Raw genomic sequence first — 113867 nt, forward strand, 5'->3', positions numbered from 1 at the left:
TGCGGCCTTTCAGGGGTCGGTCCGGTCGAGGACCAGGTCGGGCAGGAGGTCGGAGAGCAGGGCGCGGACGCGGGCGTCGATCTCGTCGCGGATGGCGCGCACGCCGGACGGCGAGGCGAGCGCGGGGTCACCCACGACCCAGTCCTCGTACCGCTTGCCCGGCAGGACGGGGCACGTGTCCCCGCAGCCCATGGTGATGACGACGTCGGCGGCGCGCAGCGCGTCGTCGGTCAGCGGCTTGGGGTAGGCGGCCGAGGGGTCGTCCGTGAGGTCGGGGCCGAGCCCGAGATCGGCGAGGAAGGGCTTGACCGCGGCGTGCACGTCGCCGGCCGGCACGGACCCGGCGGACCGTACGACGACGCGGTCCCCGGCGTAGTGCTGGAGCAGGGCGGCGGCGAGCTGGGAGCGCCCGGCGTTGGCCACGCAGACGAACAGCACCTGCGGGGGGCGCCGGGAGCGGGCCGTCGCGGCGGCGTCCACGAGCCGCTGGCGGGCGAAGTGCTCGGTGAGCGGCACGAGGTGGACGGTCATCCCGCCGCGCCGGGCGAGCGCCGTGTACGACTCGCGCACGACCCGCAGCGCGTCGGCGGGGTCGGTGCCCGGCACCCGCCCGGCGAGCGACTCCGCGAGGCGGGTGAGCTCGGGCTCGACGTCGGTGAGCCCGGGGAGCCCCGGGTGCCGGGCGGCCTGGCGGTGCTCCAGCGCGGCCGGGGCGAACCGGTCGAGCAGCATGGTCACGGCACCACGGTACGTGGGGGAGATGCGGTACCAGACCCAGGTGCCGCGCCGCTCGGAGGTGAGGACGCCGACGTCGCGCAGCACCTTGAGGTGGTGGCTCACGGTGGGCTGGGAGACGTCGGCGAGCTCGGCGAGGTCGCACACGCACGCCTCGCCGTCGGCCGTCGTCGCGATGGCGGACAGCATGCGCAGCCGCAGCGGGTCGGCGAGCGCCTTGAGCGTGGCGGCGACGACGTCGGCGGCGTCGGAGCCGATGGCGTGGTCGGCAGGGGCGTGCGGGGGTGTGCAGGTGGCGTCGTCGGGTGCTCGGGAGAGGGTGGTCATGGTCGGGCCTCCTCGGGCATTCTCTGCGGGTCGGCGGTCGCCCGGGGGTCGACACCGAACCAGCGGCGGCCGACCCACAGGCTCACGTAGACGAGGCCCACGAGCACGGGGACCTCGATGAGCGGCCCGACGACGCCGGCGAGGGCCTCGCCGGAGGTGGCGCCGAAGGTCGCGATGGCGACGGCGATGGCGAGCTCGAAGTTGTTGCCCGCCGCGGTGAAGGCCAGCGTGGTGGTGCGGGCGTAGCTCAGGCCGAGAGCCTTTCCGGTGACCACCCCGATGCCCCACATGAGCGCGAAGTACGCCAGGAGGGGCAGCGCGATCCGCACGACGTCGCCGGGATGGGAGGAGACCTGGTCACCCTGCAGGGCGAAGAGCAGGACGATGGTGAACAGCAGCCCGTAGAGGGCCCACGGCCCGACGCGCGGCACGAACTGCTCCTCGTACCAGTCACGTCCGCGGGTGCGCTCGCCGATCGCACGGGAGGCGAAGCCGGCGGCGAGGGGGACGCCGAGGAAGACGAGCACGTTGAGCGCGATCTCCCCGACCGACACGTCGAGCCCTGCGGTGTCGAGACCGAGCCACCCGGGCAGCACGGTGAGGTAGAAGTACCCGAGCAGGGAGAACATGACGACCTGGAAGACGGAGTTGATCGCCACCAGGACCGCGGCGGCCTCGCGGTCGCCGCACGCGAGGTCGTTCCAGATGATCACCATCGCGATGCAGCGTGCGAGCCCGACGACGATGAGGCCGGTGCGGTACTCGGGCAGGTCGGGCAGGAGCATCCACGCCAGGGCGAACATCAGCGCGGGCCCGACGAGCCAGTTGAGCACGAGGGAGCTGATGAGCAGCTTCTTGTCGCCGGTGACGGCGGCGACGCGGTCGTAGCGGACCTTGGCGAGCACCGGGTACATCATCACGAGCAGGCCCAGGCCGATCGGCAGGGAGATGCCGCCGATCTCCATCGCGCCGAGCAGGCTGCCGAGCGCCGGGACGAACCGGCCGAGCAGGAGCCCGCCGATCATGGCGAGCCCGATCCACAGCGGCAGCCAGCGGTCGAGGGCGGACAGTCGGGCGCGGACGGGCGCCTCGGCGGTGGTCGTCATGGTTCTCCTGACGTGGCTGTTTCGACGAAGATCAATATAGACAGCTTTCGATCCAAGGATCCAGCCGAGCCTGGTCTTGCGGGGTGCTGAACGCTCGTTTAGTGTGCTGAACATGAGTTCAGCCGAGGCCCGTCCGGCGCCCGGGGGGACGCCGTCGACCGGGAAGCCGCCGTCCGACGGGTCGGCGCGCGACCGCATCCGGGACGCCGCCGTGCTGCGCTTCGCGCGCTCGGGCTTCGGCACCTCCGTGCGCACCATCGCCGCCGACGCCGGGGTGAGCGCCGCGCTCGTCATCCACCACTTCGGCTCCAAGGACGCGCTGCACCGCGCCTGCGACGACTACGTGCTGCGCTGGATCATGGAGTCCAAGAGGCAGAACATGGGCAAGGCCACCAGCGGGCAGCTGCTGCAGGTGATGGCGGAGGTCGACGAGTACGCCCCGCTGCTGGGCTACGCGGTCCAGTCGCTGCAGGCCGGTGGGCAGGTCGCGCGGGAGTTCGTGCAGCACATGATCGACGACGCCCAGGTCTACACCCGTGAGGCGGTGGCCGACGGCATCGTCAAGCCCAGCGTGGACGAGGACGCCCGGGTGCGGTACCTCGTCCTGTCGTCCCTCGGGACGTTGCTGCTCTCCCTCACCCTGGACCCGCCGAGCGACCCGGAGGACTTCGGCGCGGCGGTCCGGGCCTTCATGAGCGAGCAGTACCTGCCGATGATCGAGCTCTTCACCGAGGGCTTCCTCACCGACCGCCGCATGCTCGACGACTACCTGCTCTACATCGGCGACCCGCCGTCGGACGGTGCCACCCGCGCCGACCACCACGACACCGCCGACGAAGGGGAACCATGACCACGACAGCTCCGGGCGCGACGCCCGCGATCGAGACCCACGACCTGCACAAGCACTTCGGCTCCACCCGCGCCCTCGACGGGCTCGACCTCACGGTCGCCGTGGGCGAGGTCGCCGGCTTCCTCGGCCCCAACGGCGCCGGGAAGTCCACCGCGATCAGGGTGCTGCTCGGCCTGCTGCGCGCCACCTCCGGCAGCGCCCGACTCCTCGGCGGCGACCCCTGGTCCGACGCCGTGAGCCTGCACCGTCGCGTGGCCTACGTCCCCGGCGACGTCACCTTGTGGCCGAACCTCACGGGCGGAGAGGCCATCGACTTCCTGTCCCGGTTGCGCGGCAAGCCGGACAAGAAGCGCAAGAGCGAGCTGCTCGAGGCCTTCGAGCTCGACCCCACCAAGAAGGCCAGCACCTACTCCAAGGGCAACCGGCAGAAGGTCGCGCTCGTCGCCGCGTTCGCCGCCGACGTGCCGCTGCTCATCCTCGACGAACCCACCTCCGGCCTGGACCCGCTCATGGAGGCCGTGTTCACCGAGCAGGTGCGCCGGGCCACGGCGAACGGGACGTCGGTGCTGCTGAGCAGCCACATCCTGTCCGAGGTCGAGAAGATCTGCGACACCGTGACCATCATCCGCGCCGGACGTGCCGTCGAGTCCGGCACGCTCGACGAGCTGCGGCACCTCACACGCTCCAGCGTCACCGCGGTGGTCGACGGCGAACCGTCCGCCGTCGCGCGTCTCGACGGCGTGCACGACCTCGCCACCGTCGCGGACCCCGAGGGCACCCGCATCACCTTCGACGTGGACAACGCCGTCATCGGCCAGGTGCTGACCGCACTCTCGAGCCTGGGCGTGCGCTCCTTCACCGCGGCCCCGCCGTCGCTGGAGGAACTCTTCATGCGCCACTACGGCGACGAGCTCCCGGGCGGCGACGGCTCCACGTCCGACGGCGGCGGCGCGGCGGGGACCGGCCGGCACGCAGCGGCCAGCGAGGCCGGTGCGCGATGAGCACCGCCGTCGCCGCCGCGCCCGCCGGGGTAGCTCCCCGGAGCCGGTCGACCCTCACCGGGACCGGTGCGCTGGTCCGTTTCGTGCTGCGCCGCGACCGCGTCCGGCTGGCGGTGTGGACCGGCTCGATCGTCGCCTTCTACGCCTACTTCACGTTCGCCCTGGACACCATTTTCGCAAGCCCGGTGGCCCAGCAAGGGCGGGCCGCCGTCATGGAGACGCCGGCGGGCATCATCACGGGCGGTCCAGGGTACGGGCTCGACCACTACACGACCGGTGTGGCCATGGCCAACGAGGGCATCACGTGGGTGGTGCTCGCCCTGGCGATCTTCTCGATCCTGCACATGGTGCGACACACCCGCGCCGAGGAGGAGTCGGGCCGCTCCGAGCTCGTGCGCGCGACCGTCGTCGGGCGCCACGCCCCCGCCGTGGCCGCCGCGATCACGCTGATGGTCGTCCAGGCGGGCATCGCGGTGCTGTCCGCACTGGCGATGGTGGCCGTCGGCGACCTGGCCGCCGTCGACTCGTTCGCCATGACCGTCGGCTCGGCCCTCAGTGCCCTCGTGTTCGGCGCCGTCGCCCTCGTCGTGTGCCAGGTCACGGCCCATGCCCGCAGCGCCACCGGTCTCGGCCTCGCTGTCTTCGGTGCCGCCTTCGTGGTGCGGGCCGTCGGGGACATGCGCGCCACGGGCGGGTCCACGCTGTCCTGGTTCTCGCCCATCGGGTGGGCGCAGCAGATGCGGGCGTTCGTCGACCTCCGCTGGTGGCCGGCGCTGCTGTCGGTCGCCGCGATCGCCGTGCTGCTGTGGGTCGCCGCCGTGCTGGCGTCGCGCCGGGACTTCGGCGGCGGGCTCGTCGCCGGCCGCCCCGGGCGCGCCGACGCCCGTGCCTCCCTGCGGTCACCCGTCGCCCTGGCGTGGCTGCAGCAGCGCGGTGCCCTGCTGTGGAGCTGCCTCGGGCTGGGGTTGATGTGGTTCGCCACCGGCACGCTGCTGCCGGAGATCGGCACCATGATCGGCGACATCATCGCGGACAACCCGGTCGCCCAGCAGGTGTTCGGCGCCGACTCGTCCCAGCTCTCCGTCATCTTCCTCAACGTGGTGATCCTGTACGCCGTGCTCTGCTGCGCCGGCTACGCCATCGTCATGGCCCAGCGTCCCAAGCACGAGGAGTCCTCCGGGCGGGCGGAGGTCGTGTTCTCCCACCCCGTGTCCCGGTACCGCTGGTTCGGTGCACAGCTCGCCATGGCCGCGCTCGGCACCGCGGTGCTGCTCGCGGTGAGCATGTACGCGATGTGGCTGGGCGCCGTCGTCGTCGGGTGGGAGGACCAGACGTTCGGCGACTACACCGCGGTGGTGTGGACGTACCTGCCCGCGCTCGGGGTGTACCTGGGTCTCGTCGCCGCGCTGTACGGCTGGGCGCCGCGGCTGACCGGTGTCGCATGGGCGCTGCTCGCGTACACGTTCGTCGTCGGGCTGTTCGGGAACCTGTTCGAGATCCCCGACTGGGCGTTCAAGTTGTCGCCGTTCGACTGGGTGCCCATGGCGTTCTCCGGCGACCTCGCTGCCGGTGACGTGGCCGTGCTCTGGGCGGTCGCCGTGCTGCTCGCCGCGCTCGGCTTCGTAGGATTCCGCCGCCGGGACCTCGTCACGTCCTGATCCCCGGTGTCCGGGGGTGGCACCATGAGCGCCATGGGTGAGCTCCTTGCCGTCTGTCGCGTCCACCAGCTGCTGCCCGACCCCGGCAGCGTCGGGATCACCGCCATCGACAAGCGACCGGTCGAGGGTCGTGTCCGCGTGGGGCGTTACGGCCTGTACGCCGACGTCCAGGCGGACCGTGCCAACCACGGCGGCGAGGACCAGGCCGTGTACGCCTACGCCGCCGAGGACGCCGAGTTCTGGGAGCCCGAGCTCGAGCGCGAGGTGGTGCCGGGCCTGTTCGGCGAGAACCTGCGCACCCGCGGGCTGGAGGTGTCGGGCGCGCTGATCGGCGAGCGCTGGCGGGTGGGCTCGGCGGTGCTCGAGGTGACACAGCCGCGCACGCCGTGCGCCACGTTCGCACGCCGGCTCGGCTCGCCGCCACGCTGGGTGCGCCGCTTCACGGAGGCCAACCGGACCGGTGCCTACCTGCGGGTGGTCGAGCCGGGCGACCTCGGGGCAGGGGACGCGGTCGAGGTCATCTTCCGTCCGTCGCACGGGGTCTCCGCGGCCGACTGGTTCGGGACGTGGAGCGCCGGCGCCCCGGCGTTCGCCGAGCTGGCGCGTCTGGCCGGGGTGCTGCGGGCGTCGGCCGACGCCGGCGAGGTGCGGTTGAGCGAGGACATGGACGTGCGCGTCGCCAAGGCGCTGGCGCGCTGAGGTCTTGGCACTGATCGCCGGCCCTGCGGACTCAGCGGCCAGGCACGTCTCCTCTCTGCGTGTCCCACGATCGCCCGCGGGCGGCCGCGACCGTCGACCGCGGCATGGATCGCGCGAAGAGCCCTGCTCACTCGCGGCACGGCGATGCGCTTCAGACCTGTGTGCGAGTGAGGTCGGCAACGGGTTCGCTCGTGGTGAATCCGGCTGCGATGTATGTGGCGAGGGCACCGGCGTTGGAGTTCTCGGCGACGACGGCTGCGGTAGAAGCGCCGTGCTGTTGCAGAGCGTGCGCACCGGCGAGGGTGATGGCCGTACCGTAACCGTGGCCGTGGTGGTCACGATGCACTCCCATCGGTTCGATGAGGCCGGGGCGACCAATTCCGGCTGTCCAGACGGTGGTGACGGCCACGGGCTGATCGATGTTGTCGTAGCCGATGAGGTAGTGGGCGAGGTGTGCGAACGGGCCCGTTGCCATCGTGGTCCACCGTTGGATGAGCCTCTGCCTTTCCTCGGCGCTCGGCGTCGTTCCCTTGAACGCGGACCAGTGCACCGCCGTCCACTCTTCTGCCTCATCGAGGCCGATCTCTTCGACCCGCAGCGCTACGTTGCGTGGATTCGCGGGGACGGGGGCGCGCAGGTCGAGCTGCAGCGGCGTCCAGGGTTGGCCCGTGTCCCAACCCTGGGCGCGAAGGCGGGCCTGCAGTGCAAGCGCGCCGCGGGCCTCGACGGTCACCGCCCCGGGGGGAAGCGCACGAACGCTCGTGAGATCAGCTTCGATCTGGCGGGCGAGCTGGTCATCGTCGAGGGCTGAGGGGTCCATCGCCATGCGGAAGAGATCGTCGCCATCGAACATACCGATCGCGACGATCGATCCATCGGCTGTCCAGCACCGAAGGTCTGCGGCTGACTTCTCGGCGCCGACCATCGAGTGCCAACCGAGGTCTCCGGGATGCAGGAATCCTCTCCAGTCGGCGGTCTGCCACTCACTCAGCGTCCTGGCGATCTCGGCAAGTTGAGCAACAGTCGGAGTGGTGAGGGTGGTCATCTCTTCCTCTGAGTCGCCCCGGCTTGTCAGGATGGCATCTTGCTGGTGTCAGCCGGTCCTTGTGACCGGTTCGATGCGAGCGTAGTCGAGCTGCTCGGCCTCGAGGGGCGCCTGCTCGTCGATCAAGCCGTGGGTGCGTTCGGTGTTGAACCACAGCACCCGAACGGAGTCGCTGCTTCGACCTGGTCGACGAGGTCGGCCGGTATCACACTCTGCGCCATCCTGACCTTGGACGCGCCTCATGGGAGACACGCCCTAGAAATGTCGCCGTCTCCGGGCGATGCTGCGTGCGAGCATCGGTCCGTGACTGTGGGGCAGGGTGACGAGGTCGAGCTCGCCGGGGGCAACGTCGGCGCGGTGGTGCGCGTCGGGGACACGGTCCGCCGCACCGCAGGGCCGTGGACGCCGACCATCCACGCGCTGCTCGCCTGGGTGCGCGCACGCGGGGCGTCGATGGTCCCGGTACCGCTGGGTATCGACGACGGCGGACGCGAGGTCCTCAGCTTCCTCCCGGGCGAGGTCGCCGGCTGGCCGGTCCCGGCATGGGTCTGGGAACCGGAGACCGCTCAAGCGGCCGGCACGATGCTGCGCACCTGGCACGACGCGACCGAGGGTTTCGCGCTCCAGGACGCAACGTGGCGAGTACCACCCCGCGACCCCGTGGAGGTCGTCTGCCTCAACGACATCGCGCCCTACAACATGGTCCATGACGGCAACCGGCTCGTGGGTCTGATCGACATCGACATGGCGTCGCCCGGCCCACGCGTCTGGGACCTGGCCTACCTCGCCTACCGGATCTGCGGCTGGTGCGAGGACATGCCGGCACCTACCGGGTCGGCGCCCCGAGCGGTGCGCCTCGACCTCCTGCTCGACGCCTACGGTCGCGACGCCGCGCCGTCCACCACCGCCGTGATGAGCACCATGCGGCAACGACTCCATGATCTTGCGGACTGGACGGACGAGCATGCACGCACCACCGGTGCGACCCGCCTCCTCGAGCACGCCGCCATGTACCGCCGCGACGCCACCCGCCTGTAGCTCCGGATGATTCGGGCGCATCGCGTGGCTACCGCGGCGGACGGGTCATCCTGATCGCTCGAACACCGTCGTCGACCCTGCTCCGCCCGTCGGCGTCGAAGCCGTGCTTGCGGTAGAACGCCTGGGCACGAGGATTCGGGTCAGCGACCCACAGCGCGGCCGTGGCCCGGGGATCGATCACGGCGTTCAGGAGGTCAGACCCCGCGCCTTGCCCGTGCACCGACGCGGAGGTGTAGAGCACGTAGAGCTGTGATTCCCACGTGGCGTCGGCGTCCAGCGCCGATCCCGCCATCGCCACGCCCACGATCCTGCCGTCGAGCGTGGCGGTCGCAGCAGTGTTCTGGCTGTAGCGCTCGTCGGTGAGCGCTGCCGTCCAGAACTGCTCGCGGCGTCCCACGGCCTCCGGGTCGTCGAGCACCGCGTCGGGGAACAGCCCGCGGTACGTCTCTCGCCACGACTCGACGTGGACCCTCGCCAGCCCAGGGACGTCAGCCGGCTGTGCTGGACGGGTGACGAGGCTGCTCATCGCCGCATGCTAGCCGCGAGCCGTGAGACGAGCTGGCTGCCGGTCGAGACCGAGACCGGGGACCGACACCGGATCTCCCATCGCTGCTGGTCACGGGGGCTGATGCCCTGGAAGCGACCCCTTGCGCGGGCCAACGAGGTTCGATACTCTCGAACACATGTTCGAAGACGACGCTTCCCACCCGGCGCGGCACGCGGCCGGGACTCGTCGTGCACGAACCCCTGGTCCCGGTGCGGTCGGTGCCCCGACCGCACCGGGACCGATATCTGCAGGTACGGCGTCGTCGGCGTCCGGGACGGCCCAGCTCGTCGACGCCGGCTGCACACCGCTGGAGCAGGAGCTCGCCGACCTGCTCGCGGTCCACGTGGGTGCGGCGCACCCATACACCGCCCTGGAGCTCGACGCCGCGCACGTGGGGGCCGACTGCACGTCCCGCGATCAGGCTTCTTCCGACCCGGCGCTCGACGCGCTGCTCGGGGACGCTCCAGGGCCGTCCCTCGCGGCGGCGCTGGCGGGGACGGAGCCCGCCGACCTCGACGACGCGTCCTTGATCGAGCTGCTGGCCGCCTGGGAACGGCTGGCTGCCTGGGCGCAGGCGGGATCCGCGGCGGCGCTCGGGGAGCTGCTCCTGCGGACGCGCGGATCGTCCCGGCACCAGTTCGTGGTCGACGAGGTCTCGGCCCGGTTGGGTCTGAGCCGGCACGCGGCCGCGCAGCGCGTCGGAGTGGCGCACGGTGCGCAGTCGATCCCCGAGGTGGCCGACGCGATGGCCGCGGGCGTGGCCGACCGGCGCAAGGCCGAGGCGCTCGTCTCGACCGGCCGGCTCGACGACGTCCACCGGCGTGAGGTCGTCCGCGAGCTGCGTCCAGATCTCGAGCACCTCACGGTGCGACAGATCCGCGACCGGCTTCGCCGGGCCGAGATCGTCGTCGACCCCGAGGGTGCGCGCGAGCGGCACGCCAGGGCGCGGCGCACCCGGTCGGTGGTGCTCGAACCGGTCGACGACGCCATGGCCTACCTGACCGCGTACCTCCCCGCCGACGATGCCGTGCGCGCCTGGGTCGCGATCGACGACCTGGGAGCCGCGACCCGCCGGACGCCCGGGGAGGCGCGACGGCTCGACGAGTGCCGGGCCGATGCGCTGGTCGCGCTCCTCACCGGCGCCGTCGAACAGGCCGCCGCGGCCGGTGGGGGGTCACCCGACGAGGCACCGCACACGGAGGGGCCGCCCGTCCGGGCGTCTCGCACCCAGGCGTCGCCCGTCCAGGTGACGATCGCGGCCTCGACGCTGCTCGGCACCGACGACCTCCCGGCGATCCTCGCCGGGTACGGCCCGATCCCGGCGCCGATGGCGAGGACGATCGCCACCGACGCCGAGGCGACCTGGCAACGGATCCTCACCGATCCGGTCACCGGCGTGCTGACCGACCGGTCGTCACGCTCGTACCGGCCGAGTCCCCGGCTGCGCGCGACCGTGCTCGCCCGCGACGCCACCTGCACCTTCCCCGGCTGCTCCGTCCCGGCGTCACGCGGCGACCTCGACCACATCGCCGCCTTCGACCCGGGACGTGACGGGCCGCAGACGCACGGCGACAACCTCCACGCGCTGTGCCGCGCGCACCACCGGGCGAAGACCACCGGGGGCTGGTCGGTGGTGCGCGACCCGGAGTCCGGGGTCACCACCTGGACCTCACCGACGGAGCACCGGTACTTCAGACCGCCGTACCGGGCGGACCCTGCCCGCCCGCCCGGGCGTCCTCGCCGACGAGCGCCGATCGACGAGGGGCCGCCGCCCTTCTGAGCGTGCCAGGATGGTCGGATGGAGACGCACACACCGGTGACGGCCGACCATGTCGTGACCTGCGACGACGCCGGCAACCGGATCGGTACGGTCGCCCGGGCGGACGTGCACACCACCGACACCCCGTTGCACCTCGCGTTCTCCTGCTACCTGCTCGACGCCGACGACAACCTGCTGGTGACCCGCCGCGCCCTGGTGAAGCGCACCTGGCCCGGGGTGTGGACGAACTCGTTCTGCGGTCACCTGCGGTGGACGGAGACGACCGAGGAGTCGCTGGTCCGTCATGCGGCCCACGAGCTGGGCGCCGAGGTGTCGGGCATCGAGGTCGTGCTGCCCGAGTTCCGCTATCGCGCCGTCGACGCGTCGGGGATCGTGGAGAACGAGATCTGCCCCGTCTACGTGGCCCGTGTCGTGGGGGACGTCGCGCCCAACCCGGACGAGGTCGCCGAGCACGTGTGGGCACCCGCTGACCAGGTCCGGGCGACCGTCGAGGCGACCCCGTGGGTGTTCAGCCCCTGGATGGTGCGTCAGGTGTCCGACGCGGCCGCCGTGCCGGCCACCGAGCGGACGGCCGGGGCGACAGTGCTCGCCGGCGCCCTCGGGCTGGCCTGACGAGGCTCAGCGCACGCGACGACGCGGCTCGCGCGGCGGCCACTCGCCGTCGTCGGAACCGTCGTCGGCCGCGAAGAGCAGCTCCTGCAGGCGGCGGTGCACGTCCTCGACGTCGGGGACGTCCGGGAGCACCATGCCCTGCTTCTCGGTCGCGTCGGAGACCACGAGGGTCCCACAGCCGAACATCCGGTCGACCAGGCCCTTCTCCATCGTGACGTCGTTGACCCGGTAGAGGGGGATGTCGCGTCCCACGCGGGTCAGCAGCCCGGAGCGCATGGCGATCCGCTGGTTCGTCACCGAGAACGAGGTGGTGCGCCACTTCAGCCACGGCAGGAACACCCACACCACGGCGACCAGCGCGAGCACGCCCAGCGCGACCCACCGGCCGACGCCCTCGGGAACGAGGGTCATGACGGCGACCGCGCTGACGAGCACGCCGATGAGCACCGCGGCCGGCCACACCAGCGCCTTCGGGTGCTCACGTAGCTCCATGACGACGTGCTCGCCGTCGATGAGGTTCTTCTCGCTCAGCGCCATGGCGTCATCCTGCCACCTGGTTCCACGCCTCGATCGTGGCCAGGCCGTGCGACGTGCCGAGCGTGCAGATCGCCGCGGTGCCGAGCTCCAGCCGGGCGCCGAGCGCCGGGTCGACCTCCAGCCACGCGGTGGCGAGGACGCGGAGCAGGTGGCCGTGCGCGACGGCGAGCACGGTGGCGCCGTCGTCGATCGCCGGCCGGACCCGGGCGACGAACTGCGCGGCGCGTGCCCGGACCTCCGCGAGCGTCTCGCCCGGGTGGTGGTCGCCGTCGGGCGAGGGCTCGTCCGGGTCGTGGGGCAGGACGTGCACGCCGTCGCGGAAGATCTCGTAGTCGCGACCGAGGGTCGCCGAGACCTCGGCCGAGGTACGGCCCTCGACGGGCCCGTAGTCCCACTCGGCGAGGTCCGGGTCGACGACGACGTCGGTGAAGCCTGCGAGCTCGGCGGTGCGCCGGGCACGGACGAGCGGCGAGCAGTACACCGCGGCGGGGGAGAGGCCGGCCAGGCGGCGGCCCGCCTGCCTCGCCTCCTGTTCCCCGTGGTCCGTGAGCGGCACGTCGGTCCGGCCGGTATGGCGGCCGGCCGCGGACCACGACGTCTCGCCGTGGCGGAGCAGGACGAGGCGCGGGGCGCCGGAGCGTGGCAGGTCCATGACCCGATCGTCCCGCAGATCCGACCGGATGGTGGAGGGAGTCGCGCCGTGACGCCCAGATCTGACATCCTTCACATGCTCGACACAACTCAGAACCCCGACACTCGGAGCTCAGCGTGCTCGTCTTCGTCCTCATCGGTGCTGCCGGACTCCTGCTGCTCCTGCTCTCCCTCGTGATCGGGGAGCTGATCGACATGGGCGACGGCGCGCTGTCCGGCACCTCGCTCGGCGTCGGGGCGGTCGTCTTCGGCGCCGTGGGGTCGATCGTGACCGTCAACGGGCTGCCCGTCTGGACTGCCTACGCGGCCTCGGTGGTCGTCGGGCTGCTCGCGGCCGCCGTCGCGCAGCTCATGATCCGACGGCTCAGCGACACCGAGGACAACGCGAACATCTCGCTCGTGGGGGTGCAGGGCACTGCCGTCACGGACATCACCCAGGCCTCCGGCGAGGTCTCCCTCGACGCCGTGAGCGAGCTCGAACGGCGTCTCGCGTGGTCGCTCGAGCCGATCGCCGAGGGTACGCGCATCGTGGTGCTCGAGCACCAGCCCAACAGCGTCCGCGTCGGGCCGTACCGGCCCGAGGCGTAGTCACCCGCACCACCCTCCCGGAAGGAGTCGCGCTCCGGCGCGCACCATGACCGAATCGTCCAGCTTCGTGACCACCCTCGCGGTGGTCGCCATCATCGTCGCGTTCCTCGCGGTGGCGATCTTCGTCGCACAGCGCATCCGCCGCGTGCCGCCCAACCAGGCGCTCGTCATCGTCGGCCGAGGCGCCGGGCGCAAGGAGGTCAGCGGACAGAAGGTCGTCATCGGCGGCCGGACCTTCGTCTGGCCCATCCTGCAGCAGGGCTTCGCGATCTCCCTGGAGCAGCGCCAGATCGGCATGACCGTCGAGGGTGTCGACGCCAACCGGATCAAGATCGCCATCAAGGCGTCGATCAACTTCAAGGTCCGCGGTGACGAGGAGGGTGTGCGCCGTGCGGCGCAGCGCTTCCTGTCCCAGCAGGAGCTCCTCACCGAGATCATCGCGGAGTCCCTCGAGGGCTCGCTGCGCTCCATCGTCGGCGACATGTCGATCGAGGAGATCATCTCCGACCGCAAGGGGCTGTCCGACCGCGTCGTCGAGTCGACCAAGAAGGACCTCGCCGAGCAGGGCCTGCAGGTCGACATCCTCAACATCTCGGACATCTCGACCCCGGGGTCGGACTACCTGTCCAACCTGGGTCGTGCCGAGTCGGCGCGCGCCCGCCAGGTCGCCGAGGTCTCCGAGGCCGAGGCGCAGCGCGCCTCGGAGTTCGCCGTCATCGAGGCGGCCGAGCAGATCGCCGAGCGTCAGAAGGCGCTCGACCTCAAGAAGGCCTCGATCAAGGCCGAGACGGACCGCGCCCAGGCCGAGGCGGACGCCTCCGGCCAGCTCGCGCGTGCCGAGCAGGACCGGCTCGTGGCGCAGCAGGAGCGCGAGGCGCTGTCGGAGAAGGCGCGCGTGGAGCAGGAGCGCCTCGACATCGAGGTCCGCAAGCCAGCCGAGGCCAAGGCCTACGCCGAGGTCCAGGAGGCCACTGCGCGGCGTGACTCGGAGAACGCCGCCACCGAGGCCGAGGCCTACAAGCGCAAGACGATCGCCGAGGCGAACAAGACGGCAGCCATCCAGGACGCCGAGGCCGCCGCCGAGTCGGTCCGCCGGTCCGGTGAGGCCGAGCGCGACCGCCAGGTGGCGCAGGCCGCCGGTATCCGCGCCGAGGGTGAGGCCCGCGCGGCCGCCATCGAGGCCGAGGGTCGCGCCGAGGCCGCCGCCACGGACGCCAAGGCCATCGCCCTCGAGAAGTACGGCGAGACCGCACTCGTCCAGGAGCTCATCGAGCGTCTGCCGGAGATCGTGCGTGCCGCGGCCGAGCCGATCGGCAACATCCAGGGCATGACCGTGATCTCCACCGACGGTGCGTCCGCGATCACGAAGAACGTCAGCAGCGTCCTCGGCGAGGGCCAGGCTGTCGTCAAGGAGCTGACCGGCGTCGACATCAACCAGCTCATCGCCGGCCTCGCGAACAAGGACGGTGCGGTGCACGCCGTGGCGACCAACGGTTCGGAGAACTGAGACCGTCGCTCGCAGAACGGGGGCCCGCACGATCCGGCGTGATCGTGCGGGCCTTCTGCGTGTCAGTCGAAGAGGGTGTCCAGCTCCCAGCCCGGGCCGGAGGTGGCCGAGGCCCGGGACCGCTCACCGTCACCCGCGTACCGCGCACCGACAGGCTCGGGGTCGCGCACCGGGGGCTCCGGCGCGGGGCGTTCGCGCGCGGGCCCGACGCGGCCCGCGTCCTGCGCGTCGAGCAGCAGGCCGTCAACACGGCCGCGTCCGGCGGCCCAGTCGGCGGCGGCCAGGCGTGCGAGCTCCTGGGCTCGCTCCGTGAAGGGGCTGCCGACGTGGCCGCGCACCCACCGGAACCGGACCGGTCCGGCGCGGTCGGTGATCGCCTGATCGAGCGCCTGGACCAGCTCGACGTGCTGCACCGGGCCTCCGGACGCCGTCCGCCAGCCATGGGCCTTCCAGGCCTCCAACCATTCGGAGGCGCAACGGATCGCGTACTGCGACACGGACTCCACGAAGAGCGGTTCCTCGCCTGGGTGCGCCTCGACCGCGCGACGCAGCGCGGTGAGGTCGGCGGTCTGGGTGGTGCCGTCGACGGCACCACCGGAGTCGAAGCGACCGGAGTCGTGGGCGACCCACGCCCACCCGATCGCCCCGCCCGTGTCGGTCAGGCTGGAGCCGTCGGTGCTGACAATGATCACGCCGGTGTCCCTCGGTGTTCCTCGGTTTCCCACGGATTCTGTCGCCACGTCGGGCGACGGGGAACATTGTGCCCTGCTCCGGTGACATTCGGGTGAATCGCCAGCGTACGGATGGCCGAAACCGCGACTCAGGAGCTCCCGGAACGCCGCTGGCCGCGTCCCGGAACCTGCCGCCCGCGGTCAGCGGGGATCATGTGAGCCATGGACGACGCCGCGCCCGCACCCGACCGCACCCCTGCCGACGTCCGGCGGTGGCGCCGCTACCTGGCCGCCGAGCGTGCCGAGGCGGCCGTGTACCGCGACCTCGCCTCCCGGCGAACCGGTGAGGAACGGGAGATCCTGCTGGCTCTCGCCGCGGCCGAGAAGCGGCACGAGCAGCACTGGATCGACCTGCTCGGGGACGACGTGGGCATGCCGCTGCAGGGTGACCCGCGCACGCGCTTCCTCGCCTTCCTCGCCCGGCGGTTCGGCGGCGTGTTCGTCCTGGCGCTCGTCCAGCGGGCCGAGTCCCGGTCCGCCTACGGTCGCGAGGAGTTCGCCACCGCCCAGATGGCCGCCGACGAGCAGATCCACGAGGAGGTGGTGCGCAGCCTCGCCACGCGTGGACGCAACCGGCTGTCGGGGACGTTCCGGGCCGCCGTCTTCGGCGCCAACGACGGGCTCGTGTCCAACCTCGCCCTGGTGCTCGGCATCGGCGCCTCCGGCGTCGCGACCGGGACCATCCTGGTGACGGGCGTCGCAGGCCTGCTCGCCGGCGCCCTGTCGATGGGGGCGGGGGAGTACATCTCGGTGCGCTCGCAGCGCGAGCTGCTCGACGCCTCGACACCCGACCCGGAGACCACCAGGGCGCTGCCGCACCTCGACGTCGACGCCAACGAGCTCGCGCTCGTCTACCGGGCGCGCGGACTCGACGCCGAGGCGGCGCAGGCCCGTGCGGACGGGGTGCTCGCCCGCCTCGCCGCGACGGGAGCCGTGGAAGGTCTCGGGGACGACGGCGGCGCGCAGGTCCCGGACGCGGCCGCCGGCGAGCCGGAGGCCGACGCGCACGAGACCCACGGCACCGCATGGGGTGCCGCGATCTCAAGCTTCTGCTTCTTCGCCTCGGGCGCCGTCGTGCCCGTGCTGCCGTATCTGTTCGGCATGTCGGGAGCGGCCGCGGTCGTCCTGGCATCCGTGCTGGTCGGGGCGTGCCTGCTCACGACGGGTGCGGTCACGGGGCTGTTGTCCGGTACCTCGCCGGTGACGCGGGCGCTGCGCCAGCTCGCCATCGGGTTCGGGGCGGCGGGCGTCACCTACCTGCTGGGCCTGGCCTTCGGCACGGCGGTCGCGTGACCCGTCTCGGGTTGGCACCCGGGCCGAGGCTCGCCAAGATGGACCGATGGACGACTCGCGCCCCCACGTCACCGTCCGCTCCGACGACGACCGGAACGTCTACCTCGCCCTCCTCGACGACGGCACGGAGGCGGGCGGTGCCTACTACCGGCGGCGCGACGGCGTCGTGACGTTCACGCACACCAAGGTCTCCCCGGAGTTCGAGGGCCAGGGAGTCGGCTCGACGCTCGCCCGCGGCGCGCTGGACGACGTCCGCGGCCGGGGCGAGCAGGTCGTCGCGCGGTGCCCGTTCATCAAGGCGTACATCGAGCGGCACCCGGACTACCAGGACCTGCTCGCCTGAGGGACGGAACCCCGAGAGCGGTCCGTCAGGCCAGGGCGTCGCCCACGACCTGCTTGGCCGCCGCCTGCACCTCGGCCAGGTGGTCGGCCGAGACGAACGACTCGGCGTAGATCTTGTAGACGTCCTCCGTGCCCGAGGGCCGCGCCGCGAACCAGGCGTCGGAGGTCGTCACCTTCAGGCCGCCGATCTTCGCGCCGTTGCCGGGCGCCTCGGTGAGCTTCGCGGTGATCTCCGAACCGGCGAGGGTGGTCGAGGTGACCTGGTCCGGCGAGAGGGCCGCGAGCCGGGCCTTCTCGTCGCGCGACGCGGGGGCGTCGACGCGGGCGTACCAGGACTCGCCGTGCTCGGCCACCAGGTCCGCGTGGTGCTGCGACGGCGAACGCCCGGTCGTGGCGATGATCTCGGCGGCGAGCAGGGCGAGCAGCAGCCCGTCCTTGTCCGTGGACCACACCCGGCCGTCCTTGCGGAGGAACGACGCACCGGCGGACTCCTCGCCGCCGAACCCGATGTCGCCCGTCAGCAGCCCGGGCACGAACCACTTGAACCCGACCGGCACCTCGCTGAGCTCACGGCCCAGCCCGCCCGCCACCCGGTCGATCAGGGCCGAGGAGACCAACGTCTTGCCGATCGCAGCACCCGCCGGCCAGCCCGGCCGCGCGCCCCCGTACAGGTACTGGATCGCCACCGCGAGGTAGTGGTTCGGGTTCATCAGGCCCGCGTCCGGGGTGACGATGCCGTGCCGGTCGGCATCCGCGTCGTTGCCCGTCGCGACGTCGTAGGGCGCCGTGCCCCCGCCGTCGGGCCGCATCGTCTCGACGAGCGACGCCATGGCGTGCGGGGACGAGCAGTCCATGCGGATCTTGCCGTCCCAGTCCAGCGTCATGAACGCCCAGCGCGGGTCGACCTGCGGGTTCACGACCGTCAGGTCGAGCCCGTAGCGTTCGCCGATCGCGCCCCAGTACTCCACCGACGCCCCGCCGAGCGGGTCGGCGCCGATACGCACGCCGGACTCGCGGATGGCATCCAGGTCGAGCATGTTCGCGAGGTCGTCGACGTAGGTCGACAGGTAGTCGTGGCGGTGGGTGGTCCCCGCGGTCAGCGCCGTGTCCAGGGAGACCCGGTGGATGCGGGAGAGGCCGCCGGACCGGAGCAGCTCGTTCGCGCGGTCGGCGATCCAGCTCGTCGCGTCGGAGTCCGCCGGGCCGCCGTGCGGCGGGTTGTACTTGATCCCGCCGTCGCGGGGCGGGTTGTGCGACGGGGTGACCACGATCCCGTCCGCAGACCCCGGCCCGGAGGTGCGCAGGCCCTCGTCGGAGGCCGCGCCGTTGTGGATGAGGATCGACTGGGAGACCGCCGGCGTCGGTGTGAACGAGTCCCGGGCGTCGATCATGACGGTCACGTCGGCGCCGGCGAGGACCTCGAGCGCGGTCTGCCAGGCCGGCAGCGACAGCGCGTGCGTGTCACGGCCGAGGAACAGGGGGCCGTCCGTGCCCTGTGCCGCCCGGTACTCCACGATCGCCTGGGTGATCGCGGCGATGTGCGCCTCGTTGAAGGCGGTGTCCAGGCTGGAACCACGATGGCCGGAGGTGCCGAAGGCCACCTGTTGAGCCGGGTCGTCCACGTCGGGCTTGCGGTCGTAGTACGCGCCGACCACCTGGTCGACGTCGATGAGGTCCTGGTCCTGGGCCGGCCGGCCTGCGCGTTCGTGCATGTCTCGATACTGCCAGCCGGGGCGGGGTGTGTCTCCCCCGCGGGCGGGCCCTGCCCGGGCTGACGCTGAGATCGCCGACCGTCGCACCGGTGGTCGGGCTACGCCTGCTCGCCCGACGTGGCGAGGTCGGGCTTCTCGAGCGGCTTGCGCGCCGCGCGGGCGACGGCCACCAGCACGACCAGCGTCGCCACCACGACGAGCAGGCCGACGGCGGTACTCGCCCCGAGCGCGATGGCCACGTAGCCCGCCAGCGCGGCCAGCCCGGCACCGCCCGCGTAGGGGAGCTGGGTCAGCACGTGCGTGATCACGTCGGAGCCTGCGCCCGTGGAGGACAGGATGGTCGTGTCCGAGATCGGCGACGAGTGGTCGCCGAGCACAGCTCCGGCAAGGACCGCGCCGAGGGCCGGCAGGAGCAGGTCGGTCTCGCCGATGGTGTTCATGATCCCGCCCACCAGGGGCAGGAGCAGCGCGAAGGACCCCCACGACGTCCCGGTCGAGAACGCCATCGCGGCGGCGAGCACGAAGATCACCGGCACGAGCCAGGCGGCAGCGAGGTCGGCACCCTCGACGAGCCCGCCCAGGTAGGCGCCGGTACCGAGCTGGTCGATCAGCCCGGTGAGCATCCACGCCAGGACCAGGATGCTCACGGCGGGCCACATCGCCTTGACACCCTCCACCCACCCGCGGCCGAAGTGCCGTCCGGAGAAGCGAGGGTTCGGCACCGTGTACCGCAGGTAGTAGTAGACGGCGGCGACCAGCCCGAGGACCCCGCCCACCATGAGGGCCGCGCTGGTGTCGGTCTCGGCGAGGATGTCCACGACCGCCCAGCTGCCCGCGGCCGCGTACCCGGTCCAGGCGATGCCGGCGAAGACGCCGAGCACCAGCAGGACGAACGGGACGAACAGTGCGCGCCGCGCGCCGGGCTCGTGCACCGGCAGGTCCTCCGAGAGCTGACCGGGCACCGTGGCGTCGTCGGCGAAGGTGCGGCCGTCGATGACGGCGCGCTCCTCCTCCCGGCGCATCGGGCCGACGTCGAGGCGCAGGCCGACGGCGAGCCACACCAGCAGGACGGCGGCGATCCCGTAGTAGTTCGCGGCGGCCGCGCCGAGGAACGCCTGCACGCTGGACATCGCCAGGGCGGACGCCGCCACGATGGGGGCGAGCAGCCCCATGATGTAGGCGCCCCAGCTCGAGAACGGTGCCAGGACGGCGACCGGTGCGGAGGTCGAGTCGATGACGTAGGCGAGCTTCGCGCGGGACACGCGGTGCCGGTCCGTCACCGGCCTCGAGACCTGCCCGACGGCCAGGGCGTTGAAGTAGTCGTCGATGAAGATGACGATCCCCATCACCGCCGGCAGGACCTGCGCCCCGCGGCGGGTCCGGATCCTGTCCACGGCCCAGTCGGCGAACGCCTTGGTCCCGCCCGACATCATGATGAACGCCGCGATGATCCCCAGCATCAGCGTGAACGCCAGGATGTAGACGTACCAGGTGTTCACCGCGCCGTCGGCCCAGAAGATCACCACGAACGAGTCCCAGACCAGCCGCAGCGTCTCCACCGGGCCCAGGTCAGCCACGAGGAGGGCCGCCGCCAGGATCCCCGCGCCCAGGCTGACGAGCACCTTCTTGGTGGCCACCACGAGGGCGATGGCGATCACCGGGGGCAGCAGCGTCAGGGCCGGGTAGTTCTCGAGCATGGGCGTGCCGACGTCAGCCGGCGTCGAACCGAGGTTCGCCCGCCTGCTCACCGGTCTCGAGGCCGTCGTCCTTGTCGGGCGGTGCGTGGGCGAACCGTGGGTCGGTGACCGCCGGGTCGCGTTGCACCAGCTCGAGAGCGAACGGGCTGGGCTCGACACGGGGGTCGCGCTCGGGTGCCTGCGTGCTCATGGGCGTCTCCTTTCGACGCTGCCACCGTAGGCGCGGTGAGTGGTCCGCGCACCGTCGACGCGCGCGACGGCGGTTCCCGACCTACGGTGATATGCGCGAGCAACAGTTCTCGCCCCGACCGGCATGGAGGCTGGCGCCATGGGACCGACCCGACGAAAGGCCGTCACGCTGCTGCTGGCAGCCATGACCGCCCTGGGGCTCGCGCTGACCGGCGTGGGCATCGCCGTGCCGGCGCACGCCGCCACACAGCTCGCCGCACCGCTCCCGGACCGCACCTACGTGCTGTCGTCCTACTACGGCCCGCGCTGCATGCCGGTCGCGGGATCCTCGACCTTCCACCTGGGGCAGGACTTCGGGGCGTCCCGGGGAACGGCCATCCGTGCGATCGCGCCGGGGACGGTCTCCCGGGCGGGGACGGTGCGTGGATTCGGGGAGTGGATCGTCGTCGACCACGTCGTCAACGGCGAGCGGTTCTCCTCGTTGTACGCGCACCTCGTCAACGCCACCAAGTTCGTGAAGAAGGGCCAGAAGGTCACCAGGGGCCAGCGGATCGGCGACGTGGGATCGTCCGGGACGTCCACCTCGCCGCACCTGCACATGGAGATCTGGAAGGGCGGCTATCCCACGGGCACGGCCGTCGACCCCCTGAAGTTCATGAAGAACCGAGGAGTCGATCTCCGCTCGTTGTCCACGCGCAACTACGCGCGCACCACTCCGTCGTCGTGCAAGTACTTCACGACGGCGAAGGTCAACATGCGCAGCGGGCCGGGGGAGAGCTACAAGGTGCTGCGCACCCCCCAGCCCAACGTCGTCATCAAGGGTGCGCCGGGTGCCGGATCCGGTGACTGGCGCCAGGTGACCCGCAACGGCAAGTCGGGCTGGATCCACAAGAACTACCTCTCGCCCGGCTACACCTCGCAGGGCACCCGGTACGTCCTGCCGGCGTCGCTCAACATGCGGGCCAAGCCCTCGGCGTCGTCGAAGGTGAAGATGTCGCTCCCGCGGAACGCGAAGCTGACCATGCTGCGCGAGATCAAGGGGACATGGCAGCGCGTGCGCTACAACGGCAAGAACGGCTGGGTCTCCGCACGGTTCATCTCGGACACCGTGGGCGGCGCGCAGGTCGTGCCCAAGGCATCGGGCAACACCTACTCCTGGGTGGACAAGAAGTCGCTGAAGCTGCGCAAAGGACCCTCGACCTCGTCCGGCGCCGTGATGACCCTGCGCCGGGACAACCGCGTCAGGCACCTCGCCAAGATGAAGAACGGCTGGCTCAAGGTGAAGCACGGCGGCAAGACGGGTTATGTCGCCACCAAGCACCTGACCTCGAGGAAGCCGTAGCCTCGAGCCGCTGTCGCGCCCGAGCAACCTTCCGGCGTGCACGCCCGTGTACCGGGTGTGACAGCCCTGCGAGATGATCTGCCGGTGAACGAGCCCCGGGCACAGGTCGTGCCCCTGCGCCCGGGGGAGCGGGTCGGGCGGGATGCCGAGTTCTCGGCCTTCATGGCCCAGGCAGAACCCGCCCTCGGTCGCATGGCGTATCTGCTCACCGGTGACCGGCACCGCGCGGAGGAGCTCGTCCAGCAGGCCCTGGTGCGGACCTACGTCGCGTGGCCCCGGGCCCGGGACCGGGACCCGCTCGCCTACGCCCGGCGGGTGCTCGCCAACGCCCGCATCGACACGTGGCGCAAGCACCGGCGCGAGGTCCTCGTGGATCACGAGGACCTGCCGCACGGGGGGCACGACGGCCCCGGCGACCATCACGCCGACCGCGACCTGCTCGTCCGGGCGCTGACCCGGCTCCCGGAACGACGACGTCGCGTCGTCGTCCTGCGATACCTGCTCGATCTGGGGGAGCGTGAGGTCGCGGAAGACCTCGGGATCAGCACCGGCGCGGTGAAGTCCGCCGCCTCGCGCGGGCTGGCCCAGCTGCGGGGCCTGATGACCGAGGACGACCGCTCGACGACCGGTACGGAGGTGCCGCGGTGACTGACGAACAGCTGGTGGAGCGCATGAGGTCGCTCGCCGAGGCGGCCCCCGCGATCTCCGTGGACCGCGAGAAGGTCCTGGCCGCGGGCCGACGACGGCGGACGTTGCGCGCCGCGGGCGTGACCGGCGGGGTCGGCGTGCTGTGCACCGGGCTCGTGGTCGGGGCCCTGGCGTGGGCCGGGCCTCTGCTGGAGGGGCCGGTGGAGCCGCTGCCGGCCTCGTCGGGCGAACCGACGGCCGACCCCAGCGAAGCCGACGACCCGCTGCCGGACGACGCGAGCGGGCCGCAGAGCTGGGACGTCCACCCGCCGTCGCCGGACGACGGCGAGCACGCCGTGGTCGACTACGAGGCGGGGACGATCTGGCTGCCGATGGACGACTGGGCCGCCGACCCCGAGCAGCAGGCTGTCATCGACACCGCCGAGCGGTACCTGCACATCGAGTGCCTCACGGAAGCGGGCTACGGCGACGAGGTGGAGTTCGTCGGCATGGAGGAGCCGCTGGGGTTCCGGTACCGGGGCCTCGGGCTGTGGACCGATGCGGACGTGGACGCCGGCTACCAGGCGGCGGTCGACCGAGGCGCGTACTGGTTCGACATCGACGGCGTGGGCGAACCCGTCAACGACGTCTCCATCGAGGGCGACAACGGGTTCGGGCAGCCGGGGGAGGACTGGGGGCGGTGCAGCGAGTGGGCGACCGAACAGCTCAGCGGGCTGACCGAGGCGGAGCGGCTGGCCACGGCCCAGGCGCAGGGGACGGAGTCCGGGACCGGCGACTACGCGGTGGACGTCCTGACGCCTCGCGGAGTGCCCGACCCCGCGTTCGACGATCCTCAGGTGGCCGCCCACGGCCCGGCGATCATCGAGGAGTGGGACGAGTGCCTGGTCGCCGAGGGTGGCCGACCGGACCGTGAGGCTCAGGCGCTGACCCCTGACGGCGTGCTGGACCTCATGGGCGGGTACACCGCGGAACAGCTCGAGATCATGGAGAGTGTCTGGGCGCACGAGCGGGCCATCATCGAGGAGAACGACGGGGCGCTCGGGAGGTGGGACCCGGCTGAGATCGGCTACACGGCGGAGGATCTGACCTTCCTGGACGAGCCCCGCCCGCGTCCGGTCTCGGTCGGGGGCGCGGTCGAGGAGAGGCGGATCGCCGAGGCCGACGTGCGCTGCAAGCAGGAGCTGGGGATCGTCCAGCGTCTGGCCGACCTCGACGCGGCGGCCCAGGTGAAGTACATCGCGGACAACCCGGAGTACTTCGCCAGTCGCAAGGAGTACGACTCGACCATGCTGGCTCGTGCGGTCGAGGTGCTCACCGACGCGGGGGTCGACGTGCCGGACGTCGGGGAGATCGGCTGACCCCACCACCCAGGCCGGGATCGCCGCGCGTCAGTCGAGGTAGTCCTCGACGAGCCGCGCGGCGATCCCGGTGTACGTGGCCGGGGTGAGGGCGGCGAGGCGGGCGGCGACGTCGTCGGGCAGCCCGAGGCCGGCGACGAACTCGCGCATCCGCTCGCCGTCGACGCGCTGGCCGCGGGTGAGCTCCTTGAGCCGCTCGTACGGGTTCTCCATGCCCTCGACGCCGGCGACGGAGGCGGCGCGCATCGCGGACTGGACGGGCTCGCCGAGCACCTCCCAGTTGTGGTCGAGGTCGTCGGCCATGAGCTCGGCGTTGACGGCCAGCGCCTTGAGGCCGCGGCGGACGTTGTCGATCGCGAGGAGCGAGTGCCCGAACGCCGGGCCGATGTTGCGCTGCGTGGTGGAGTCCGTCAGGTCGCGCTGCAGGCGGCTGGTGACCAGCGTGGCGGACAGGGTGTCCAGCAGGGAGCACGAGATCTCGAGGTTGGCCTCGGCGTTCTCGAACCGGATCGGGTTGACCTTGTGCGGCATCGTCGAGGAGCCGGTGGCACCCGCGACCGGGATCTGCGTGAAGAAGCCGAGCGAGATGTACGTCCACACGTCGGTCGCGAGGTTGTGCAGGATCCGGTTGAACCGCGCGACGTCGGCGTAGACCTCGGCCTGCCAGTCGTGCGACTCGATCTGAGTGGTCAGCGGGTTCCAGGTCAGGCCCAGGTGCTCGACGAACGCGCGGGACACGGCCGGCCAGTCGGCGCCCGGGACCGCGACGGCGTGCGCGCCGTAGGTGCCGGTCGCGCCGTTGAGCTTGCCGAGGAACTCCGCACCGGCGACGCGGCGGAGCTGGCGGCGGAGGCGGTGCGCGAGGACCGCGATCTCCTTGCCCATGGTGGTCGGGGTCGCGGGCTGTCCGTGCGTGCGGCTCAGCATCGGCACGTCGGCGTGCTCGCGGGCCATCTCGGCGAGCTGGTCGGCCAGGGCCTCGGCGGCGGGCAGCCACACGTCGACGACGGCGCCGCGCACCATCAGCGCGTAGCTGAGGTTGTTGATGTCCTCGGACGTGCAGGCGAAGTGCACGAGCTCGCTCGCGGCCGGCAGGTTCGTGTCGCCGAGCTCGTCGGGAGCGACGGCGATGCGGCGCTTGATGAAGTACTCCACGGCCTTCACGTCGTGCACCGTCTCGCGCTCGATCGCACCGAGCTCGGCGATCTGGTCCGCACCGAACGTCGCCGGGATCTGGCGCAGGTAGGCGATCTCGGCGTCGGTCAGCGTGGGGGCTCCGGGGACGACGGCGCCGTCGTCCACACCCGGCGCACCGTTGCAGAGCGTGATCAGCCACTCCACCTCGACGTGGATGCGCGCCCGGTTCAGCGCGGCCTCGCTGAGGTGGTCCACCAGCGGCGCCACGGCCCCGCGGTAGCGGCCGTCGAGCGGCCCCAGGGCGATCGGCGGGGTGACGTCGGCGAGGTTCACCCGGTTCTGGTCGTTCGTCGGTGCGGGCTGCGGCGAGGTGGAGGTCACGCCCCGCATTCTCCCACGGGCGCCGCCGGTCACCCACTGCCGTCCGGCGGCGTGCAAGCCCACCCCACGGCGGTGTCCTCCACAGGCAGCACCTGCTGCCCGACGGCGGTCCGTCCGGCACGCCTAGCGTCCCGGCCATGCTCCTGCCGACCACCGACGTCGCCGTGGCGGCGGCCCACCTGCGGGCCGCCAGGGCCGCGCTCGACGACGCCACCGCCCTGCTGCGCCGCGCCGCGGGTCTCGACTGGGACTCGCCAGCGGGAGACCTCTGCCGGGACACCGTCGGAGACCTCCTGCAGGCGCTCGCCACCGATGCCGCCACCCTCACCCAGGCCGTCCTGGTGGCCGAGGCCTGCGAGGTGCCGTGAGCAGGGACCCGCGCGAGACCCTCGTCGTCGTCGGGGGCCGGCCGGTCGCGCAGGTCGACGCCACCGCGATCCGCGCGACGGCGCTGCGGCTCGCGAGCGCCGCGGACACGCTGCGCGCGGCGACCTTCGCGTGCACCACCGCCCGCGGTGCGCTGGACCGCGACCTGTGGGCTCCCGCCCCGCTCGGGGCGACGGACCCCGCACGCAGCACCCGGGTCCGTGGGGCGCGGGCGCTCGCGGACGACGCCGCCGGCGCGCTGTCCGCCCGTGCGGACGCCTGCGCGAGCATGGAGAGCCGGCTGCTGCTCGCCGCAGGCCTCTACGAGCACGCCGAGTCCGCTGCCGAGCGTGTCGTCGGTGCTGTCGTGACCGCCGGAGCGGGGGCCGTCGGGCTGGGCGTCACGTCGTGGGTCTCGGACCCGCTGTTCGGGCTCCCGTGGCGGCGGGGCGGCCAGCTCGCCCTGGGCGGCATCGCCGCGCAGGCCGACGATCCCGACGCCCCGCGGGAGGCACCGGTGCCCGTCCCTGCCGACGTCGAGCCGGCCGGTGGCGGAGGGCTCGGCGGATGGATCTTGCGCGGCGCTGCGCCGTACGCCGACGAGGCCGTGCTGGGCGGCGGCATCGGGGTGGCCCTCGGGGCACCCTGGGCCTCGGGCGGGGACTTCTCCGTCACCGGTGGGTCGCGCGTGCTGTCCGGCGCCGTATGGAGCGCCCTGCCCGACGCCCAGGTCACGGTGGAGCCGTTGGACCCCGCACGGTTCACCGGGGGAGCCCCCGCCTGGCAGGGGTCGTGTGCCGCCAGCGTCGCCGAGGCCCTGGCCCGCACCGCCGACCTCTACGCGCAGGGCAGCGGCATCCCTGGGCGGGCGGCACCAGGCCCGCCGCCCGGGACGATCGGCGTGGAGAAGGTCGAGCACGCGGACGGGAGCGTGAGCTGGACGGTGCTGATCCCGGGCACCCAGGAGCTGCTCTCGGCCGCGAACCCGTTCGACGTCGCCACCGACCTCGACCTCATGGCGGGAGCGACCGCCGACGTGATGGTCGCCGTCGAGCAGGCCCTCGCTCGCTCCGGGGCTGCGCCGGACGAACCGGTCGTGCTGGTCGGGCACTCGCTCGGCGGGATCGCCGCGACGTCGCTGGCCGCTTCACCGGCCTTCCGGGAGAAGCACCGGGTCGGCGGCGTGGTGACGGCCGGGGCGCCGACGGCGACGTTCCGCACCCCGCGCGGCGTCCCGGTGCTGCACCTGGAGACCACCGAGGAGCTCGTCTCACCACTCGACGGTCGGTCGACCGCTCAGAACCCTGCGACGCCCGAGCGGGTGACGGTGGGCCGGGACCTGGGGGCCTCCGACGACCCGCGCGACCGGGCGGCGTCGGGCAGCGTCGCCGAGGCGCACTCGGTGCCGACGCACCTGCGCACGCTGGAGCAGGCGCAGGCCGTCCAGAACGTCCAGGTGGCGGGCGTCGTCGAACCTATCGAGGCGCTGCTGGACGGCGAGCGCGCCGGGACCACGTTCTACGCGGTCCGGCGCGTCGCCGTCGAGAAGTGACCGGTTCAGTCGCGCTTGCCGGGGACGACCCAGCCGATGACCGTCTGCAGGACCGCGAGGATCAGCGCGATCCACAGGTACCACCAGAAGCCGCCGTGGACCTCCAGGCCCCAGTCGCCGACCTGGCTGGTGATCCACGTGGTGATCCACAGCATGAGCGCGTTGATCAGCAGGTAGAACAGCCCGAGCGTGAGGATGAGCAGCGGGAGGGAGATGAGGGACACGATCGGCTTCACGATCATGCTGACCAGCGAGAAGATCGCGGCCACGCCCACGATCACGAGGACGCGGCCCAGCGTGTCGTCCCCGCCGTAGATCTCGAGGTTGTCGAAGATCAGGTCGCAGATCCACAGCGCGAGCGCCGTCACGACGATCCGTGAGATGAGGTTCATGGGGGCATCGTGGCATGCTGGCGCCCGTGGAGACAGCCCCCGACAACCCGGCCACCGTCCCGCTGCGCGCCGCCGTCGCGGCCCTGCCCGCCTACGTCCCGGGCGCTCGCCCGAGCGGTCGGGCGTTCAAGCTCTCGTCCAACGAGAACCCGTACCCGCCGCTGCCCTCGGTGCTGGCCGCGATCCAGGCGGCTGCCGGGGAGGTCAACCGCTACCCGGACATGTACGCCACCGAGCTCGTCGAGACCATCGCCGGGCACGTGGGCCTCGGCGCGGACCAGGTCGTGGTGGGCAACGGGTCGGTGGCCGTGCTGCAGCACGTGCTCGAGGCGGTCGTCGAGCCGGGGGACGAGGTCGTCTTCCCGTGGCGGTCCTTCGAGGCCTACCCGATCATCACCGCCGTGAGCGGGGGGACCGCCGTCACCGTCCCGGTCACTTCCGACGGTCGCCTCGACCTGCCCGCGATGGCGGACGCCGTCACCGAGCGCACCCGCGCCGTCCTGGTCTGCACGCCGAACAACCCCACCGGCCCGGTCGTGCACGCCGACGAGCTGGAGGCGCTCCTGGCGGCCGTGCGGCGGGACGTGCTCGTCGTCGTCGACGAGGCCTACCTCGAGTTCGTGCGTGATCCCGAGGCGCCCGACGCGCTCGACGTGCTGCGTCGCCACCCGAACGTCGTCGTGCTGCGCACCCTGTCCAAGGCCTACGGCCTCGCGGGCCTGCGCGTCGGGTACGCGCTGGCCGAGCCGCGGCTCGCCGCCGGCATCCGGGCGACGTCCACACCGTTCGGGGTCAACCACCTCGCCCAGCGGGCGGGGATCGCCGCTCTGCAGGCGCCGGCCCAGGCGGAGATGACCGAGCACGTCGAGGCCATCGTCGCCGAGCGGACCCGGGTGCGCGACACCCTGCGGGAGCAGGGCTGGGACGTCCCCGCGACGCACGCGAACTTCGTGTGGCTCGCCCTGGGGGAGCGGACGGCGGAGCGTGCGGCCGAGGCTGCCGCGGCAGGTGTGCTCGTGCGACCGTTCGCCGGCGACGGCATGCGCGTCAGCATCGGCGAGGTCGCGGCCAACGACGCGTTCCTGGCGCTCGCCGACGCCTGGCGCTGACGCAGGTGCGGGGACGCGTTACGTTGACCCAGTAGCGACGGCCCGCCCCGGGCCGGGGATCTCGCCCGAGCCGCGCACCACCAGGCGTGTCGGGACGACGAGCTGCCGCGGAGGGCTGACGTCGCCGTCCAGCCGGGCGAAGAGACGTTCGGCCGCGAGGCGACCGATCCGGTCGGGATCCTGGGCGACCACGGTCACGCGGGGGGTGACCAGGTCGCCCGACTCGACGTCGTCGAAGGCGACCAGAGCGACGTCGTGCTCGGCACCGAGCTGCTGGAGCGCCCGGATCGCTCCGACGGTCACCAGGTTCTGGCTGGAGAAGATCGCGGTCGGCGGGTCCGGGAGCGTGAGCAGGCGCCGGGTGATCGCGGTGGCGCTGGTGTCGTCGTGCAGGTCGAGGACGGTCAGCGCGGGATCGGGCGACACGCCCTGGTCGGCGAGCTCGGCGAGGTACCCGTCCCGGCGTAGCTGCGCGGTCTGGATGCGCTCGAGGTCACCGAGGAAGGCGATGCGCCGGTGGCCCTGTGCGATCAGGTGGCGCACGGCCTCCCGGGCGCTGTCGTAGTTGGACGTGACGACGGTGTCGACGTCGATACCGGTCGGCTCGCGGTCGATGCACACCATCGGGTTGCCACGGTCCAGGTGCACCTGGAGGTAGGACTGGTCGTCCCGCACGGGCGTGACCACGTAGCCGTCCACCCGTCGGCGGGCGAGCGCCGTGATCGCGCGGCGCTCGGCGGCCGGGTCGTCCTCGAGGCTGGTGGCGAACACGGCGTAGCCCCGTTCTGTGGCGACCCGTTCGATGGCGCGGTGCACCTGTGCGGCGAACGGGTTCGCGACGCTCGACACCAGCAGTCCGATCGTGTGCGTCCGGCCGTCGCCCCGCCGCAGGTTGCCTGCGTGCATGTTGGGTTCGTACTGCAGCTCGTCCGCGGCCTTGCGCACGCGCTCGGCGGTGTCGGCGGAGACGTCGGGCTCGCCGTTGACGACGCGGGAAACGGTCTTGATCCCGACGCCCGCGAGACGCGCGACGTCGCGCATCGTGGGGCGGCGGCTGGCCTGGCGTGGTGCCGGCACGTCTGACATCGATGTCACGTTTTGATCTCTCCTCGTTCTCCTGGCCTTGACCCTACCCGTCTCCATCGGATAGGAATGACCTGACAACGTTGTCGGGCCTCGTGCCCTCGATGAAGGAGTTCGACGGTGAACCACTCGAAGACCAACCCCGCTCGCATCCGCCGCATCCCCGCCTTGACCGGCATCTTCGCCCTGTCCGCGCTGGCTCTCACGGCGTGCAGCGACGACACCGGAAGCGCAGGGGCGGCCGACAACGATGGCGAACCTGTGGGTGTCTCGCTCATCGTCAAGACCACGACGAACCCGTTCTTCGTCGCGATGCAGGACGGCGCCCAGGCAGCGGCCGCGGACCACGGTGTCGAGCTCACGCTGGCCGCCGGCCGACAGGACGGAGACGAGGACACCCAGATCCAGGCGATCGAGAACGCCGTCGCGCGCGGTGACGCCGGGATCCTCATCACGCCGAACGGACCGGCCGTCGTCGACGCCATCAGCACGGCGCGCGAGGCGGGCCTGTACGTCATCGCCCTCGACACCCCGCCCGACCCCGCGGACGCCGTCGACATCACGTTCGCCACGGACAACCGTCTCGCCGGGCAGAAGATCGGCGAGTGGACGGCGGGCGCGCTCGACGGTGAGAAGGCGACGATCGCGATGCTCGACCTGTTCAGCGACAAGGTGGTCTCGGTCGACGTGGACCGCGACCAGGGATTCCTCGAGGGGATGGGGATCGACGTCGCCGACCCGCAGGCCAACGGTGACGAGGCGCCCACCGGCACCTACAGCGGTGGCGACTACGAGATCGTCGGCAACGAGGCCTCGGACGGGGCCGAGGACGGTGGCCGCACCGCGATGGAGAACCTGCTGACCAAGAACCCCGACATCAACGTCGTCTACACGATCAACGAGCCCGCCGCGTACGGCGCCTTCCAGGCGCTGGAGGCCGCCGGGAAGACGGCCGACGACGTGATCGTCGTGTCCGTCGACGGCGGGTGCGCCGGCGTGCAGAACGTGGAAGAGGGCGTCATCGACGCCACGAGCCAGCAGTACCCCGTGCGGATGGCCGAGCTGGGGGTCGAGGCGATCGCGCAGCTCGCCGCCGACGGCGCCACGCCCGAGACGAGCGAAGGCCTGGACTTCTTCAACACGGGGGTCGAGCTGGTCACGGACACGCCCGTCGACGGCGTCGAGTCGATCGACTCGACCGAGGCGACCGAGATCTGCTGGGGCTGATCGTCGATGACCACCACCACGGCCACGGCCGACCCGGCCGCCGAGTTCCTCGACCGTCGCAGCCCGCTCGAGCGGGCCCGGGGCGTGCTGCACCGCTACCCGGCACTGAGCCCGGCGATCGTCCTGGTGCTGTCCGTCATCGTGTTCGGGCAGCTCAACGACCGGTTCCTCGCACTGTCGAACCTGTCCCTCATCACGCAGCAGGTCGCCGTCGTCGGCACCCTCGCTGCGGCGCAGACGCTCATCATCCTCACCGCCGGCATCGACCTGTCCGTCGGGGCCGTCATGGTCCTGGCCTCGATGGTCATGGCCCAGGTCGCCTCCGGCTCCGGTGCGCCCCCGGTGCTCGCCCTGGCGTTCGGGCTCCTCGTCGGCATGGCCTGCGGCGCGCTGAACGGGTTCCTCGTGACCCGGCTCAAGCTGCCGCCGTTCATCGCCACCCTCGGGACCTTCAACGTCTTCACCGCGGTGGCGCTGCTCTACTCCCGCGGCGCCACCGTGCGCGGTGGCGACATGCCCGCCGTGATGACATGGACGGGCACCACGTTCCCCGTGTTCGGGGTGCGGGTGTCCACCGGGGTGCTGCTCATGCTCGGGGCATACCTCGTCCTCGCCGTCGCGCTGTCGCGCACCGCCTGGGGCAAGCACGTCTACGCGGTCGGCGACGACAAGGACGCGGCGAGACTGTCCGGCATCAGCGTCAACCGGGTGCTGCTGAGCGTCTACCTCAGCGCCGGCGTGATCCTCGCCCTCGCGGCCTGGATCCAGATCGGGCGCGCCAACGCCGCCAGCCCCAACGTCGGCGTCGACATGAACCTCGACTCGATCACCGCCGTCGTCATCGGTGGTACCAGCCTGTTCGGCGGGCGCGGCGTGATCTGGGGGACGCTGCTCGGTGCCCTGATCGTCGGCGTGTTCCGCAACGGGCTGTCGCTCGCCGGCCTCGACGTGCTCTACCAGACCCTGGCCGTGGGGGTCCTCGTGATCGTCGCGGTCTCCCTCGACCAGTGGATCAGGAAGGTGCGCAAGTGACCACCATCGACGACACCTCCACCGCAGGACCGTCCGCGGTCGTCCCGCACGCGACTCCCGTGCTGCAGGCGCGCGGGCTCGTCAAGACGTTCGGCCGAGTCGTCGGCCTCGACGGGGTGGACCTCGCGCTCTACCCCGGCGAGGTCCTCGCGATCATCGGCGACAACGGCGCCGGCAAGTCGACGCTGGTCAAGTGCCTCACCGGCGCCGAGGTGCCGGACCAGGGCGAGATCCTCCTCGACGGCGAGAAGGTGCACTTCAAGCGCCCGCAGGACGCTCGTGCCGCCGGGATCGAGACCGTCTACCAGACCCTCGCCGTCTCACCGTCGCTCGACATCGCGTCGAACCTCTTCCTCGGTCGCGAGGTGCGACGCCCCGGGTTCCTCGGCAAGGTGCTGCGTCTGACGGACCAGGCAGGGATGCGTGAGAGCGCCCGCCGCGAGCTGCGTGAGCTGGGCATCTCCACGTTGCAGGACGTCACCGTGCCGGTGGAGAACCTCTCCGGCGGGCAGCGCCAGGCCGTCGCGGTGGCCCGGGCGGCGGCCTTCGGTTCCAAGGTCGTCGTCCTCGACGAGCCGACGGCGGCGCTCGGTGTCCGGGAGTCCGGCCAGGTCCTCGAGCTCGTGCGCACGCTGCGGGACAGGGGCATCCCCGTCATCATCATCAGCCACAACATGCCGCACGTCTTCGAGATCGCCGACCGCATCCACGTCCAGCGGCTCGGTCGGTGCGCAGCCACGATCACGCCGCAGTCGCACAGCATGACCGAGGCCGTGGCGATCATGACCGGGGCCGCCCAGGCCTGACCGCGCCGGGCGCCGCAGCCCGCACCGACGACACCGCACACCCGCACGCCCGCACGCACCGAACAAAGGAGTTCGTATGCCTCGCCCTGCCCGCCCGCGGGTCCTCGCGGCGCTCGCCGGCGCTCTCGCGCTCGCCGTGGCTCCCGCCGCCGTCGCTGCCGAGCCTGAGCCGTACCGGCCGGCGATCCACTACACGCCCGAGCAGAACTGGATGAACGACCCGAACGGTCTCGTCCACCACGACGGCACGTACCACCTGTACTACCAGCACAACCCCGAGGGGAACCGCTGGGGGAACATGTCGTGGGGGCACGCCACCAGCCCTGACCTCGCCACCTGGACCGAGCAGCCGCTCGCCATCGGTCAGACGTTCGACGACGACGGCGTGGCGATCGAGGACATCTTCTCCGGCTCGGTGGTGGTCGACCACGGCAACACCAGCGGGTTCGGCACCGTCGAGGACCCGCCGCTCGTCGCGGTCTACACCAGCGCCTACACCGACGCCCACCCGACGCACGCAGGCGTCCAGGCGCAGTCGCTCGCCTACTCCACCGACGGCGGCTACACGTGGACGAAGTATGCGGACAACCCGGTGCTGGACCGGGACAGCGCCAACTTCCGCGACCCCAAGGTGATCTGGTACGACGACCCGGGGTCCCCGGACGGCGGCTACTGGGTGATGGTGGTCGTCGAGGCGGTGGACCGCCAGGTGCTGCTGTACCGGTCGGACGACCTGAAGGACTGGACCTACCTGTCGACCTTCGGTCCGGCGAACGCCACCGGTGGCATCTGGGAGTGCCCCGACCTGTTCGAGCTGGCGATCGACGGCGACCCGGAGAACACCCGCTGGGTGATGGTGGTGAACCTCAACCCGGGCGCGGTCGCAGGCGGTTCCGGCGGCCAGTACTTCGTCGGTGAGTTCGACGGCACCACGTTCACGCCCGACCGCACCGTCGAGGGCGTCGAGGTGCCGGACGGCGACGTGATCGCCGACTTCGAGGACGGCTGGGCCGACTGGACCGTGACGAACGAGCCGGGCCACGCCGACGCCGGTCCGTTCGGTACCGAACCGGTCGCCGGCACGGTCCCGGGCCAGCAGGAGGTCACGGGGTACCTCGGCGAGCGGCTGCTCAACTCGTTCGTAGGCCACGACTGGCCCACGGGGACCGCCGAGTCACCGCCCTTCACGATCGAGCGCGACTGGTTGTCGATGCTGGTCGGGGGTGGCAACCACCCGCACGTCGAGGGCGGGCAGCTCGGCAACGAGCCGCCGTCCGGCACGCTGCTGTGGGAAGGGTTCGAGCAGCGGTCGGCGGGAACGACCCTCGCCGACGCCGGCTGGACCGGCACCGGGGACCTCGCGGCCACGGACAGCCCGTCCACCGCCGGCGGCGAGCACTACCTCGGCGAGGGGCGGATCAACACCTGGGAGGGCGGTCCGCACGGTGACGACAACGTCGGCACCCTGACGTCGCCGGAGTTCGTGCTCGACGGAGACCACGTCAGCATGCTCGTCGGGGGCGGGCGCCGCGCCGACTCCGACCTGCAGACGCTCCAGGTCCAGCTGCTGGTCGACGGCGAGGTCGTGCGGCACCTGACCGGGCCCGAGGTCGGCGACCTGCGCTGGCGTTCCTGGGACGTCACCGACCTGCGGGACCGCGAGGCTCGGTTGCGGGTCGTCGACGAGGCGACCGGCGGGTGGGGCCACCTCACGCTCGACCACGTCGTCGTCGGCGATGAGCCGGCCACGCCCCGCAGCTCCGAGACCACGGTCAACCTCGTCGTCGACGGTGAGGTCGTCCGCAGCGCCACCGGCCGTGACTCCGAGCACCTCGACTGGGTGAGCTGGGACACCTCGGAGCTGGTCGGGCAGGAGGCGACGGTGCGCGTCGTCGACAACAACCGCGGCGGCTGGGGGCACGTGCTGATGGACCACGTCGTGGCGACCGACGACCCGGTGTCCCCGGGTGCCGAGCGGTACGACTGGCTCGACTGGGGGCGCGACTACTACGCCACGGTCTCGTTCGACAACGCGCCCGACGACCGCCGGTTCATGATCGGGTGGATGAACGACTGGGCGTACTCCCAGGAGATCCCCACCCACCCGTGGCGCTCGGCGATGACGCTGCCGCGCGAGGTCACGCTCACCGACGTCGACGGCCGCGTGGAGCTGCGGCAGCAGGTCGTCGACGGCGTGGACCGCCTGGCGGTGCCCGCCGCGGCGACCCGGGTGCGGAACCTCGTGGTCCCGGACACGACCGTCCCGCTCGACGTCGACGCCGACGTCTACCGCCTCGACCTCGTGCTGGACGTCCGCGACGCGGATCGTGCCGGTGTGGTGGTGCGCACGGACGACGTGTTCACCGTCGCAGGCTCCGGCACCGGCGGCGAGGGCACGGTGGTGGCGTACGACGCGCGCCGGCAGCGGCTCGAGGTGGACCGGACGCGATCCGGCGACGTCGGTTTCCATCCGGTGTTCGCCGGGGCGTGGTCCGCTCCGCTGCCCGACGCCACCGTGGCCGACGGGACGGTACGCCTGCGGGTGTACGTCGACCGCTCGTCGGTCGAGGTGCTCACCGCCGACGGGTTGCGGACCGTCACGAGCCAGATCTTCCCCGACGCGGCGTCGACGGGGGTGTCGGTCTTCTCCGAGGGTGGCAGCGCCCGTGTCACGGCGCTCACCGTCACTCCGCTCGCACCGTCGATCCGCACCGATGCCGACGGCTCGTCACGGGGCGCGGCGGCGTGCGCCGGGGCGCCTGGACGACCGGGCGCCGTCCCCTGCCAGCAGTGACCCGAAGGAGCACCGGTCCCGTGCACACCCCCGATTCGCGTGTCCTCGTCGTCGGCGAGGCGCTCACCGACGTCGTCACCGCGCTCGACGGCAACCACCGCGAGCATCCCGGCGGCAGTCCCGCCAACGTCGCCGTGACGCTCGGCCGGCTCGGCGACCGCCCGCGGTTCGCCACCGCCGTCGGGCACGACGACCGGGGGCGACGCCTCGCCGCCTGGCTGGCGCAGTCCGAGGTCGTGCTGACACCGGGCAGCGTGGGCAGCGGCCCGACCTCGGTCGCTGCCTCGCGGTTGGACGCCGACGGCGGCGCGGACTACGAGTTCGCGCTGACGTGGGCACCCGACCTGCCGCGGGCCGCGCATGCGCGGCTGGTGCACGTCGGCAGCGTCGCGACGCTGCTGGAACCGGGTGCGGGCGACGTGCTGCGGCTCGTGGAGGAGGCGCGCGCCACTGCCACGATCACCTACGACCCGAACCTGCGTCCGTCGATCTGCCCGGACCGGACCGCCGTGCGGCGCCGGGTGGAACGGCTCGTGCAGCTCGCCGACGTGGTCAAGGTCTCCGACGAGGACCTGGCCTGGCTGTACCCGGCCGAGTCGTTCGAACGGGTGCTGGACCGGTGGGCGTTGGCCGGCCCCGCGATGGTCGTCGGGACGCGTGGCCCCGCCGGTGCGCTGCTCGTGGCCGGGGACGTCCGGGTGGACGTTCCCGGCCGGCGGGCCGACGTCGTCGACACCATCGGCGCAGGCGACGCCTTCATGGGCGGGCTGATCCACGGCCTGCTCGGGGCCGGCCTGGACGGAGCGGGGCGCCGGGACGCCCTGGCCGAGGCCCCGGTGGGCCGGCTCACCGAGATCGTGACGTTCGCCGGAGGTGTCGCCGCCGCGACCGTCGCCCGGGCAGGTGCGAACCCGCCGTGGCTCGCCGAGCTGGACGGGAGCGCGGACCTGGTCGGGGCGTGAGCTCAGCGCGGCAGGTTGCGCAGGTTCGACCGGGCCATCGACATCACCTCGCCCATGCCGCCGCCGAGGATCTCCTTGGTCATGGCGGTGGCGAAACCGCGGACCTGCCCGGAGGTGATCGACGGGGGGATGGACAGGGCGTTCGGGTCGGTCATGACCTCCACCAGCGCCGGGCCCGGGGCATCCAGGTGTTCCGCGAGCACCGCGCGCAGGTCCTTCGGCTTCTCGACGCGCTGCGATGGGATCCCGACGGCGGAACCGATCGCCGTGTAGTCGACCTCGGGCGAGTCGGTGCCGTGCGACGGCAGCCCCTCGACGAGCATCTCCAGCTTCACCATGCCCAGCGAGGAGTTGTTGAACACGACGATCTTGACCGGCAGGTCGTAGGCGCGGACGGTGATCAGCTCGCCGAGCAGCATGGACAGACCGCCGTCGCCGGCCATCGCCACCACCTGCCGGTCGGGCTGGGCCATCGACGCCCCGATCGCGTGCGGCAGGGCGTTCGCCATCGACCCGTGGATGAAGGACCCGATGACGCGCCGCCGGCCGTTCGGCGTGAGGTAGCGGGCCGCCCAGACGTTGTTCATCCCCGTGTCCACGGTGAAGACGGCATCGTCCGCGGCCGTCTCGTCGAGCTGGACGGCGGCGTACTCCGGGTGGATGGGCGTGTGCTTCTCCACCTTGCGGGTGTAGGCGCCGACCACCTTGGTCATGTTCTCGGCGTGCTTGTCCACCATGCGCCGCAGGAACTTGCGGTTCGTCTTGCGCTGCACCAGCGGGTTGAGCAGGCGCAGCGTCTCGCCGACGTCGCCGTGCACGGGCAGGTCGAGGCGGGTGCGCCGGCCCAGGTGCGAGGCGTCGATGTCGATCTGCGCCGTCGGGACGTTCTTGGGCAGGAACGAGTCGTACGGGAAGTCCGTGCCCACCAGGATCAACAGGTCCGCCCCGAAGACCGCCTGGTGGCAGGAGCCGTACCCGAGCAGCCCCGACATGCCGACGTCGTGCGGGTTGTCGTACTGGATGATCTCCTTGCCGCGCAGCGAGTGCCCCACGGGGGCGGCCGCGAGGTCGGCGAGCTCCAGCACCTCGTCCCGCGAGCCGCGGGCACCCGCCCCGACGAACAGGGTGACCTTCTCGGCGTCGTTGATCGCCCGCGCGAGCGCCGTCACGTCCGCCTCGTTCGGCAGCACGCGGGCGGGGCACGCCCCGGGGATGAGGATCGGGGCGTCGTCGTCGGGCACCTCTTGGTCCGCGACGTCGCCCGGCAGCGTGAGGACGGCGACGCCGGGCTCGGCGAGCGCGTGCTGGATCGCCGAGCGTGTGACGCGGGGCAGCTGTGCCGCCGTCGAGATCATCTCGGAGAACACGGACGCCTCGTTGAAGAGGCGGTCCGGGTGGGTCTCCTGGAAGAACTTGGTGCCGATCTCGGCGCTCGGGATGTGCGAGGCGATGGCCAGCACGGGGAGCTTGGAGCGGTTCGCGTCGTACGGCCCGTTGATGAGGTGCAGGTTGCCGGGGCCGCACGACCCGGCGCACGCGGTGAGCTTCCCCGTCACCTCGGCCTCGGCGGCCGCGGCGAACGCGGCGGCCTCTTCGTGCCGCACGTGGACCCAGTCGATCCCCTCGGTGCGGCGCACCGCGTCGACGACGGGGTTCAGCGAGTCCCCGACGATGCCGTAGATGCGTTCGACGCCGGCGGCGACGAGCTGGTCGACGAGATGTTCTGCCACGGTACGAGCCACGGGGACCTCCCAAGGGTGGTGGTGACGGTCCCTGGCGATGCTGCCGCAGGTGGGCCTGGCCCGCTCGTGGGGGAGCGGTGGCGCCCGTCACGGCGGGACGCGCTCGGAGGCCGGCTACCACATCGAACCTGACGGGACTGCGGGAGGGGTGACACCACAGCGCACGCGGCTCACGTATGGCGTGAGCATCACGCCGTGCGTGGACCACGCACGCTCAGCGGTCACGGATCCCGCTGTGCGAACGACCCGCGAAGACACACACTGCGGCCCGGGCTCGCATGGTGGGATGGGCGGATGCCGGGAATTCATCACCTCGAGATCTGGGTGGCCGACATCGACGCCACGTCGACGGACTGGGGTTGGCTGCTGCCTCGCCTGGGCTTCGCCCCGGCGCAGGAGTGGCCCGAGGGATGCTCCTGGTCCGACGGCGGAACGTATCTGACGCTCACCACCTCGCCGAGCCTCAGCGCGGTGGCCCATGACCGGCGTCGTCCCGGGATGAACCACGTCGCCTTCGACGGCGGGGCACCGGGGGACGTCGACGCTCTGATGGTCGCGGCCCCGGCCCACGGCTGGACGCCACTGTATGCCGAGCGGTACCCGTATGCCGGAGGGCCGGACCACTATGCCGGGTGGCTGGAGAGCGCCGACGGATTCAAGGTCGAGATCGTCGCGCAGCGGGGCGCGACGACGGGTGGTCCCCCGGCCGTGTCGTACCGCCCGCTGCCGCTCGGCGACGAACCGGTCGTGTACGAGCACGGCCCCGACTCTGCTCGTCACGATGGCGTGGCCTCGGGGACCACGGAGTCGTTCGCCCTGAACAGCTGCGTGTACCCCGGCACCACCCGCCGGGTGTGGGTCCATGTGCCGGCAGGTCACGACTCCGCTGAGCAGGCAGGGCTCGCCGTGTTCAACGACGGCTGGTGGTACCTGGATCCTGACGGGGCGATCCGCGGTGGCGTCGTGCTCGACAATCTCGTCCACCGGGGTGAGGTTCCGCCCACCATCGGAGTGTTCGTCGACCCTGGTGTCTACGCGGAAGTCGACGATCCCGACGAGCGCAAGAACCGGAACGCCGAGTACGACGCAGCCGACGACCTCTACGCCAAGTTGCTGCTGGAAGAGGTGCTCCCGGAGGTCCGGCGACGGTACACGATCAGCGAGGATCCGCGCCGACAGGCGATCATCGGCGGCAGCAGCGGCGGGAACGCCGCATTCACGGCTGCCTGGCACCGACCCGACCGGTTCGGTGGGGCCGTGTGCTTCCTGTCGAGCTTCGCGCAGATGCCCGGCGGCAACCCGTACCCGGAGCTGCTCGCCAAGACCCCGCGCAAGCCGTTCCGCGTGCTGCTGCAGGCCGGGCACCGAGACCTGGGCTGGAACGAGCCGGAGCACAACTGGCTGGCGGAGAACCTGAAGGTCGCCGCCGCCCTGGCTGAGGCCGGCTATGACTTCCGGCTGGTGCTCGGCGACGGTGGGCACGACCCGAACCACGCCGGCGTGCTGCTGCCCGACGCTCTTCGTTGGCTGTGGCAGGAGCAACATGCTGTGCCTACGGTCAAACCATGAGCGACGTGATGATCGACGAGCTCCTGGCGATCGACGACCGGCTCGCGCGCGGTGCGGGTGCCGACTACGCGGAGGTGCTGCATGACGACGCCGTCGTGGTCGTCCCGGGCGCGGTGCTGGACAAGGCCGGGTGCGTCGTCGCGATGGACGCCTCGCCCGGCTGGGACGAGGTCGACCTGGGCGATGCCAGGCTGGTGAGTGGCGGGACCCCGCCACCATCGTCTACCCGGGGTGGCGGCTCCTGATGCACCAGCACACACCGGACTGAGGCAGTCCGCGCCGCCTCGTGCGTCAGCCGCGCAGCGCCTCCGCGATCGGCGTCCGGCCCCCGCGGAACCGCACGAACTCTCCGACGGTCAGCGGCTCGTGCAGCGTGGCGGCCACGACCTGGGCGACGTCCGCCCGCGGGACGGCGGAGTCCTCGCCGCGTGCCAGGCTCACGCCGTCGGCCACCCGCTCGATCAGGCCGGTGCCGACATCGTCGGTGAGGGTGCCGGGGCCGAGGATCGTCCAGTCGAGGTGGGTGCCGCGCAGGTGCTCGTCGGCGGCGAGCTTGGCGTCCGCGTAGGCGTAGAAGCCGGAGTCGGCGGGCACGCCGTGGTCTGGGACGGAACCGATCCAGGACACCATCACGTAGCGAGGGACGGCGGCGAGCGCGGCGGCGTCCATGGAGCGGATCGCGGCGTCGCGGTCGACGGCGTACGTGCGGTCGGGGTTGCCGCCCCCGGCGCCCGCGGACCAGACGACCGCGTTGGCTCCGTCGAGCGTCATCGCGATCCGGTCGGTGCTGGCGGCCTCGACGTCGAGCAACAGCGCCTCGGCGCCCAGCTCGGTCACGGCGTCGAGCTGCTCGGGCTTGCGCACCACCCCGGCGACGTCGTCCCCACCCTGCGTGAGGAGCGGGAGCAGGTGGCGCGAGACCTTGCCGAGCGCTCCGATGACGACGACCTTCATGACGACCTCCGGGGTGACGAGGGATGGCGAGCTGGTGTCCCCCCACCGTGTCGCACCGCGGGGCTGGACGCCAGCGAGGAGGTCATGAGCGCGATCGACGCCCTCGCATGGTCTGCTCGTGCAGCGCCCACACGTCCGCGAGCGGTCCCAGGTGGGTGAGCTTGTCGGGGTTGATGACCGCGCGGACGGTCTGGATGTGGCCGTCCAGGACGTCGAGCGCCATGACCCCGACGATGCGGTGGTCCGCGTCGCGCATGACCATCCCCGGCTGGCGGTTGACCTCGTGCGCCTCGAGGATCATGCCGCTGCTGGGGAGCTGGCCGGCGAAGGCCGCGAACAACCGGGCGACCTTCTCCTTCCCCATGACCGGACGGGCGAAGGCGGGTGCCTTGCCGCCGCCGTCGCCGGTGACCTGGACGTCGGCGGCGAGGAGTTCGGTGAGGCCGTCGACGTCCCCCTCGCGGAAGGCGTCGACGAACCGGGCGGCGAGCTCCTCACGCTCCCGGCGGTCGGCGTCGAACCGAGGCCTGCCGTCGGCCATGTGCCGGCGTGCCCGCACCGCGAGCTGCCGGCACGCCGGCTCCGAGCGGTCCACCGCGGCGGCGATCTCGGCGAAGTCGAAGCCGAAGACCTCCCGCAGCACGAACACGGCCCGTTCCAGGGGGCTGAGGCGCTCGAGCAGGAGCAGGGCGGCCATGGACACCGAGTCCGCGAGCTCGGCGGAGCGTTCCGGGTCCTCGTACGGGTCGTCCAGCAGCGGCTCGGGGAACCAGGTACCCGTGTACTCCTCGCGGCGGACGCGCGCGGAGCGGAGCACGTCGATGGAGATCCGCGTGACGACGGCGGACAGGTACGACTTGACCGACGTCGGCTCCGTGGCCGCGCCCTCGTAGCGCAGCCAGGTCTCCTGCACGGCGTCCTCGGCCTCGCTCACGCTGCCGAGGATCCGGTACGCGATCGCGAACAGCAGAGGGCGCAGCTCCGTGAACTCCTCGGTGCGGGACATCTCCTCAGCCTGCCACCCGGGCCTCGACCGGGCCCGCCGTGCGCCCGGACCCGGGCCAGCGGATCAGGCCGGGGGCACGGCGGGCCACGCCGATCGCCGACACGACGCCGCGCACCTGGAACCGCTTGAACGCGTTCACGCCGGGGCCCGTCCAGGCCCGGTCGGTCGCGACATCGTCGCGGGTGGTGAGCTGCAGGACGGCGGCGCGGCTGCCGATGCTGACGCAGCGACCCTGGAAGCCGAGGTCGAGAGGCGCGGGGACGTCGTCGGCGCGGCCGAGCGCGTCGTCGCGCAGCAGGTCGGCGGCGTGCGCCGCCGACGGGAACGCGAACTGGCACGACATGCTGAACCGGCCGCCGTGGGGTGCGACGGTGTGCGCGGCGTCGCCGACGGCCATCACCTGCGGGTGGGACACCGACTGCAGCGCGGAATCGGTCAGGACGGCCCCGGCGGGGTCGACAGCGAGCCCTGCCTCGCGTGCCAGCGGCGGCGAGGCGAACCCGCCGCACCACACGGTCAGGTCCGCGGGGACCTCGGCGCCGTCGTCCAGGAGCAGCCGGTCGTGCTCGACGGCCCGGACGTGCGACCCGCCGACCGACTCGACGTCGAGCCGGTCCAGGCTCGTGCGCACGTGCGCGGCGGCCTTCTGTCCGAACCAGCCGCCGACCTCGCCCGCCGTGACGAGTCGGACACGGAGGTCGGGCCGGGCCTCGGCCAGCTCGCCGACGGTCTCCAGCCCGGTGAAGCCACCGCCGACGACGGCGACGTCCGCGCCGCCGGGCAGGTCCGCGAAGGCGGAGCGCAACCGCTCGGCGGCCGCCAGGTCCGCGACGCCGTGGGCGTGCTCGCCGCCCGGGACCGGCACCGGTTCGGTGGTGCTGCCCGTGGCGAGGACGACCCGGTCGTACCGGAGGTCGCGGACACCCTCGGGCCCGGTGACCGTGGCCCGGCCGGCGTCGGGGTCCAGCGCGGTGACCCAGCCCTCGACGAACGTGACGTCCGACCCGAGCATCTCGCGGATGCTCGGAGCGGCGACCTGCCGCCCGATGGCGACGTGGTGCAGACGCAGCCGGTTGACGAACGTCGGGCGCGGGTTGACGACGGTGACGCGCACCCGGCCGCGGGAGCGTCCCGCCAGCCGGACCGCGGCCATGCCGCCGGCGAAGCCGGCGCCGATGATCAGGACATGTGTGCTCGGTGTGGTGTTCATACCCACGGGACGAGATGGGGCCCGTGGCTGTGACACGGGCTCAGCCGCCGGCAGCGCGCGCGGCGTCCGACGGGCTGTCGCCCTCCAGGTAGCGCGCGCCCGGACCGAGCGCGGCGGCCCGGTCCGCGGGGTTCTGCAGCACGCACCGTTCCAGCGAGAGGCAGCCGCAGCCGATGCATCCCTCGAGGTCGTCGCGCAGCCGCTCGATCGCCGCGATGCGCGCGTCGAGCAGCGGTCGCCAGGACCGGGAGAGCTGCGCCCAGTCCTCGGCGGTCGGTGTGCGTCCCTCGGGCAGGGTGGCGAGGGCGTCGCCGATCTCCTCCAGCGTGAGACCGACCCGCGAGGCCGTGCGGATGAACCCGACCCGGCGCAGCGTGGTGCGTTCGTACCGCCGCTGGTTGCCACCGGTGCGCTGCGAGGAGATGAGCCCGAGGGACTCGTAGTAGCGCAGGCCGGACGGCGCCACGCCGCTGCGGCGGGCGACCTCGCCGATGGTCAGGTAGCGCTCGATCACGACTGCCCCTCCCTCTTGACTTCAAGTGGGCTTGAACTTACACGATCGGAGCATGGCACCGACAGGCACCGTCCCGCGACCCGTCGTCGATCTCGTCGCCCGTGTCACCGGCGACGAGAAGCACGACCCGAGCGCCCACTCGACCCTCGACGTCGTCTGGGTCCTGTACGACCAGGTGCTGCGGGTCGACGCGGAGCACCCCGACGATCCAGACAGGGACCGGTTCCTGCTCTCCAAGGGCCACGGCCCGGCGTCCACGTACGCCGTCCTGGCCGCCAAGGGGTTCTTCCCCGCCGAGTGGTTGGACGACGTCGCCTCCTGGGCCTCGCCGCTCGGCCACCACCCGGACCGCACGCTGGTGCCGGGCATCGAGATCGGCAGCGGATCGCTGGGGCACGGGCTGCCGATCGCCGTGGGCCTGGCCCTCGGCCTGCGGGACCGGTCGCGGGCACGCGTCGTCGTGCTGGTCGGCGACGCCGAGCTCGACGAGGGCAGCAACGCCGAGGCGATCGCCGTCGCCGGCCGCTTCGGGCTCGACAACCTCACCTGCGTCGTCGTCGACAACCACAGCGACGACCTTGGCTGGCCCGGGGGGATCAGCGCCCGCTTCGCGATCGAGGGCTGGCACGCCGCCGACGTCGGCAACCACGACCACGCGGCGCTCGCGGCCGCGCTGCGGCGGACCGCGCCGGACCGGCCGAACGTCGTCGTGGTGGACGTCGCCGCCACAGGGGAGCCGGAGGTGGCGGCATGAGCACGACCCGCGGCCAGGACCAGCGCGCCCGCTTCTACGCCGAGCTCGACCCGGTGCTCGCGGCGAACCCGGACGCCGTGCTCGTGCTGGCGGTCATCGGGTCCGGGTACATGACGGACACCATCGCGCGGCGGCCCGACCAGGTGGTCGACGTCGGAATCCGCGAGCAGGCCATGATCGGGGTGGCGGGCGGGCTCGCGCTCGCCGGACGCCGACCGATCGTCCACACGTTCGCGCCGTTCCTCGTGGAGCGCGCCTACGAGCAGGTGAAGCTCGACCTCGGGCACCAGGACGTGGGGGCGCTCCTCGTCAGCGCCGGGGCGTCGTACGACGTGAGCTCGGGCGGTCGCACCCACCAGGCGCCCGCCGACGTCGCGCTGATCTCCGCACTGCCCGGCTGGACCGTGCACGTGCCCGGGCACGCCGACGAGGTGGCCGAGATCCTGCACCGCGAGGCTGCCGGTGCGGGACGCGTCTACGTGCGGCTGTCAGGGCAGCACAACCTGCGTCCGCAGCCCGTGGACGGGCAGGTCCACCTGGTGCGCGACCTCACCGTCGGTGACCCGAGCGCACCGCTGGTCCTCGCCGTCGGGCCGATGCTCGACGTCGTCCTGGAGGCGACGCGCGACCTGCCGGTCCGCGTGGCCCACACCGGCACGCCGCACCCGCTCGACGCCACGGGCGTCCGTGCGCTCGCGGGCCCGACGCCGGTGCTGGGCGTCGTCGAGCCCTACCTGGCGGGCACCAGCGCGGCGGCCGTGGCGACGGCGCTGGCGGACCGGCCGTCGCGCGTGCTCCACGTCGGGGTACCGCGGGACGCCGAGCTGCGCCGCTACGGCACGCCGCGCGACCATGCTGCGGCCCACGGCCTCGACGCGGCGGGCGTCCGGCGGCAGGTCAAGAGCCTGCTGGCCTGAGCGACGTAGCGGACAGTCACGCATCGCCAGCTGATGCGTGAGTTTCCATGACGTGGCTTCCGAGACACGACCGCCTGGCTCTGGCCGGTCGCGACGATGAGGGCGTTGCTCGAGCGGGCGGGGTTCGAGATCCAGGAGGTCGAGCAGCGCACCGACGACGGCCACCGTTCCCACGCGGCGATCGTCGCCCGCCGCCGCGATGCCTAGGCTGCCGGTGTGACTGACGACGTGCGCAACATCCTCACCGCCCTGTCCGCCGTCCCCGAACCCTGGCAGCCCCACCGCCTGGCGAGCGTCAACGACTACGACGTCAAGGTGGTCAAGCTCGACGGGGAGTTCGTGTGGCACACCCATCCCGACACCGACGAGCTGTTCCTCGTCCTCAGCGGCCGGCTCACCATCCAGCTCCGCGACCGCGACGTCGTTCTCGGCCCGCACGACGTGTTCGTGGTCCCGAAGGGCGTCGAGCACTGCCCGCGAACGGACGGCGAGGTCCAGGCGCTGCTGATCGAGCCGCGAGGGACCGTCAACACGGGCGATGCCGGTGGTGACCGGACGTCGCCGCTCCAGGAGCTGGACTGACCCCTACCGCCGCAAACATGGATCAAGGCGGCGGCCCTGGTCCAAGTTCGGTGCGGATCGTGCGCAGCGCGTCGCGCAGCACCGTGCCCGACGGCGGGGCGTAGCCGAGCACGATGCCGTTCAGCTCCAGGCCGGACCCGGCCACGACGTAGTCCTGCAGGTCGGCGACCTCGATGCCACGCGAGGCCAGGCGGGCGACCAGGTCGACGGCCGGAACCTGATCGAGCTCCAGGACCGCGTGCAGGCCACCGTCCAGTGCCCGAACCCGCACGCCGGGCACGTCCTCGAACGCCTCGGCCACCGACCGGCGCTTGGCTCGGTAGTCGCGGCGGCACCGGGCCACGTGCCGCCGGAAGGCACCCGTCGACATCAGGTGGGCCAGCGCCTCCTGGACCACGGTGGCCACGGACGCCCCACGGGCCGCGCGTGCGGCACAGATCGCCACGGCGGCCGGTGTGCCGGCGTCGGGCGCCTCGTCGGACCCGGGAGCGCCCGCGGGGAGCACCAGGTAGCCGCAGCGCAGGCGCGGGTCGAGGACCTTGGAGAAGGACCCCAGGTGGACGACCACGCCGTGCGAGTCCAGCGCGGCGAGGGCCGGCAGCGGCGCACCCCGATGGCGGAACTCGGAGTCGTAGTCGTCCTCGACGACGTGCACCCCCTCGGTGGCGGCCCAGGCCAGGAGGTCGTGCCGCGCCGACACCGGCATCGCGCCGCCCAGCGGGTACTGGTGGCTCGGCGTGACCAGGACGGCGTCGAGGCGCTCGCGGGAGTGGACGGCTCGCAGCGCGTCGACGTCCATGCCGCGGGTGGTCACGGGGACCGGCACCGGCACGCCGCCCGCAGAGGTGACGGCGCGGCGGCCCGCGCGGTAGCCGGGATTCTCCACGGCCACCCGGGCAGGGTTGCCGGCACCGGGTCGCCGGGCGATCGCCTCCGTGACCAGGGAGATCGCCTCCGCGGTGCCGCTGGTGACGACCACGCGCCGGGCGGTGGGTGAGAAGCCGCGGCTCAGGGCGAGCTGGTTCGAGATCTGGGCGCGCAGGGCGGGCTCTCCCGCCGGGTCGGGGTACCGGGCCTGAAGGGGTGCGGCGGCCGCGTGCCGCCACGCAGCGCGCCAGTCCCGCTCCGCGACGGCGGCGACGGACGGGACGCCCGGCCGGAGGTCGACGACGGCGTGGGGTCGCGTCGTCGGGCCGGGTGACGCGGGTGGCCGGCGTGGGCTCGTCGGTGGCCTGGCGGCCGCCTTCGTGAGGGTCGCAGCGACCCGGGGCGCGACGCCGTGACGCAGCTCCACGTAGCCCTCGCCGTCGAGCTGTTCGTAGGCCGCGGTGACCGTGCCGCGCGACAGGCCGAGCTCGCCCGCGAGCGCGCGGGTGGAGGGCAGGCGGTCGCCCGCGGAGAGTCGGCCGTCGTGGACCATGCCACGCACCAGGTCGGCGACGTGGGAGACCTTCGTCGGGCGCTCGGCCGAGGTGTGCAAGTGGTCCATCCGTTCGTGTCGGTTCTGGACTACAGAATAGGCCAGCAAGGTCCGTAGATTCTGGCTCGTGACCACCAAGACGACAGCACCCAGTGCCCGTCCCCGCATGACCGTGGGCCGCAAGCCGGACCGCCAGACCACCGACCCCGCCGTGCTCGACGGCATCCTGGCCGGCGGGTTCCTCGCCCACGTCGCGATGGTCCGCGACGGGCTGCCGGTCGTGCTGCCGTACCTGTACGGGGTCGGTGACCTGGGAGACGGGCTCGGTCGCCGCCTCCTGCTGCACGGGTCCACCGGCGGCGGGCTGTTCCTCGACGCCGGGTCCGAGGGCGTCCCCGTCTCCGTGGCGGTCACCCACCTCGACGCGCTGGTCTACGCGCGGTCGCTGAACGACAGCTCCGCCAACTACCGGTCCGCGATGATCTTCGGCCGGGCCACCGTGGTGCCGCGCGAGCTGCGCGTGGAGGCCCTCTGGTGCGTGGGCGACCACCTCATGCCGGGCCGCCGGGCGGAGGTGCGCGAGATGACCACCAGGGAGGTCGCCGCCACCCAGGTGCTCCAGGTCCCGCTCGACCAGGTCAGCGTCAAGGTCAGGACCGGTGGCGCGGGCGAGGCGCCCGACGACGGCGAGGACCACGGGGTCTGGGCCGGCGTACTGCCGTTGGCGGTGACGGCGGGTGCGCCGCTGCCCAGCGACCTCTCGGCCGGGACGCCCGTCCCGCCGTCGGTCGAGGCGTTGTCGGCCCGGCTGACATGACGACGCGGGGGACAAGGCCACCGCTCGCCGATTGGCTGTTCGCGTGAGGGCCCGCGACCGGCGAGGATGGACCGGTGCGCACCATCCGACAGAGCAAGAAGCTCCGCGGCGTCCGATACGACGTCCGTGGCCCCATCCTGACCGAGGCTCAGCGCCTCGAGGCCGAGGGCCATCGCATCCTCAAGCTGAACATCGGCAACACCGCCCCGTTCGGTTTCGAGGCACCCGAGGCGATCCTCGCCGACGTCGTCCACCATCTGCCCGAGGCGCAGGGGTACAGCGACTCCCGGGGCATCTACGAGGCGCGGACCGCCGTCGCGCAGTACTACCAGTCCCGCGGCCTGCGGGACACGATGGTCGACGACGTGTTCATCGGCAACGGCGTCTCCGAGCTCATCTCGATGGTGCTGCAGGCGTTCGTCGACGACGGCAACGAGATCCTCGTCCCCGCCCCGGACTACCCGTTGTGGACGGGCGCCGTCACCCTCACGGGCGGGACGCCCGTGCACTACCGGTGCGACGAGGAGAACGGCTGGATGCCCGACCTCGCGGACATCGAGTCGAAGATCACCGAGAACACCCACGCGCTGGTGATCATCAACCCGAACAACCCCACGGGTGCGGTCTACAGCAAGGAGATGGTCGCGGCGCTCGTCGACATCGCGCGGCGCCACGACCTGGTCGTCCTCGCGGACGAGATCTACGAGAAGATCCTCTACGACGACGCCGTGCACCACCATGCCGCCACGGCGGCGGGGGACGACGTGCTGTGCCTGACGTTCAGCGGGCTGTCGAAGGCCTACCGGGTGTGCGGGTACCGGGCCGGCTGGGTCATGATCTCGGGGCCGAAGGAGACCGCGTCCGAGTTCCTGGAGGGCCTCACGCTCCTCGCGAACATGCGCATGTGCTCCAACGTGCCGGCGCAGCACGCGATCCAGACGGCGCTCGGCGGCTACCAGTCGATCGACGAGCTCATCGTGCCCGGCGGGCGGTTCTACGAGCAGACGATGCTCGCCGACCGGTTGCTGAACGAGATCCCGGGTGTGTCCTCGGTGCGTCCGCGTGGTGCGCTCTACTGCTTCCCGCGGCTCGACCCGGAGGTCTACCCGATCGACGACGACGAGAAGTTCGTCATCGAGCTGCTGCGCGCCAAGAAGATCCTCGTCACGCACGGCACCGGGTTCAACTGGACGGCACCCGACCACTTCCGGCTCGTCACCCTGCCGGACGTCGAGGTCCTCGAGGAGGCGATCGGCCGGATCGCGGAGTTCCTGGCCACGCGGCGCTAGGCGTACCACTTCGCGAGGAAGCCGAAGAAGCCGTAGATCGTGCTGATCCGGCCCTGCTCCACGACCACGACGTCCCCGCCCGTGGCTGCTGGCGGGCCGCCGGGTGGGCCGAAGCCCCAGCCGAAGTGCGCGACGTCGTGGTGGCTGCTCACCTCACCCAGGACGAAGACGAAGTCGAGGAACTGTTCCTGCCAGGCTGCGACATAGGTGTCGATCGCTGACCGGCCCTGGGCCGAGGTGTTGGGGTCGACGTAGTACGCGTCGTGGGCGAACACCTCGGCGCCGATCGCCCGTCTGGTCTGCGGGTCCCGCTCGTTCCACATCGAGATGTACGCCGCCAACAGATCGGTGACGGTGTCGCCGTCTCGCCCGTCATGAGGCCCGCGACGCCTGGGTGAACTGCTCGACCAGAGCGGGGTAGCTCTCCTCTGCCTGGCCGGCGGTGATCGCTCGATCTGCCAGCGCCTTGAACAGCTTCGGGAGTTCCGCGTTGACACCCAGCCTCTCACTCTCCTGGATGAGGTGGGCCATCGCGCCCGCGTGAGTGGCGAGTGTCGCGTCGTCGGCCGGGTAGGCGCCACTGTCGACTTGATCGGCATAACCAGCCAGCCACCCGACCGTGCCCTCCGCCATCTGCACAGCGAACGGCGTGTAGGTCGACGCGTCGACGCCGGCAGTGCCGAGCAGCGCCACTCCCTGGAGCCATGCGTTCAGGACGCCCCACATCATGCTCAGGCCTGCGACGTCGTACAGCGCCGCCAGGCCGTGGTCCTCACCGAGAAATGTGGCGGTCCCGAGCCCGTCAAGGATGGACTGGTGGGTCTCGAAGGCGGTAGTCGAGCCACTCAGCAGGATCACCGCCTCGGGGGTGCCGATGGCCGGCGGGACTGCCATGATCGCACCGTCGAGATAGTGGGCACCTCGTTGCTCGGCCCACCGGGCCATCGCGCGGGCCTGCGCCGAGTCGCCTGACGTCAGGTTGACCAGGAGCCGACCATCGAGCTCATCGTGGACAGGGGCTAACGCCTGCCGGAGTGACTGGTCATCAGTGACACACGTGATGGTCACCGGGCTCGCGCTGACCGCACTGTTGACGGAGTCGGCAAGCAGTGCCCCTTGAGCCAGCAGGTCCTCTGCCTTGGCGGCCGTGCGGTTCCACACGGTGATCTGGTGTCCCGCTGTGAGCAGCGAGTCCGCCAGCGCCCTGCCCATGAGCCCGAGGCCGATGATCGTCACGTCAGAATCCGTTGAGGAAGCCATAGCAGCATGGTGAACGTTGATACCGGTATGAAGGTCAAGGAGGAACGATGCACATCGGAGAACTGAGCCGTCGGACCGAGGTCAACGCCCACCAGTTGCGGTACTACGAAGCACAAGGACTGTTGGAGCCGGACCGCACCACGGCCGGATACCGGGTGTATGGCCCGGCAGACGTCGTCAAGGTGACGCAGATCCGGCACCTCCTCCACGCCGGACTGTCGACCGAGGACATCGCCTATCTGCTGCCGTGTGCCACCGGAGAAGCCCCCGAGCTCGTCGGCTGCCCAGAGCTGTTGACGGCTATGCGGACCCGGCTACGACGCTTGGACGACGAGGTGGACAAGCTGACCCGCTCCCGAGAGGCGTTAGCGCACTACATCGACGAAGCCGAACGAATCGGCGACGAGACCTATGGCCCCTTCGGCGCGACGTCGCCAGAGCCAGCCCCCGCCTGAACGGGACGACAGACCCGGCCAACAACTCCAGGTCCGAGTCGTCGACGTCCCGTCCCGCAACGCGTCTCGACCAGGGCCGCGCATCGACCGACCCCAGGAGATCGCCGACGCGGTCGCCTCGGACAGGTTGTCCGCGAGCAGGCAGCCGCCCATGTAGTGCATGTTGTCGACGGACAGGTCGTCCGTGGCCACCACGGGCTTCGCCTGCCCGCAACAACGGGGGGGACGCTCAGAGGTTGATACCCCATAGGGGTATGGGGTAGAAAGGTTCTGACGAAGAGGACGCCGCGAGAGCGCGATCCCACCCATTGCTGTCAGGAGCTGACATGAGAGCGCCAGCACGGCTCGGCCTGTACGGGCTCGGCCTCGTGGCCGTGTTCGCCGTGACCGGACTCACGGCGAACGCGATAGTCCCCGACGAGACGGTGCGGGGCTGGGCAGAGAGCACCGATGAGCACACCGATGAGCACGCAGGGCACACCGGGCACACCGACGACGCCGACTTGCTCGGCCTCGGCCTCGCCGACCACGGATACCGGCTCACCGCGGTGAGCGCCCCCACCACGGCCGACGCCGACGGCGAGCTCTCCCTGACGGTGGCCGCCGCCGACAGCGCCCCGGTCACGGACTTCGACCTGGAGCACGAGAAGGAGCTGCACCTGATCGTGGTGCGCGCGGACGGGCAGCACTTCCGCCACGTCCACCCCCGGATGAGTGCGGACGGCACCTGGTCGATCCCGTGGCGGTGGGAGGCTGCCGGCAGCTACCGCGTGCTCGCCGACTTCGTCCCCACCGAGACCGGCGAGGGCACCACGCTGTCGACCTCGGTACAGGTCGCCGGTGCTTACGATCCCGTCCCGTCCGAGCCTGCCGTGACAGCCACCGTGGACGGCTTCGACCTCGTGCTGGAAGGCGACCTCGTCGCGGGTGAGGCTTCGGGGCTGACGGTGACCGTTGCTCGTGATGGTCAGCCGGTCACCGAGCTGGAGCCCTACCTGGGAGCCTTTGGGCACCTGGTGGCGCTGCGCGACGGCGACCTTGCCTACCTGCACGTCCACCCGCACGGGGACGAGCCCGAGGCGGGCGAGACCTCAGGGCCGCAGATCGCCTTCGAGGTCGTCGCCCCCACCGAGGGCCGGTACCTGCTGTACCTGGACTTCCAGGTCGACGGCGAGGTCCGCACGGCACCGTTCGTGGTCGAGGCGAAGGCCGCCACGGGAGCCAGCGACAGCCGACCCTCCGACGAGGACTCGCCGACCGAGGACGAGCAGGAAGGCGAGAGCCATGACCACTGAGAAGCCCAGCACCGGTGACGCCGGTATCGAGCTGCAGGTCGGGGGCATGACGTGCGCCTCGTGCGCGAACCGGATCGAGAAGAGGCTCAACCGGCTCGATGGCGTCACGGCGAGCGTGAACTACGCCACCGAGAGGGCGAGCGTCACCGGACCGGAGGGCCTGGACCCGCAGGCCCTGATCGCCGAGGTGGAGAAGGCCGGCTACACCGCGACGCTGCCGGTCCCTGCCGGGGGCGACGGCGACGGCGCCGGTGGCGAGCATGAGTCGGCCGAGGACGCCGAGCTGCGCCTGCTGCGACAGCGGCTGATCGGCGCCGCCGTCCTGTCGGTCCCGGTCGTCGCGATGGCGATGGTCCCCGCACTGCAGTTCGACTACTGGGGCTTCGCCTCGCTCGTGCTCGCCGCACCCGTGGTGGTGTGGGCCGGGTGGCCGTTCCACAGGGCGGCATGGACGAACCTGCGGCACGGCGCGGCCACGATGGACACCCTGATCTCGGTGGGCACGAGCTCGGCGCTGGTCTGGTCGATCGTCGCGCTGTTCCTCGGCACCGCCGGCGAGCCCGGCGTCGTGCACCCCTTCGAGCTGACCGTCTCGCGCAGCGACGGCCTGGGGCACATCTACCTCGAGGTCGGTGCGGGAGTCATCACCTTCATCCTGCTCGGCCGCTACTTCGAGAAGCGCTCCAAGCGCCGGGCCGGCGCAGCGCTGCGTGCCCTCCTGGAGCTGGGCGCCAAAGAGGTCTCCGTCCTTCGGGAGGGCCGTGAGCACCGCGTCCCCGTCGACGAGCTGACCGTCGGGGACGAGTTCGTGGTCCGGCCCGGGGAGAAGATCGCCACCGACGGAACCATCACCTCCGGCAGCAGCGCGATCGACGCGTCCATGCTCACCGGCGAACCAATCCCGGTCGAGGTCTCCGCGGGCGACGACATCGCCGGGGCGACCGTCAACGCCGGTGGGCGGCTCGTGGTGCGGGCGACCCGGGTGGGATCAGACACCCAGCTCGCGCAGATGGCGAGGATGGTCGAGGACGCCCAGTCCGGCAAGGCCGAGATCCAGCGGCTCGCCGACCGGGTCTCGGGCGTGTTCGTGCCGATCGCCATCGCGATCGCCGTCGGCACCCTGGGCGCGTGGATCGGCGCCGGGTTCCCGCTGTCGGCCGGCTTCACCGCCGCCGTCGCGGTCCTGATCATCGCCTGCCCCTGCGCCCTGGGCCTGGCCACGCCGACCGCGCTGCTGGTGGGCACCGGCCGGGGCGCGCAGATGGGTGTGCTCATCAAGGGGCCCGAGGTGCTGGAGTCGACCCGCTCGATCGACACGATCGTGCTGGACAAGACCGGCACCGTCACCACTGGCCGGATGACCCTCACCGATGTGGTGGCGGCTGACGGGGTGGACCGGGCCGAGCTGCTGCGCCTGGCCGGGGGCTTGGAGGGAGCCTCGGAGCACCCGATCGCCCAGGCTGTCGCCACCGGTGCCGCCAGCGAGGTCGGGGACCTGCCGGTCCCGGAGTCCTTCGAGAACATCGAGGGCAAGGGTGTTCAAGGGGTTGTCGACGGGCGCGCCGTGCTCGTGGGCCGGGAGACCCTGCTGGGGGAGTGGTCACAGCGCCTCGACGACTCCTTGCGGGCGGCGAAGCAGGCCGCCGAGGCCGAGGGCAGGACGGCGATCGCCGTCGGCTGGGACGGCGCGGCCCGCGGGGTGCTGGTGGTCTCGGACCAGGTCAAGCCCACCAGCGCTCAGGCCGTCGCCCAGTTCACCGAGCTCGGCCTGACCCCGGTGCTCCTGACCGGCGACAACCAGACGGTGGCCGAGCAGGTCGCCGCCGAGGTCGGCATCGAGCAGGTGGTTGCCGAGGTGCTGCCGAAGGACAAGGTCGATGTCGTCGCCCGCCTCCAGGGTGAGGGCAAGGTCGTGGCCATGGTTGGTGACGGCGTCAACGACGCCCCCGCCCTCGCGCAGGCCGACCTCGGGCTCGCCATGGGCACCGGCACCGACGTGGCGATCGAGGCCGCCGACATCACCCTGGTGCGCGGCGACCTGCGCGCTGCGGCCGACGCGATCCGGCTGGCTCGCCGGACGCTCAGGACGATCAGGACGAACCTGTTCTGGGCCTTCGCCTACAACACCGCCGCGATCCCGCTGGCCGCGTTCGGGCTGCTCAACCCGATGCTCGCCGGCGCAGCGATGGCCTTGTCCAGCGTGTTCGTCGTCTCCAACAGCCTGCGCCTACGGACGTTCCAGGCCCGCGCGGACGACGACGGCCAGGGCGCTCCTGCCGACCCGAGGCCGGTCCGCGAACCGGTGAACGCCTGACCACCACCATCGACACCACGGAGAGGACCTTCCATGACTGCCCGTGAGAACCTGAACCTGAACCTGAACCTGACCGAGGCCTCGGCCGGTCGCAGCTGCTGCGGCCACGCACCCGGTGCGGACGCCCAGGCCCAGGCCTCTGCCGGGGACGCGGCCGAGTGCTCGGCCCCGACCCCGACCGCCACGCCGCCGTCCGAGACCGGCCGGGAGCCGACATGACCGAGCACGGCCACCACCAGCCCACGACCTATGCGGGCCGCGACGACCACCGAGACGACCACCGAGACGACCACGGTGGCCATGCTGAGCACCAGGACCATGACCACCACGGCCATGACCACCACGGCCATGACCGCCACGGCGGTCATGGGGACCACGTGGGGCAGTTCCGCCGGCTGTTCTGGGTCATGCTCGTCCTCGCCGTCCCTGTGGTGGCGTTCAACGAGATGTTCGCCCACCTGGTCGGCTACCACCTGCCGCAGGGCGAGTGGGTCTGGTGGGTCTCACCGGTGCTGGGAACCCTCGTCTATCTCTGGGGCGGACGGCCGTTCCTGACCGGCGGGCTGGAGGAGATCCGGTCGCGCCAGCCCGGGATGATGCTGCTGATCTCCCTGGCGATCACGGTCGCGTTCGTCGCTTCGTGGGGCGCCAGCCTGCGTCTGCTCGATCACGAGCTGAACTTCTGGTGGGAGCTGGCGCTGCTGGTGGTCATCATGCTGCTGGGGCACTGGATCGAGATGCGCTCCCTGGCCCAGACCACCTCAGCGCTGGACTCCCTGGCCGCGCTGCTGCCCGACGAGGCCGAGAAGGTCGACGGAGACCAGGTCGTGAAGGTCGCACCGGCCGACCTGGTCGTCGGCGACGTGGTCGTCGTCCGGCCGGGCTCCTCGGTGCCCGCGGACGGGAAGATCGTCGACGGCGGTGCCAGCATGGACGAGTCGATGGTCACCGGCGAGTCCCGGCCCGTGCGGCGCGAGAGCGGCGAGCAGGTCGTCGCCGGCACGGTCGCCACCGACTCCGGGCTGCGCGTCGAGGTGACCGCGACCGGTGAGGACACCGCCCTGGCAGGAATCCAGAAGCTCGTCGTCGATGCCCAGGCGTCGTCCTCCCGTGCACAGCGGGTCGCCGATACCGCCGCGGCCTGGTTGTTCTGGTTCGCTCTCGGTGCAGCGGCCGTCACCGCCGTGGTCTGGTCGCTCCTCGGCCTGCCCGACGACGCGGTGGTCCGGACGATCACCGTGCTCGTCATCGCCTGTCCGCACGCGCTGGGCCTGGCGATCCCGCTCGTGGTGTCCATCGCCACCGAACGTGCGGCCCGAGGGGGAGTGCTCGTCAAGGACCGCCTCGCGCTGGAGTCCATGCGCACCGTCGACGCGGTCCTGTTCGACAAGACAGGCACCCTCACCCAGGGCGAGCCCACCGTCACCGGCGTCGTACCTGGCGGGGACCGCAGCGAGGACTCGGTGCTCGCGCTGGCAGCCGCCGCCGAGACCGACAGCGAGCACCCGCTGGCCCGAGCCATCGTCGGGGCTGCGGGTGCCCGAGCGATCCGGGTGCCCGCTGCGACCGACTTCTCCTCGTCGCCGGCGGTCGGGGTCAAGGCCACCGTGGACGGCGCTGTCATCGAGGTCGGTGGTCCTCACCTGCTCGGCCGGCGCGGCCGGGACGAGCTGCCCGTCGCCGAGGCCTGGCGCGGGGAGGGCGCCATCATCCTCCACGTCCTCGCGGACGGTGAGGTTGTCGGTGCACTCCGCCTGGCCGACGAGGTCCGTCCCGAGTCTCGTGCGGCGGTCGACGCCCTGCATGCCGTCGGTGTGCAGGTCGTGATGATCACCGGCGACGCACAGGCGGTCGCCGACACGGTCGCGAGGGACCTCGGCATCGACCGCGTCTTCGCAGGCGTCCGCCCCGAGGACAAGGCCGCCAAGGTCGCCGAGCTCCAGGACGAAGGCCGCAAGGTCGCGATGGTCGGTGACGGCGTCAACGACGCCCCTGCGCTCGCCCAGGCCGACGTCGGCATCGCGATCGGCGCCGGCACCGACGTGGCGATCGGTTCCGCCGGCGTCGTCCTGGCTTCCTCCGACCCTCGCTCGGTGCTCTCGGTGATCGATCTCTCCCGCGCCAGCTATCGGAAGATGAAGCAGAACCTGTGGTGGGCCGCCGGCTACAACATCATGGCTGTCCCGCTGGCCGCGGGGGTCCTCGCCCCGATCGGCTTCGTGCTTCCGATGAGCATCGGCGCGATGCTGATGTCCGCCTCCACCGTCGTCGTCGCGCTGAACGCCCAGGTGCTGCGTCGCCTCGACCTGTCACCGGCGACCAGCACCGCCAAGATCGCCGCCCACGGCGCGGGTCGGTAGCGGCCGTCGCGGCGTCGGTCACCGGGTCGGTGCCAGCGGGTGCATGACGAGGGAGCGGACGCGGGCAGCCCCGCCGTCGGTCACCACCGCGAGGCCGGTGGCTTCGGGTGAGGCGAAGTCGAGCAACGTGCCGGAGACCGCGCCGTCGCCGACGAACGCCTCGACCGAGCCGGAGTCCACCACGACCCGCAGCCGGACGGCCCCGTCGTCGTCCATGACCCGACCCGAGGTCACCTCCCGACGCCGCGCGAACGGGAGGTCGCCGCCGGTGTCAGGGTCGGCGAGGGTCTGCGGTCCGCCGGTCGTGCGGTCGAGGACCAGCCGGTCCCCGCCGACGGCGACCAGCGTGCCCGAGCCGTCCGCGCCACGGTGCACGCGCAGACCGATCGTCGCGCCGTCGGCGGGCTCGAGCTCGGCAAGGATCTCGTACGCCCCCGCTGTGTCACCGTCGGGCGGGGTGAGCACGAGCTCACCGTCCACCGACCCGTCGAGGGGGAGCTCCGCCGACCATGGTGCGCCGCGCAGTGCCGCGAGCTCGGCGACGGGTTCCTGGGTCAGCCGGATCGTGCCGTCCGGGTCGCTGCGCAGGCCGAGCTCGCGAGGCAGGCTCATGGCGTTGGTCCACGGTGAGGTCGGTGCGGCGTACGGGTAGTCCCAGTTACCCATCCAGGCCAGCCACACCCGCCGGCCATCGGGAGCGTGCTCCCACGTGCGGGCGGCGTAGAAGTCCTGGCTCACGTCCGTGAGCAGCCAGTCGGCAGGTTCGGTGTGACCCTCGGCAGCGAGGTCCCGGACGAAGGTCGTGCCGTCGAAGTGCCCGAGGAAGTACTGCGCGGTGGACCCGGCGGTCTCCGGGTTGGCGCCGACGGACACGTGGAGCACCCACAGGGTGCGGTCCGGGTCGCCGTCGACGGCGAGCGGGAACAGGTCGGGGCACTCCCAGACTCCGGCGTGCGTGCCCTGCCCGTCGCCGAACCTGCTCGCGAACTCCCACTCGACGAGGTCGGGGGAGCGGAAGAGCTCGATCGCGTCGCCGACCGAGACGCTCATCACCCAGGACCCGGTGGGCTCGTGCCAGAACACGGCGGGGTCGCGGAAGGCTGCCCGGCCGTCGTTCGGCAGGACGGGGTTGTCGGCAAAGCGCTGCCAGGTGCGGCCGCGGTCGGCGCTGGACGCGAGGCTCTGCGCCTCGCCGCCCTCGGTGGAGGTGTACACCGCGACGAGGCCGCTGGCGGATTCCGCGAAGAGGCCCGACGAGTTCGCGCCGTCGACCACCACGGCGCCCGTGAGCGCCTGACCGAGGGCATCGTGCTCCAGGGCCGTGGGGAGGGTCTCCCAGTGCATCAGGTCGGTGCTCACGGCATGGGCCCACGTGCCCATCTGCTGGTGGAAGAGGTGCCACTCGCCCTCGTACCAGACGAGCCCGTTGGGGTCGGCCAGGCGGCCCTCGGGCGGGCTGTAGTGCACCAGGGGCCGCCACGGTTCGAGCGGCCGCTCCGGGTCGGGCCGTTCGGATGGTGGGGCGGGCGAGGGTGGGCCGGGCGTCGGTCCGTCGGGCTCGCGGCTGCATGCCGCGACCACGGCCGCTGCGGCACCGAGCGTGACCGCGAGGAACGCGCGTCGGGTGGACACCGGAGCTTCCTCCTTCATCGTGCCGGACGGCGGCCGGGCGGGGGGGGCCCCCCCCGGGGGGGGGGGGCCCCCCCCCGCCCGGCGGCGCCTTCTTCGTCGATCGAGCTATGGCTTGCCGGGGAACGGCGGCTTGCCGAAGTGCTTGTTGGCCGGGATGTCCCCGTAGCCGCCGAGCCCGCCGTCACCGTAGGTCCGGTCGACGACGGCGGTGTCACCGTCGATGTCGAGCTTGACGGTCGGAGCGAGGGTTCCGCCGCGCCGCACGTCCGGGTTGCCGATGGCGTCGATGAAGGACTCGACGAGGCCGTCGGGCATCACGTAGTGCGAGTAGGCTTGGAACGCGTGCGCCGTCTGGGACGGGTCCGGGCTCGACGGGGTGCCGACAGGGTAGTTGAGGTTGGTCGGGTTGCCGAGCGCGAGCCCGCTCCCGTGGTTGAGCGGCTGGTAGTCGGACCGGATGCCGTCACCTACGAACCCGTACACGCCGTCCGGACCGTCGAGGGTCCAGTAGCGCGGTTCCTCGGCGTCCTGCTCAGGTCCTCGGGCGAACGTGTGCCGGTGCGAGATCGTGAACAGGTAGTACTTGCCGTCCTGGATGTAGATCTGCGGACGCTCGGTCTGGTCGTTCACGCAGTTGGCCGACAGGATCGGCGGCAGGTAGCTCCACTCGGTGAGGTCCTTGTTCTCCGCGACGGCGAGGCCCACGTTGCCCATCTGGACGTTCGCACCGGTGGCGGTGACGGTGTCCGGGTCCTCCGCGAGCGGTTCGCCCTCGCGGTACCCCAGGTCCTCCTCGGTGCACTCGACGGCCCCGCGGTCGCCCGCGGTGTTGCCCTCGAAGACCATGAACGTCTTGCCGGGGTGAGCCGGGTCCTCGAACGTGAACGGGTCCCGGTAGTTGACGAACGGGTTCTGCTCACGGGTCTGGTAGTACTCGCCGTCGGGCTTGAGCAGCTCGTGCTGCTCCTCCGCCCCGGTGAGCCAGACACCCTTGCTGTTGGCCTTCAGCTTGGCTTCCGTCATCACGATGCGCGGATCGGCCGGCTGGATCTCCTGGTCCTGGTCGTCACGGTAGAACGCGACGGCCGTGTAGAAGATCTTGAGCTTCCCGCCCTCGAAGAAGCGGGTGGAGCCGGACCACTCGGTGACGGTCGAGAACGAGTCGTCCTCGTAGATCGTGCCGGCGGCTCCGTCGGGGAAGACGTTGCCGCCGTAGATCCAGCCACCGTCCTCGGGACGCTCGTCGGCCGGCACCCCGGCCTTGCGATAGAAGTAGCCCATGCGAGCGTTGGTGTGCCGGTCGTCGAAGTCGTAGCCGGCCTGGGCGTCGGCGGTCAGGGCGAAGATGACCTCCCAGCCCTTGAACGCGATCTGGTCGGAGTTCTCGTCCGTGAGGGTCCAGGTGTCCCAGACCCAGATCTGCTCCTCGCCCTCGTCCGTCATGATGGGGAAGGTCTCGGGGATCTCCGGCATCGTGTACGGCTCCGGCATCGAGTTCTCGCCGGCCGGGGCGTCCGGGTCGGACATCGCCCGGATCTGCAGGGCGTCGGCCCGGGTCCAGCGGGCGGTGAAGTCGTCCTCCGGGTCGAACGCCTCCTGGGTGTGGACGGTGGGCTCCGGGAAGCCCGGTTGGATCACGTCGTCGTGCGATGCCGTGGCCGACGTGGTCGCGACCGCGCTCATCGTGAGCACGAGGGCGCCGACGGCGATCAGCGCCGGCGCTGTACGGGCCGGGCGACACCCGGTGTGTGGGGTCCTGGTGGACATGTTGCCTCCGAGATCGGTGGTTTGTCCGGTGCTGACAACGTTGTCAGCGCGCCATTGCCCCGAGGTCCGGGGCGGCGTTGCACGGTAGGCAGGCCTTGAGCAGTGCTGCAACAGGAAGGCCTGAGATGTCGTCTCATGCCCTTTTCGTCATACGTTCACCAGCGGGCATGGGTGAGACTGCGCGCCAGATGCGACAAGAAGGCGTGACCACATGGTGAGACGATTCTGTCGGACGCGCCGAAGTGCCCCAGCGCGCGCGGGCCGGCTCGGGCGACCATGACGGTTGACACCGTGCGTGTCGTGCGTCACAATTGCTCAATCGATTGAACGCTCAATCGATTGAACATGGTGAGGAGGCCGACCGTGCCGCGAGCGCGCATCTCTGACGTGGCCCAGGTGGCTCGCGTCTCCACGAGCACCGTCTCGCTCGTGCTCAACGGCCGCACCGAGCGCATCTCACCCGCCACGCAGGAGCGCGTCCGCGAGGCGGCGGCCACGGTCGGGTACACGCCCAACTTCGTCGCGCGCGGGCTGCGCACCCAGCGCACCCGGACCCTCGGTCTCGTCTCCGACCAGATCGCGACCACACCGTTCGCCGGCCGGATGCTCGCCGGTGCTCAGGACGCCGCGCGCGAGCACGGCCACCTGCTGATCCTCGTGGACACCGGCGGCGACCCGGGCGTGGAGGCCGATGCCGTGCGGGCTCTCGCCGGCCAGCAGGTCGACGGCATGATCTACGCCGCCATGTGGCACCGCGTCGTCGACGTCCCGGCCGGCCTGCCGGCAGGGACCGTCTTCCTCGACTGCCGGCCGGCGACCGGCGGGTACCCCTCCGTGGTGCCCGACGACCGCGCCGGAGGCCGCGACGCGGTGCGCCTGCTCATCGAGGCCGGGCACCGGCGGATCGCCTACGCCGACATCGACGAGGACCAGCCCCCGATCGCCTCCGAGGAGCGGCACGAGGGCTACCTCGAGGCCCTCGCCGAGGTCGGCATCACGCCCGACCCGGCGCTGCACGTGCGGTACGAGTCGTCCGCGGCCGGCGGTCGTGCCGCCGCAGGCGAGCTCCTCGACCTGCCCGCGGACCGCCGTCCGACAGCCGTCTTCTGCTTCAACGACCGGATGGCCGCGGGGATCTACGTCGCGGCGCACCGCCGGGGGCTCGACGTCCCCGGGGATCTCTCGGTCGTCGGGTACGACGACCAGCAGCTCGTCGCCGGGGAGCTCGACCCGCCCCTGACGACCATCGCCCTGCCCCATGCACAGATGGGGCGCTGGGCCACCGAGGTCGCGCTCGGGGTGCGCACGCCCCCCGAGGACGACCAACCTCACCTCGTACCGTGCCCGGTCGTGCACCGGGACTCGGTCGGTCCGCCGCCGGCAGCAGCGCCAACTCCGGCCGGCGACGGACCTCGAACCAACCCGTGACCGTCCCGTCGATCGACAGGACAGCACAGAGCGAGTGCCGCGGCACCGACGCCGCGACACCAGGAAGGAACTTCAGATGAACCGCAGATCCCTCGTGACGATCGTATCCGTCTCGGCCCTCACCCTCACAGGGTGCGGCCAGGCAGGCCAGGGAGACGTCGACAACGGCGACGGCCCCGCCGAGATCACCATGTGGACCCACTCGGCAGGCAACCCCGGAGAGCTCGAGGTCTACGAGCAGATCATCGCCGACTTCAACGCGTCCCAGGACGACTACCAGGTCGTCACCGAGGCGTTCCCGCAGGGTGCGTACAACGACGCGATCGTGGCCGCGGCCGCGGCGAACGACCTGCCGTGCCTGCTCGACATGGACGGCCCGATCGTGCCGAACTGGGCCTGGGCGGGCTACGTCCAACCCCTCGGCCTCGACCCGGCGATCACCGACTCCCTGCTGCCGACCGCCGTCGGCATCTACCAGGACGAGGTCTACTCGGCCGGCTACTGGGACGCTGCGCTCGCGATCTTCGCGCGCCAGTCGGTGCTCGACGACAACGGCATCCGCATCCCCACCGTGGACGAGCCGTGGAGCCTCGACGAGTTCGACGAGGCGCTCTCCACCCTCCAGGACGCGGGCTACGACACGCCGCTGGACATCGGCGCCGAGGACGCCGGCGAGTGGTGGTCCTACGCCTACTCGCCGATGCTGCAGAGCGCGGGTGGCGACCTCATCGACCGCGACACGATGCTCACGGCCGAGGGCGCGCTGAACGGCCCTGAGGCGGTGGACTTCTTCACGTGGTTCGCCGGTGCCTTCGAGCAGGGCTGGGCGAGCGACTCCGGAACCATCGGCAACGAGGAGTTCAACAGCGACGAGGTCGCCCTGAGCTACACGGGCGTGTGGAACGCGATGGACTCGCTCGACGCGGTCGGCGACGACCTGCTGATCCTGCCTCCGCCGGACTTCGGTACCGGCCCGGCGATCGGTGGCGGTTCGTGGCAGTGGGGCATCTCGTCGACGTGCAGCTCGCCAGATGGTGCACGCGCCTACCTGGAGTTCAGCTTCGCCGACGAGTACATCACCGAGTTCGCCGACAACCAGGTCGTCATCCCGGCGACCGAGGGCGCTGCCGAGGCCTCCGAGCACTTCTCGTCCGACGGCGACCTGCGCCCCTTCGTCGAGCTGTCGCAGCGCTTCGCGGTGCTGCGCCCCGAGACGCCGGCCTACCCGGTGATCTCCTCGACGTTCGAGAAGGCGGCCAAGGACATCATGAACGGCGCCGACGTCGGCTCGACGCTCGACGGTGCCGTCGCCGAGATCGACACCAACATCGAATCCAACGACGGGTACGGCTTCTGAGCCGTCCCTCCTGACCGGCGCGGGGCGGACGCCCTCTCGGGTACCGCCCCGCGCCCGGACGGAGTCGACCCATGACTACTCCCACCAGCACTCCCGTACCACCGCACGCGGACCGCTCCTCGGAGGGAGCACCGCGCACCGCCGCCAAGCGGCACAGCACCCGCGCCGCCCGGCGTCGTGAAGGCCGCGCGGGGTTCAGCATGGTCGCACCGGCCCTGATCCTCCTGCTGCTGTTCCTCGTGATCCCCGTCCTGCTCGCGTTCGGGCTGTCGTTCACGAACGCGCGGCTCATCTCGCCCAACCCGCCGCGGTTCGTGGGCCTGGACAACTTCGTGCGGGCGTTCACCGCCGACCCGGTGTTCGTGCGCTCGATGATCAACACCTTCGTGTTCGCCGCCGTCATCGTGCCGGTGCAGGCCGGGCTCGGGCTGTTCCTCGCCGTCCTGGTCAACCAGAAGATCCGCGGTGTCACCGCGTTCCGGGTCATCTTCTTCATCCCGGTCGTCACGTCGATCGTCGTGGTGTCGATCCTGTGGCGGTTCATGTACCAGAGCGACGGCCTGATCAACTCCATGATCGACACGATCACCTTCGGGGCGTGGCAGGGCATGGCGTGGCTCAACGACCCGAGCACCGCGCTCGGCGCGATCATCGTGCTCTCGATCTGGCAGGCCGTGGGCTTCCACATGCTCATCTGGCTCTCCGGGCTGCAGACGATCCCGGAAGAGCTGTACGAGGCGGCGCGCATGGACGGGGCGAGCGCACGCCAGCAGTTCGCCAACGTCACCTGGCCGGGCCTGCGCTCGACCATGGTGTTCGTCCTGGTGACGATCACCATCGCCGCGCTCGGCCTGTTCGTGCAGATCGACGTGATGACCCAGGGCGGGCCCGTGAACTCCACGTCGACGCTCGTGTACCACGCGGTGCGCAAGGGGTACCGGGAGCTGGAGACGGGCTACGGCGCCACGATCTCACTCATCTTCTTCGTCCTCGTGCTGACCATCGCGTTGATCCAGCGGCGCCTGACCCGAGACAAGGACTGACCCATGACCACCGACTCCCTCACCGAGCGCGTCGTGCTCCGTCGGCGCAAGGTCTGGTCGTACACCGCGATGAGCGCGCTGGCCGTGATCTTCCTCTTCCCGCTCGTCTTCATGGTGGTGTCGAGCCTCAAGCCGGACTCGCAGATCCTCGCCGACATCGGGTCGCCCCAGGCGTTCCTGCCCGTGGGTGATATCAGCCTCGACAACTACTTCGGCGTGTTCGACCGGGTCCCGTTCGGCCGCTTCCTGTTCAACTCGGTGCTCATCACGGTGCTCACGGTCGGGTTCGGGCTGATCGTGAACTCGATGGCCGGCTTCGCCCTGTCCCGCATGCGATGGAGGGGACGGTCGCTGGTGCTGAGCCTCGTCATCGCGACGCTCATCGTGCCGTTCGAGACGGTCGCGGTGCCGATGGTCTACTGGGTGTCCAAGCTGCCGACCCTCGTCATGGAGGGTGGCATGGTCAAGTACGACTTCGGGTGGCTGAACTCGTACCACGTGCAGATCGTGCCGTTCATCGCGAACGCCTTCGCGATCTTCCTGTTCACCCAGTACTTCTCGACGATCCCGAAGTCCTTGGACGAGGCCGCACGCATCGACGGTGCCAACTGGTTCACCATCTACCGCCGGATCGTCGCGCCGCTGGCCGGCCCCGCGTTCGCCACCGTCGCGATCCTCACCTTCCTGCCCGCGTGGAACCAGTACCTCTGGCCGCTCATGGTCGTCCAGCAGGAGAGCCTGCGCCCGGTCATGGTCGGCATGCAGTACTTCTTCCAGCTCAACACCGCCTGGGGCGAGGTCATGGCCTACACGTCCCTGATCACCCTTCCCATCCTCATCGTCTTCCTGTCCTTCCAGCGCGCGTTCGTCTCCAGCGTCGCCGCCAGCGGGGTCAAGGGCTGACACGAAAGGTCCGTATGTTCACGCTTCCCGACTCCTGGGTGTGGGACTTCTGGTTCGCTGACGACGGCGAGCGCCACCACCTGTTCTTCCTCTACGCCTCGCGCGCCCTGCACGACCCGGACGCCCGGCACTACCGGGCCTCGATCGGGCACGCGGTCTCCGACGACCTCGTGGAGTGGACCCGTGTGCCCGACGCCCTGGTGCGGGGCGAGCAGGGCTCCTTCGACGACCTCGCCACGTGGACGGGCTCGGTGGTCCGGCACCAGGACGGCACCTGGTTCCTCTTCTACACCGGGTCCACCCTCACGCCGGCGGGCAACGTGCAGCGGATCGGCTACGCGACGTCGTCTGACCTGACGACCTGGCACAAGGCGCCGGAGAACCCGGTGCTGGCCGCTGACGGGTCCTGGTACGAGACCCTCGCCGAGGGTCAGTGGCACGACGAGGCGTTCCGCGACCCGTGGGTGCTGCCCGACCCGGACGGCGACGGCTGGCACATGCTGCTGACCGCCCGTGGGCGCACGGGCGAGGCGTTCGAGCGCGGCGTCGTCGGGCACGCCTGGTCGCCCGACCTGCGCTCGTGGGAGCTGCGTCCACCGCTGACCGAGGTCGGGCAGGGCTTCGGCCAGCTCGAGGTCAATCAGGTCGAGGTCGTCGACGGGCGCCCTGTGCTGCTGTTCTCCTGCCTCGCGGCCGACCGGCCGACCGACCGACGGGATGCGTCCGGCGGGGTGTGGGCCGCTCCGGCGGAGTCGCTGCTCGGACCGTTCGACATCGCCGCGGCGTACCCGCTGACGGACGCGAGCCTGTACAGCGGGCGCCTGGTCCGGGCCCGCGACGGCGGCTGGCGGTTCCTGGCGTTCCACCACGACGGTCCGGACGGCTCGTTCGTGGGGAGCATCAGCGACCCGATGGTCGTGGGCTGGGACGACGGGCGGCTCGCGGTCGGGGGATAGTCGCCGCGGGGGCCGTCGACCGGGGCGTCCTGATCACCCGGTTGGAGGAAACCTCCAAAAGCGGGTCGCAAGCCTTGGCCGCCACACCGAGAGCCAAGACAGGGTGGCGACAACCTACGCTTGCGTAGGCTACGAAGGCGTAGGTTCGGCACCTGCCCGAGACTCGGGCACCGGACCTGGACGCGCGCAGCCGCCCGTCAGGGAAGGAGACCGTGTGAACCCCGACGCCCCGGCACAGGCACCGATCCCGGAGGCGGCCCAGAGCGCGGCAGCCGAGGAGAACCTCGTGCAGCTCGTCGCCCCGGACGGCCGTCGCGCCGACGGACCGCTGGCCGCCGCCTACCGCGACCGCGTGGCCCACCTCGGCACCGACGAACTGCGCGCGATGTACCGCGACATGGTGCTGACCCGACGGTTCGACGACGAGGCCACGGCCCTGCAGCGCCAGGGCGAGCTCGGCCTGTACCCGCAGGGCCGCGGGCAGGAGGCCGCCCAGGTGGGTTCTGCCCGTGCGCTGCGCCGGCAGGACTTCGTGTTCCCGTCCTACCGGGAGCACGGTGTGATGCAGGTGCGTGGCGTGGACCCCGTGGACCGGTTGCGGATCTACCGGGGGACCGAGCACGGGGGGTGGGACCCCGCCGAGCACAACGTGCACCTCAACACCCTCGTCCTCGGGTCGCAGACCCTGCACGCGACCGGGTACGCGCTCGGTGTGCAGCGCGACGGGCTCGTCGGCACCGGTGACCCCGAGCGCGACACCGCCGTCGTGACCTACTTCGGCGACGGCGCCTCGAGCCAGGGCGACGTCAACGAGGCCCTGGTCTTCGCCGCCGTGAACAACGCCCCCGTGGTCTTCTTCTGCCAGAACAACCAGTGGGCGATCTCGGAGCCGACGTCGCGCCAGACGCGGGTGCCGCTGTACCAGCGCGGCCAGGGCTTCGGCATCCCGGGCGTGCGCGTCGACGGCAACGACGTCCTGGCCTCCTACGCGGTCATGACCGAGGCCCTGGAACGCGCCTGCGCCGGTGGCGGCCCCACGTTCGTCGAGGCCTACACCTACCGCATGGGTGCGCACACCACGTCGGACGACCCGACGCGCTACCGCGAGCGCGCCGAGGAGGAGGAGTGGGCGCTGCGTGACCCGATCGATCGGCTCGCCGCCCTGCTGCGCGCCGAGGACCGGTGGGACGACGCCTGGGCTGCCGAGGTCGAGGCGCAGGCCGAGGCGCTGGCCGAGCGGCTGCGCGCCGACGTCCGCGCCATCGAGGACCCCCCGCCCGCGTCGATGTTCGACCACGTCTACGCGACGCCGCAGGCCCAGGTGACCGCAGAGCGCGCCTGGTTCGAGGCGTACGAGCACGACACCGCCCAGGACGAGGTGCTGGACAGCACCGTGGAGGTCGCCCGATGACCGCGCAGACGATGCCCCTCGCGAAGGCCCTCACCGCCGGGCTGCGCGCCTCGCTGGAAGCGGACGAGAAGGTCCTGATCATGGGCGAGGACGTCGGCCGCCTCGGCGGTGTCTTCCGCATCACCGACGGCCTCCAGAAGGACTTCGGCGAGCACCGGGTCGTGGACACGCCCCTGGCGGAGTCCGGGATCATCGGCACGGCGATCGGCCTGGCGATGCGCGGCTACCGGCCGATCTGCGAGATCCAGTTCGACGGTTTCGTCTTCCCGGCCTACGACCAGATCACCACCCAGCTCGCCAAGCTGCACTACCGCTCGCGCGGCCTCATCCAGGTGCCGTTGGTCATCCGCATCCCCTACGGCGGCGGGATCGGCGCCGTCGAGCACCACTCCGAGTCGCCGGAGGCGCTGTTCGCGCACACCCCCGGGCTGCGGGTGGTCTCGCCGGCCACGCCGCAGGACGCCTACGACATGATCCGTGCCGCCGTCGTCTCACCCGACCCCGTCCTCTTCTTCGAGCCCAAGGGCCGGTACTGGTCCAAGGGCGAGGTGGACCTGAGCAGCCCGGTCCCGTCGCTCGACGGCGGTGGCCCGGACCCGCTGGGCGCCGCCCGGATCGCCCGGGCCGGCACGGACGTGACGCTCGTCGCCTACGGACCGACCGTCGCCACGGCCCTGTCCGCAGCCGACGCGCTGGCCGCCGAGGGCACCAGCGCCGAGGTCGTGGACCTGCGCTCGATCTCCCCGCTGGACGTGCCGACCGTCGTCGGCTCGGTGCGTCGCACGGGCCGCTGCGTCGTCGTGCACGAGGCCCCGACGTTCTTCGGGGCGGGCGCCGAGCTCGCCGCCCGGGTGACCGAGGAGTGCTTCTACTCGCTCGAGGCTCCCGTGCTGCGGGTGGGCGGGTACCACACGCCCTACCCGGTGGCGAAGATCGAGCACGACTACCTGCCGAGCGTCGACCGCGTCTGCGACGCCGTCGACCGGGCCCTGTCCCACTGAGCGGCCCGAGAACCCGAGGAGCACGATGAGCAACCAGCGCTTCCCCCTCCCGGACGTCGGTGAGGGACTCACCGAGGCCGAGATCGTCGAGTGGAAGGTCGCCGTCGGCGACACCGTCGCGGTCAACGACGTCATCGTCGAGATCGAGACGGCCAAGTCCCTCGTCGAGCTGCCGTCGCCGTTCGCCGGGACCGTCGTGGCCCTGCTCGCCGAGGAGGGCAGCACCGTCGACGTCGGCACGCCGATCATCGAGGTCGGCGCGACCGCAGCGGCGCCGGCCGGCTCCGACGGCACCGCACCCGCCCCCGCCGCCGCACCCGCCGCCGAGCCGGCGGAGCAGGAAGGCTCCGGTTCGGTGCTGGTGGGCTACGGCACCGGCGACGGTGCGGCCGGTGGCCGGCGCCGGCGCCGGCGGGAGACAGCCGGCTCGCCCGCCGCCGCGGCCCCCGCCGAGCCCCGCGCCACGGACGCTCCCGCCAGTGCGCCGGCACCCGCGCCCGAGAAGGCGCCGGGCATCGCCAAGCCGATGGCGAGCGTGCCTGCCGCCGCCGCGCCGTCGGGCACGACGCCGTCGAGCCGCGTCCGCGTGCTCGCCAAGCCGCCGGTGCGCAAGCTCGCCAAGGACCTCGGCGTCGACCTGGCCTCGGTGCAGCCGACCGGGCCGGGTGGCATCGTCACGCGCGAGGACGTCGTGGCCCGGGCCGAGGCCGCCGAGCCGCAGACGCTCGCGACCTACCCCGACGACGACCAGCCGTGGCTCGCCTCCGGGTCCGTGACGAACGACGGCCGCCAGACCCGGGTCCCGGTCAAGTCCGTGCGCAAGCGGACGGCCGAGGCTATGGTGGCCAGCGCGTTCACCGCGCCGCACGTCACCGTGTTCCGCACGGTGGACGTCAGCAAGACGATGAAGCTCGTCGAGCGGCTCAAGGCCGACCGGGACTTCGCCGACGTGCGGGTCACACCGCTGCTGATCGCCGCCAAGGCCGTGCTGCTCGCGATCAAGCGACACCCCGAGATCAACGCGAGCTGGGACGACGAGGCCCGCGAGATCGTCTACAAGCACTACGTGAACCTGGGGATCGCCGCGGCGACACCTCGCGGGCTCGTGGTGCCGAACGTCAAGGACGCGCACCGGCACGAGCTGCTCCCGCTCGCGCAGGCCCTCGGTGAGCTGACGGCCACCGCACGCGCCGGTCGCACCAGCCCGGCGGACATGTCTGACGGCACCTTCACGATCACCAACGTGGGCGTGTTCGGCATCGACACGGGCACGCCGATCCTCAACCCCGGCGAGGCCGGGATCCTCGCGTTCGGCGCGATCCGGCAGCAGCCGTGGGTGCACAAGGGCAAGGTCAAGCCGCGCTGGGTCACCCAGCTCTCGCTGAGCTTCGACCACCGGCTGGTCGACGGCGAGCTCGGGTCGCAGTTCCTGTCCGACGTCGCCCGGGTGCTGGAGGACCCGGCGCGCGGGCTCGTCTGGGGCTGATCCGCCCGGCAGCTACCAGTTGCGGGGCAGCGACCCGGGGCCCTCGCCGTCGCCCTCCTCGCCGTCCTCGGTCTCGTCGTCGCCCTCGGAGTCTTCGCCCTCGTCGCCGTCGGCGCCGGAGCCACCGAGCTCGCGGGCCTCCGCCTCGTCGAGCTCGACGTCCTGGGCGGCCTGCTCGTTGCGTTCGCCCAAGGCCTCCTGGCGCTGAGCCTCGGCCTCCTCGGGGGTGGCGGGCTCCGGTTGCGGCTCCGGGGCGTTCTGGTTCTCGGTCTGAGCGCCGTGTGCCTGCTCCTCCTTCTCCGCAGCCCGCTCCTGCGCCGCGGTGGCGTCCTGCGACTGCGAGGACTCCGCGCAGTCCGGCAGCGCGCGCACCTCCTGCGCCCGCTGGAAGTCGTTCTCGGCGAAGGAGTAGTACAGGTCCGCCCGCTCACGGAGCTCGGTCGGGTCGAGCTCGTCGCCGTACTCGCCGTACGGGTCGATGACCTCCTCGTCGTAGGGCTCGCCCGCGTCCCGCTTGGCGATCTCCTCGGCGACCTCCTCCGACTGCTCGGCGTACCCGTCGGCCATGGCCATCTCGGCGTCACCGCTGATCTCCAGGGCGCTCGCCCAGTTCGTGACGATGGCGCACCGCACCTCGGGCGACTCGTCCACCGCTCCGGCGTAGGCGTCCTTCAGGAACCCGGACGCCTCGTAGGCCAGCCACTCACGGTCCTCGTCGCCGGCCTGTGCCGCCAGGGCGGTCCCCAGGTTGTAGTCGGCCTTCCACTGCTGGGGGACGACGCCCTCGGCCTGGGCGCGGAACCGGTCGACGGCGGTCGAGAGGTCGCCGTCGAGGTAGTCCTGCCGCCCCCAGGAGGACACCGACGGCGCGAAGGTGAGCTGCAGCCCGACGGCGAGCAGGATCGGCACCACGACGCCCGCCGGCGCCCACAGCCACTTCCGTCGCCGGGCCGGTCGTTGCTTCGTGGCCGGCGCCTGCGCCCACGACGGCCGGTCCGCCGCGGCGCCACGGACCCTGCTCTCGACAGCACTGCGCACCCGCCGCGCGACGACGCGACGCAGAAAGTCCAACCCGAGGAAACCCACGGTGAGGGCCGCCACCACGGTGAACACTTCGGCCCCGCTCACCGGCGTACCTCCCGGCCGCGCTCGCGCGGTGGCACCGACCGTGCGAGCGAGACGGCCCACACGCCCGCCTCCCAGGCGAGCAGCACCCCGAGCGCGAGCGCCACCGGCCAGACGACGGGCCGGTACGTGGTCACCACGCGGCGTCCGTCGGCCGCGACCTGCGCGGGGTCGATCCCTGCCACCAGCGAGGCGACGTCGTCCTGCCCCGTCCGGTGGACGTACGGCACCCCGAGCTCGTCGGCGAGCTGCTGCAGCGTCTCCGGGTCGGCCACGGAGATGCCGTCGCCGCCTGACGGGTCCTGGATGTAGTCGGGCCCGACGCCGCCGGGGTGGCTCGTGAGCATGCGGCCTCCGGTGGTGGTGCCGTAGCCGAGCACCGCCCCGGCGTCGACCAGCGGCGCGAGGTCGGCGAACGATCGCGGCTCCTCGTCGACGGTCTGCTCCCCGTCCGTCAGGAAGAACACCACCCGCATGTTGGCGGGGCCCTGCTCGTGCGAACCCTCGAGCGCGGTGGCCAGGGCGTCCCACGGCCGGTCGGTGAGCGACCCCTGGGAGTACGCGGTCAGCTCGTGCGTCAAGGTCTGCGCCCACGAGCCCAGCGCCTGGCGGTCCCAGGTCAGGGGGAGCTGCCGCGTCGACTGGGAGTCGTAGGCGATCACGGCGAACCGGCCGTCGCCGATCGACTCAGCCAGCTCGATGACGTCGTGACGCACGCCGTCGAGGCGCGGGGCGTCCTGCGCGGCCCCCCAGTCCTCGGCCGCCATGGAGCCGCTGCGGTCCACGACGAAGTACACGTCCACCGCTGCCACGGTGGTGTCCAGGGCGGTCGTGGCCGTGGCGGGCCCGGCACCCATGAGCCCGACGGCGCCGACGATCGCGGTGCGTCGCGCCCAGCCGAGACGTTCGCCGCTCGACCGCGAGCGGATCAGTGCCGTGACCGTGCCGGCGGCCAGGAGCCCGACCACGACTCCCAGCAGCCAGGGGTTGAGCAACGGGGCGAACGTCATGGGCGCACCCTCCAGGCGGCGGCGATCAGGAGCACCGTGCCGAGGAGCAGCGCGGCGTACCACCGGCCGGGCACGTCGTGGAGGACGGACTCGGCGTCGGCGTCCAGCTCGACCGCCTGCTGAGCGAGGACGTCGGCCACCAGTGCGTCCACGGCACCGGGGTCGTCCAACGTGAAGTAGAGCCCGCCGTGCTCGGAGACCACCGAGCGGTACTCGGACTCCTCGGTGCCACCGACCCGGTCCGTGGGCCCGCCGTACAGGCCGTACAGGGTGATGTCCCGCGAGGCCACCAGCTCGGCGGCCTCGCCCAGGGCGTACACCGGGTCCTCGCCCACGAAGTTGTCGGTGGCCAGCAGGATCGAGCGCGACCGTTCCGAGCCCTGCTCGTCGAACTGCAGCGCGCAGGTGGCCAGCCCGTCACCGATGAGGCTGGAGTCTGCCAGGGAGGTGGTGCCGGCGGTGAACGCCAGGAGCTCCTGCACCTGGGCCAGCTCGCCGTCGCTCATCTCGTCGAGGGTCTTGTCACCGAGCCGATCCAGGTCGATACCGACGGCCTCGGCCCCGGCGGCGAGCTGGTCGCCGACGAGCGTGTAGTCGTCCGTGAGGGGGAACACGGTCCGGGCGGTGGAGTCGAAGACCACGAGGGCGATACGTTCCCCGGCGAAGTGCTCGGTGAGCTCGGCGTACACCGACAGCACGGCCGCGTCGTAGGGCAGCATCGACCCGGAGACGTCCAGGCACAGCACGATGTCGCGCGTGGCGAGCCGTTCGGCCACGACCTCACGCTCGACGGGCCGGCCCGCGAGCAGGCTGGTGGCCACGACGGCGGCGAGCACCACGAGCGCCCCCAGCCCGTGGGCGATCCGGTGCCACCGCAGCGCGCGCCGGACCTCGGGCAGTCGGGTCAGGTGCTCGGTGTGCGCGACCCGCACCACGTCGTCCGCCGGGCGGCCGCGCCGCGCCACGACGACGGCGACCACGCACCACACGAGCGCGACGGCGATGACGCCGGCCGCGACCCACGGCCACAGGATGGTCTGCTCGGGGCTCACGTCACCACCTGCCCACGAGCGTGCGGGCCCGTTTCAGGGCGCGCTCGGGACGCGGCAGCCGGCGGCCCTGGGCGGGGGCGAACGTGGGCTCGAGCAGGCGCTGCATCTCGAGGCCGAACGTCTTGGTCCCGTGCTCGCGGCGCAGGTCCGCCACGGTGAGGGTCGACGCGTCCCGGCCGGTACGGGCCGCGGCGAACACGCGCAGCTCGCGGCGCAGCTCGAGGTGGAACCGGCGGTCGTCGAGCTCCTGCGACCGCCAGCGGCGTTCGAGGTCGTCCAGGGCGTGCAGCGTCGCGGCGCGGGCCGGAGCGAACCTGTCGGAGGGGGCCGACCTGGTGGCAGCGGCCTCCGCGGCGGGTTCCGGCGCCGGATCGGGTGCCGGCCGCGTGAGCCGGACGACGGCGACCACGACGGCGACCGCCGCGAGCAGGAACGCGACCCCGACCAGCGCCCACGGCCAGGCGAAGACCATCGGGTCGACGAGCTCGTCACCGGGCACGGCGCTGCCTCCGCATGAGGTCGACGAGCGCGGGCACGACCTCGTCGGTCGACGCGACGCGCAGGGCCTGGAGGCGGCGGCGGGAGAGCAGGGCCTCGGTCTCGGCACGGCGCTCGGCCAGCGCACGTCCGACGGCCTCGCGCACGCGCCGGCGGGACCGCAGGAAGCCCGGTACGCGCCAGCCGTTCGTGACGTCGGCGATCCCGCCGCGCTCCCGCGCGAGCTCGGCTGCGCGGGAGCCGACCGGGTCCAGGTCCTCGACCGTGACCACGAGCACCTCGTGCTGCACGGCGAGCAGCTTGAGCAGCCGCTCGTGCGCCGTCCACGGCTGCGCCTCGTCGGTGACGAGGACCACGAGGCAGCGCCGGCGGAACGTCGACAGGGCCCGGCGCAGGAGCACACCCAGGTCCGACGGCGGCGCGTCGGCCGACCAGGTCGCCTCCAGCGCGCGCAGGGTCGCCTCGATCTCGCCGGCGCTCACGCGGGCCGGCCGGTGCACGAACCGGTCGGCGTCCCCGGCGAGGAGCGCGACCCGGTCGCCCCGGGAGGCGGCGAGGTAGGCGGTGACCGCGGCGGTGTAGTCCGCGACGGCGGACTTCTCCTCGCCGCCGGCGGCCGTGGCGGTCATCGTGCGCCCGGTGTCCACCAGCAGCACGACCGTCAGGCTGGACTCGTGGGCGAACCGGCGGATGATCGGCTCGCCCGCACGGGCGCTGGCCTTCCAGTCGATGTCGCCGACGTCGTCGCCGGGCTCGTAGTGGCGCAGGTCGTCGAAGTCCTGACCGTGACCGGTGAGCACCGACCGGTGGCGTCCGGCGAGGAACCCGGTGGCACGCCGGGTGAGGGGTAGGGAGACGCGCGCGCGGACGAGCGCCAGCCGGGAGACGGGCACGGCGTCAGGGGACGGGGACCGCGTCGAACACGGCGTCGACGAGCTGCTCGGCAGGGACGTCGTCGGCCAGCGCCTCGAAGCTCCGCACGAGACGGTGCCGCAGCACGGCGTACCGGGTGTCCTTGACGTCGTCGGGGGTGACGTAGTCACGGCCGGCCGCCAGCGCGCCGGCCTGCGCGAGCTGGACGAACGCGATGGCGCCACGGGGGGAGGCCCCGACCCGCACGAGCCGGCGCAGGTCCGCGACGGGTCGGGGGCCGCCTCCGCGGGTCGTGGACACCAGGTCGACGACGTACCGCTTGATCTCGGTGTCCACGTGGACACGGTCCGTCAGGGCGCGCAGCTCCCGGACGTCGTCCAGCCCGATCGGCTCGGCCGTGAGCGGGGCCGTCATGCGGCCGGAGGTGATCCGCTCGAGGATCTCGACCTCCTCCTCCGTGGTCGGGTAGGTGAGCACCTCCTTGACGAGGAACCGGTCCATCTGGGCCTCGGGCAGCACGTACGTGCCCTCCTCCTCGATGGGGTTCTGGGTGGCCATGACCATGAAGGGGTCCGGCAGGGGGTGCTCGACACCGCCGATGGAGGTCTGGTGCTCCTGCATGGCCTCGAGCATGGCGGACTGCGTCTTGGCCGAGGACCGGTTGATCTCGTCCAGCAGCACGAGGTTGGCGTGCACCGGCCCAAGCTGGGTGCTGAACGTGTTCGTGGTGTGGTCGAAGACCTGGGTGCCCACGATGTCGTTGGGCATGAGGTCCGGCGTGCACTGGATCCGCGCGAACTTTCCGGCCACGGCGTCCGCGAGCGTGTGGGCCGCGGTGGTCTTGGCCAGCCCGGGCACCGACTCCAGCAGGACGTGCCCGCCCGCCATCAGGGTGCGCACCAGCGTGGTCCGCAACCGGTCCTGGCCGACGAGGCGCTGGTCGAAGACCTCGTCGATCCGGGCCAGGAGGTCCCGCGCCCGGGCGACCTGGGAACGGTTGATGGCCGCCTGGGACGGACGGCGCGTGAGCCAGTCCGCGATGGGGAGGGTCATGGGACGGCAGTCTAGAGGTGATGTCCAGGGACGACGGTGCGGGTGAGAAGCGCCGACACGCGGGCGGCGGGGTCCGGACCCGAGCGGTCCGCGTGCTACTACTGCGGAGCCTTGTGTACGCTGGCCGGTCCGGCGCGGGGCACCACCAGCCCGGCTCGCCGATCACGTTCGACGCGACCGCCTCGAGGGCGAGGGCACCGGCACCATCTCCTGACAGTGCGCCGCGGGCGTGCACGCTTTTGTCCGATCGCTCCTCGGCGCGTCCCCTGGCTGCCAGCCTCTGTGGACAGGACGCCGTCGACCGACGGCACACGTGCGCAAGGAGGCACACATGGTGACCACGACTGGTCGACGGACGAGGGCAGCAGCGGCTGCCCTCGCCGCGTGCGCGCTGGCTCTCACGGGCTGTGCGGGCAGCGCCGACGGTGGCGACGGCGCCGACGGCGCGGCGACGATCACGTTCTCCTGGTGGGGTGACGCGACCCGCGCCGACCGCTACGAGGAAGCGATCGACCTGTACGAGGAGCGCAACCCCGGAGTGACGATCCAGACCTCCTACGCCGGGTGGGGGGACTACTGGACCGCCCGGAACACCGAGGCCGCGGGCGGCGCGCTGCCGGACGTCTTCCAGATGGACGTGGCCTATCTGCGCCAGTACGGCGCCACCGGGCAGATCCAGCCGCTCGACCAGTACGTCGACGAGCAGATCGACATCTCCTCGTTCCCCGAGTCGGTCATGCCGGCGACGAAGATCGACGGCGAGATCTACGGCATCCCGACGCAGACGACCGTGCTCGCCACCTTCTTCAACACCGACCGGCTGGGTGAGGTCGGCGTCGACGTCCCGGCGAGCGACCTCACCTGGGACGAGTACGACGCGCTCCTCGGGGAGATCGGCACGGCGGGCGGGAGCGCCGACCCGCAGCTCGACGGGTCGGTGCAGTACACGCAGATCTGGTCCGTCTTCGAGATCTGGCTCCTCCAGCAGGGCAGGTCGCTGTTCACGGCGGACGGTGAGCTCGCCTTCACCGAGGCCGACCTGACCGCTTGGTGGGAGCGGGCCACACCGTTGTTCGCCGACGGCGGCTTCATGGACCCGGGCAGGGGTGAGCAGATCGAGAGCGACCCGCTCAGCGCGCAGTACACGGCGAGCGAGATCAGCTTCTACAACTTCCTGGTCCGGTTCACCGAGGGAACGGGCGGCGACGAGTTCACGATGCTCCAGGTGCCCGCCGACGACCCGGCGAACCGCGGCATCTACCTGAAGCCAGGGCTGCAGCTGTCGATGTCGGCCCAGACGGAGCACCCGGAGGTCAGCGCAGACTTCATCGACTTCCTCACCAACGACCCCGACGTCGAGGAGATCTTCGCCATGTCGCGGGGCGTCCCGATCTCCGCGAGCGCCCGCGAGGGCAACGAGCCGGCGGGGCTCGACCAGGAGATCCAGGCCTACTGGGAGGCGGTCGAGGAGACGGCGATCGACGCCCCGGCCCCGCCGCCCGAAGGAGCGGGCGCGGTCGAGGCCGAGTTCACCCGCATCGCTCAGGACATCGGCTTCGGCGCCCTGTCTGTCGAGGACGGTGTCGAGCAGTTCTTCACCGCGGGGACGGACCTGCTCGGGTGACGCGGCGTGATCGCCGGCCCGGTCCCTGATGCCGGGTCGGCGATCACTGTCGGGATCCTTCGCGTGGGCCGAGGCCGGGAGGTCAGCCCCGGCCGGCCCCGCAGGACTCGCGCACGGTGAGCCGGGGGAGCAGCTCCACGTGCCGCGGTGGCCGCCGTTCGCCGCCGTCCTCGGTGAGCCGGTCCACGAGGAGCCGGAGCGCCTCGCGCCCGAGCTCGCGCCGGGGTGGCGTGACCGTGGTGAGCGGCACCATCGCCAGCTCGGCGTTCTCGTCGTCGTACGCGACGACGGCGAAGTCGTCGGGGACCGTCAGGCCGCGGTCGAGTGCGGCCTCCAGCAGGCGTGCGGCGTGGTCGTCGGTGTGGACGAACGCCGCGCGGGTGCCGGTCGCGACGCAGGCGTCGAGGAACGCCTCCAGCTCGGTGCGCAGCACGGCCGGGTCGTCGTCGCCCTTGGACAGGGAGGCCTCCGGTCCGGCCTCGAGGCCGAGCCGGTCGACGGCGGTCGCGAAGCCGTCCCGCACGTGCCGGGCGGTGGGTGTCCGGTCGTAGACGGCCAGGGCGACCCGTCGATGGCCGAGGGCGTGCAGGTGCTCCACCGCGAGGACGGCCCCGTGGGCGTGGTCGGTCCGCACGAGGTCGAGCTCGCTGAGGCTGGTGGTCCCGTCGATGCGCCGTTCGACCAGCACCACGGGCACGGGGATCGAGCGGAGCCAGCCGGCGAGCTCTTCGGACGTGCGCCCGTGGGTCGTCGGGGCGATGGCCAGGCCCGCGACGCCGAGCGCGACGAGGCGGTCCACCTGCGCGGCCTCGACGTCGGGCCGGTAGTGCGAGACGCCGAGCACGAGACGGACGCGGAGCGCGGGGGCGAGGGCTTCCATGCCGCGGACGACGTCGGGGAAGTGGGCGGTGGTGCTCGGGACCACCAGGCCGGTGAGCGCCTGGGCGGCCTGGGGGCCGCGGGTCGCGGTGAGCGCGATCGCCCCGCCGTGCACCCGGGCGAGCCGGCCCGCGCGCTCGAGCTCGATGATGTCCCGGCGGACGGTCACGTCGGAGACGCCCAGGTGGGCGGCCACGTCGGCGGACCGGACGCTGCCGCGCAGCTCGACCTCGCGCAGCAGGTACTCGTGCCGGGCTCTGGGCAGGTGCATCTCGTCCTCGTCCTCGTCGACCTCGGCGGCCCGCGGTGGTCTCGCGACGGCCGGACCTCAGCACTGTAGCGTCCACGCTCACCGTCTGATCGAAAATGTCCGAGCAGTCCGACCGCACCCGGGAGGCCCCGAGGATCTGGTCGTGACCGACGCAGCAACAGCAGCAGTGCCCGCGGCGCTGGAGCCGGCCCGACGATGGGACCGGGAGCGCTGGCTCGCCACGGCCGACGGGTTGCTCGCCGCCACGGAACCCTTCGCCTCGGCAGGCCGCTCCCTGATCCGCCTGCCCGGGCCGGTCAGCGCCTCCGGCGCCTGGAGCGACGGGCTCGAGGGGTTCGCGCGCACGTTCCTGCTCGCTGCCTTCCGCGTCCGGGGTGAGTGCGGCGCCGACCCGGGCGGCCTGCTGGAGCGCTATGCGGAGGGTCTGCGGCACGGCACCGACCCCGCGAGCGCCGGACGGTGGCCGCGGATCGGCGAACGGCGCCAGGCCGTCGTCGAGGCGGCGTCCGTCGCGATCGGCCTGGCGGAGACGCGGCCGTGGCTCTGGGACCGGCTCGACGACGCCACGCAGGCCCAGGTTGTCGCGTGGTTGTCGGACATCGTCGGGACCAGCGGCTACCGCAACAACTGGATCTGGTTCCAGAACGTCGTGGAGGCCTTCCTCGCGTCCGTCGGCGGACCGTGGGACCAGGCCGACCTGGACCGCAACGAGGAGATCGCCGAGTCCCTCTACGTAGGGGACGGCTGGTACTCCGACGGGCTGGGCAGGGACGGGCGGCGCCAGTCCTTCGACTACTACGCGGGGTGGGCCTGGCACCTGTACCCGCTGCTGCACGCCCGGATCGGGGGGCGCGGGTTGGACCGGCGGCACGCCGACCGGTTGCACGCGTACCTGGGCCAGGCGCAGCACCTGGTGGGAGCGAGCGGCGCACCCGTGCTGCAGGGCAGGTCGGTCACCTACCGGTTCGCGATGCTCGCCCCGTTCTGGGCCGGGGCGCTCGCCGGCGCGACGCCGCTGAGCCCGGGGGCGACGCGGGCGATCACGTCCGCCGTCGCGGAGCACTTCACCGCGGCGGGTTCGGTCGACCGTCGCGGGCTCCTGCCGACGGGGTGGCACGGGCGGCACGACGCCGTCCGTCAGCTCTACAGCGGCGGTTCGTCGCCGTACTGGGCGAGCAAGGGCTTCCTGGGGCTGCTGCTCGATGCGGACGACCCGGTGTGGACGGCGGAGCCCGAACGTCCCGAGCCATGGACGCGGGACCGCGTCACGGCCCTTCCCGTGCCGGGCTGGCTCGTGTCCGCGACCCGGGGCGACGGCATCGTGCGGGTGCTGAACCACGGTGCGGACCGGCTCGTCGAGCCCGCGGCGCAGCAGCGTGCCGACGACCCGTTCTACCGGCGTCTGGGCTACTCGAACGTCACGTCCCCCCAGCTGACCGCCGACGCGATCGCGGCGCCGCTCGAGTCGCACGTGGCGCTCCTCGACGCCGCCGGGGTGGCCTCGCACCGCGACGGCATCGACCGGCTGCGTCTCGCCGGCGAGACCGGGATCTCCCGGTCGCGGGTGCACTGGCTCGACCTGCCGGGCGCCGGCGCACCGGCCGACGCCGCGGTGTGGTCCTCGGTGCGGCGCGGTCCGTACCTGACGACGGCGACCCTCGTCCGCGGCCGGTTCGAGGTGCGCCTCGCGTGGTGGACGTCCGTGCCTGAGCCCGACGAGGCGGTGCCCGGCGGGAGGGACCCGGGGGAGCCCGTCGCCGGGGCGACCTTGGACGCGGAGGCCGCCTGGCCCGCCGACCCCGGCCCCTGGAGGTTCCACGTCGGGGGCTGGCCGCTCGCCGCCCGCCGCGACCGGGAGCTGCACGTCGAGACGGACACGGACTGGGTGCGGGTGGTCCGCCAGGACGGGTCCACGTCGATGGTGCGCGGGCTCCTGGGCCTCGACCGCGTCGGCACGACCCGTCGCCTCGGTGCCGACCCGTTCGGCGAGGCCTCCGCGACCCCGTGGGTGCGCGGCCGGGACGCCGCCGGCCCGGGGGAGGTCGCCGCGGCGCTGGTGGTGCTGAGCGGTCGCGGCACCCCCTGGGTCCGCGACGTGGACGCGGTGAGGGAGGTCGTCCAGGGGCAGGGTGAGGCCCGCATCACCTGGCGCGACGGCCGGGTGGACACCCTGGCCACGACCGGTGCGGCGGACGCATGAGTCGGGTGCGGGCAGCCTTCGCGCTGCGGGACCCGGACCTGCTGCCCGAGCTGTTCGACGACGCCACGCGTGCCCGCCTCGCCGCGGTGGCGGACGTCGCCGCGCAGGTCGTGACCACCGCCGACGGCCCGGGCGTCGACGAGATCCTGCGCGACGTCGAGGTGCTGGTGACGGGCTGGGGACCACCCCGGCTCGACGCGGCCTTCCTCGCGCGGGCACCGCACGTGCGTGCCGTCGTGCACACGGCCGGGACGGTGAAGTCCTTCGTCACGGACGCCGTCTGGGCGCGGGGGATCGCCGTCTCCAGCGCTGCGACGGCGAACGCCCGGCCGGTCGCGGAGTACACGCTCGCGATGACCCTCCTGGCGGGCAAGAGGGTGCTGGAGTCGGCCGCGGCGTACGGCCGGCACCGGTCCTTCTCCGGTTGGCACCTGACGCCGCCCCACGGGAACAACGGCCTGGTGGTCGGCCTCGTCGGGGCCTCGCGCACCGGTCGGCAGGTCCTGGAGCTGCTCGCGCCGTTCGACACGGAGGTCCTGCTCCACGACCCGTTCGTGGACGCCACGGAGGCCGGGGCACTGGGGGCCACCGCCGTCGGGCTCGACGAGCTCCTGCGCCGGTCCGACGTCGTCTCCCTGCACGCGCCGGCGCTGCCCGAGACGTACCGGCTGATCGGGGCGCGCGAGCTGGCGCTGATGGGCGATCACAGCACGCTGCTCAACACGGCGCGCGGCCAGCTCGTGGACACCGCTGCGCTCACCGCGGAGGTCCTCGCCGGGCGGCTGCGCGCGATCCTCGACGTCACCGACCCGGAGCCGCTGCCCGCCGACCACCCGTTGTACGGCGCGCCCGGGGCGCTGCTGACGCCGCACGTGGCCGGGTCGCTCGGCAACGAGCTGCGCCGGCTCGGGGCCAGCGCCGTCGCGGAGGTCGAGCGGCTCGCCGCAGGCCTGGACCTGGCGCACGTCGTCCTGCCCGAGCACCTGGCCCGGACGGCCTGACGGGGGACGGACCACCGGGCCGCGCGTCGGGTTTTGATCGTTTGGCCCGCGCCGGCCACGTGGCCTTCCACGATGGCGACGTCCACCGTCGGACAGGTTTCCCGTCACGAAGGAGTGACCAACGTGGTCAATGTCAGTCGTCGAACGATCCTCACCTCGGCCCTGGCGGCCGGCGCCGGTGCGGTCCTCGCGCCCCAGGCGGCCTCCGCGGCGCCCGCCGCTGCTGCCAGCGCGTTCACCCCGACCGGGCACGACCCGGTCGACCTGCGCTGGCTCGAGGGCGGCACGCCGGCGGCGCTCGCCTCGGGTGCCACCTGGGGCGTGCCCTGGCCCCGCGGCGCCCTCGCCCCCGACCAGCAGCTCGCGCTGACGGCTGCCACCGGCGAGGCCGTGCCCGTGCAGTCCTGGCCCACGGGCTGGTGGCCGGACGGTTCCGTGAAGTGGACGGCTCACGCTGTCAGCGAGGCCGGCCCGCGCGCGGAGGGCTACCGGCTGGCGCCGGGCCGCCCGGCGTCGCCGCCGACCGCCCTCACGGTCCGGGAGCGCGGCAGCCAGGTCGTCGTGGACACCGGGACGATCCACGTCACCTTCGCCCGCTCCGGCAAGAAGATCGTCAGGTCGATCCGCCGCGGGGACGACGTCGTGGCCGCGGCCGGCCGGCTCGTCGTGTCGCGCCAGGACAAGGCCGACACGGACGACCCGCAGGGCCTGCGGTACGAGTCGTTCGACGGCACGGTGGAGAACGTCACCGTGGAGCAGTCCGGGCCCGTGCGGGCCGTGATCAAGGTCGAGGGCAAGCACGCCAAGGGTGCGCGCGAGTGGCTGCCGTTCGTGCTGCGCTTCTCCCTGTACGCCGGGTCGGACGGCGTCCGGCTGGTGCACACCGTCATGTTCGACGGCGACGAGGACAGGGACTTCATCCGCGCCATCGGCGTGAAGTTCACGGTGCCGATGCGGGGCGAGCTGTACGACCGCCACGTGCGTCTTGCGGGCGCGGACGGCGGCGTCCTCGCCGAGGCCGTCCAGGGCATCACCGGGCTGCGGCGCGACCCCGGCCACGCGGTCCGCACCGCCCAGGTCGAGGGCCGGGCGCTGCCGGACCCCTCCACCTGGGACACCCGCGTGACGGACCGCCTGCACTGGATCCCGAGCTGGGGCGACTACAGCCTGAGCCAGCTCAACGCGCGCGGCTTCGAGATCCGCAAGCGCACCGGCACAGGGCACTCGTGGATCCGGGTCGACTCCGGCGGGCGGGCGGCCGGGCTGGGCTACGTCGGCACGCCGGCCGGCGGGCTGGCCTTCGGGATGCGCAACTTCTGGCAGCTGCACCCCACCGAGCTCGAGATCTCGGGGGCGGCGAGCGACGAGGCGGAGGCCACCGTGTGGATGTGGTCGCCGCGCGCCGAGGCCATGGACGTGCGGTTCTACCACGACGGCATGGGCCAGGACACGTACGCCCAGCAGCTCGACGCCCTGGAGATCACCTACGAGGACTACGAGCCCGGGTTCGGCACCCCGTACGGCGTGGCCCGCACCACCGAGCTGATGTTCTGGGCGCTCGACGCGACGCCCACGGCGCAGCGCTTCAGCGAGCTCGCCGAGGCGAACAGCGCCCCACCGCTGCTGATGAGCGGCCCGGAGCACATGCACTCCGCCGGGGTGTTCGGCTCCTGGTCACCCGTGGACCGGTCGACGCCCGCCAAGGCGGAGCTCGAGGACAGGCTCGACGCGATCCACCGCTACCACCTCGACCAGCAGGACCAGCGTTCGTGGTACGGGTTCTGGGACTACGGCGACGTCATGCACTCCTACGACGGCGACCGGCACCAGTGGCGGTACGACGTCGGCGGGTACGCGTGGGACAACTCCGAGCTGTCCACGGACATGTGGCTCTGGTACCACTTCCTGCGCACCGGCGACGCCGCGGCCTTCCGGTTCGCGGAGGCGATGACCCGGCACACCGGTGAGGTGGACGTCTACCACCTCGGCCGCTGGAAGGGGCTGGGGACGCGGCACAACGTCATGCACTGGGGCGACAGTGCCAAGCAGGTGCGCATCAGCAACGCGAACTACCGCCGGTTCTACTACTTCCTCACGGCGGACGAGCGGGTGGGTGACCTGCTGCACGAGCTCGTCGACTCCGACCGCACCTACCTGGTGCTCAACGCCACCCGGAAGATCGACGGCTCGACCGGCGAGTACGACCCGGACCCGGCGGCGCTGCCGTTCGGCAAGATGACGGACTGGGGTGCGGTCGCCGGCGCCTGGCTCACCGAGTGGGAACGGGGCGGCGACCCGAAGGCACGGGAGCGGCTGCTCGCGTCCGCCCGATCGATCGCCGCGCTGCCCAACGGCTGGGTGCAGGGCGACACCACCTACGACCTCGAGACGGCGGAGTTCAGCTCGGGGCCCGAGCCGTCGGTCTCCGTCGGTTCCCTCGGCGGTGTCTTCGGGCTCATCGAGGTCATGACCGAGCTGCTCGAGCTCGTCGAGGAGCCCGAGGTCGAAGCCCGGTGGATCGAGTTCTGCCGCCTCTACAACGCCTCCCGCGAGGAGCAGGCGGAGGTGACCGGTCAGCACTGGGGCAACCTCAACCTGCGCCAGGCGTACTCGCGCGCCACGGCGTACGCGGCTGTCCAGCTGGAGGACGAGGCGCTCGCCGCCCGGGCGTGGCAGGAGCTGCGCACGGGGCACGCCGGGTACCCGGACGGCCACGACTGGGGATCGCGGCGCATCGAGCCGCCGTTGGTGCTGAACGCGATCGACGAGTCCAGCTTCTCGACCAACGCCAGCGCTCAGTACGGCCTGGCGACGATGCAGTGCCTCGCCCTGGTGGGTGATCGCCTGTGAGGCGCACGAGGACGGCACCCGCGCCCGGGCGGACGGAGGTCCGCGCGAGCAGTGTCACAGCTGGGGCGTCCGGGGGTGCGCGAGCCCGCCTCTAGGCTGGACGGGTGACCTCCACCGCTCCTGCTGCTTCCACCACGAGCGCCGCGGGGTCGCCACGGCCCTGGTGGATCGTGGCGGCCGGGCCGGGCGCCGTCCTCGTCGCGATCCTGGCGCTGCTCGCCGCGGGGTCGTACTCCGGGGCGTTCGCGGCGCTGGGGACGTTCTCCGACCCGGGTGCCGTCGCACGCTGGGGGATGCCGCTCGCGACGGTCCTGGGGGAGATCGGCGTCTCGGTGACGCTCGGGTGCCTGGTCGCGGCGGCGTGCCTCGTGCCGTCCGGTCGGGCCGTGTCCCGCCTGCTCGTCGTCGCGGGCTGGGCCGCCGCGGTGTGGGCCGTGTCCACCGTGGTCGAGCTGGTGCTGCAGTACGCGGTGGTCTCCGCGCTCTCGCCGTCGGCGGACGACTTCGGTGCCGGTCTCGCCCAGTTCGTCACCGAGGTCGACCTCGGCCGGACCACCCTGGGGATCGTCGCGCTCGCGGCGCTCACGTCGGGTGTCGCCCTCGCCGTGCGAGGCCCGGTCGGTGCTCTGTGCACGGCGCTGCTGCCCCTCGCCGCGCTGACGATGCAGTCCACGACGGGGCACGCCGCGGGCGCTGCCGACCACTCGCTGGCGGTCGGCGCGATGTGGCTGCACCTCGTGGGGGCCGCCCTGTGGGTCGGGGGGCTCGCGGCACTGGTCGTGCTGGTCGGCGGCCGGTTCGACGACGTCACCCCCGACGCGGTGGCGCGGTACTCGCCCGTCGCGGCCTGGTGCCTCGTCGCAGTGGGTGTCTCCGGCCTCGCGAACGCGTGGCTCCGGATGGACGGCCCCGACGACCTGACGACGCGGTACGGCGTGCTCCTCCTCACCAAGGCGGCGTTGACGGTGCTGCTCGGTGCCCTCGGCTGGGCGCACCGCCGTCGGGTCGTCGGCCGGTTGGAGCGTCGGCCGGCTGCCCCGGGGGCTGCGGCACCGGTCGTGCGCCGGCTGTTCTGGCAGCTCCTCGCGGTCGAGCTCCTGGTCATCGGTGCGGTGTCGGGGGTGGCGGTGGCGCTCGGGTCGACCGCACCGCCCGTGCCCGACGAGGTGCCGACCGATGCCTCGCCCGCCTACCAGCTCACCGGCTACCCGCTCCCGCCGGAGCCGACGGCGGCCCGGTGGTTCACCGAGTGGGCCCTGGACCCGATCCTGGCCTTCGCCTGTGTCGCGGGAATCGTGGTCTACCTTCGCTGGGCGCTCCGGCTGCGCCGTCGCGGTGACCGCTGGCCGCTGGGCCGGACGCTGTCGTGGTGCGCCGGCATGCTCGTGATGATCTGGACCACCAACGGCGCCCCGACCGTCTACGGGCACGTCATCTTCAGCGGGCACATGGTCCAGCACATGACCCTGGCGATGCTGGTGCCGCTGCTGCTGGTGCTCGCGGCACCGGTGACGCTGCTGCTGCGCGCGGTCCCGGGCCGCCGGGACGGGTCGCGCGGACCCCGGGAGTGGGTCCTGGCGCTGGTGCACTCGCGCTGGGGTGAGTTCCTGGCCCGGCCGGTAGTCGCCGCGGTGCTGTTCGCGGGCGGCATGACGGTCTTCTACTTCACCCCGCTGTTCGAGTTCGCCCTGACGAACCACCTCGGGCACCTGTGGATGATCGTGCACTTCACCCTGGTCGGGTACCTCTTCGCGAACGCCCTGGTCGGTATCGACCCCGGCCCGCAGCGTCCCGGCTACCCGATGCGGCTCGTGCTGCTCTTCGCGACGATGGTGTTCCACGCGTTCTTCGGCGTCGTGCTCACGACGGGGACGTCGCTGCTCGTCGCCGACTGGTACGGCAACATGGGCCGCGACTGGGGCCTGAGCGCCATCGAGGACCAGCAGCGCGGCGGCGGTATCGCGTGGGGGATCGGCGAGCTGCCGACGCTCGCGCTGGCGATCATCGTCGCCGTCCAGTGGACCCGCTCCGACGAGCGGGAGGCCCGGCGCCGCGACCGGCAGGCCGAGCGCGACGGTGACGCGGAGCTGACCGCATACAACGACATGCTGGCCAAGATGTCCGACCGTGACGAGACCGCCGGCCGCTGAGCACGGCCAGGACCGTCCTACCCCTTCACGGAACCGGACATCAGCCCGCCGACGAAGTACTTGCCGAGCAGGATGTACACGAGCAGCGGTGGCAGGGACGCCAGCAGGGCGCCGGCCATCGAGACGCCGTAGTCCTGCAGCAGTGCGCCGTTGGCCAGGTTGTTCAGCGCCAGGGTGACCGGCCCGTTCTGGCTCGAGGAGAAGAACACCGCGAAGAGGAAGTCGTTCCAGGCGTTCGTGAACTGCCAGATGAGGACCACGACGAAGCACGGTATGGAGAGCGGCAGGATGATCGACCAGAACGTGCGGAGCATCCCGGCGCCGTCCACGCGGCCCGCCTCGATCAGCTCGTGCGGCACGGTCCGGTAGTAGTTGCGGAAGATCAAGGTGGTGATCGGGATGCCGTACACGATGTGCAGGATGATCAGCGACGGCACGCCGCTCGGGATACCCGCGCCCAGCATCAGCGTGAGGAGCGGGATCATCACCGCCTGGTACGGGATGAACATGCCGAACAGGATCAGCGTGAACACGATGTCGGCACCGCGGAAGGACCAGCGCGACAGCACGAAGCCGTTCATCGACCCGAGGACCGCCGAGATGACCGCCGCGGGGATGACCATCTGGAAGCTGCGTCCGATGGAGGGGGCGAGCGCCTGCCAGGCTCCGATCCAGTTGTCCAGCGTCCAGTCGGCCGGCAGGTTCCAGGCGCGCGTCGGCGAGGCGTCGCCGGGCCCCTTGAAGCTCGTCACGAACAGCACGTAGACCGGGATCAGCACGATGAGGACGAACAGGACCATCACGGCGTAGCGGACGGTGCGCCCGGTGGAGAAGCGTGCCGGCGGCGCCTTCCGGAGGCCGCCGGGGTGGCCCTCGACGCCCGGTGGGGGGACCGGCGTGGAGACCTGGCTGGTCATCGCGCGTCCTCCTTCCTGGTGCGGGCGAGGTAGGGCACGATGGCGACCGCGACGATCACCAGCAGGATGGTCCCGACGGCGGCGGCGTTGGCGTAGTCGAAACTCGACTTGAACAGGTACATGTCCACCGCGGGCACCTTCGTCTGATAGTTCGCGGGCCTGGAGATGGACATGATGAGGTCGAACGACTTCAGCGACATGTGCCCGATGATGATGAGCGCCGACAGCGCGATGGGCGAGAGCTGCGGGAAGAGCACGTGCCGGTAGAGCTTCCACTCGGTGGCGCCGTCCATGCGGGCCGCCTCGCGCAGCTCGACCGGGATGCCGCGGAACCCGGCGAGGAAGAGCGCCATGACGTATCCGGACAGCTGCCAGATCGCCGGGATGGCGATCGCCACGATGCCGAACGTGATGTTGTTCCACCAGTTGTTCTGCAGGAAGTCGAGCCCGATCATCTGGAAGAGCCGGTTCAGCCCGCTCGCGTTCTCGCCCTGGTTGGAGTTGAGCAGCCAGCGCCAGACCACACCGGAGGCGACGAACGAGACCGCCATGGGGAAGAGGTAGACCGACCGGAAGACGCCCTCGCCGCGAGCGGGCCTGTCGAGCAGCCAGGCCCAGCCGAACCCCATGACCATCGTGCCGACGAGGAACACGACGGTGAAGAGCAGCAGGTTGAGCAGGGAGTGCTGGAAGGCGTCGCTCGCCAGGAGGTTGACGTAGTTCTCGAACCAGACGACGGTGGTCGGCTGCTGGCCGGTGGCCTGGGCGGCGGTGCGGTTGTCGGTGATCGACGTCTGGAAGTTCGCCGCCAGGAGGCCGAAGACGAACACGGCCAGCAGGATCAGCGACGGCGCCAGGAGCAGCAGCGGCGGTCCGTACCGTCGCAGTCGGTGTGACATGGGTCCTCCGGGAGGTGCGAGGAGCGGGGGCCGGCCTCCGGTCGAGACCGCCCCCCGCCCCCGGGTGTCACATCGTCGCCGCGGCGAGCTCGGACTGGAACGTGGCCAGGTCCGTCGCCCCGGCGGTGAACTTGCTCGTCGCGTCGGTGATCGTGTTCAGCATCGCGACCGGCGTCGCGGCGCCGTGGGCCAGCGAGGGCACGATCGTGTCGCTGGCGAACGACTCGACCGCCGTCTGCTGGTACTCGGAGAAGTCCGAGGTGTCCGCGTCCGTGCGCGCCGGGATGGCTCCCTTCGCCATGTTGAAGGCCACCTGACCGTCGGCGGAGCCGACGGTCTCCAGCCAGGCCCTCGCACCTGCCGGGTCCGGAGCGCCGACGGGCAGCGTGAACGAGTCGGCCAGGAAGTCGAACGTGCCGTCCGTCCCGGGCACCGGGAAGTAGACGTAGTCGTCCGGTGACGTCGCGCCGGCCTCCTGGAAGGCGGCCTCGGCCCAGTCGCCCATGACGTTGAACCCGGCCTCGCCGTCAATGACCTGCTGGATCGCGTCCGGCCAGTCGAGGCCGTCACGGTCGGTGTTGGTGTAGCCCATCAGCTTCTCGAAGTCCTCGAGAGCCGCGGTCACCTCGGCGCCCTCCCAGTCGGTGCTGCCGTCCCACAGTCCGTTGTAGCCCTCGGCACCCAGGCCGGCGAGCAGGACCGTCTCGAGCATGTGCACCTGCGTCCAGGGGGCGGCGATCGACAGCGGGGTCTTGCCGGTCTCCTCCACGGCGTCGAGCGCCTCGAACCAGGCGTCGAGGTCGGCGTACTCGGCGGCCGGGTCGAGGCCGGCCTCCTCGAGCACCGACGGGCTGGCCCACACGACGTTGGCGCGGTGGATGTTCGACGGGACCGAGTAGATGGCGCCGTCGGAGGTGAGCAGGTCGATCAGGTCCGGCGGGAACGCCTCGGTGAGCCCGAACTCGTCGTAGAGGCCGGAGACGTCCTCGATCTGCGCGGCGTCGATGTAGTCCTGCAGCTCGGCGCCGGCGTGCGCCTGGAAGGTGTCCGGCGGGTCGTTCGCCTGCAGGCGGGACTGCAGCAGGTCCTTGGCCGCGGATCCGGCACCACCCGCCACCGCGCCGTTGATGAACTGGATGTCCGGGTGCTGCTCCTCGAACACACCGACCAGCGCGTCCAGGCCTGCCTTCTCCGAGCCCGCGGCCCACCAGGTGAAGACCTCCACCTGCTCGCCGCCGGCCATGTCGTCGCCGGTCGTGCCGCCGTCGCCGTCGCCGCCGTCGCCGCAGGCCGCCAGGCCCAGGGTGAGGACCGCGGCGCTCGCGGCCGCCGTCATGAGTCGTGCAGTACGCATGCTCACCATCGCCTTCGTCGACCCGGGGGATCGCGATCCGTGCTGCGACCGGATGCGTCGGCGCACCCGTCCTCCCGCTCATATACAACGACTCGGAAACAAAGGTGTCAATGAATGAGCTCAAGATGCAATCAACCGTGACCTCGGCGTGATTCTCATCATGTCAAATAGCGCATTCCTCTTCCATTCAGGATTGCTGCTCAAAATGGTGATATTTCCTCGGCCGCCGCTGGTCAGAACAGCGAGTCGAGCATCCGAGGAGCTAGGCCGAGCGCCGTCGTCGTCGCCAGACCGTCCGCGACGGTGACCGTCCGCACCCCCGGCATGGGCTCCGTCAGGACGAACGGGTCGTCGGCCCCGGGCTCCGGTGCGCGCACGACCTCCGTCGCGGACCAGCGGCTGCGGACGGTGGGACGCCCCGTGCCGAGCAGCGCCGCCGTCTCGCGCAGGAGCAGCTCGTCCACGTCCTCCGAGCGGCCCGGCGCGTCAGCCGGGGCGCGGCCGTCGCCGACCACGACGGAGCCGTCGGGCTGGGCGGCCAGCGTCAGATGTATCTCGGCCGCCAGCAGGTCGGGGTGCCGTGTCCGCAGGCGCTCGCGGACCTCACCGAGGGCACGGCTGTGCAGGTAGGCGCTGTCCCGCAGGAGGGTGCTGGCGCCGACCAGCACGGGGCCGGCCGCGACCCGCTCGGCCGCCCGGCCGCCGTCGGGCAGCGGGGAGGAGATCCGCAGCATCTGGCGCCGGACGGGCAGCAGGCGGTCACCGACCTCGCCGAAGAGCTGCCCGACGTCGTGGCCGACCGCGACGACGACGCGCTTGGCCACGACCTCGCCGCGTGAGGTGCGCAGGAGCGTGCAGCCGCTGCCGGCGTCGAACGTCTGGGCGGCGGTGGTCCAGGCGACGTGGGCCTGCGGCCGTCCGCCGAGCCAGTCGGCGATGATGCCGAGGGCGGAGGCGGGCTCGACCCGCAGGTCGAGGGGCAGGAGCGCGCCACCGACGGCGTCGGGCGCGGGGGCGTGGTCGGCGACCTCCTGGCCCGTGAGGAGCGTGGCGTCGCCGGCGCGGGCGGCGACGAGGTCGTCCAGGACGGCGAGCTCGTCGACGTGCCGGGCGACGACGACGGCGCCGCTCTCCCGGACGCCGAAGCCCGCCTCGCGTCCGAGCTTGAGCCAGCGCTCCCGGGAGGCGAGCGCGCAGGCGAGCGCCGTGGAGTCCTGCGTCGTGATCGCGACGTGCCCGCCGCGGCGGGCCGTGCTGCCGGCAGGGCGCTGGGCGGCATCCACGACGAGCACCGAGAGCCCACGCACGTGCGCCTCGACGGCGTGCGCGAGGCCGACCGCGCCCGCTCCGACGACCGCGAGGTCGACCTTCGCCGGGAGCGGGGGCAGGGTGCTGTCGTGGTTCACGTCCAGAATCTGCCCGAGCAGGTGGACGGCGTACAAGGCGGGGATGGCCTGTGGACAAGGTGTTCGACAAGTGTTCACCTGGGGTTCGGTCCGGCGTTCCCGGGGGGTCGCGACCCGGCGCGGTGCGGGCCGTGAGCCTCCGACGACGCCGGTGGTTGTGGTAGACCCGTGAGGGTGACTCAGGACACCTCGGCGAACCCGCCCACACCGTTCCACGACCTCGACTCCTACCTGGCGCTCCGCCGTCTGGGAGGGCTCGCGCTCAGTGCCGACGGCACCCGGCTCGTGACGGCGGTGCAGAGCCTCGATGCCGACCGCACCGGCTACGTCTCGGCGCTCTGGGAGGTGGACCCTGCCGGGGAACGCCCGGCGCGGCGCCTGACCCGCAGCGCCAAGGGCGAGTCCTCGGCGGTGTTCGCCGCCGACGGGGACCTGCTGTTCACCTCGGCACGGCCCGACCCCGACGGCAAGGCCGACGACGACGCGCGCCCGGCCCTGTGGAGCCTGCCCGCCGCCGGCGGTGAGGCGCGGGTGATCGCGACCGCTCCGGGTGGGATCGGTGGCGTCCGCACGGCGCGAGACGCCGAGGTCGTCTCGGTCACGGCGCCGGTGCTGCCCTCGGCGGCGGACCTCGCCGAGGACGCCGAGCTGCGCAAGGTCCGCAAGGACCTGAAGATCGACGCCGTGTGGCACACCGGCTACCCGGTGCGGCACTGGGACCACGACCTGGGCCCGGACGCGGACCGTCGCTTCGTGCTGACGCTCGGCGCGCCGGCCGCGGGCGAGCGGGGCGAGGGCGAGCAGCCCGAGCTCCGCCAGCTCACCGGCGCGGGCCGCCAGCTCGACGAGGCCGGGGCCGCGCTGTCGCCGGACGGCGCGACGCTGGTGACGACCTGGACGGTCGACGACCCGGGCGCTGCCCGACGCGAGACGCTGGTCGCGATCGACACGACGACGGGGGAGCGGCGCACCCTGGTCGACGACCCGGACGCCGAGCTGGCCTCGCCCGTGGTCTCGCCCGACGGGCGGTGGGTCGCGTACATCACGTCGACCATCACCTCGCCCACGGAGTCACCGGTGATGCGTGCCGGCCTGGTCGCCCTCGCCGGGGACCGCGAGCCCGAGGTCCTGGCGGACGACTGGGACCGCTGGCCCACGTCGCTGACGTGGCTGCCCGACTCCTCGGGTCTGCTGGTCACCGCCGACGACGACGGGCGCGGCCCGGTCTTCCTGCTCACGTTCGACGGCGGTGCGGGCGAGGGTCCGGTGACCGTCGAGCAGGTGACGGCCGACGACGCGACGTTCACCGACGTCCAGGTAGCCCCGGACGGCTCGGCCCTGTACGCCCTGCGCGTGTCCTACGCGGCGCCGTCGGAGCCGGTCCGGGTGAACCTGGCGGCCTTCGTCGCGGCCGGGGCGCCCGGGCAGCGCGAGCCGGTCGCCGCCGTCGTGCTCCCGGCGCCGGTGCCCGCCCCGGAGCTGCCGGGGACCTTGACGGAGGTGGCGACGACGGCGGCCGACGGCGCGCGCGTGCGGGCCTGGCTGGCGCTGCCGGCCGGTGCGTCGGCGTCGGACCCGGCGCCGCTGCTGCTGTGGATCCACGGCGGGCCGCTCAACTCGTGGAACGCGTGGTCGTGGCGCTGGAACCCGTGGATCATGGTGGCCCGCGGCTACGCGGTGCTGCTGCCGGACCCGGCGCTGTCCACCGGGTACGGGCAGGAGTTCGTGGCCCGCGGCTGGGGCGCCTGGGGCGACAAGCCCTACACCGACCTGCTGGCGATCACCGACGCGACCGAGGCGCTCGACGAGGTCGACGCCTCGCGCACGGCGGCGATGGGCGGGTCGTTCGGCGGCTACATGGCCAACTGGGTGGCGGGGCACACGGACCGGTTCCGCGCGATCGTCACGCACGCCTCGCTGTGGGCGCTGGACCAGTTCGGGCCGACGACGGACCACGCCTACTACTGGGCGCGCGAGATGACGCCCGAGATGGCCGAGGCGCACAGCCCGCACCGGTTCGTCGGTGAGATCCGCACGCCGATGCTCGTGATCCACGGGGACAAGGACTACCGGGTGCCGATCGGGGAGGCGCTGCGGCTGTGGCGCGAGCTCCTGGCAGACTCGGGCCTGCCGGCGGACGACGACGGCGCGACGGCCCACCGGTTCCTGTATTTCCCGACGGAGAACCACTGGGTGCTCACGCCGCAGCACGCGAAGGTCTGGTACGCCGGCGTGCTCGCGTTCCTGGCCGAGCACGTGCTCGAGGTGCCGGCCGGCGAGGGGGACGCGGTGCTGCCGACGACGCTCGGCTGAGCCGTCTGAGGATCCACCCTGGGGTGGATCTTCAGACTGCTGAAGACCGTACCGGGGAGGGATGGGCGGCGTCGCGGCGAGAGCTACTTTCAGCGCATGACGCAGATCGCAGAGCCGCCGGTGCCCACCGCGCCGCAGAGCAGCACACCGCCCGCCCCGCCGGTACGGCCGCGCCGGCCCCGGCTGAAGGGCATCGACCTCGCACGAGGTCTCGCGATCATCGGCATGTTCGGGGCGCACACGCTCGTCACGGAGAGGATCGGCTGGGACCCGTCCACCTGGGCGGCGGTGGTGCACGGGAGATCGTCGATCCTCTTCGCGACGTTGGCCGGGGTCTCGCTGGCGCTGATGTCCGGTGGGCACAGGGCAGTGAGCGGGGAGGCGCTGCGTGATGCCCGTACCCGGGTGCTCGTGCGCGCCGCCCTGATCTACGCGCTGGGCGCCGTCCTCGCCGCGTTCGACTCGGTCATCGTCATCCTCGAGGTGTACGCGGTCCTCCTGGTGATCGCCCTGCCGTTCCTGCGCTGGTCCCCGCGGCGCCTGTTCGTCCTCGCGGGTGCCCTGGCAGTCGTCGGACCGATCGTGCAGTGGCTCCTGATGGACGTGTTCGGCGCGTGGGAGGTCTATCCGACGGGCTTCCTCGACATCATGTTCGCGGGGACGTACCCGGGTGTCGTGTGGATCTCGTTCGTGCTCCTCGGCCTCGGGGTCGGGAGGCTGGACCTGACGAGCCGGGCGGTGCGTGCTCGACTCGTGGCGGTGGGGTTGCTGCTCGCGGTCGCGGGTTACGCGGGGGGCTGGGCCTCGGCCCGTGCGGCGGGGGTTCAGCTCGACCCGTTCATGGACTCGTCCTCCGGCCCGTCGTCGGACTGGCTCGGGTCCAGCTCCTCCGACGTCGACTCGCTCAGCTCGGACGGCGCCGACCCGTATGACAAGGGGGTGCCGGGGGAGACGATCGACCTGTCCGACAGCACCTGCTACCCGGACACGGAGGGGTTCGTCTACTGCGAGCCGTCGAGCCGGTCGGAGTCCGGAGCCGACGAGTGGGACGACGAGAAGGGGAAGGGGCTCGACCTCTCCGTCGGTCTCACGACGCTGGTGGGTGCTGAGCCGCACTCAGGCACGACCTTCGAGGTCGTGGGGTCGTCGGGCGTCGCGCTGCTCCTCATCGGCCTGTGCCTGCTCGCCCCTCGACCGGTCCGCCGTGTGCTGCACCCGGTGGCGGCCGCGGGGACGATGGCGCTGACCCTGTACGCCCTGCACATCGTGGCCCTGAGTCTCGGCGGCCCGTGGGTGGAGGACCGGACCACCCTGTTCTTCGGCCTGCTGGTCGCCGGTGCCCTGGTCGTCGCGGTCGTGTGGAAGCGCTGGCTGGGCCAGGGCCCGCTGGAGCGGCTCGTCTCGGTCGTCTCGCGCCGTGGTGCGATGCCCGGCAGGTAATGGCGCTCATATGCGCGCACGATTCTGCTCATCTGTTACGTTGGTGGTCTTGGACCCGACGGAGCAAGGACGCGCCATGACCTCACTCACCGACGAGACCGTGGGCGCCCTGCCCGCTGCCGGCCCCGAGCCTCTGGCCGTGCCGGGATACGACCGCTCCGCGCTGCGCGCGGGCATCGTCCACCTCGGCGTGGGCGGCTTCCACCGCGCGCACCAGGCGATGTATCTCGACCGGCTGATGGCCCGGGGCCAGGCGCTCGACTGGGCGATCTGCGGCGTCGGCGTCCTGCCGCACGACGCGCGCATGCGCGACGCGCTGAAGGCCCAGGACGGCCTGTACACGTTGGTGCTCAAGCACCCGGACGGCACGCTCGAGGGTCGCGTGATCGGGTCGGTCGTGGACTTCCTGCTCGCCCCGGACGACCCGGAGGCCGCCATCGAGAAGATGGCCTCGCCGGAGATCCGCATCGTCTCGCTCACGGTCACCGAGGGCGGGTACAACGTGCACCCGGTGACCGGGGAGTTCGACGAGTCCGACCCGGCCGTCCAGGCCGACCTCGCCCCCGGCGCCGTGCCCGTCACCTCGTTCGGCCTCGTGACCGAGGCGCTGCGGCGCCGTCGCGACCGAGGGGTCGCGCCGTTCACGGTGATGAGCTGCGACAACATCCAGGGCAACGGCGAGGTCGCGCACCGCATGTTCGGCACGTTCGCGCGGCTCAAGGACCCCGAGCTCGGTGCGTGGATCGAGGAGCACGTGCCGTTCCCGAGCTCGATGGTCGACCGGATCACGCCGGTCACCACGGACGCCGACCGCGCGATGGTCGCGGAGCGCTTCGGCGCCGACGACGCCTGGCCCGTCGTGGCCGAACCGTTCACCCAGTGGGTGCTCGAGGACCGGTTCGCCGACGGACGCCCGCCCCTGGAAGATGTCGGCGTCCAGGTGGTCGACGACGTCGAGCCCTACGAGCTCATGAAGCTGCGGCTGCTCAACGCGAGCCACCAGGCGCTGTGCTACCTCGGGTACCTCACCGGCTACCGGTACGCCCACGAGGTCTGCGCCGACGAGTCGTTCGTGCGGTTCCTGCTCGACTACATGGAGCGGGAGGCGACACCGACGCTGCAGCCGGTGCCCGGCATCGACCTCGACGACTACCGGCGCACGCTCATCGAGCGGTTCGCCAACCCCACGGTGCGCGACACGCTCGCGCGGCTGTGCGCCGAGTCATCCGACCGGATCCCGAAGTGGCTGCTGCCCGTGGTGCGCGAGAACCTGGCTGCCGGCGGGGAGGTCCACCGCGCAGCCGCCGTCGTGGCCGCCTGGGCGCGTTACGACGAGGGGGTGGACGAGCAGGGCGCGCCGATCGAGATCGTGGACCGGCTGGCCGACCGGCTCCGCGCCGCCGCGGCGCGGCAGGGCGAGGACCCGCTCGCGTTCCTGCGTGACCGCGAGCTCTTCGGCGACCTCGTGGACTCACCGCGCTTCACCGAGGCGTACCTCGAGGCGCTGACGTCGCTGCACCGGGACGGCGCGCGGGCGACGGTCGAGCGGCTGGTGGGCTGAGACCCGAGGGGCGTAACGGTTGATGTAGCGACCGTTCAGTTTCCGATCGTGCGTGCCACGCTTCGACATCCGTCGTCGAGACCAAGGGCGCAGGCGGTCTGTGCGACCTCAGCAACGTCATCGTCGTCGTCATCATCATCGGTCGAGAACCGTCCGGCAGCACCCGCGAACGTCTTGCGCAGCGCCGTGCCGCCTTTGAACACGAGCAGGTCGAAGATGCCGGCCTCTACAAGGTGACCCAGGAGGAGGTCCTGCGCGATGTCGATCAGGGCGGCGGACCGCCCACCGGGCCCCGGTGGGGTGTGCCGCGCGACAAGTCCGGGTGTGATCGGCATCAGCGCTGGTTCCTCGCGTTAGCGGTCGTGTCGGCGATGTTCCAGCGGGCGTTGAACGTGACCACTCCGTCACGGGGTCCGAACCACACGGTGTGATCCGGGCGGCGCACTCCAAGGCTCGCCAGATGCATGTGCGTCGTGCCCAGACCATCGAGGAGGTATCCCAGGCGCGCGAGGGTTGCCGTGGTGGCGCCGTCCAGGGCTTTCTCAAGGTCGTCCTGTGAGGTCCGCTCGATGAGGTCCTGCATGGCGCCCCGAAGGACAGGCCAGTTGCGAACGCTGGACGGACTCGTGGCCATGTGAACGAGGATGCTCGCCGGCCGGTGCACTGGAACGCCCGTGAGGTACTCGGGTGCCAGCGGGGAGTCGTACCGCACGATGCGGAACGTCTTGGCGAGCGCGCTCGGGACGCGGACATACTTCGGTAGGGCCAATTCATGCTGATTAGGGGCCCGGTCCGCGAGGCCGTGGATCCATACAGCGGTGTGTAGGCACGCCGTCGCGTTGCGTGAGTCCCCAGTGGCGTTCGAGGCGAGGAACGCTCGAAGCGCGATCAGTGGGTCACCGTGGCCGAATGGTCCGGCGTGCGCGCCCGGCGCGAACTCATACACGCCGCGTTGCTTGGTCGCCAGGAGCCATCCGGTTTCGCGCAGGCGTCGCGCGACCTCGGTTGCGCGGGTCTTGATGTCGAGCGTGACCAGCAACGTGTCGAGGTCAGTGAGCGTGACGACGACCGGCTGGTTCAGCTCGAGCTCCTCAACGACGCGCGCGAGTGAGGGGCCAAGTGTGCGTCCTCCACTCATCCCTGCCTCCTGTCACCGGGAACGCTCTAAGCGCAGAAACGGTGCTTCTGATGCATCAGTTGACAGTAGATCTCTGGGCTGTCGCTGTCAACAGGGCTGCTAAAAGCACAGATTCTGTGTGTTTCAGGTTGGCTGCGACAGCATCCTGTGCGCATCCGCGCTCGCACAAGCCTCGACCGCAAGTTGGGGACTGCTGTACCGATAGGTGACGTTGATGATGTAGGGGTCCGCGTCGTCCGGGCGTGATCCGATGCATGTCGGCCAGGGCCGACGTGCCCCCTGCGAGCGAAGGGCGCAAGGCCATCATGACAACATCCATCACTGACGTCCTCGACGTGCCTGTCGTCGCGGGCGTCGACACCCACGCCGATATGCACCATGTGGCGGTCGTGGCCGCCAGGATCCGCTTGACGAAGACCGCGGTGCTTGCGACCTCCAGCAGGACGGTCTTCCCGCCGATGCCGGAACCGATCGGTGTGGCAGCGTCCACGAGCTCGCGCAGCCGGTGATCGCTGCACAGCGACAGCGCGGTGGAGACGGCGCCGTGGGCGGCCAGACAGGCGCCGTGGGACATGTCAGGGCTCGGCAACGCTGCCCCTGGGCGGGGCGGTCAGCAGGCGCTCGAGCTCGACCGCCGCGGCGTCGTCCATGACGAGCACCGTGGCGATCCCGCCGAGGACCGCGCCGCGCAGCCCGACGGCGGCCTCGGCGCCGTAGCCGATCGCGACCACGTCGGGGGTGCGGACGAGCTGGTCGAGGGTGACGCCCACGACCCGGGCGTCCAGCGGGGTCACGACGGCGCGCCCCTGGGTGTCGAAGAGCCGGCCAGAGCACTCCGCGACGGCTCCGGCCGCGGCCGCGGCGCTCCGCTCGGCGTCGGTGACCTGCGGGTAGACGGTCGACCCCGTGGCGTTCCAGCTGCCGATCGCCACCACCGCGAGGTCGAGGGCGTCAGCCCGGTCGAGGGCGGCGGCGATCTCCGTCTGCTGTCGCATCCCGGCCGCCGTGGCGGGGTCGCCGACGAGCAGCGGGGACCACACGGGCCACGTGCGGACGCCCTCCATGGCGGTGAAGCGTTGGATGAGCTCGAGGGAGTTGCCGCTGCCGTGCACGGGCAGCGCACCGACGAGCTGGACGACGTCGCACGGCGGGAGCGTCCCGAGCGTGCGGACGGCCGCCTCGACGGTCCGGGACCACGAGACCCCGACGGTCGTGCCCGCGCGGACCCGGGCCGCGACGACGCGCGCGAGCTCACGGGCGAGGGCCTCGCGGGTCGTGTCCCGGTCGGCGCCGCCCGGGACGATGACGATCTCCTGGGCCCCGAGCTGCTCCGCCAGGCGCCGGGCCCGGCCCGTGTCGAGGTGCGCGGGTGCGGCGATCTCGATCCGCACCACCCCGCTCTCGCGGGCCTCGGTCAGCAGCCGGGCCACCTGGAACCGCGAGATCCCGCGGTGCTTGGCGATCTCCACCTTCGACTGTCCGTCGAGGTAGTAGTCGGTGCTCACCTCGACGAGGAGGCGGGTGTGCTCAGGGTCGGTCACCGGTACCTCGTCTCTCCCCGCGGCGGCGCTGCGCGAAAGTATGAGCGGATGGTCTTGCTCACGTGAGCATATCGAACTAAGGTCGCTTCAGATGAGCAGCCATGCCGCTCTCATATGAGCGGACCGTTCGACGTAAGGACAACGATGTTCGAGCCACCCGGCGCGCGGCGCCGACCCGACCGACGCACCGCACCACGGCTCGTCGCCGGTGCGGCCGCCCTCACCCTCGGGCTCGCCGCCTGCACCGGCGCGGGAGCCGTCGGGGGCGACGGGGAGCAGATCGTCGTCGCCATCGTCTCCAACCCGCAGATGCAGGACGCCATCTCTCTGCAGGACCACTTCCGGGCCGAGCACCCCGGAGTCGACGTCCGGTTCGTCAGCCTCCCCGAGAACGAGGCCCGGGCCAAGATCACCGCCTCCGTCGCGACAGGCGGCGGCGAGTTCGACGTCGTCATGATCTCCAACTACGAGACGCCCATGTGGGCCCAGAACGGGTGGATCGAGAACCTCCAGCCCTACGCCGACGCGACCGAGGGGTACGAGCCCGACGACTTCGTCCCCAGTGTCCGCGACGCGCTCTCGGTGGACGGCGACCTGTACTCGGTGCCGTTCTACGGAGAGTCCTCGTTCCTCGCCTACCGCGAGGACCTGTTCGACGAGCGTGGTCTCGAGATGCCCGAGCGGCCCACCTGGGACGACGTCCGCGAGCTGGCCGCCGAGCTCCACGATCCTGCGGCCGACTTCTCCGGCGTGTGCCTGCGCGGCCTGGCGGGCTGGGGCGAGGTGATGGCACCGATGGGCACCGTCATCAACACGTACGGCGGGCGGTGGTTCGACGAGGGCTGGAACGCCCGGCTCGACAGCCCCGAGGTCCGCGCCGCCGTCGAGACGTACGTCGACACCGTCCAGCGGTACGGTCAGCCCGGTGCGGCGACGTCCGGGTTCGGCGACTGTCTGACCCGGTTCGCCCAGGGCAACGCCGCCATGTGGTACGACGCGACCTCGATGGTCTCCAGCGTCGAGGACCCGGCGTCGTCGAACGTCGCCGGGGACGTCGGCTACGTCCCGGCCCCCGTCAGCGAGACTCAGGCCGCCGGGTGGCTCTACTCCTGGTCGCTCGCCATCCCCTCGACGAGCGAGCACAAGGACGCGGCCTGGGACTTCGTCTCCTGGATGACCGACCAGGACTACATCCGGCTCGTCGGCGAGGAGCTCTCGTGGGAGCGGGTGCCCCCCGGCAGCCGGTTGTCCACCTACGAGATCCCCGAGTACGCGCAGGTCTCCGCGGCCTACGCCGAGGCCACCCTCACGGCGATGGGCGAGGCGACGCAGGAGAACACGATGACCGAGGCGGTGCCGTACCCGGGCATCCAGTTCGTCGGTATCCCTGAGTTCCAGGACCTCGGGACCCGCGTGGGCCAGCAGATGTCGGCCGCGATCGCCGGGCAGCAGACGGTCGACGAGGCGCTCGACCAGGCCCAGTCCTACGCCGAGACCGTCGCCGAGACCTACCGGGCCGAGGCCGACGCCGCGTCCACCACCGCCGGAGGCTCCTGATGACCACGCTCACCACCCAGGCAGCGAGCGCCCGCCGCGCACAGGAGCTGCGCGCCGTGCGCGACGAGCACACCCTGAGCCGTGCCGAGCGCTGGCGCCGCCGCGGGCCGCTGCTGCCGGCGCTGCTCTTCACGATCGCCGTCACGCAGATCCCGTTCCTCGTGACGATCTGGTACTCGCTGCACTCGCGCAACCTGCTGCGCCCCGACTCCGACCTGTTCGTCGGCTTCGCCAACTACGGCGACATCGTCGGCGACTCGACCTTCCGCGGCGCCGCGGTGAACTCGGTCGTCATCACGCTGGGGTGCGTGCTGGTCGCGATGGTCCTGGGCATCGTGCTCGCGCTGCTCCTCGACCGGCCGTTCCGCGGCCGGGGCGTCGCCCGGACGCTGCTCATCACCCCGTTCCTCATCATGCCCGTCGCGAGCTCGGTGCTCTGGTCGATGGCGATGCTCAACCCGACGTACGGCCTGCTCAACTGGACGATCGGCCTGGTCGGGATCGACCCGGTCGACTGGACGTCGACCTACCCGATCGTCGCGATCCTCATGGCGCTCGTCTGGCAGTGGACGCCCTTCATGATGCTGCTCGTCCTGGCCGGCCTGCAGGCGCAGCCCAAGGACGTGCTCGAGGCCGCGTCGGTCGACGGCGCCGGTCCGTGGCGCACGTTCACCTGGATCACCATGCCGCACCTGCGCCGGTACGTGGAGCTGGGTGTGCTGCTCGGGATCATCTACGTCGTCAACACGTTCGACCAGATCTACCTCATGACGGCGGGCGGGCCCGGCACGGCGAGCGCCAACCTGCCCTTCTACATCTACCAGCGCGCGTTCCTCGGCTTCGACATCGGGCAGGCCGCCGCGATGGGTGTGGTCGTCGTGATCGCCACGATCTTCGTCGCGATGGCCGCGCTGCGCCTCATCTTCCGCAGCTTCGACGTCAAGGAGCGCTCATGACCACCACCGCACCGGCCCCGACCTCCACGCGGCCCGCCGCACCCGGCGGTGCGCGGCGACCGCGCCGCCGGACCACGGGCACGCTCCTGACGGCACTCACCTGGATCCTCGCCATCGGGTTCTTCTTCCCCGTCGCCTGGATGGCGATGACGGCCTTCAAGCAGGAGAGCCAGGCGTCGTCGAACCCGCCCACGTTCTTCTTCGAGCCCACGCTCGACCAGTTCCGCGCCGTGGTCGGCGAGTCGGGCACCTACGTGGCGAACTCGCTCATCGCGACGGGGGTCTCGACGGTGCTCGTGCTGCTCCTGGGCATCCCGGCCGCCTACGCCCTGTCGATCCGGCCGGTGGAGAAGGTCGGCGACGTGCTGTTCTTCTTCATCTCCACGAAGATGCTGCCCGTCGTGGCCGTCATCGTCCCGATCTACGTCATCGCGGGGCAGCTGAGGGTCCTCGACAACATCTGGACCCTCGTGGTGCTCTACACGGCGATGAACCTGCCGATCGCGGTGTGGATGATGCGCTCGTTCCTCCAGGAGGTGCCCGCCGAGGTCCTCGAGGCGGCGTCGGTGGACGGCGCCGGGCTGCTGCGGACCATGCGGTCCGTCCTGCTGCCGATGGTCGCACCGGGCATCGCCGCGACCGCGCTCATCTGCGTGATCTTCGCGTGGAACGAGTTCTTCTTCGCGCTCAACCTCACGGCGTCGCAGGCGGCGACGGTGCCGATCTTCATCGTCTCGACGATGACGAGCGAGGGCTTGTTCCTCGCGCGCCTGTGCGCCGCCGCGCTGCTGGCCTCCCTGCCGGTCATCATCGCCGGGTGGATCGCGCAGAAGCAGCTCGTGCGCGGCCTGTCGATGGGCGCGATCAAGTAGTGGGGCGATCGCCCTGCGGGGCGAGCAGGAGGTCGACCAGGGCCTCGAGACGTCCGGCCGGCGGCGTGGCACCGTCCGCGCCGCCGGCCGGACGCTCGAGCAGAGCCGCCCGGCTCTCCGCGTCCTCGGCGGCCATCAGGAGGTCGACGGCGGTGGGCATGTCCAGGACGAACCGGAGCCCGAGCTCGGACAGGATGCGGTCGAGCACGGTGGCGAGCTCCGCCCGGACGCGGCGACGCTCGGTCAGGTAGAGCTCGGCGACGGCGGGGTCGCGCAGGGCGAGGAGCTCGAACTCGGCGGCCACCAGGCACCACTGGCGGCGGGCGCCGCCGTCGGGCCGCACGGTGGCAATGACGGATCTCAGCGCGGCACGGAAACCCTCCGGGGTGGCGAGGGCGTCGACGTCGACGGTCTCGACCACCTGCTCGAGCGTGCCGAGCTGGCTGTTCGCGTCGCGCTGCATGAGCGCGACGAACAGCTCCTCCTTGGAGGCGAAGTTGGAGTAGAAGGCGCCGCGGGTGAACCCAGCGGCCTCGCACACCGCCTCGATGGACGTGGCCTGCATCCCGACCTCGGCGAAGACGTCGAGTGCCGCGTCCAGCAGGCGTTCCCGGGTGCGCTCGCGGCGCGGGGAACGCGCGCTGGTCGCGTGCTCGGCGGTGGTCACAGCAGGGCCCTCCTCGGTCTGGCGGTGGAGCCAGTCTAGACAATACATCGGTGTATCGGATACGTTTCTGTATCGGATACAGTGCCGTATCGAACTGCCGCGTCGATCGTCCACCCGCCACAAGCCGCCCGGGAGCCCTCTGTGTCCTCCGTCCTGTACTCGCTCGGTCGCTGGACCGTGGGTGCGCGCCGCCTCGTCGTCGCCGCCTGGCTCGGCATCCTCGTGGTCACCGGCGCGGCCGGAGCCTTCGTGTTCCAGGAGTTCGACAACTCCGTCACCATCCCCGGCACCGAGTCGCAGCGGGCCCTCGACCAGCTCTCGGCGACGTTCCCCGAGGTGAGCGGGTCCTCCGCGCAGATCGTCGTCGTCGCTCCCGAGGGTGACGCCGTCACCGACGACGCCGTCCGCGAGCCCGTCGAGCGCGCGGCGGACAGGATCGGCGACCTGGACGAGGTCGCCGCCGTCGCCACGCCCTACGACGAGCAGGCGGCCTCGCCCGTCAGCGACGACGAGACCGCCGCGATCGTCGCCGTCCAGCTCGACGGCGACTCGATGTCCGTCAGCGACGCCACCAAGGACGACCTCACCGAGATCACGGACGAGCTCGCGGCAGCCCTGCCCGCAGACTCCCGGGCCGAGCTCGGCGGAGAGCTGTTCGCCAACGAGCTGCCGCACCTGAGCATCATCGAGGCCGTCGGCGTCGTCGTCGCCCTGATCGTGCTCCTGTTCACCCTGGGTTCGTTCGTCGCCGCCGGCCTGCCGCTGGTCAACGCTCTGCTCGGCGTCGGGGTCTCGATGCTGCTGCTCCTCGCAGCCACCGTCTTCGGGCCGATCAACTCCACCACCCCGATGCTCGGGCTGATGCTCGGCCTCGCCGTCGGCATCGACTACGCGCTGTTCATCGTCTCCCGCCACCAGGAACAGCTCCGGGACGGGATCGAGCTGCGCGAGTCCATCGCCCGCGCCACCGCCACGGCCGGTTCGGCCGTGATCTTCGCCGGCCTGACGGTGATGATCGCGCTGGTCGGGCTCGGCGTCGCGGGCATCCCGTTCCTCACGGTCATGGGCGTCGCGGCGGCGGCCGCCGTCGGCATGGCGGTGCTCGTCTCGCTCACCCTGCTGCCGGCCCTGCTTGCGATCGCCGGAGAGCGCCTCCGCCCCCGCCCGAGGAAGCGGCGTGCGCGCCGCACGGCCACGACGCCCGACGGCGGCACCCACCAGAACCGGTTCTTCGCCGGCTGGGTCCGGGGGGTCACCCGGGCGCCGGTCGCGACGATCGCGATCGTCGTCGTCGCCCTCGGCGCTCTCACGCTCCCCGCGGCGAACCTGCGCCTCACGCTGCCCGACGCCGGGTACCTGCCCGAGGACACCTCCGCCCGGCAGACGTACGACCTGGTCAGCGATCACTTCGGCGACGGTTTCAACGGGCCGCTCATCGTGACCGGCTCGATCGTCACCAGCACCGACCCCCTCGGGCTCATGGACGACCTCGCCGCGGAGATCGAGGACCTGCCCGGCGTCGCGGACGTGCCGCTGGCCACGCCGAACCAGACGGCGGACACCGGGATCATCCAGGTGGTCCCCGAGGGCTCACCCGACTCCGAGGAGACGAAGGCGCTGGTCGCGGAGATCCGCGCGCTCCACGACCACTTCCTCGACGAGTACGGGGTGGACCTGTCCGTCACCGGCTTCACCGCCGTGGGCATCGACGTCTCCGACAAGCTCGGTGACGCCCTGGTGCCGTTCGGGCTCGTGGTGGTGGGCCTCTCCCTGCTCCTGCTGACCATGGTGTTCCGGTCGGTCTGGGTGCCGGTCAAGGCGACGCTGGGCTACCTGCTGAGCGTCGGTGCGGCGTTCGGGGCCGTCACGCTCGTGTTCGAGGACGGCCTCTTCGCCGAGGCGCTGAACGTCACGAGGCTCGGACCGGTGATCAGCTTCATGCCGATCATCCTCATGGGGGTGCTCTTCGGGCTCGCGATGGACTATGAGGTCTTCCTCGTCTCGCGCATCCGCGAGGACTACGTGCACAACGGCGGCCGGGCACGGCAGGCGATCCTCACCGGCTTCCAGGGGTCGGCGAAGGTCGTCATCGCGGCGGCGGTGATCATGTTCAGCGTCTTCGTGGCGTTCGTGCCCGAGGGTGACATGACGATGAAACCGATCGCGCTCGGTCTGGCCGTCGGCGTCGCCGTCGACGCGTTCGTCGTGCGCATGGTCCTGGTCCCCGCGGTGCTGGCGCTGCTCGGCGACAAGGCGTGGTGGATGCCCCGCTGGCTCGACCGCGCCCTGCCGACGTTCGACGTCGAGGGCGAGGGGCTGGCCAAGGAGCTGCGGCTGGCCTCCTGGCCCGGCGTGCGCCCCGACGGACGGGCGGACGCCGTCGCCGTGCGCGATCTCGAGGTGAGCGGCCCGCGCGGCCCCGGTCTGGGGGACCCACCGCTGGTCGGGCCGGTGAGCGTCCGGGTGCCCGACGGCGGCACGCTCGCCGTGCACGGGGACGCCGCGGCCCCGGTCAACGCGTTCCTCCTGGCCGTCGCCGGTCGGATCCGCCTGGACGCCGGTGTGGCCAAGGTCGCCGGCCTCGTGCTGCCCGAGCGGTCGCCGTCGGTGCGTTCGCGGGTCGCCGTCGTGGATGCCGTGGCCGAGGACGGCCGCCCAGCCGACGCCGTGACGACCGCCGTCCGCCAGGGCGCCATCGTCGTCGTGGTCGACCGCACCGACGTGGTGGCCGATCGACCCGCACGCGCTGCGCTGGCCACCGCGCTGTCCGGTGCGCACGCCGCCGGGGCGACGCTCCTGGTGGGGGCGACCGGCGTGGCCGCCACCGACCTGCTGCCGGCGGGCACGCCGGTGCTCGACGTGGGTGCCGGCTGGGGGGCGCCGTCGAGACTGCACGGTGGTGACGTGCCGCCACCGGTACCCGTCCACGACCCGGGCGGCGACTCCGTGAGCACGGAGACGACCGCTTCCACCGAGACACCCGCGACCCCTGAGGTCGCCGCCACCACCGAGGAGGTGCGGGCATGAACCGCGTCACGCAGAACCCCTGGGCGATCGTCCTGGTCGCCCTCCTGCCCGTGCTGGTGCTCGGCATCCTGCTGGCCGCCCTGTGGAACCCGATGGACCGGCTCGACACGGTGCCCGCCGCCATCGTCAACAACGACGAGCCCGTCGAGGTCGATGGCCAGACCGCGCCGCTCGGGCGGCAGCTGGCCGCCGGGCTCGTCGAGGGCGCCGAGGACTCCGACGTGAACTACGACTGGACCCTCACCGACGCCGAGCACGCGACCGATGGCCTGGCCGACGGCACCTACGCGGCCGTCGTGACGATTCCGGAGGGCTTCTCCGCCGCGGCGACCTCGTTCGGCGCCGAGGACGCCGACGACGCCCGCCAGGCCACGATCGACATCGCCACGCCGCCCGGTGGGCGGGTGGTCGACGTCGCGCTGGCACGGGTGGTGGCGACCACCGCGACCTCGGTGATGGGCTCGATGCTCACCGAGACCTATGTCGACAACGTCCTCATCGGCTTCAACGACCTCTCCGAGGGGATCGGTGAGGCCGCGGACGGTGCCGGTGAGCTCGCCTCCGGCGCGGGGGACGCGGCAGCGGGAGCGACCGAGCTCTCCGACGGCGCCGGGCAGCTCGCCGACGGCGCGGGCGAGTACGCCGCGGGAGTGGGCGAGGCGGCGTCGGGCGCGGACGACCTGGCGGGCGGCGCGGACCAGCTGGCCGACGGCGTCGCCGGGCTGGCGGACGGCGCGCAGCCGCTGGCCGACGGGGCGAAGCAGGTGGCCGACGGCGCCGAGGGCGTCGCACGTGGTGCCCGGGAGAGCGCCGCGGGCGCCGGCGACCTGGCTGACGGTGCGGGCGACCTGGCCGACGGCGCGGGTGACCTGGCGGGCGGTGCAGGCGAGCTGGCGGCCAACCTGCAGAAGCTCGACACGCAGGTGGAGCCGCTTCCCGGTGGGATCGCGCAGGCCGCGGGCGGCGTCGACGAGATCTCCTCCGGCCTCGGTGCCTACGTGGCCGAGATGCAGAAGGTCTACGGGTGCGGTGACGTGCCGGAGTCGCCGCAGTGCCAGAGCCTGGCGCCGCTCCTGGAGATCCAGGCCGGCGCGGGCGAGCTGGCGAGCGAGCTGACCGCGCAGGTCGGCAGTCCCGCGTCGGAGGGTAGCGATCCGACGGGCCTGTACGCGCTGGCGGCCGGGATCGACGGTCTGAGCACCGGCGCGACCCAGCTCGCCGGCGGAGCCGACGAGCTCGCGGAGGGTGCGGATCAGGTCGCCACCGGGACCCAGGGTCTCGCGGACGGCCTGGACGAGCTGGCGTCTGGAGCCGGCCAGGTCTCCACCGGCGCGGACGGTGTGGCCGACGGCGTGTCCGGTCTCGCCGACGGCGTCTCCCGGCTCGACACCGGAGCGCATGGTCTCTCCACGGGCGTGTCGCAGTTCGCGGCCGGTGTCGACCGGCTGGACGCGGGCGCGCAGGAGCTCGCGACCGGGACGGACGGCCTCGCCGACGGCGCCTCCGGGCTCGCGGACGGTGTCGGTCAGCTCGCCTCGGGCACCGACGACCTCGCCGGTGGTCTCGACGAGGCGGCGGCGGGGATCCCGACCTACACCGACGGTGAGCGGCGGAACCTCGCGTCGGTCGTGGCGAACCCGGTCGCGGCACCGGGGGTCGACGACCTCTCGACGGGCGCGACCGGGCCGCTGTTCGCCGTCGTCGCGCTGTGGCTCGGCGCGCTCGGTCTGCTGACGATCTTCCCGCCGGTGGCGGCCCGTGCTCTCGGCTCGACGCGCCCCGCGCTGCGGCTGGCACTGGGTGCGCTCACCGTCCCCGCGGCCGTCGGCGCCGGGACGGGGGCCGCGGTCGGTGCGATCCTCGCCGGGGTGGAGGGGCTCTCGCCGCTCGGCTGGGTCGGCACGATCCTGCTCGGGGCACTGGTCTCGGTCAGCTTCGTGGCTGTGCACGTGGGATTCCTCGCGTGGTTGGGGAACCTGGGCCGGGGGGTCAGCCTGCTGATCGCGGTGCTGATGATCGGCACCGGCGTCGTGGCGACCGTCCCGGACGTGCTCGTCTCCGTGGCCGACGTGCTGCCGACCGGTGCGGGGCGCGACGCCCTCGCCGCCGCCGTGGTGCCCGCGGTCGGGGGGCTGGGCGGGGCGCTGACGTGGGTGGTGCTGTGGACCCTCGTGGGTCTCGGCCTCGGCATCGGCGCGACGGCGCGTGCACGCCGGACCCGGGTCGCGGCTCTCCTGCGGGCGTAAGGGGGCGCGGCGCCGGGTCGTCGAGCCAGTGAAACAAGACCGGGCCCTGGAACAGCACCAGGGCCCGGTCTTGATCGAGGGCTTCTCAGCTCACGACGCGGAACGTTGCGTCCGCTTGGCCGGTGGCGCTACCGATGGTGTCGATGCGGAGCTGGTAGGCGTAGTGGCGGATGTACCGGTCGGGAAAGTTGTACGACTGGTACGACGTCCACGACGGCGATGCGAGGCCGTCGACCGCCCGGAAGCTCGCATCGGCCTTGAACCGGGCGGAGCCGTCGTCCTGCCTGAGGTTGAGTACGTAGTTCTCGTGCCGCAGGTAGTAGCCGGGGAAGTTCACGGACTGGAAGGACACGGTGTCCGTGCCGGCCAGGCCGGGGACGATGCGCCACTGGGCGTCCTGTGCCGGGGAGACGTTCGTGTCGATGCGGGCCCCGTAGTTGGCGTGCCGCCAGTACCGGTCCTGGAAGTTGTAGGACTGGATGCGGCTGATCGCGGTGGTGCCCCACTTGCCCAGGACGCGGTTCTCCTCGGCCTGGGTCAGGTTGAGGATGGAGCCGTGTCGCTTGCGGTTGGCGCCCACGTCATAGGTGCTCACCCGCTGGAAGTTCGTGACGTCGCCGAGGTTCGTGGACGTGACGGGCATGTAGCCGCGGCCCGTGGCGTACTGGTCGAGCCACAGCGCCCACCGGTCCTCACCGTTGAACTTCATCCACATGGGGCCTTCGACCACGGTGCTGCCGGGGATCGCCCCGTTGGAGATGTTGAGGTGCGACAGGTCTCCGAGGTGGTCCCAGGATCCCAGGATGCTGTTGCTGCCCTCGACGGTGATCTGCCGGCCGACGCAGTTCGCCCGGTAGTAGCGGTAGCCGCCGACGCTGTTCGGGACCTCGACGATCTGCGTGTCGATGATCTCCTCGGAGCCGGGCGGCGTGATGAACGGCTGGGGCGTCGTGATGGTGCGGAAGTCGGAGGTCCGCGCGGAGTAGACGCGGTGCTTCGTGGCGCCGTTGTGTGGCACGTTGGTCGACCAGTACAGGACGTAGTCGCCGGTCTCGGCGTTCCAGATGGCCTCGGGTGCCCAGGCGTTGCGGCCGTCCGGGATGGCGCCCGCGACGTCGAGCAGCCACGGGTCCGACCAGTTCACCAGGTCGGTCGATTCCCAGATGACGAGGTTCCGGCTGCCGTTGTTGATCGCTCCGGACCAGTTCGAGCCGCAGCCGATGCACAGGTCGGTGGCGATGATCCAATAGCGGTCGCCGTCGGGCGAGCGCACGAGTGAGGGGTCGCGGACGCCGCGAGTGCCGACGTCGCTGCGCAGGACGATCTCGCCGTTGTTGAGGTCCGTCCAGTTCAGCCCGTCGTCGCTGTGGGCGAGGTAGATCTGCTGGCCGTCCGACGACTCGCCGGTGAAGGTGGCCATGAGGTAGCCGGTGAACTGTTCGTCGGCCGCGGAGGCGCGCTCGGAGGTGGCGACGGTCCAGCCGGCCACCAGGGACAGGGCGGCGAGGAACGCGGTGAGCCAGGTGGCGGCGCGCCATCTGGCGATGGTGTGGGTCATGCGAGAACTCCTTAGTTTCGCGGATGGGTTGATGTGGTCAGGGGGCAGGGGCGACGACGGCGAGCGTGCCGTCGGCATTGAGTGTCAGCCGGTCGATCGCGACCTCGCGGTCGGTGCCGTTGCCGGCAGGGAGGGCGAGGCAGTGGTCGGCAATCCCGTTGCGCTCGATGACGAACGGAGCCGAGCCTTGTTGTCGCCCGACGACGTGATGACCCGCAGAGCGCGTCGTGCTTGGTCCGGCTCGTACTGGAGGACGCGACCGGATCGAATGCGGCCCAGCCAGTCCTGGTGCCGGACGTACCGCCCGGGGTAGTTCACGGACTCCGACGACGCCCGTCCGCGGTCGACCGTCGCGGGAGCCGTCCGGCCGGCGGGACGATCGCCGCCGAGGTCAGTACAAGGACGACGGGTGTGGCAAGCCGGGCCGCCCTGCGGGGGGTGGCGGTGCGGTGCGGTTCATCTCTCTCCTTCGAGGACGCGGCGGGCCCCATTGCCCGCCCGTCCCGAATGTTAGCGGTCACATCGGGTCTACGGAAGAGTGCGACCACGGTCGTCGTGGAACCCTCGTGGTCCTTCGGAAGGGCTTCGGCGGCATGAACCACACCGCCTGGATCGACCTCACGGCCGCGCAGCGCGAGACAGCGTTCGGGAACGACTCAGGGCAGCAGGGCTTCACCGTGCTGCGCGTCCCCGTCCACGAGGTCCGGGCCTGCTGGAGTGGGAGGCCGTGACCTCGCGGAGGGTGAGCGCGTCGGGGGCGAAGGTCTCTAGTCCCCGACGCGGCCCACGACGTGCTTGGCGAGCGTCGCCGCGCCGGCCCCGCCGCCGCTGACCCCGACCTGTGCCTGTGCCTTGAGCGCGAGCGTCCAGGCGGTGGTCAGCGAGGCCGCCACGAGGACCACGCCGAGGGCCACCATGAAGACGGCTTCCTGCTCCTCGGCCGAGCGGGCCGCCTCGTCGGCGATGCCGACGGCGGTCCCCGTCAGCACGATCGCGAGGACCGCGACGACGGCGGAAGCGGCAGCGCCCCACCGCAGGGCTGCCCGCAGTGTGCGGGTCGCCGCGACGGACCGGACGCGGAACGCGATCGGTTCCGAGCACACCGAGCAGGCGACGGTGATCTGCTCGGGCGGGTCACCGTCGGCGGGCCGGTTCGCCGACCAGCGGTCGCCGCGGTACTCCCAGCCGTGGACGCGTCCCGCGTCCTCGTCGCCCACGGGCCCGGCAAGGTAGCCCGACCGGTGCAGCAGGGTGAACTCCTCGGTGCGGTGGAAGGTTGCCGCCATCGCCTCTCCTGTTCGCCGCGGCACGTCCTGGCCATGGATCGTGCGCTGCGTCGCAGGCTATCGGAGGCGGTCGCGATCCTGCGGGGTCGAGCTCAGCAGTGCGACCGCGGGTGCTCGGCCCTGAGCCCCTGCGGTGCCGCGTTGTACGGGTCCGTGTGCGTGGCCTTGCGCCAGCGCGCGACGAGGGCCGCGTCCGCCTGCCAGCGCGCCGACCGGTCGAGGTGGGCCACCTGGCGGTAGGCGAGCAGAGCCGGCAGGTCGTGGGTCAGCGCCCAGTGGACCGCGGCGTGGACGTCATCGATCGTCGGGTGTGTCATCACTTCTGGAGAGGGGCCGGCACCGAGTTCGTGACGTGATCGGCGTCACTTTCTTGGAGAAGTTCCCGCGCCGGCGCCGTCCGGCGTGCCGGACGTGCGTCACCCGCCCGGTCCGCCAGACTCCCACCATGGACCTGACGCACGTCCGCGAGACGAAGGAACAGCTCGTCGACTACGCCCGTGACCTGGCGGAACGCTACGGAGCGGTCGTGAGCCCGCGGGCCGCCGGCGACGGGACACCCGCCGATACCGTCCGTGCGCCGACCCTGGCGATCGGGATCGCCCCGGCGGCCGAACCGGGCGGCTACGAGATTGCGGTGCGCTACCGGCTGGGTGTCCCGGCAGCGCGGGCGGTCGTGCGCAAGGTGGTCGCGGAGGCCGGTCCCACGCCGGACGTGCGCCGCACGGGCCGTATCCGGCGGCTGGGGCCGGGGCGGCGGGGAAGCGTCCGGGCCGACGTCCTCGAACGGCAGCCTCCGGTCGTCGCGGCGCTCGCCGAGGGGGAGACCGGCAGGGTCCGCCCGCTGCGGCCGGGGATCTCGATCGCGCACGTCGACGTCTCGGCGGGCACGCTCGGCGGGTTCGTCGTCGCGGACCCGCGCCCCGACGTGCCAGAGCTTCCGGGCGGGCCGGACGCGCTGTACGCGCTGTCCAACCGGCACGTGCTCGACGGGGTGCCCGGCGACGGCGTGCTGCAGCCCGGCCCGGCCGACGGCGGGACAGACCCGGCGGACCGCGTCGGGACGATCGCTGCCGTGGTCCCGCTCGCCCGTGGCGAGCGAGCCTCCGTCGACGCGGCCGTCGCGTTGCTCGACGACCCGCAGGTGGACCTCGACTACCCGGTGGGGCGGGTCACCACGACGGCGGAGGCCGCCCCGGGCGACGAGGTCGAGAAGATCGGCCGCACCACGGGGCACACGCACGGGCGTGTCTCCGCGATCGAGATGGACGACGTGCTGGTCGGCTACGGCCCGGAGCTGGGAGTGCTCGCCTTCGACGGGCAGATCGAGGTCGAGTCGACGGGGACGGGGCCGTTCTCCCGGGGCGGCGACTCGGGATCGCTCGTGCACCGGTCCGACGGCGTCGCCGTCGGACTGCTCTTCGCCGGCTCGGAGACCGGGGGGCCCGACGGGACCGGGCTGACCTACGTCAACCCGATCGACACGGTGCTCGAGGCGCTGGGCGTGCAGCTGGCCTGAACCGAGCTCGCCCGCGTGGTCGCCGATGTCAGCTCGGCTGCAGCACGACGATCTCGGGATGTGCGCCGAACACGCTGACCAGGCGGCGGTCGTGTGTGGTGAGGCCCGCCTTCGTGGCGTCCACCAGATGGTCGTCTGCGTCGGGGAGCAGCACCGCTGCGCGGCCCTGGGGCTGCAGAACCCGTCGCAGCTCGCGCCAGAACCGGGTGGGGTGGTCCGCCAGGAGACCTGCCGGCGGTACCTGGCGGTTCCACGGTGGGTTGGTGACGACCAGATCCACCGATCGGTGCGCCAGCGGCAGCGAGCCCGCGTCTGCTGTGACCCAGCTGATCGACGTTCCCTCGCCGTTCGCCTTGGCGGCCCTGATCGCGACCCTGTCATGGTCGCTTCCGATGATGGACATCGCCCCGCCAGCCGCGGCAGCCTCGATGGGGATGGTCCCCACTCCGCAGCAGGGGTCGAGCACACGCGCTCCGGTGAACGGCTCGGCCAGCCGGACCAGCGCAGCGGCCAACGGCGGGTGCACGCTGCCCGCCCGGGTGATCCGTCGATAGCTTCTGCGATGCAGCGGACCCGGTCCGATACGCAGGCCGAGCAGAGCCCTGTCTCCGTCCACGGTGACCCGCCATGACATACCCTCATGCGGGGGAGCCACCCCGGCGCGCCGGCTGTGGTACGGCACGTCCGCCCTGGCCGCCAGCGGCGCACCGACCGCATCTTCCACGTCGTACCGGTTGAAGTTTCGCCGGCC

Annotated in this window: 99 protein-coding genes and 2 pseudogenes (1 of these 101 only partly in view); 59 read left to right on the forward strand and 42 right to left on the reverse strand. The window is 72.0% G+C overall.

Annotated elements, in window-relative coordinates; genetic code table 11:
- Positions 1 to 9: 9 nt before the first annotated feature.
- Both PZC42_RS00540 and arsB read right to left on the reverse strand, forming a co-directional pair.
- Positions 10 to 1062, reverse strand: a complete 1053-nt coding sequence (locus PZC42_RS00540; protein WP_277207345.1) for a metalloregulator ArsR/SmtB family transcription factor — start codon at positions 1060 to 1062, stop codon at positions 10 to 12.
- Positions 1059 to 2168 carry an ACR3 family arsenite efflux transporter gene (gene arsB, locus PZC42_RS00545; RefSeq protein WP_277207346.1) on the reverse strand — a complete coding sequence of 370 codons (1110 nt, stop codon included), beginning with the start codon at positions 2166 to 2168 and terminating at the stop codon, positions 1059 to 1061. Before arsB ends, PZC42_RS00540 begins: the two co-directional genes overlap by 4 nt.
- 112 nt (positions 2169 to 2280) lie before the next feature.
- On the opposite strand from arsB, the gene PZC42_RS00550 reads away from it, so the two are divergent.
- Genes PZC42_RS00550 through PZC42_RS00565 form a run of 4 tightly spaced genes read left to right on the forward strand, consistent with a single transcriptional unit; the run spans position 2281 to position 6376 of the window.
- Positions 2281 to 3018, forward strand: coding sequence for a TetR/AcrR family transcriptional regulator (locus tag PZC42_RS00550; RefSeq protein WP_277207348.1), 738 nt, complete (start codon positions 2281 to 2283; stop codon positions 3016 to 3018).
- Positions 3015 to 4019 (forward strand): ABC transporter ATP-binding protein, encoded by a 1005-nt coding sequence (locus PZC42_RS00555; protein WP_277207349.1) that lies wholly within the window; start codon positions 3015 to 3017, stop codon positions 4017 to 4019. The genes PZC42_RS00550 and PZC42_RS00555 overlap by 4 nt, the downstream gene beginning before the upstream one ends.
- Entirely contained in the window at positions 4016 to 5677 is a 1662-nt protein-coding gene (locus tag PZC42_RS00560) for an ABC transporter permease (protein ID WP_277207352.1), read from the forward strand. Before PZC42_RS00555 ends, PZC42_RS00560 begins: the two co-directional genes overlap by 4 nt.
- A 33-nt stretch (positions 5678 to 5710) precedes the next feature.
- The gene (locus PZC42_RS00565; RefSeq protein ID WP_277207354.1) at positions 5711 to 6376 is read left to right on the forward strand and encodes an MOSC domain-containing protein; all 666 of its coding nucleotides are present in this window, start codon (positions 5711 to 5713) and stop codon (positions 6374 to 6376) included.
- Positions 6377 to 6527: 151 nt separating this feature from the next.
- On the opposite strand, the gene PZC42_RS00570 is transcribed toward PZC42_RS00565, so the two are convergent.
- Positions 6528 to 7421 (reverse strand): GNAT family N-acetyltransferase, encoded by an 894-nt coding sequence (locus PZC42_RS00570; RefSeq protein ID WP_277207356.1) that lies wholly within the window; start codon positions 7419 to 7421, stop codon positions 6528 to 6530.
- A 303-nt stretch (positions 7422 to 7724) separates the two neighbouring features.
- Here PZC42_RS00570 and PZC42_RS22435 point away from each other — a divergent pair, with 303 nt between their 5' ends.
- The gene (locus tag PZC42_RS22435; RefSeq protein ID WP_277207358.1) at positions 7725 to 8459 is read left to right on the forward strand and encodes an aminoglycoside phosphotransferase family protein; all 735 of its coding nucleotides are present in this window, start codon (positions 7725 to 7727) and stop codon (positions 8457 to 8459) included.
- 28 nt (positions 8460 to 8487) lie between these two features.
- On the opposite strand, the gene PZC42_RS00580 is transcribed toward PZC42_RS22435, so the two are convergent.
- Positions 8488 to 8985 (reverse strand): GNAT family N-acetyltransferase, encoded by a 498-nt coding sequence (locus tag PZC42_RS00580; RefSeq protein ID WP_277207360.1) that lies wholly within the window; start codon positions 8983 to 8985, stop codon positions 8488 to 8490.
- A 157-nt stretch (positions 8986 to 9142) separates the two neighbouring features.
- Between PZC42_RS00580 and PZC42_RS00585 the strand changes: the two genes are divergently transcribed.
- Together PZC42_RS00585 and idi are read left to right on the forward strand one after the other, a co-directional pair.
- Positions 9143 to 10786 (forward strand): HNH endonuclease signature motif containing protein, encoded by a 1644-nt coding sequence (locus PZC42_RS00585; RefSeq protein WP_277207361.1) that lies wholly within the window; start codon positions 9143 to 9145, stop codon positions 10784 to 10786.
- A gap of 18 nt (positions 10787 to 10804) precedes the next feature.
- Positions 10805 to 11398 (forward strand): isopentenyl-diphosphate Delta-isomerase, encoded by a 594-nt coding sequence (gene idi / locus PZC42_RS00590; protein ID WP_277207363.1) that lies wholly within the window; start codon positions 10805 to 10807, stop codon positions 11396 to 11398.
- A gap of 6 nt (positions 11399 to 11404) precedes the next feature.
- Here the strand turns inward: idi and PZC42_RS00595 are convergent, their stop codons facing one another.
- Both PZC42_RS00595 and PZC42_RS00600 read right to left on the reverse strand, forming a co-directional pair.
- A complete protein-coding gene (locus PZC42_RS00595) occupies positions 11405 to 11935 on the reverse strand; it encodes a PH domain-containing protein (protein ID WP_277207365.1) in 531 nt (176 codons plus the stop codon).
- Positions 11936 to 11939: 4 nt separating this feature from the next.
- The gene (locus tag PZC42_RS00600) at positions 11940 to 12587 is read right to left on the reverse strand and encodes a histidine phosphatase family protein (protein ID WP_277207368.1); all 648 of its coding nucleotides are present in this window, start codon (positions 12585 to 12587) and stop codon (positions 11940 to 11942) included.
- A gap of 116 nt (positions 12588 to 12703) precedes the next feature.
- Between PZC42_RS00600 and PZC42_RS00605 the strand changes: the two genes are divergently transcribed.
- Positions 12704 to 13174 (forward strand): NfeD C-terminal domain-containing protein, encoded by a 471-nt coding sequence (locus PZC42_RS00605; protein WP_277207370.1) that lies wholly within the window; start codon positions 12704 to 12706, stop codon positions 13172 to 13174.
- Between the two features lie 46 nt (positions 13175 to 13220).
- Positions 13221 to 14681: a flotillin family protein gene (locus tag PZC42_RS00610; RefSeq protein ID WP_277207371.1), complete on the forward strand. Its 1461-nt coding sequence runs from the start codon at positions 13221 to 13223 to the stop codon at positions 14679 to 14681.
- Positions 14682 to 14743: 62 nt separating this feature from the next.
- Here the strand turns inward: PZC42_RS00610 and PZC42_RS00615 are convergent, their stop codons facing one another.
- Positions 14744 to 15373 carry an RNase H family protein gene (locus tag PZC42_RS00615; RefSeq protein WP_277207373.1) on the reverse strand — a complete coding sequence of 210 codons (630 nt, stop codon included), beginning with the start codon at positions 15371 to 15373 and terminating at the stop codon, positions 14744 to 14746.
- A 201-nt stretch (positions 15374 to 15574) separates the two neighbouring features.
- Here PZC42_RS00615 and PZC42_RS00620 point away from each other — a divergent pair, with 201 nt between their 5' ends.
- A complete protein-coding gene (locus tag PZC42_RS00620) occupies positions 15575 to 16705 on the forward strand; it encodes a VIT1/CCC1 transporter family protein (RefSeq protein ID WP_277207374.1) in 1131 nt (376 codons plus the stop codon).
- A gap of 46 nt (positions 16706 to 16751) precedes the next feature.
- The gene (locus PZC42_RS00625; RefSeq protein ID WP_277207376.1) at positions 16752 to 17048 is read left to right on the forward strand and encodes a GNAT family N-acetyltransferase; all 297 of its coding nucleotides are present in this window, start codon (positions 16752 to 16754) and stop codon (positions 17046 to 17048) included.
- Between the two features lie 25 nt (positions 17049 to 17073).
- Here PZC42_RS00625 and pgm read toward each other — a convergent pair whose 3' ends face one another.
- From pgm to PZC42_RS00640, 3 genes are all read right to left on the reverse strand, one after another.
- Entirely contained in the window at positions 17074 to 18759 is a 1686-nt protein-coding gene (pgm, locus tag PZC42_RS00630; protein ID WP_277207377.1) for a phosphoglucomutase (alpha-D-glucose-1,6-bisphosphate-dependent), read from the reverse strand.
- Positions 18760 to 18857: 98 nt separating this feature from the next.
- Positions 18858 to 20507 (reverse strand): Na+/H+ antiporter NhaC family protein, encoded by a 1650-nt coding sequence (locus tag PZC42_RS00635; protein WP_277207379.1) that lies wholly within the window; start codon positions 20505 to 20507, stop codon positions 18858 to 18860.
- Positions 20470 to 20646: a hypothetical protein gene (locus PZC42_RS00640; protein ID WP_277207381.1), complete on the reverse strand. Its 177-nt coding sequence runs from the start codon at positions 20644 to 20646 to the stop codon at positions 20470 to 20472. The genes PZC42_RS00635 and PZC42_RS00640 overlap by 38 nt, the downstream gene beginning before the upstream one ends.
- Positions 20647 to 20784: 138 nt before the next feature.
- Here PZC42_RS00640 and PZC42_RS00645 point away from each other — a divergent pair, with 138 nt between their 5' ends.
- The 3 genes from PZC42_RS00645 to PZC42_RS00655 all read left to right on the forward strand — a co-directional run bounded on the left by PZC42_RS00645 (position 20785) and on the right by PZC42_RS00655 (position 23993).
- A complete protein-coding gene (locus PZC42_RS00645; RefSeq protein WP_277207383.1) occupies positions 20785 to 21987 on the forward strand; it encodes an SH3 domain-containing protein in 1203 nt (400 codons plus the stop codon).
- Between the two features lie 84 nt (positions 21988 to 22071).
- A complete protein-coding gene (locus PZC42_RS00650; RefSeq protein ID WP_277207385.1) occupies positions 22072 to 22635 on the forward strand; it encodes a SigE family RNA polymerase sigma factor in 564 nt (187 codons plus the stop codon).
- Positions 22632 to 23993: a hypothetical protein gene (locus PZC42_RS00655; RefSeq protein WP_277207387.1), complete on the forward strand. Its 1362-nt coding sequence runs from the start codon at positions 22632 to 22634 to the stop codon at positions 23991 to 23993. Before PZC42_RS00650 ends, PZC42_RS00655 begins: the two co-directional genes overlap by 4 nt.
- Positions 23994 to 24023: 30 nt before the next feature.
- Here the strand turns inward: PZC42_RS00655 and purB are convergent, their stop codons facing one another.
- A complete protein-coding gene (purB, locus tag PZC42_RS00660) occupies positions 24024 to 25520 on the reverse strand; it encodes an adenylosuccinate lyase (RefSeq protein ID WP_438802916.1) in 1497 nt (498 codons plus the stop codon).
- A 128-nt stretch (positions 25521 to 25648) separates the two neighbouring features.
- On the opposite strand from purB, the gene PZC42_RS00665 reads away from it, so the two are divergent.
- Positions 25649 to 25879, forward strand: coding sequence for a hypothetical protein (locus PZC42_RS00665; RefSeq protein WP_277207391.1), 231 nt, complete (start codon positions 25649 to 25651; stop codon positions 25877 to 25879).
- A complete protein-coding gene (locus PZC42_RS00670; RefSeq protein ID WP_277207393.1) occupies positions 25876 to 27429 on the forward strand; it encodes a lipase family protein in 1554 nt (517 codons plus the stop codon). Before PZC42_RS00665 ends, PZC42_RS00670 begins: the two co-directional genes overlap by 4 nt.
- A 5-nt stretch (positions 27430 to 27434) precedes the next feature.
- Here PZC42_RS00670 and PZC42_RS00675 read toward each other — a convergent pair whose 3' ends face one another.
- A complete protein-coding gene (locus PZC42_RS00675; RefSeq protein WP_277207395.1) occupies positions 27435 to 27821 on the reverse strand; it encodes a phage holin family protein in 387 nt (128 codons plus the stop codon).
- Positions 27822 to 27835: 14 nt separating this feature from the next.
- Between PZC42_RS00675 and hisC the strand changes: the two genes are divergently transcribed.
- The gene (gene hisC / locus PZC42_RS00680) at positions 27836 to 28930 is read left to right on the forward strand and encodes a histidinol-phosphate transaminase (RefSeq protein ID WP_277207398.1); all 1095 of its coding nucleotides are present in this window, start codon (positions 27836 to 27838) and stop codon (positions 28928 to 28930) included.
- An 18-nt stretch (positions 28931 to 28948) separates the two neighbouring features.
- On the opposite strand, the gene PZC42_RS00685 is transcribed toward hisC, so the two are convergent.
- Positions 28949 to 30016 carry a LacI family DNA-binding transcriptional regulator gene (locus PZC42_RS00685; protein WP_277209247.1) on the reverse strand — a complete coding sequence of 356 codons (1068 nt, stop codon included), beginning with the start codon at positions 30014 to 30016 and terminating at the stop codon, positions 28949 to 28951.
- 117 nt (positions 30017 to 30133) lie between these two features.
- On the opposite strand from PZC42_RS00685, the gene PZC42_RS00690 reads away from it, so the two are divergent.
- From PZC42_RS00690 to PZC42_RS00710, 5 genes are all read left to right on the forward strand, one after another.
- Complete coding sequence (locus PZC42_RS00690) at positions 30134 to 31240, forward strand: substrate-binding domain-containing protein (RefSeq protein WP_438802881.1); 1107 nt, start codon at positions 30134 to 30136, stop codon at positions 31238 to 31240.
- A 6-nt stretch (positions 31241 to 31246) separates the two neighbouring features.
- Positions 31247 to 32272: an ABC transporter permease gene (locus PZC42_RS00695; RefSeq protein ID WP_277207400.1), complete on the forward strand. Its 1026-nt coding sequence runs from the start codon at positions 31247 to 31249 to the stop codon at positions 32270 to 32272.
- On the forward strand, positions 32269 to 33078 hold the full coding sequence (locus PZC42_RS00700) for an ATP-binding cassette domain-containing protein (RefSeq protein ID WP_277207402.1): 810 nt from the start codon (positions 32269 to 32271) through the stop codon (positions 33076 to 33078). The genes PZC42_RS00695 and PZC42_RS00700 overlap by 4 nt, the downstream gene beginning before the upstream one ends.
- 76 nt (positions 33079 to 33154) lie before the next feature.
- Complete coding sequence (locus tag PZC42_RS00705) at positions 33155 to 35872, forward strand: glycoside hydrolase family 32 protein (RefSeq protein ID WP_277207404.1); 2718 nt, start codon at positions 33155 to 33157, stop codon at positions 35870 to 35872.
- 20 nt (positions 35873 to 35892) lie between these two features.
- Positions 35893 to 36834: a carbohydrate kinase family protein gene (locus tag PZC42_RS00710; RefSeq protein WP_277207406.1), complete on the forward strand. Its 942-nt coding sequence runs from the start codon at positions 35893 to 35895 to the stop codon at positions 36832 to 36834.
- A 2-nt stretch (positions 36835 to 36836) separates the two neighbouring features.
- Here the strand turns inward: PZC42_RS00710 and PZC42_RS00715 are convergent, their stop codons facing one another.
- On the reverse strand, positions 36837 to 38576 hold the full coding sequence (locus PZC42_RS00715; RefSeq protein WP_277207408.1) for a pyruvate dehydrogenase: 1740 nt from the start codon (positions 38574 to 38576) through the stop codon (positions 36837 to 36839).
- Between the two features lie 294 nt (positions 38577 to 38870).
- Here PZC42_RS00715 and PZC42_RS00720 point away from each other — a divergent pair.
- The 3 genes and pseudogenes from PZC42_RS00720 to PZC42_RS00730 form a co-directional block, all read left to right on the forward strand.
- Positions 38871 to 39251, forward strand: a pseudogene (locus PZC42_RS00720) (VOC family protein); the annotation flags it as partial.
- A 174-nt stretch (positions 39252 to 39425) separates the two neighbouring features.
- Positions 39426 to 40145, forward strand: a pseudogene (locus tag PZC42_RS00725) (alpha/beta hydrolase); the annotation flags it as partial.
- The gene (locus tag PZC42_RS00730) at positions 40142 to 40390 is read left to right on the forward strand and encodes a hypothetical protein (RefSeq protein WP_277207410.1); all 249 of its coding nucleotides are present in this window, start codon (positions 40142 to 40144) and stop codon (positions 40388 to 40390) included. The pseudogene PZC42_RS00725 and the gene PZC42_RS00730, both read left to right, overlap by 4 nt.
- 46 nt (positions 40391 to 40436) lie before the next feature.
- Here PZC42_RS00730 and PZC42_RS00735 read toward each other — a convergent pair whose 3' ends face one another.
- The 4 genes from PZC42_RS00735 to soxR all read right to left on the reverse strand — a co-directional run bounded on the left by PZC42_RS00735 (position 40437) and on the right by soxR (position 43826).
- Entirely contained in the window at positions 40437 to 41099 is a 663-nt protein-coding gene (locus tag PZC42_RS00735; protein WP_277207412.1) for an SDR family oxidoreductase, read from the reverse strand.
- A gap of 82 nt (positions 41100 to 41181) precedes the next feature.
- Positions 41182 to 42105, reverse strand: coding sequence for an RNA polymerase sigma-70 factor (locus PZC42_RS00740; protein ID WP_277207414.1), 924 nt, complete (start codon positions 42103 to 42105; stop codon positions 41182 to 41184).
- A 4-nt stretch (positions 42106 to 42109) separates the two neighbouring features.
- Positions 42110 to 43315, reverse strand: coding sequence for an NAD(P)/FAD-dependent oxidoreductase (locus PZC42_RS00745; RefSeq protein WP_277207416.1), 1206 nt, complete (start codon positions 43313 to 43315; stop codon positions 42110 to 42112).
- Between the two features lie 40 nt (positions 43316 to 43355).
- A complete protein-coding gene (gene soxR / locus PZC42_RS00750) occupies positions 43356 to 43826 on the reverse strand; it encodes a redox-sensitive transcriptional activator SoxR (protein ID WP_277209250.1) in 471 nt (156 codons plus the stop codon).
- Between the two features lie 55 nt (positions 43827 to 43881).
- Between soxR and PZC42_RS00755 the strand changes: the two genes are divergently transcribed.
- The 3 genes from PZC42_RS00755 (at position 43882) to PZC42_RS00765 (ending at position 46082) form a co-directional block, all read left to right on the forward strand.
- Positions 43882 to 44583, forward strand: a complete 702-nt coding sequence (locus tag PZC42_RS00755) for a thiamine pyrophosphate-binding protein (RefSeq protein ID WP_277207419.1) — start codon at positions 43882 to 43884, stop codon at positions 44581 to 44583.
- Complete coding sequence (locus PZC42_RS00760; protein ID WP_277207421.1) at positions 44580 to 45500, forward strand: transketolase family protein; 921 nt, start codon at positions 44580 to 44582, stop codon at positions 45498 to 45500. The genes PZC42_RS00755 and PZC42_RS00760 overlap by 4 nt, the downstream gene beginning before the upstream one ends.
- Before the next feature lie 216 nt (positions 45501 to 45716).
- Entirely contained in the window at positions 45717 to 46082 is a 366-nt protein-coding gene (locus PZC42_RS00765) for a cupin domain-containing protein (RefSeq protein ID WP_277207422.1), read from the forward strand.
- Between the two features lie 22 nt (positions 46083 to 46104).
- Here the strand turns inward: PZC42_RS00765 and pdxR are convergent, their stop codons facing one another.
- The gene (pdxR, locus tag PZC42_RS00770) at positions 46105 to 47571 is read right to left on the reverse strand and encodes a MocR-like pyridoxine biosynthesis transcription factor PdxR (RefSeq protein ID WP_277207424.1); all 1467 of its coding nucleotides are present in this window, start codon (positions 47569 to 47571) and stop codon (positions 46105 to 46107) included.
- A gap of 58 nt (positions 47572 to 47629) precedes the next feature.
- On the opposite strand from pdxR, the gene PZC42_RS00775 reads away from it, so the two are divergent.
- On the forward strand, positions 47630 to 48319 hold the full coding sequence (locus PZC42_RS00775; protein WP_277207426.1) for a pyridoxamine 5'-phosphate oxidase family protein: 690 nt from the start codon (positions 47630 to 47632) through the stop codon (positions 48317 to 48319).
- Positions 48320 to 48393: 74 nt separating this feature from the next.
- A complete protein-coding gene (locus PZC42_RS00780; RefSeq protein ID WP_277207428.1) occupies positions 48394 to 49608 on the forward strand; it encodes a pyridoxal phosphate-dependent aminotransferase in 1215 nt (404 codons plus the stop codon).
- On the opposite strand, the gene PZC42_RS00785 is transcribed toward PZC42_RS00780, so the two are convergent.
- Positions 49605 to 49949 carry a nuclear transport factor 2 family protein gene (locus PZC42_RS00785; RefSeq protein WP_277207430.1) on the reverse strand — a complete coding sequence of 115 codons (345 nt, stop codon included), beginning with the start codon at positions 49947 to 49949 and terminating at the stop codon, positions 49605 to 49607. The genes PZC42_RS00780 and PZC42_RS00785 overlap by 4 nt on opposite strands.
- 31 nt (positions 49950 to 49980) lie before the next feature.
- The gene (locus PZC42_RS00790; RefSeq protein WP_277207432.1) at positions 49981 to 50868 is read right to left on the reverse strand and encodes an NAD(P)-dependent oxidoreductase; all 888 of its coding nucleotides are present in this window, start codon (positions 50866 to 50868) and stop codon (positions 49981 to 49983) included.
- A 47-nt stretch (positions 50869 to 50915) separates the two neighbouring features.
- On the opposite strand from PZC42_RS00790, the gene PZC42_RS00795 reads away from it, so the two are divergent.
- From PZC42_RS00795 to PZC42_RS00815, 5 genes are all read left to right on the forward strand, one after another.
- Entirely contained in the window at positions 50916 to 51323 is a 408-nt protein-coding gene (locus tag PZC42_RS00795; RefSeq protein ID WP_277207433.1) for a MerR family transcriptional regulator, read from the forward strand.
- Between the two features lie 326 nt (positions 51324 to 51649).
- Positions 51650 to 52618 (forward strand): DUF8832 domain-containing protein, encoded by a 969-nt coding sequence (locus tag PZC42_RS00800; protein ID WP_277207434.1) that lies wholly within the window; start codon positions 51650 to 51652, stop codon positions 52616 to 52618.
- The gene (locus PZC42_RS00805) at positions 52608 to 54932 is read left to right on the forward strand and encodes a heavy metal translocating P-type ATPase (RefSeq protein WP_277207435.1); all 2325 of its coding nucleotides are present in this window, start codon (positions 52608 to 52610) and stop codon (positions 54930 to 54932) included. Before PZC42_RS00800 ends, PZC42_RS00805 begins: the two co-directional genes overlap by 11 nt.
- A gap of 33 nt (positions 54933 to 54965) precedes the next feature.
- On the forward strand, positions 54966 to 55151 hold the full coding sequence (locus PZC42_RS00810; protein WP_277207436.1) for a hypothetical protein: 186 nt from the start codon (positions 54966 to 54968) through the stop codon (positions 55149 to 55151).
- Positions 55148 to 57292 (forward strand): heavy metal translocating P-type ATPase, encoded by a 2145-nt coding sequence (locus PZC42_RS00815; RefSeq protein WP_277207437.1) that lies wholly within the window; start codon positions 55148 to 55150, stop codon positions 57290 to 57292. Before PZC42_RS00810 ends, PZC42_RS00815 begins: the two co-directional genes overlap by 4 nt.
- Before the next feature lie 18 nt (positions 57293 to 57310).
- On the opposite strand, the gene PZC42_RS00820 is transcribed toward PZC42_RS00815, so the two are convergent.
- Both PZC42_RS00820 and PZC42_RS00825 read right to left on the reverse strand, forming a co-directional pair.
- Positions 57311 to 58924 (reverse strand): glycoside hydrolase family 32 protein, encoded by a 1614-nt coding sequence (locus PZC42_RS00820; protein WP_277207438.1) that lies wholly within the window; start codon positions 58922 to 58924, stop codon positions 57311 to 57313.
- 105 nt (positions 58925 to 59029) lie between these two features.
- A complete protein-coding gene (locus tag PZC42_RS00825; RefSeq protein WP_438802882.1) occupies positions 59030 to 60691 on the reverse strand; it encodes a glycoside hydrolase family 68 protein in 1662 nt (553 codons plus the stop codon).
- Between the two features lie 363 nt (positions 60692 to 61054).
- Between PZC42_RS00825 and PZC42_RS00830 the strand changes: the two genes are divergently transcribed.
- From PZC42_RS00830 to PZC42_RS00865, 8 genes are all read left to right on the forward strand, one after another.
- Positions 61055 to 62119, forward strand: coding sequence for a LacI family DNA-binding transcriptional regulator (locus PZC42_RS00830; RefSeq protein WP_277207439.1), 1065 nt, complete (start codon positions 61055 to 61057; stop codon positions 62117 to 62119).
- Positions 62120 to 62213: 94 nt separating this feature from the next.
- Positions 62214 to 63476, forward strand: a complete 1263-nt coding sequence (locus tag PZC42_RS00835) for a sugar ABC transporter substrate-binding protein (protein ID WP_277207440.1) — start codon at positions 62214 to 62216, stop codon at positions 63474 to 63476.
- 71 nt (positions 63477 to 63547) lie between these two features.
- Entirely contained in the window at positions 63548 to 64519 is a 972-nt protein-coding gene (locus PZC42_RS00840; protein ID WP_277207441.1) for a carbohydrate ABC transporter permease, read from the forward strand.
- A gap of 3 nt (positions 64520 to 64522) precedes the next feature.
- A complete protein-coding gene (locus PZC42_RS00845) occupies positions 64523 to 65422 on the forward strand; it encodes a carbohydrate ABC transporter permease (protein WP_277207442.1) in 900 nt (299 codons plus the stop codon).
- 14 nt (positions 65423 to 65436) lie between these two features.
- Positions 65437 to 66378 (forward strand): glycoside hydrolase family 68 protein, encoded by a 942-nt coding sequence (locus PZC42_RS00850; protein ID WP_277207443.1) that lies wholly within the window; start codon positions 65437 to 65439, stop codon positions 66376 to 66378.
- Between the two features lie 214 nt (positions 66379 to 66592).
- Positions 66593 to 67789, forward strand: a complete 1197-nt coding sequence (gene pdhA, locus PZC42_RS00855) for a pyruvate dehydrogenase (acetyl-transferring) E1 component subunit alpha (RefSeq protein WP_277207444.1) — start codon at positions 66593 to 66595, stop codon at positions 67787 to 67789.
- Entirely contained in the window at positions 67786 to 68790 is a 1005-nt protein-coding gene (locus tag PZC42_RS00860; protein WP_277207446.1) for an alpha-ketoacid dehydrogenase subunit beta, read from the forward strand. Before pdhA ends, PZC42_RS00860 begins: the two co-directional genes overlap by 4 nt.
- Before the next feature lie 25 nt (positions 68791 to 68815).
- Positions 68816 to 70276: a dihydrolipoamide acetyltransferase family protein gene (locus PZC42_RS00865; protein ID WP_277207447.1), complete on the forward strand. Its 1461-nt coding sequence runs from the start codon at positions 68816 to 68818 to the stop codon at positions 70274 to 70276.
- Positions 70277 to 70288: 12 nt separating this feature from the next.
- On the opposite strand, the gene PZC42_RS00870 is transcribed toward PZC42_RS00865, so the two are convergent.
- Genes PZC42_RS00870 through PZC42_RS00895 form a run of 6 tightly spaced genes read right to left on the reverse strand, consistent with a single transcriptional unit; the run spans position 70289 to position 75887 of the window.
- Positions 70289 to 71404 (reverse strand): hypothetical protein, encoded by a 1116-nt coding sequence (locus PZC42_RS00870; RefSeq protein ID WP_277207448.1) that lies wholly within the window; start codon positions 71402 to 71404, stop codon positions 70289 to 70291.
- Positions 71401 to 72411 carry a vWA domain-containing protein gene (locus PZC42_RS00875; protein ID WP_277207449.1) on the reverse strand — a complete coding sequence of 337 codons (1011 nt, stop codon included), beginning with the start codon at positions 72409 to 72411 and terminating at the stop codon, positions 71401 to 71403. The genes PZC42_RS00870 and PZC42_RS00875 overlap by 4 nt, the downstream gene beginning before the upstream one ends.
- A complete protein-coding gene (locus PZC42_RS00880; RefSeq protein WP_277207450.1) occupies positions 72408 to 73463 on the reverse strand; it encodes a VWA domain-containing protein in 1056 nt (351 codons plus the stop codon). The genes PZC42_RS00875 and PZC42_RS00880 overlap by 4 nt, the downstream gene beginning before the upstream one ends.
- A gap of 1 nt (position 73464) precedes the next feature.
- Positions 73465 to 73962: a hypothetical protein gene (locus tag PZC42_RS00885; protein ID WP_277207451.1), complete on the reverse strand. Its 498-nt coding sequence runs from the start codon at positions 73960 to 73962 to the stop codon at positions 73465 to 73467.
- A complete protein-coding gene (locus tag PZC42_RS00890) occupies positions 73952 to 74854 on the reverse strand; it encodes a DUF58 domain-containing protein (RefSeq protein WP_277207452.1) in 903 nt (300 codons plus the stop codon). The genes PZC42_RS00885 and PZC42_RS00890 overlap by 11 nt, the downstream gene beginning before the upstream one ends.
- A gap of 4 nt (positions 74855 to 74858) precedes the next feature.
- Positions 74859 to 75887, reverse strand: coding sequence for an AAA family ATPase (locus PZC42_RS00895; protein ID WP_277207453.1), 1029 nt, complete (start codon positions 75885 to 75887; stop codon positions 74859 to 74861).
- Between the two features lie 331 nt (positions 75888 to 76218).
- On the opposite strand from PZC42_RS00895, the gene PZC42_RS00900 reads away from it, so the two are divergent.
- Positions 76219 to 77511 carry an ABC transporter substrate-binding protein gene (locus PZC42_RS00900; RefSeq protein ID WP_277207454.1) on the forward strand — a complete coding sequence of 431 codons (1293 nt, stop codon included), beginning with the start codon at positions 76219 to 76221 and terminating at the stop codon, positions 77509 to 77511.
- Positions 77512 to 77593: 82 nt separating this feature from the next.
- Here PZC42_RS00900 and PZC42_RS00905 read toward each other — a convergent pair whose 3' ends face one another.
- On the reverse strand, positions 77594 to 78661 hold the full coding sequence (locus PZC42_RS00905) for a LacI family DNA-binding transcriptional regulator (RefSeq protein WP_277207455.1): 1068 nt from the start codon (positions 78659 to 78661) through the stop codon (positions 77594 to 77596).
- Positions 78662 to 78803: 142 nt separating this feature from the next.
- Between PZC42_RS00905 and PZC42_RS00910 the strand changes: the two genes are divergently transcribed.
- The 4 genes from PZC42_RS00910 (at position 78804) to PZC42_RS00925 (ending at position 86862) form a co-directional block, all read left to right on the forward strand.
- Positions 78804 to 80861 carry a DUF2264 domain-containing protein gene (locus PZC42_RS00910; protein ID WP_277207456.1) on the forward strand — a complete coding sequence of 686 codons (2058 nt, stop codon included), beginning with the start codon at positions 78804 to 78806 and terminating at the stop codon, positions 80859 to 80861.
- Positions 80858 to 81862: a hydroxyacid dehydrogenase gene (locus PZC42_RS00915; RefSeq protein ID WP_277207457.1), complete on the forward strand. Its 1005-nt coding sequence runs from the start codon at positions 80858 to 80860 to the stop codon at positions 81860 to 81862. The genes PZC42_RS00910 and PZC42_RS00915 overlap by 4 nt, the downstream gene beginning before the upstream one ends.
- Before the next feature lie 123 nt (positions 81863 to 81985).
- Positions 81986 to 84712: an exo-rhamnogalacturonan lyase family protein gene (locus PZC42_RS00920; RefSeq protein ID WP_277207458.1), complete on the forward strand. Its 2727-nt coding sequence runs from the start codon at positions 81986 to 81988 to the stop codon at positions 84710 to 84712.
- A 104-nt stretch (positions 84713 to 84816) separates the two neighbouring features.
- Positions 84817 to 86862 carry a bifunctional copper resistance protein CopD/cytochrome c oxidase assembly protein gene (locus tag PZC42_RS00925; protein WP_277207459.1) on the forward strand — a complete coding sequence of 682 codons (2046 nt, stop codon included), beginning with the start codon at positions 84817 to 84819 and terminating at the stop codon, positions 86860 to 86862.
- 17 nt (positions 86863 to 86879) lie between these two features.
- Here PZC42_RS00925 and PZC42_RS00930 read toward each other — a convergent pair whose 3' ends face one another.
- The 4 genes from PZC42_RS00930 to PZC42_RS00945 all read right to left on the reverse strand — a co-directional run bounded on the left by PZC42_RS00930 (position 86880) and on the right by PZC42_RS00945 (position 91438).
- Positions 86880 to 87779 (reverse strand): carbohydrate ABC transporter permease, encoded by a 900-nt coding sequence (locus PZC42_RS00930; protein ID WP_277207461.1) that lies wholly within the window; start codon positions 87777 to 87779, stop codon positions 86880 to 86882.
- Positions 87776 to 88678, reverse strand: coding sequence for a carbohydrate ABC transporter permease (locus PZC42_RS00935; RefSeq protein WP_277207463.1), 903 nt, complete (start codon positions 88676 to 88678; stop codon positions 87776 to 87778). The genes PZC42_RS00930 and PZC42_RS00935 overlap by 4 nt, the downstream gene beginning before the upstream one ends.
- Positions 88679 to 88745: 67 nt before the next feature.
- A complete protein-coding gene (locus PZC42_RS00940; protein ID WP_277207464.1) occupies positions 88746 to 90032 on the reverse strand; it encodes an ABC transporter substrate-binding protein in 1287 nt (428 codons plus the stop codon).
- Positions 90033 to 90265: 233 nt separating this feature from the next.
- A complete protein-coding gene (locus PZC42_RS00945) occupies positions 90266 to 91438 on the reverse strand; it encodes an FAD-dependent oxidoreductase (RefSeq protein WP_277207466.1) in 1173 nt (390 codons plus the stop codon).
- Between the two features lie 174 nt (positions 91439 to 91612).
- Here PZC42_RS00945 and PZC42_RS00950 point away from each other — a divergent pair, with 174 nt between their 5' ends.
- From PZC42_RS00950 to PZC42_RS00960, 3 genes are all read left to right on the forward strand, one after another.
- On the forward strand, positions 91613 to 93751 hold the full coding sequence (locus tag PZC42_RS00950) for a S9 family peptidase (protein WP_277207469.1): 2139 nt from the start codon (positions 91613 to 91615) through the stop codon (positions 93749 to 93751).
- A gap of 96 nt (positions 93752 to 93847) precedes the next feature.
- On the forward strand, positions 93848 to 95191 hold the full coding sequence (locus tag PZC42_RS00955; RefSeq protein ID WP_277207471.1) for a heparan-alpha-glucosaminide N-acetyltransferase domain-containing protein: 1344 nt from the start codon (positions 93848 to 93850) through the stop codon (positions 95189 to 95191).
- A gap of 76 nt (positions 95192 to 95267) precedes the next feature.
- On the forward strand, positions 95268 to 96752 hold the full coding sequence (locus PZC42_RS00960; RefSeq protein ID WP_277207474.1) for a mannitol dehydrogenase family protein: 1485 nt from the start codon (positions 95268 to 95270) through the stop codon (positions 96750 to 96752).
- Between the two features lie 35 nt (positions 96753 to 96787).
- Here PZC42_RS00960 and PZC42_RS00965 read toward each other — a convergent pair whose 3' ends face one another.
- Both PZC42_RS00965 and PZC42_RS00970 read right to left on the reverse strand, forming a co-directional pair.
- A complete protein-coding gene (locus PZC42_RS00965) occupies positions 96788 to 97087 on the reverse strand; it encodes a nucleotidyl transferase AbiEii/AbiGii toxin family protein (RefSeq protein ID WP_277207477.1) in 300 nt (99 codons plus the stop codon).
- Positions 97087 to 97890 (reverse strand): type IV toxin-antitoxin system AbiEi family antitoxin, encoded by an 804-nt coding sequence (locus PZC42_RS00970; RefSeq protein WP_277207479.1) that lies wholly within the window; start codon positions 97888 to 97890, stop codon positions 97087 to 97089. The genes PZC42_RS00965 and PZC42_RS00970 overlap by 1 nt, the downstream gene beginning before the upstream one ends.
- A 305-nt stretch (positions 97891 to 98195) precedes the next feature.
- Between PZC42_RS00970 and PZC42_RS00975 the strand changes: the two genes are divergently transcribed.
- On the forward strand, positions 98196 to 98399 hold the full coding sequence (locus PZC42_RS00975; RefSeq protein ID WP_277207481.1) for a hypothetical protein: 204 nt from the start codon (positions 98196 to 98198) through the stop codon (positions 98397 to 98399).
- Between the two features lie 66 nt (positions 98400 to 98465).
- Here PZC42_RS00975 and PZC42_RS00980 read toward each other — a convergent pair whose 3' ends face one another.
- Entirely contained in the window at positions 98466 to 99431 is a 966-nt protein-coding gene (locus tag PZC42_RS00980) for a sugar-binding transcriptional regulator (RefSeq protein WP_277207483.1), read from the reverse strand.
- A 144-nt stretch (positions 99432 to 99575) separates the two neighbouring features.
- Here PZC42_RS00980 and PZC42_RS00985 point away from each other — a divergent pair, with 144 nt between their 5' ends.
- From PZC42_RS00985 to PZC42_RS00995, 3 genes are read left to right on the forward strand one after another with little or no spacing between them, the layout of a single operon-like run.
- Entirely contained in the window at positions 99576 to 100988 is a 1413-nt protein-coding gene (locus PZC42_RS00985; RefSeq protein WP_277207484.1) for an ABC transporter substrate-binding protein, read from the forward strand.
- Complete coding sequence (locus PZC42_RS00990) at positions 100988 to 101944, forward strand: carbohydrate ABC transporter permease (RefSeq protein WP_277207486.1); 957 nt, start codon at positions 100988 to 100990, stop codon at positions 101942 to 101944. The genes PZC42_RS00985 and PZC42_RS00990 overlap by 1 nt, the downstream gene beginning before the upstream one ends.
- Positions 101941 to 102816 carry a carbohydrate ABC transporter permease gene (locus PZC42_RS00995; RefSeq protein ID WP_277207487.1) on the forward strand — a complete coding sequence of 292 codons (876 nt, stop codon included), beginning with the start codon at positions 101941 to 101943 and terminating at the stop codon, positions 102814 to 102816. The genes PZC42_RS00990 and PZC42_RS00995 overlap by 4 nt, the downstream gene beginning before the upstream one ends.
- On the opposite strand, the gene PZC42_RS01000 is transcribed toward PZC42_RS00995, so the two are convergent.
- Entirely contained in the window at positions 102809 to 103483 is a 675-nt protein-coding gene (locus PZC42_RS01000) for a TetR/AcrR family transcriptional regulator (RefSeq protein WP_277207489.1), read from the reverse strand. The two genes, PZC42_RS00995 and PZC42_RS01000, sit on opposite strands and share 8 nt — an antisense overlap.
- A gap of 141 nt (positions 103484 to 103624) precedes the next feature.
- Between PZC42_RS01000 and PZC42_RS01005 the strand changes: the two genes are divergently transcribed.
- The gene (locus PZC42_RS01005; protein ID WP_277207490.1) at positions 103625 to 106510 is read left to right on the forward strand and encodes an MMPL family transporter; all 2886 of its coding nucleotides are present in this window, start codon (positions 103625 to 103627) and stop codon (positions 106508 to 106510) included.
- A complete protein-coding gene (locus tag PZC42_RS01010; RefSeq protein ID WP_277207492.1) occupies positions 106507 to 108756 on the forward strand; it encodes a YhgE/Pip domain-containing protein in 2250 nt (749 codons plus the stop codon). Before PZC42_RS01005 ends, PZC42_RS01010 begins: the two co-directional genes overlap by 4 nt.
- 85 nt (positions 108757 to 108841) lie before the next feature.
- Here the strand turns inward: PZC42_RS01010 and PZC42_RS01015 are convergent, their stop codons facing one another.
- Positions 108842 to 110314, reverse strand: coding sequence for a glycoside hydrolase family 43 protein (locus PZC42_RS01015; protein WP_277207493.1), 1473 nt, complete (start codon positions 110312 to 110314; stop codon positions 108842 to 108844).
- A gap of 566 nt (positions 110315 to 110880) precedes the next feature.
- On the opposite strand from PZC42_RS01015, the gene PZC42_RS01020 reads away from it, so the two are divergent.
- On the forward strand, positions 110881 to 111045 hold the full coding sequence (locus PZC42_RS01020; RefSeq protein ID WP_277207495.1) for a hypothetical protein: 165 nt from the start codon (positions 110881 to 110883) through the stop codon (positions 111043 to 111045).
- 36 nt (positions 111046 to 111081) lie between these two features.
- On the opposite strand, the gene PZC42_RS01025 is transcribed toward PZC42_RS01020, so the two are convergent.
- Positions 111082 to 111600, reverse strand: a complete 519-nt coding sequence (locus PZC42_RS01025; protein WP_277207496.1) for a hypothetical protein — start codon at positions 111598 to 111600, stop codon at positions 111082 to 111084.
- 92 nt (positions 111601 to 111692) lie between these two features.
- Complete coding sequence (locus PZC42_RS01030) at positions 111693 to 111917, reverse strand: hypothetical protein (RefSeq protein ID WP_277207497.1); 225 nt, start codon at positions 111915 to 111917, stop codon at positions 111693 to 111695.
- Between the two features lie 128 nt (positions 111918 to 112045).
- On the opposite strand from PZC42_RS01030, the gene PZC42_RS01035 reads away from it, so the two are divergent.
- Positions 112046 to 113116 (forward strand): chymotrypsin family serine protease, encoded by a 1071-nt coding sequence (locus tag PZC42_RS01035; RefSeq protein ID WP_277207499.1) that lies wholly within the window; start codon positions 112046 to 112048, stop codon positions 113114 to 113116.
- 28 nt (positions 113117 to 113144) lie between these two features.
- Here the strand turns inward: PZC42_RS01035 and PZC42_RS01040 are convergent, their stop codons facing one another.
- On the reverse strand, positions 113145 to 113867 hold the 3' portion of the coding sequence (locus PZC42_RS01040; RefSeq protein WP_277207500.1) for a methyltransferase domain-containing protein. The gene runs 339 nt beyond the window's last position; the window shows 723 of its 1062 coding nt (coding positions 340-1062); its start codon lies beyond the right edge, outside the window; its stop codon occupies positions 113145 to 113147.

The sequence above is a fragment of the Isoptericola croceus genome, assembly GCF_029382255.1.
Classification (GTDB): domain Bacteria; phylum Actinomycetota; class Actinomycetes; order Actinomycetales; family Cellulomonadaceae; genus Isoptericola; species Isoptericola croceus.

What these genes read in the sequence shown, in the direction of transcription:
- PZC42_RS00540 (WP_277207345.1), bottom strand. Translation starts at nt 1,062, where the DNA reads ATGACCACCCTCTCCCGAGCACCCGACGACGCCACCTGCACACCCCCG.
- arsB (WP_277207346.1), bottom strand. Translation starts at nt 2,168, where the DNA reads ATGACGACCACCGCCGAGGCGCCCGTCCGCGCCCGACTGTCCGCCCTC.
- PZC42_RS00550 (WP_277207348.1), top strand. Translation starts at nt 2,281, where the DNA reads ATGAGTTCAGCCGAGGCCCGTCCGGCGCCCGGGGGGACGCCGTCGACC.
- PZC42_RS00555 (WP_277207349.1), top strand. Translation starts at nt 3,015, where the DNA reads ATGACCACGACAGCTCCGGGCGCGACGCCCGCGATCGAGACCCACGAC.
- PZC42_RS00560 (WP_277207352.1), top strand. Translation starts at nt 4,016, where the DNA reads ATGAGCACCGCCGTCGCCGCCGCGCCCGCCGGGGTAGCTCCCCGGAGC.
- PZC42_RS00565 (WP_277207354.1), top strand. Translation starts at nt 5,711, where the DNA reads ATGGGTGAGCTCCTTGCCGTCTGTCGCGTCCACCAGCTGCTGCCCGAC.
- PZC42_RS00570 (WP_277207356.1), bottom strand. Translation starts at nt 7,421, where the DNA reads ATGACCACCCTCACCACTCCGACTGTTGCTCAACTTGCCGAGATCGCC.
- PZC42_RS00580 (WP_277207360.1), bottom strand. Translation starts at nt 8,985, where the DNA reads ATGAGCAGCCTCGTCACCCGTCCAGCACAGCCGGCTGACGTCCCTGGG.
- PZC42_RS00585 (WP_277207361.1), top strand. Translation starts at nt 9,143, where the DNA reads ATGTTCGAAGACGACGCTTCCCACCCGGCGCGGCACGCGGCCGGGACT.
- idi (WP_277207363.1), top strand. Translation starts at nt 10,805, where the DNA reads ATGGAGACGCACACACCGGTGACGGCCGACCATGTCGTGACCTGCGAC.
- PZC42_RS00595 (WP_277207365.1), bottom strand. Translation starts at nt 11,935, where the DNA reads ATGGCGCTGAGCGAGAAGAACCTCATCGACGGCGAGCACGTCGTCATG.
- PZC42_RS00600 (WP_277207368.1), bottom strand. Translation starts at nt 12,587, where the DNA reads ATGGACCTGCCACGCTCCGGCGCCCCGCGCCTCGTCCTGCTCCGCCAC.
- PZC42_RS00610 (WP_277207371.1), top strand. Translation starts at nt 13,221, where the DNA reads ATGACCGAATCGTCCAGCTTCGTGACCACCCTCGCGGTGGTCGCCATC.
- PZC42_RS00620 (WP_277207374.1), top strand. Translation starts at nt 15,575, where the DNA reads ATGGACGACGCCGCGCCCGCACCCGACCGCACCCCTGCCGACGTCCGG.
- PZC42_RS00625 (WP_277207376.1), top strand. Translation starts at nt 16,752, where the DNA reads ATGGACGACTCGCGCCCCCACGTCACCGTCCGCTCCGACGACGACCGG.
- pgm (WP_277207377.1), bottom strand. Translation starts at nt 18,759, where the DNA reads ATGCACGAACGCGCAGGCCGGCCGGCCCAGGACCAGGACCTCATCGAC.
- PZC42_RS00640 (WP_277207381.1), bottom strand. Translation starts at nt 20,646, where the DNA reads ATGAGCACGCAGGCACCCGAGCGCGACCCCCGTGTCGAGCCCAGCCCG.
- PZC42_RS00645 (WP_277207383.1), top strand. Translation starts at nt 20,785, where the DNA reads ATGGGACCGACCCGACGAAAGGCCGTCACGCTGCTGCTGGCAGCCATG.
- purB (WP_438802916.1), bottom strand. Translation starts at nt 25,520, where the DNA reads ATGCGGGGCGTGACCTCCACCTCGCCGCAGCCCGCACCGACGAACGAC.
- PZC42_RS00665 (WP_277207391.1), top strand. Translation starts at nt 25,649, where the DNA reads ATGCTCCTGCCGACCACCGACGTCGCCGTGGCGGCGGCCCACCTGCGG.
- PZC42_RS00675 (WP_277207395.1), bottom strand. Translation starts at nt 27,821, where the DNA reads ATGAACCTCATCTCACGGATCGTCGTGACGGCGCTCGCGCTGTGGATC.
- hisC (WP_277207398.1), top strand. Translation starts at nt 27,836, where the DNA reads ATGCTGGCGCCCGTGGAGACAGCCCCCGACAACCCGGCCACCGTCCCG.
- PZC42_RS00685 (WP_277209247.1), bottom strand. Translation starts at nt 30,016, where the DNA reads ATGTCAGACGTGCCGGCACCACGCCAGGCCAGCCGCCGCCCCACGATG.
- PZC42_RS00695 (WP_277207400.1), top strand. Translation starts at nt 31,247, where the DNA reads ATGACCACCACCACGGCCACGGCCGACCCGGCCGCCGAGTTCCTCGAC.
- PZC42_RS00705 (WP_277207404.1), top strand. Translation starts at nt 33,155, where the DNA reads ATGCCTCGCCCTGCCCGCCCGCGGGTCCTCGCGGCGCTCGCCGGCGCT.
- PZC42_RS00730 (WP_277207410.1), top strand. Translation starts at nt 40,142, where the DNA reads ATGAGCGACGTGATGATCGACGAGCTCCTGGCGATCGACGACCGGCTC.
- PZC42_RS00735 (WP_277207412.1), bottom strand. Translation starts at nt 41,099, where the DNA reads ATGAAGGTCGTCGTCATCGGAGCGCTCGGCAAGGTCTCGCGCCACCTG.
- PZC42_RS00740 (WP_277207414.1), bottom strand. Translation starts at nt 42,105, where the DNA reads ATGTCCCGCACCGAGGAGTTCACGGAGCTGCGCCCTCTGCTGTTCGCG.
- PZC42_RS00745 (WP_277207416.1), bottom strand. Translation starts at nt 43,315, where the DNA reads ATGAACACCACACCGAGCACACATGTCCTGATCATCGGCGCCGGCTTC.
- PZC42_RS00755 (WP_277207419.1), top strand. Translation starts at nt 43,882, where the DNA reads ATGGCACCGACAGGCACCGTCCCGCGACCCGTCGTCGATCTCGTCGCC.
- PZC42_RS00760 (WP_277207421.1), top strand. Translation starts at nt 44,580, where the DNA reads ATGAGCACGACCCGCGGCCAGGACCAGCGCGCCCGCTTCTACGCCGAG.
- pdxR (WP_277207424.1), bottom strand. Translation starts at nt 47,571, where the DNA reads ATGGACCACTTGCACACCTCGGCCGAGCGCCCGACGAAGGTCTCCCAC.
- PZC42_RS00790 (WP_277207432.1), bottom strand. Translation starts at nt 50,868, where the DNA reads ATGGCTTCCTCAACGGATTCTGACGTGACGATCATCGGCCTCGGGCTC.
- PZC42_RS00795 (WP_277207433.1), top strand. Translation starts at nt 50,916, where the DNA reads ATGCACATCGGAGAACTGAGCCGTCGGACCGAGGTCAACGCCCACCAG.
- PZC42_RS00800 (WP_277207434.1), top strand. Translation starts at nt 51,650, where the DNA reads ATGAGAGCGCCAGCACGGCTCGGCCTGTACGGGCTCGGCCTCGTGGCC.
- PZC42_RS00805 (WP_277207435.1), top strand. Translation starts at nt 52,608, where the DNA reads ATGACCACTGAGAAGCCCAGCACCGGTGACGCCGGTATCGAGCTGCAG.
- PZC42_RS00810 (WP_277207436.1), top strand. Translation starts at nt 54,966, where the DNA reads ATGACTGCCCGTGAGAACCTGAACCTGAACCTGAACCTGACCGAGGCC.
- PZC42_RS00815 (WP_277207437.1), top strand. Translation starts at nt 55,148, where the DNA reads ATGACCGAGCACGGCCACCACCAGCCCACGACCTATGCGGGCCGCGAC.
- PZC42_RS00825 (WP_438802882.1), bottom strand. Translation starts at nt 60,691, where the DNA reads ATGTCCACCAGGACCCCACACACCGGGTGTCGCCCGGCCCGTACAGCG.
- PZC42_RS00840 (WP_277207441.1), top strand. Translation starts at nt 63,548, where the DNA reads ATGACTACTCCCACCAGCACTCCCGTACCACCGCACGCGGACCGCTCC.
- PZC42_RS00845 (WP_277207442.1), top strand. Translation starts at nt 64,523, where the DNA reads ATGACCACCGACTCCCTCACCGAGCGCGTCGTGCTCCGTCGGCGCAAG.
- PZC42_RS00850 (WP_277207443.1), top strand. Translation starts at nt 65,437, where the DNA reads ATGTTCACGCTTCCCGACTCCTGGGTGTGGGACTTCTGGTTCGCTGAC.
- PZC42_RS00860 (WP_277207446.1), top strand. Translation starts at nt 67,786, where the DNA reads ATGACCGCGCAGACGATGCCCCTCGCGAAGGCCCTCACCGCCGGGCTG.
- PZC42_RS00865 (WP_277207447.1), top strand. Translation starts at nt 68,816, where the DNA reads ATGAGCAACCAGCGCTTCCCCCTCCCGGACGTCGGTGAGGGACTCACC.
- PZC42_RS00875 (WP_277207449.1), bottom strand. Translation starts at nt 72,411, where the DNA reads ATGACGTTCGCCCCGTTGCTCAACCCCTGGCTGCTGGGAGTCGTGGTC.
- PZC42_RS00895 (WP_277207453.1), bottom strand. Translation starts at nt 75,887, where the DNA reads ATGACCCTCCCCATCGCGGACTGGCTCACGCGCCGTCCGTCCCAGGCG.
- PZC42_RS00900 (WP_277207454.1), top strand. Translation starts at nt 76,219, where the DNA reads ATGGTGACCACGACTGGTCGACGGACGAGGGCAGCAGCGGCTGCCCTC.
- PZC42_RS00905 (WP_277207455.1), bottom strand. Translation starts at nt 78,661, where the DNA reads ATGCACCTGCCCAGAGCCCGGCACGAGTACCTGCTGCGCGAGGTCGAG.
- PZC42_RS00915 (WP_277207457.1), top strand. Translation starts at nt 80,858, where the DNA reads ATGAGTCGGGTGCGGGCAGCCTTCGCGCTGCGGGACCCGGACCTGCTG.
- PZC42_RS00930 (WP_277207461.1), bottom strand. Translation starts at nt 87,779, where the DNA reads ATGACCAGCCAGGTCTCCACGCCGGTCCCCCCACCGGGCGTCGAGGGC.
- PZC42_RS00935 (WP_277207463.1), bottom strand. Translation starts at nt 88,678, where the DNA reads ATGTCACACCGACTGCGACGGTACGGACCGCCGCTGCTGCTCCTGGCG.
- PZC42_RS00940 (WP_277207464.1), bottom strand. Translation starts at nt 90,032, where the DNA reads ATGCGTACTGCACGACTCATGACGGCGGCCGCGAGCGCCGCGGTCCTC.
- PZC42_RS00955 (WP_277207471.1), top strand. Translation starts at nt 93,848, where the DNA reads ATGACGCAGATCGCAGAGCCGCCGGTGCCCACCGCGCCGCAGAGCAGC.
- PZC42_RS00960 (WP_277207474.1), top strand. Translation starts at nt 95,268, where the DNA reads ATGACCTCACTCACCGACGAGACCGTGGGCGCCCTGCCCGCTGCCGGC.
- PZC42_RS00965 (WP_277207477.1), bottom strand. Translation starts at nt 97,087, where the DNA reads ATGCCGATCACACCCGGACTTGTCGCGCGGCACACCCCACCGGGGCCC.
- PZC42_RS00970 (WP_277207479.1), bottom strand. Translation starts at nt 97,890, where the DNA reads ATGAGTGGAGGACGCACACTTGGCCCCTCACTCGCGCGCGTCGTTGAG.
- PZC42_RS00975 (WP_277207481.1), top strand. Translation starts at nt 98,196, where the DNA reads ATGACAACATCCATCACTGACGTCCTCGACGTGCCTGTCGTCGCGGGC.
- PZC42_RS00985 (WP_277207484.1), top strand. Translation starts at nt 99,576, where the DNA reads ATGTTCGAGCCACCCGGCGCGCGGCGCCGACCCGACCGACGCACCGCA.
- PZC42_RS00990 (WP_277207486.1), top strand. Translation starts at nt 100,988, where the DNA reads ATGACCACGCTCACCACCCAGGCAGCGAGCGCCCGCCGCGCACAGGAG.
- PZC42_RS00995 (WP_277207487.1), top strand. Translation starts at nt 101,941, where the DNA reads ATGACCACCACCGCACCGGCCCCGACCTCCACGCGGCCCGCCGCACCC.
- PZC42_RS01010 (WP_277207492.1), top strand. Translation starts at nt 106,507, where the DNA reads ATGAACCGCGTCACGCAGAACCCCTGGGCGATCGTCCTGGTCGCCCTC.
- PZC42_RS01015 (WP_277207493.1), bottom strand. Translation starts at nt 110,314, where the DNA reads ATGACCCACACCATCGCCAGATGGCGCGCCGCCACCTGGCTCACCGCG.
- PZC42_RS01025 (WP_277207496.1), bottom strand. Translation starts at nt 111,600, where the DNA reads ATGGCGGCAACCTTCCACCGCACCGAGGAGTTCACCCTGCTGCACCGG.
- PZC42_RS01030 (WP_277207497.1), bottom strand. Translation starts at nt 111,917, where the DNA reads ATGACACACCCGACGATCGATGACGTCCACGCCGCGGTCCACTGGGCG.
- PZC42_RS01035 (WP_277207499.1), top strand. Translation starts at nt 112,046, where the DNA reads ATGGACCTGACGCACGTCCGCGAGACGAAGGAACAGCTCGTCGACTAC.